The sequence below is a fragment of the Hyphomonas sp. genome (assembly GCF_016125515.1).
Lineage (GTDB): Bacteria > Pseudomonadota > Alphaproteobacteria > Caulobacterales > Hyphomonadaceae > Hyphomonas.
This window is the reverse complement of sequence record NZ_WGLO01000002.1, coordinates 1-110308: the sequence shown is the minus strand read 5'-3', so window position 1 is coordinate 110308 and position 110308 is coordinate 1. Positions and strand designations below refer to the sequence as shown.

Sequence of the window (110308 nt, the reverse complement as noted above, 5' to 3'; positions counted from 1 at the left end):
GAACGAGCGCAAGATGGGTTGGAAGAGCCAGCCGACGGCGCAGGTGATCCTCGACGAGGTGCGCGTGCCCGCCGCCAACCGGATCGGCGAGGAAGGCCACGGCTTCAAGTTCGCCATGGCGGGCCTTGATGGCGGCCGTCTCAACATCGCGGCCTGCGCCCTCGGCGGCGCCCAGCTCGCACTCGACAAGGCCGTCGCCTATGCGCAGGACCGCAAGCAGTTCGGCAAGGCCATCGCCGATTTCCAGTCCGTCCAGTTCAAGCTGGCCGACATGGAAACCGAGCTTCAGGCCGCCCGTGTGATGCTGTATGAAGCCGCGGGCCGGCTCGACGGTAAGACACCGGACGCTACCCGCTGGTGCGCCATGGCGAAGCGTTTCGTCACAGACACGGCCTTCAAGGTCGCCAACGATGCGCTCCAGATCCACGGCGGCTACGGCTACCTGGCCGATTACCACGTCGAACGTATCGTCCGTGACCTGAGGGTCCACCAGATCCTCGAAGGCACGAACGAGATCATGCGCGTCATCATCAGCCGGGACATGCTGAAGGGCTGAAACGGCGTTCCACGCCTCTCCCTTCAGGAGAGGCGTAGCCTTTAGCCGGACGCGTCTAATGCCGCGGCGTGCGGTCCCGGATCCGATCGAAGCCGGCCTTGATCATCGCAAAGCGGGCGTCAATGAACGGCTCGAACTGCAGGTCGGTGAAAATGTGCGGCCAGTCGCCTTCGATGGCTTCGCGCACCAGCTCGCCCACATAAAGCGGATCGATGCCATGCGCGATCGCCTCGGCCGCGCCGGCCAGAAGTTCGCTCGACACCGTGTCCGGAACCTCCGTGTTGATCTTGCCTGCAAACCGGTCTGGAATGTTGCGGGTCGACTCCATGATCTTGGTACGGATGAATCCGGGGCACAGGACCGAGACGCCGATCCCCTTCGGAGCCAGCTTCGGGCGCAGCCCTTCCGACAGCGCCACCACGCCGAACTTCGTGACGTCATAGGAGGGGTTCGTCGCTGCAATCATGCCGGCGATGGAGGCGGTCGATACGATCTGCCCGCCTTCGCCATGTCTCTCGATCAGCGGCCCGAAAATCTCGATGCCCCAGATCACCGACCAGAGGTTCACACCCATCACCCAGTTCCAGCCGGCGTCATTCCACGTGCCGTAATCGCCGCCGCCGCCCACGCCGGCATTATTGACCAGGATGTGCACCTTGCCGAAGCGTGCGATGGTTTCGTCGGCCGCGCGCTGCAGGTTGTCCTTCAACGACACGTCCGCCACCACGCCGTCCACATCGGCATTGGTGTCGCGCAGGCTCGCCACGGCCTTGTCCAGCGCGGCCTTCTCGATGTCACACATCATCACCTTTACGCCGGCCTGCGCTAGTGCAGTGGCGATGCCGAGGCCGATGCCGGATGCGGCGCCGGTCACGAATGCGGTTTTTCCTTCAAGCGATTTCATCGTGTTTCTCCCTCGGATTTTTCTGCATCCTGCGCCGCCGCGTGCGGCCTTGCAATCGCGCCTTTGTCCTGCCGCAGGGGCAGCTTTGACCGCGCCAGCCGCCTCTGCCACAACATTCAGGATGCTGCAGACGGAGATCATCCTCGATACGCTGGAGCGTGCCGGCGAGGCCTGTGCCGATCCCGCGCCGCTGATCTATGCCCGCTTGTTTCAGCTGCGCCCCGAGTTCGAGAAGCTGTTTGTCATGGACACAGATGGCGGCGTGCGCGGCTCGATGCTGGAAACCTGTTTCACCGCGATCCTCGGCCTGCTCGAAAACAGCCCTACCCAGCGGGTGATCATCTCCTCCTCGCGTTTCGCCCATGGCGGCTATGGTGTGTCCGAGGCGGATTTCGAACTCATGTTCATTGCCATTCGCGATACGTTCCGCGAACTGATCGGCGACGCATGGACGCCCGCCATGGAAGCCGCCTGGGCCGGTCTTCTCGCTGAAATCACCGCCGTTCAATAAGCTCTGGCGCGCAGGCTGACGCTCCGTTACCCTCCGGCAATCCGCTCGGGCTGCACAGGGATATGCTTCGATGACCGACTCTAACACAGCTACCTATGGCGGCATCTCCCGCCTCAATCACTGGATCGTCGCGCTCTGTGTGCTCGGCATGTTGGCAGTTGGCTTCTATCTCGAGTTCGGCGGCCTGACGCGCGAAGCCAAGGGCCCGATCATGGCACTGCACAAGGCCACCGGCACCGTGCTGCTTCTGGTCATTCTATGGCGCGTCGTCTGGCGCATCCGGCAGGGCTTCCCGGCGCCGGCACCCGGCGTGGCTGGCTGGCAGGTACTGGCGTCCAAGGTCACCCATTGGGGCCTTCTGGTCATGATGCTGGTGATGCCGCTGTCGGGTGTTTCCATGTCCTTGCTGGGCGGACGCCCGATCAGCATCTATGGGCTCTTCACCATCCCTCCGGTCGCCAAGATCGAAGCGGTGGGCGAGATCACCCATGAAGTGCATGAATATGGCGCCTGGATCCTCGCCATTCTTGTTGCACTGCACATCGCTGCGGCCATCAAGCATCTGGTCATCGACAAGGACGGCGTTCTGGCGCGCATGACGACCGGCAAGGCCATCGACGCCGCCTGATTGCCAGCGGCCCGGTCGCCGGATTATGCTGACTTATTGAAACCTGCCATCAAGTGCGGGCCGGGAGGAAAACCATGCAGCTTACCCCGCTTCCGGGTGCGGGCGCCGAGATCAACGGCATCGATATCCGCCAGATGTCCCACGCCGAATTCGCGGCCGTCCAGGCCGCCTATGCACACTATGGCGTCGTGTTCTTCCGCGACCAGTCGCTCAGTGAAGACGATCACATCGCCTTTGCCCGCCGCTTCGGTCCGATCAACATCAACCGCTTCTTCCTCGCGCATGAGCGCTATCCGGAAATCGCGCTGGTGCTGAAGGAGAAGGAACAGAAAACCAATATCGGCGGCGGCTGGCACACGGACCACTCCTACGACGTCGAGCCCGCCATGGGCTCCGTTCTGGTCGCGCGGCAATTGCCCGATACCGGCGGCGACACCTGGTTTGCCTCCATGTACACCGCCTACGACACGCTCGACGAACCGACAAAGAGAGAGATCGCCCGCCTGCGCGCGGTCCATTCCGCCAAGCACATCTTCGGCTCGGGCTCGGACAATTATTACAAGGCCAATGACGATACCGGCCCGCGCATCGGCAACGCCGCCGCGGCCGACGTGCTCGAAGATGTCAGCCATCCCGTGGTCATCACCCACCCGCTCAGCGGCCGCAAGGCGCTCTACGTCAATCCCGCCTTCACCACACGGATTGTGGGGTACACGGACGAGCAGTCCAACGCGCTGCTCATGCGCCTCTACGCGCAAGCCATGAAGCCGGACCACGCGCACAGGTTCAAATGGCGCGACGGTTCCGTCGCCTTCTGGGACAACCGGTCAACCTGGCACTGGGCGATGAATGATTATCACGGCGAACGCCGCCTGATGCACCGGATCACGATCGAGGGCTGCGCCCTCAACTGATCCGCCGCCCGCCGGCTCAGCCGAGCAGGAACTCGACGCCGATCTCGAGGCCGCATTCCCAACGCTTCACGCACTGGCGCGGATGCTTGAACTGCGGCAGGCGCAATTCGAACTCGTCCGGCAGCAGCACGCCCTCTGGCAGCGCCAACCGCGCGCCGCCCGGCGACACGTCGCGGATCTCGACATCCTGTTTCTTGAACCAGCCAATCTTGACGATTCCGCGGGCATCGACCCGCACGCGCTGGCCACGGCGGTTGATCCGGGCCACATCAAGGCGGGAATTCTGCGGTGCTAGACTGGACATGTTCGTTCCGGGTTCTGTGGAAGACAGGGCAGGAAAGGGCAGCGGTTGAGCCTTACCTTCGCATAAACACGTAAACGCTTGCCGAAACGCCTTGTTTGAAAACACAAAGCGGGCATTTACGCTTGGGTTACGATTCCACGGAGGGCGCCAGGCCATGAGCGAAGACGTATTCATCCGCCAGGAGGGCAGTGCCGGACGTATCACGCTGACGCGCCCCTCGGCCCTGCATGCCCTCAACACGCCCATGTGTGCTGCCATCCTGTCTGCCGTCCGCGCCTGGGCGGAGGACCCCGCCATCCACTATCTCTGGATCGACCATCAGGAGGGCACGCGCGGCTTCTGCGCAGGCGGCGACATCCGTATGCTCGCCGAAAGTGGGGCCGGCGACGCCGCCGAAGCGCGCGATTTCTTCCGCACCGAATACCGGATGAACGCCGCCCTCGAAGACTTTCCCAAGCCCATCCTCTCCATCATCGATGGCGTCACGATGGGCGGCGGCGTCGGCCTCTCGGTCCATGGCTCCCACCGCATCGCAACCGAGCGCACCGTGTTTGCCATGCCCGAAACCGGCATCGGCCTCTTTCCGGATGTCGGCGGCGGCTGGTTCCTGCCGCGCCTTGCCGGCGAACTCGGCACCTGGCTCGCGCTCACCGGTGCCCGCCTCAAGGGCGCTGACGTGGCCGCGGCCCGCGTCGCGACCCATTTCCTGCCGTCCGAACTTGTGCCCGCGCTGGCACGCCAGCTCCGGGACGCTGACTTCGCCGACGGCGCCGCCGAACTGCTCAATGAGATCCTCCGCCGGCTGACCCATACTGTCCCCGCCGGCAGTTTCGAAGCCCACCGCCAGACGATCGACCGCTGTTTCAGCTTTGATACGGCCGAAGCGATCCTCGCCGCGCTGGACGCCGATGGCAGCGACTGGGCCCGCACCGAAGCGGCCACCCTGCGCGCCAAGAGCCCGGAAACCGTCAAGGTCGCCCTTCGCCAACTCCGCCTCGGGAGCGAAGCGGCGACCTTCGAGGACAACATGCGCATGGAGTTCCGCATCGGCTGGCGCAAGGTGCAGAGCCGCGACTTCCTGGAAGGCGTGCGCGCCGTCATCATCGACAAGGACAACGTCCCCGTCTGGTCGCCCGCGCGTCTCGAAGACGTCACCGAAGCCGACATCGCGAAATACTTCGCTCCCCTAGGCGACGATGAGCTCAGCTTCGCGCCTTGAGGCCTGCAGCTGGACAGGCGCGCCCGCAGGCGCCGATAATGCGCCGCGAGTAATCCGGGAGAGGCGGCGATGCGCGGCGAAGTCCTGAAACCTGACGACCCCTACGGCGCCGGAGTGATCCTGGGCGAGGATGGCCGGCGCTATTATTTCACTGCGGCCCGCGTCCACAAAGGCGAAGCCCTGAAGGCCGGCAGCCGAGTAGACTTCATTGGGCTCGGCGAAGACGCCCGCGACATCTATCCGCTCGGCCCGCCGGGCGCATCCGTCTCGTCCCCGGCGCCAGCCTCCGTGCTGTCCGCGCCCATCAACTTTGCGCCCGTCGGCCCCGCCAAGGGCGATGGCATGTTCAAATACTATTTCCGGGCGGTGACGCGGAACTACTTCAAGTTTACTGGTCGCGCCCGCCGTGCGGAGTATTTCTCTTTCCTCTTCATTACGCTCGTATTGCTGGTTGTCTTGACGATTGCGGATGTGATGCTCTCTGAAGCATTCGTCGGTGCAGACAATTACAATAGTGAAGAATATATCCCCATCACTTCGGGTCTTCTCTATATATACAGTCTGATCCCAAGTATGTCGGTCACAGTCCGTCGCCTGCACGACCAGGGTATGTCGGGCTGGATGTTGTTGATGAACTTCGTGCCTTATCTTGGCGGGGTCATCCTGTTCATTCTGATGTTCTTCGATTCACACCGAAACCCAAACAAACACGGGCCTAGTCCCAAGTATGGCGGCGATGAGACCGCCGACGTCTTCGCCTGATCCTGCAGCCCGTTTCGGCGCAGTAACGGTTAATGTCGGCGCGGTTTTATTAACGCTCTACTTGTTCAGCCTCAACGTACTTATCAAAATATTAGTCCTCGTGATGTAACTCTACTCAAACTACAACAAAAGTTGAGTGGTGGTGAAAATGATGATGATCGATATGCAGGACACTGCATCCAATACTATCGGCGAGTCTTTCCTGAAGTCTCTGTCTTTGCTTGAGCAGGCCCATCGCCGTCTGCACGATGTCGTCAAGGACGACCTCGAGCGCGGTGGTGAGCGGTCGCTGACCGGCGTCCAGGCCCTTCTCCTGTACGAGATCGGCGACGGTGAAGCTCCAGCGTCCGTCCTCCGCGCCCGCGGCGCCTTTGCCGGCACCAGCCTCTCGTACAACGTCAAGAAACTGCAGGAAGGCGGTTACCTGATCCAGACCCGTTCGGAAGACGACAAGCGCACCGTTACGCTTCGCCTCACCGATCGCGGCAAGAAGGTCCGGGCCCGCGTCGAGAAACTGTTCGAGAAGCAGGCGACTGCCCTCGAGCCGACCGCCAGCGTCCGCGCTGACGATCTCTCGCAGCTCAACAAGACGATCTCGCGTCTCGAGCGCTTCTGGTCTGACCAGATCCGTTACCGCCTCTGATTTCCGGCGCCCTGTTACCAGCGCCTCTGGCCGTCAAGCCTGAGGCGCTGCGCAGCCGGTGAAGTTTGGCTTGCGCTTGCGCCGGGGCCGCGTCACATGTGGGACGGGCAGGGAGGCAATGTCATGAAACTCTTCGCCGTTTTCGTCGGCGGCAATCACGCCCGCGCGAACATCGAACTGCACGACCTGCGCTTCCTTGCGGCCGAAAGCATCGAGGCCAGCATCCCGCAGCTGCGCGCCGCCTGGTGGGGCACGCCGTCCTCGCTGCACATCGATGGCTATGCCGAACTCACCCATGTCGACGGTCATCGGATCGACATCGCGCTGGGCCCTGCGCCCACCGCGCCGGACTTGTCGCTCTGGTTCGTCAATGTCGGCGGCTATGCGTCCGATCTTTTCGGCGAACAGCACACCTATCATTTCATGGTCGGCGCCACGAAATCCGAAATCTGGACACGCGCCCGCCAGCTGACGCCGGACTGGACGAGCCGCCACAAGGACAATCTCAGCGCAGTCGATGATGTCCTCGAAGTGAATACAATTCTGGGCACGGACGGACTCCACATCCGCATCGGCGACCCTATCCCCGGCGCCCCCGGCCCGCGCATCCTCTCCCACTACATGCCGCTCTGACGCGCCCAGCGCCAAATCCCCAGCCTCTCCTCTGCCGCTCATCCCGGCGCAAGCCGGTATCCAGCCCTTGCGCAACAAAATCCGGAGGCCCGAAAGAGGAAATGCGTAGCACCGCCAAGCGCTTGTAAAATAGTTCAGCGCCGCGAACGCACCCCCTCCGCAGACGGAGGAATAATTGGTGCATGATCCCGCTGCGCGCCCTTCGAGCCAACCCGCACTATGCCGACCTGTTCGACTATGTGCCGGGGCTACTGTGGCCGACCCTCTGGTAGCAGCTGAATGCCATGATCTTCTGGATGCGGGATTAGACCATCACCGATGTCTGTTTCCAGACCAACTGGTGGGGCTTCATCACTATCCGCTTTGCCACGCAGGCTGATAACCCCAGCCTCGACAAACCCATCCCCCGCATCTTTCGTGACCTGTCCGGACTATGAGGCCTTCGACCGCGATGCCTACCGGCTCACCCTGCGCCGCAAGCTGCTCGAGCGCGGCCACTGGACGTTCGGTGCCGAAGCCGGCCCGGTCTATTGCAACACGTCGACCGGCTTCACCGCCTGCGAGGGATTCGGATTTGAAACCCGCGGGGGCCTTGGCTATTCCGGCATGCAAAAGGGCCGGCCCTGCGACGTCTTCACCGGCGCAGCCGATATCCATCAGGACGACGGCTGCGCGCGCACCCGCGTGGAGATCGGCTACGGATCGGACCTCACGCGCCGCATCTTCCAGACCCACCAAGTCTGGATCGAGGGCGCCCATGCGTCAGCCGACTCGGTCAAGCTTAAAACCAGATCGGCATTCAATTCGACAACGTCGATGTGTCGCTCGGCTACCGGGAAGAGCTCGGCGGCCAGTTCGACGTACAAGCCGTGCTCGTCGCCCTCGTCGCGCGGTGCAAGCGGGTTACTCCGCCGCCGGATTCTCTGCTGTTGTCTCCGGGGCGACATAGCCCGTCTTGGCCATCAGGTAGGCGATGACGGCGTTCCGGTCTTCGGGCTTGCGCACGCCCGAGAAGCTCATCCGGTTGCCCGGGACGAAGGTGCGGGGATTGGCCAGCCAGTGGTCAAGCTGCTCCGGTGTCCAGATGAAGGTCTCGGCTTTCAGCGCGGGCGAATAGTCGAAGCCCTCTGCAGTGGCGACCTGCCGGCCGAACAGGCCGTAGAGGTTGGGGCCGACCAGGTTGCCGGCGCCCTCGGCCGTGAGGTGACAGGACTGGCAGAGCTTGAAGGTGCGGTTGCCGGCGGCGTAGCTCGCCGTGTTGTAGGGGGCCGGCAGGCCGGCGAACTCAACGCTCGGTTCCGCCGGCGCCGCAGCGGGCGAGGGCGTTGCGGCAGCAGCCGCCGGAGCAGCGGCCTTCTGTGCCTCGGCCGGTGCTTCGGCCGGCCCTCCACAGGCGGCAAGGGTCAGGAATGCGAGGGTCGACAGGCAGGAGCTGGTGAGAGTGCGCATGACGATGAAGTCTCCTTGAACTGAAGCGCGCACTGTCGCCCCTCCGGCTATCAAACTCAACCGCTGGCGGGTGCGGCATGACGATGCCCCGGCCCGGTGTGACCCAAGTGTTTGTCCCCGCGGGAACTGGCTGTTATCAACAGCCAAAGCTTCATTTCTCCAAGGACCCCTGATCATGACTGACACCACCGCCGCTGGCCCTTCGCCAGCCGAACTCGCGAGCAAGGCAGAGGCCGGCGATACGGAGGCCGCCCTATTCCTGGCGCGGGTATTGCTGAGCCAGGGAAAGATGGAGGAAAGTTTCAACTGGATCCTGAAGGCCGCCAAAGATGGCCACCCCGTGGCTGCGACCGAGCTCGGCCTGCGTCTGATCGTCGGAAATGGCGCGCCGACCGACCCGATTGTCGGCATCAAGTGGATTGATGCAGCAGTGAAGGCGGGCTTCCCCGAAGCCGTCCGCTGGCGCGCCCTATTCCTGGCTGCCGGGATTGGCAGCCCGTTCAACTTCGCGGCCGCGCTCAACATGCTCGAGGCGGCCGCCCAGAGCGGCGAGCCGCTGGCTCAGGCTCAGTTGCAATGTATCCAGGCGAGCGGCATCGTGGACGATTCCTCGCTCAATGCGTTCCTCAACCCGCCCGCGCCGCTCCTATTCTCGGAGTCGCCCTGGGTTACAGCCGCCGAACACATCCTGCCGGAGCCGATGTGCAATTGGTGGATCGCAGCCGCTTCGACCCGCCTTCAGAAGGCGCGCATCCATGACGCCGACGCGGGCGGGCGCCGAGAAGATTCGATGCGGACCAATTCCGGGGCCGGGTTCGGTATCCTGCAGACCGATGTCGTGATGCAGCTCTGCCTCGCCCGCATCGCTGTAGCGACCGGGCGTCCGCGCAGCTGGCAGGAAGCGCCTAACGTGCTCCACTATGCGGTCGGGCAAGAGTATGCGCTGCATTATGACTTTCTCGATCCCGAGAACCCGCACTTCGCAGAAGGCCTGGCAAAATATGGCCAGCGCCGCACCACTGCGCTTATCTATCTCAACGAGAACTTCATGGAGGGGCAGACATGGTTCGACGCGATCCAGAAACATGCACGCACCCCGACGGGCGGCATGCTGGCCTTCGATAACGTGCTGAATGACGGCTCGCCCGACAAGCGGACCTTGCATGCGGGACTGCCCGTGACCGAGGGCGAGAAATGGCTGCTGTCGATCTGGATCCGCGACCGCGATCAACCCGTCATCTAACTCGCGTGCGGGCAGGGCGGGACATCCGGTCCGGCAGGGGTTAGACTGAACAGCTGATGGCTGATTCTGTGCGCCCCCGACCTGTGATCCTCCGGCTGCCGCCGGATGTCGTGAACCGCATCGCCGCCGGTGAAGTGGTGGAGCGGCCCGCAGCGGCGGTGAAGGAGCTTGTGGAAAACGCGCTCGATGCCGGCGCACGCAGCATTGCAGTGGCGATCGAAGGGGGCGGACTCAAGCGCATCACGGTCGAGGATGACGGCTGCGGCCTGTCGGCGGATGACTTGGCCGTCGCGCTGGAGCGTCACGCCACGTCCAAGCTGGTGCCGGATGCGGACGGGCGGGTGGACCTGCTGAACATCCACACGATGGGCTTTCGCGGCGAGGCGCTGCCCTCGATCGCCTCGGTCAGCCGGATGCGTATCGTCAGCCGCGCCGCAGGCGAGACGGCGGCCGAAATATATTCCGAGGCCGGACGGGTTGACGGGCCGAAGCCGGCCGCGTTCACCGGGCGCGGCGAGACCGGCACGCGCATCGACGTGGAAGACCTGTTCCATGCCACACCGGCCCGCCTCAAGTTCATGCGCGGCGAACGCGCCGAGGCGCTGGCGGTTACCGATGTTGTCAAGCGTCTGGGGATGGCGAATGCGGGCGTCGCCTTCACGCTGGAGAACAATGGCCGCAATGTCCTGCGCTATCCGGCTGAGCGCGACGATGAAGCCGGCCGACTGGGCCGGCTCGGCGCAATCATGGGCCGCGAGTTCAGCGACAATGCGATCGCCATCGATGCCGAGCGCGACGGTGCGCGGCTGCTTGGCTTTGCCGGACTGCCGACGCTGAACCGGGGTAATGCCCAAATGCAGTTTCTGTTTGTGAACGGACGGCCGGTGAAAGACCGAATGCTGACCGGCGTAGTGCGCGCGGCCTATCAAGACTTCCTGGCGCGGGACCGCCATCCCTTGTTGGCCCTGTTCGTCGAGATCGATGCAGAGGAGGTGGACGTGAACGTCCACCCGGCGAAGACCGAAGTGCGTTTCCGCGATGCGGCCGGCATCCGTGGGCTGATGATCGGCGCGCTGCGCCACAGCCTTGCGGGCGCGGGACACAGGGCCTCGACCACCGTAGCGGGCTTCGCGCTCGGCCGCGCGCAGACGGAGGAGACCCAGACAGCCGGACTGCTCTGGCAGTCGGCGCCGCCGCAGAATTATCGCCCGGTCAGCCTGCCGCGCGCCGTGTCCGAAGGGATGCGCCCGGCGTTTGAACAGGACGGCGCGCCGGCGGCCCGCATCGAGCGGGCGCCGGAACCGCCGCAGGGCGCAAGCTTCCCCCTCGGCGCGGCAAGGGCGCAGCTGCACGAGACGTACATCATCGCTCAGACGGCCGATGGTATCGTCATCGTCGATCAGCATGCCGCCCATGAGCGTCTCGTCTACGAGGCAATGAAGCGCCAGATGGCAGCCGGCGGTGTGCGCCGTCAGGCTTTGCTGATCCCTGACATCGTTGAGATGAGCGAAGACGACGCCGCGCGCGTGCTGGAACGCAGCGAGGAGCTGAGCGCGATGGGGCTCGAGATCGAAGCCTTCGGGCCGGGCGCCTTGTGCGTGCGTGCGACGCCGGCGCTGTTCGGCGAGATCGATGCCGCGGGCCTCCTGCGCGACCTCGCTGATGACTTTGCCGAGTATGGCGCAGGCCTTGCGCTCAAGGAGCGCTTCGAAGACGTAATGGGCAACATGGCGTGCCGCTCGTCGGTGCGCGCCGGACGCCGGTTGAATGCTGAAGAGATGAACGCCCTGTTGCGCGAAATGGAGGCGACGCCGCATTCCGGACAATGCAATCACGGCCGGCCGACCTATGTTGAGCTTAAGCTGTCGGATATCGAAAAGCTGTTCGGACGGCGCTGAACAGAATGCAGTTCGGAGCGCTGATCTTTGATTGCGACGGCGTGCTGGTCGATTCCGAGGCGATTGCGATCCGGCGCGAGCGCGAATTGCTTGCGGAGTGGGGGCTCGAATACGACTTCGAGACGTTTGTGTCGCGCTTTGTGGGGCTTCACAATCGGGACTTTTATCTGGCGCTGGAGGCCGACGCGGCAGAGGCTGGGCTCCGTCTGCCAGACCGGTTCGGCGCCTTGCTGCAGGCCAATAACTGGAAATATTACGAGGCGGAACTTGAACCGATTGCGGGCGTTCTGGATACGATCGCGGCTTTCTCAGGACCGCAGGCTGTTGCCTCATCCTCCGAGGCGGACAAGCTTGTCCGCAAGCTGACGATGACGGGCCTAGCCGACATGTTCACGCCGCATATCTATTCATCGGACCTCGTGAAGCATGGCAAACCTGCGCCGGACCTGTTCCTGTTGACCGCTGAGGCTTTGAAAGTTGCGCCTACTGGCTGTGTCGTCGTTGAAGACAGCGTCAACGGGGTCCTTGCGGCGCGGGCGGCCGGCATGACGGCCTGGGGCTTCACGGGCGGCGGACATGCAGATGCCGGTTTGGCTGGCCGGCTCGCGCAGGCAGGCGCGCACGCGGTCTTTTCTTCCCATCACGAAATAGCGCAGGCGCTCACTCGGCTCCGACGGTCGGTGCGTCTACGGAGGATTCGATCCGCGCGCCGGGCATGTAGCTGTAGGGCGTGCACGTGCCTTCGACGATGAAGCGCTTAACCATTCTGTATTGTTGGCCTGCTTCGGGCGGCTCTGCGAACCGCTGGAGCTCGACTTCGAACACGATCGAGGTGCCATCTTCCTGCATCAGGGCCGCGTCGTCGAATACCTGGACCACAGTGGCGGTCACTTCCTTGGAGTCGTAGCGGCACGGGCCGCCGACCATGGGGCTCATGGCGTCGGCAGGGCTCCCTGTCTGGCAGGCTGCGAGCAGCCCGGTGAGGGCAGCAGAGAACAAGGCGCGTTTCATGGAAGCTCCCGTGGGATGAACACCGGCCACACTAGCACTCGCGCGGGCACCGGCAAGATCGGGGCTCAGCGCTTTGCGGGTTTGGCCTTGCGCGGCTTGTCGGCGGCCTTGTGGGCTTCGCGCGACTTGCGCATCCGGTCCATGCCGCCGCCGGCGACCCACCAGAAGATGCGCCAGCCTTCAGCGAAGGTCATCTCGGGCGCGGGCGCCAGCGTGCCCTTCTTCTCGGGCGGGGCGACCTTGGGTGCCTTGCGGCGCTTCGACTTGCCATGCAGGGGTGCGGGCAGTTCCGGCGGCGTGTCGCTGGCCGCGTCCTCGCCGCCGGTTGTTTCGATCTGGGCTGGGGCGCCGGCCGTCTCGAAGGTGGGGTCGAGATTGTTCAGGAGGTGGGCATCGGAGAAATCGACTGCCAGCTCGACCCAAAGCGGCAGGTGATCCGATATCTGCCAGCTCAGCCAGCGCTTGGAATAGTATTCCTTGTCCTTGCCCTTGTCGCGCGGCGTACCGTCGTCGCCGAGATCGCGGTGGCGGGCTGGCAAGGCCGGCGCGTAGTGTTCGTAATGCTCGGGCCGGAAGATCGATTGCGACCAGTCGAACGCACCCGAGGACAGGAAGGTCAATTCGTCTGGCCGGGTGCGGAAGGCGATCTGGTCGTAATAGTTCGTACCGAGAAGGTTTGACGGGTACTGTTCCGGCGGCAGTTGGAACCCGGCCTTGGTCAGCGCCTGCATCGTCTCGTCGATGGGGTTCTTGATGTTGAAATCCCCGAGCAGGATATAGTTCTCGTTCTCGCGGTCGGCGCGGCCCGCCATTTCCTTGGCGAGGTATTCAATCTCCTGCACGCGGCGCTGGTAGCCATCTGAGCCTTTGCCTTCCTCGCCGAAATAGATGTGCACGGTGCAGAGTGAGAACTTGAACCAGCCCGCCTGGAAGCTGACGAGGAAGGGCGTGCGGGCGAATTGCTGCTCGCCGGGCAGGAGGGCGTGTTTGGGCAGGACGATCTCGCCAGCGATATTCCGGAAGCGGACTTTCCGGCTGTCGAAGACGAAGGCCATGCGCTCGCGGTTGCCGGAATTGCCGACCGTGACGTCGGTCGCGATGAAGTCCCAGCCGGGGCCCATCAGGCGGATCACATCCTTCAGCGGCGTGAGGTCTTCGTTGATCTCCTGGACCGCGCAGACGTCGAATGCGGAGAGGATCTCGGCGATGTAATGCAGGCTCTCGCGGCGGCGGGGGCCGTGGCGGAACTTGTTGTTGTCGAAGTCGCGGATGTTCCAGGTGCCGATGATCAGGCTGGATTTCTTGGTGCGGCGCGGCACGCCCTTGGGCGGCGCGGAGGCAAGCTGGGCGCGCAGATCCAGCAGGCGGCGCGACGTCCAGTCCCGCTCGGCGGGCGTGAACAGGCGCGGATTGCGCAGATCGGTGTACCAGACCATGCCTTTGTCCCCTCGCATTCTGCGATGGCGCGACGTTGATCAGGTTTGGTTAGCTTCGCGTTAACGCTTTGGAATATTCCATAAAAACAAGGCGGTCAAACGCTAACGACGCGGCCGGGGTTCATGATACCGAGCGGGTCGAGGGCCCGCTTGATGGCGCGCATGGTCTCGGTGGCGGCGGGCGGGCGCAGGCGCGCGAGTTCGTCGCGCTTCAGCCGGCCGACACCGTGCTCGGCCGAGATGGAGCCGCCGAAAGCCATCACCGTGTCGAACACGGTGCGGGTGACGGCGCCTTCCTGCGCCTTCAGGAAAGGTGCGCTGCCGGCCGGTTCGACCACCGAATAGTGCAGGTTGCCATCACCGACGTGGCCGAAGATCACGAAGTCCGCAGGCGGAACAACCTGGCGCACGGCGGCGTTGCAGGCCTCGATGAAATCCGGGATGCGGCTGACCGGGACGGAGATGTCCTGGTTGAGGGCGGTGCCGTAGGCGCGCTTGGACAGCGGGATCGACTCGCGGATCAGCCAGAAGGCTTTCGCCTGCGTTTCGCTGGCGGCGATGGCGGCGTCCTGCACCAGGCCGGCTTCGGCGCCAGCTTCGAGGGCGGCGGTGAGCAGGGCATCGGCCTGTTCGGCCTTTGGCTGGGAAATCTCGATCAGTACGCGCCAATCGGCATTGGCGGGCAGCGGATCGCGCGTACCCGGAATGTCGGCGGTGACCATCGATACAGCATTGGCGGGGATGATCTCGAAGCTGGTCACCGAGTCGCCGGCATGGTCGCGCACGAGCGCGAGCAGTTTCACGACATCGGCGGCGCTGGCCGCGATCACCCAGGCCGTGGCGCGCTGGACTTTCGGGAACAATTTGAAGGTCGCCGCCGTGATCAGGCCCAGCGTGCCTTCGGCGCCGGCGAAAAGGTGTTTGAGGTCATAGCCGGTATTGTTCTTGCGCAGGCCCGACAGGCCGCCCAGCACTTCGCCGGAGGGCAGCACGACTTCGAGGCCGAGGATCAGGTCGCGCATCATGCCATAGCGCAGCACCGCGACGCCGCCGGCATTGGTGGAGATCAGGCCGCCGAGCGTCGCCGTGCCTTGCGAGCCGAGCGAGAGCGGGAAGAGGCGGTTCGCCTTGTCGGCGGTCTCCTGCGCGGTGACAAGCGTGGCGCCCGCTTCGATGACCATGGAATTGTTGAACGGGTCGACCTCGCGCACGGCGTTCATGCGGGTCATCGACACGCAGATCTCGCCATGCGGCGTGCCGCCATCGACGAGGCCGGTATTGCCGCCCTGCGGGGTGATCGCGACGTGGTGGGCGGCGCACAGCTTGACCAGCGCGGCGGTCTCGACGGTGGAGGCCGGGCGGGCGAGGAAGGGCGTGTCGCCCTGGAACGTGCCGCGCCAGGGCGTGGAGGCGGCGAGCAGTTTCTCAGGATCGTCGCTCCAGCCCTTGGGGCCGAGCAGATCCTTGGCGGCGGCGAGGAAGGCGGCGGGAAGCTGGGTCATGGCCGGAGTTTACGGCGGTGCGGGGTCAAAGACGATAGGCCAAGTTGTCCGTCCTGCCGGCGTGTCAGGTATTGTGCCTGCGCATGGCGGCGGCGACCGGATGATCGCCGAGGGCTGCGATCACGCCTTCGCGCGCCTCGCTTGTCTTGTTCTGGCTGAGCTTGTTGATGCCTTCGAAGCGGATGGGCGTCAGTTCGAAGGCACGGATGCCGCACAGCATCATCTCGAAGGAGCCCGGGTCCATCTTGGCACGGGTCCAGGGCGGCTTGGGCAGCAGGCCGGCTTCGAAATGGGCGGAGACGTCATCCAGGAAGGCAGCGGCGTCGGCCGGGCCCGGCGTGCCCTCGGCTTCGACGGAGAGATAATTCCAGGTGGGCACCTGGTTGGGCACGGGGCCATACCAGTCGGGCGAGATGTAAGCGTCCGGGCCGGTGAAAACGATCAGCGCGGCAGCGCCGGCTTCGAGGCGGCGGGTGAGCGGATTGTGCGCAGACAGATGAAAGCGCAGGCGCACCGCGCCGCCGTCCAGCGTCGTGAGCACGGGCGAATGCGCGGCGAGCGGGGCGACCTCTCCGTTGGCGCAGATGAGGCCCAGCGGATAGGCGCGGATGCGCGCAACAAGGATTGCCGGATCGGATTCGCGAAAGAGCGGTGCGGGGTGCATGGCGTCAGAACAAGCTGCCCTGGCTGCCGGGTTTCTTCGGCGGGGCCTTTGGTTTCGGAGGCGGCGCGGCGCTACCGGCCGGTGCGGCCGTGACATCGCCGTCGGCAAAGGTGACCTTGAACTGATCCGCGCCCGCCGCAATCGCGGCCGAGCGGATGAGGCGGCCTTCGTTGTCGCGCACGAGGGCATAGCCGCGCTTCAGTGTGGCCTGGTAGGACAGCGTCTCCAGCATCTTGGCTTCGGCGGCGAGCGCGGTGCGGCGCTTGTCGATCAGTCGCCAAAGGGCCGGGCGCGCGCGCACCGCGACGTCGCGCAGGCGCTGGCGGCCCTGGCGGATCTCGGCGTTCAGCATGGCGGGCGACAGCTGCAGGCGGGAGAGTTTGAGGCGCGCCTTCTGGGTGAGCGCGAGCGCGGCCTTTGGAAGGTTTGCGCTCGCAAAGTCCAGCCGCTGACGCGCCGGCTGCAGCAGTATTTCGGCGCGCGGCAGGCGGGCGGCGGTGAGCTTGTCGCGGGCACGCGTGAGGCCGCGCGCGAGGGCTCGCTTCAGGCGCTGGCCGCTCTCGTCTACGTTCAGCAACAAGTCTGTGCGGACTGGCACCGCAATCTCGGCGGCGCCCGTGGGCGTGGGCGCGCGCTGGTCCGAGACATAGTCGATCAGCGTTGTGTCGGTCTCGTGGCCCACGGCAGAGATCAGCGGGATCTCGCTCTCGAAGGCGGCGCGCACGACGATCTCCTCATTGAACGGCCATAGGTCCTCGATCGAGCCGCCGCCGCGCGCCACGATCAGTACGTCCGGCCGGTCGGCGCCGGTCATGGCGTTGAAGCCGCGGATGCCGGCGGTGACCTGCTCGGCTGCGCGCTCGCCCTGCACGAGGGCTGGCCACACGATCACGCGTACCGGGAAGCGGTCGCGGATCCTGTGGAGGATGTCGCGGATCACCGCGCCGGTGGGCGAGGTGATCACGCCGATGGTGCGGGGAAGGTAGGGCAATTTTTTCTTGTGCTTCGGATCGAAGAGACCTTCGGCGGCGAGCTTCTTCTTGCGTTCCTCCAGCAGCTGCATCAGCGCGCCCGCGCCGGCGGGGCGCATCGAGCTTGCGATCAGCTGGTAGGCGGAGCGGCCCTCATAGGTCGACAAGCGCCCGGTCGCGATGACTTCGAGACCTTCCTCGGGACGGAAAGTCAGACGCTCGGCCTGTCCGCGCCACATGATCGTGTTGAGAACGGCCTTGTCGTCTTTCAGGTCGGCATACATGTGGCCGGACTTGGCGATGATCACACGGCCGAGCTCGCCGCGCACGACGACATGGTCATAGTTGGTCTCGATCGTCCGCTTCAGGCTGGCGGCGAGTTCGGAGACGGACTGGGCGTGGTCGTTGGAGACGGGCGTATCGGGCATGGAAGGGTTTTGGACAGGGTTGGCCCCGGCTGCAAGGGGCTCGATCCGCTGCGGTCGGGCTTTAGGAATGGCCCCTGTGTTCATTGGAAAAAACGCCAAGGTTCAGAATCTGTAGTGATTTGGTTCATTCGCTGAACTATCCGGCGAATGCCGCCCCAAGTATCGACCCCTCATCGCACGAGGGCCACACGCCCGGTGCCCAACAAAAAGGGACGACCATGTCACAAAATGCAAACACCGCTGAACTCAGCCCGAACCAGATGCTCTGGGAGAAGGGCGACTTCACCCGCATCGCAGCCTCCATGCGCGACAGCGGCGAGAAACTTGTCAAAGCGATCGGCGTCGGGCCGGGCCAGAAGGTGCTCGACCTCGGTTGCGGCGATGGCACGACGGCGCTGCCGTCAGCCCGGCTGGGCGCCGAGGTTCTGGGTGTCGACATCGCCCGTAATCTCGTCGAGGCCGGCAACCGCCGCGCGGCCGATGCGGGCCTCTTCAACTTGCGTTTCCAGCACGGTGACGCGTCAAACCTGACCGGCGTTGCCTCCAGCCAGTTCGACAAGGTGATCAGCATCTTTGGCGCCATGTTTGCGCCGAATCCGGAGAATGTTGCCCGGGAAATGGTCCGCGTGACCAAGCCGGGCCGGCAGGTCGTGATGGGCAACTGGATCCCCGGTGATCCCACACTGGTCGCGCAGATCCTGAAGACCAGCGCCGCCTATTCGCCGCCGCCGCCCGAAGGGTTCGTCAGCCCGGTGCGCTGGGGTGTCGAGGCCGATGTGCGCGCCCGGTTCACGGGCGCCGGCGTGCCGGACGCCGCCATCCGCTGCGAGCCGGAAACCTACGTGTTCGACCATGCTGGCACGCCCGCGGATTTCGTGGCCGAGTTCCGGGATCATTACGGGCCGACGATGAACGCCTTCGCTGCCGCCAACGCAAATGGCAAGGCCGCAGACCTGGAACGGGAACTGATCGACCTGTTCGAAAGCCAGAACACCAGCCGCGCCGCAGGACGCACCGTCATCCCGGCAACGTTCCTGCGTGTGACGGTTCAGGTCGGCTGACGAAATGCCGGCGGCGTGTTGCGACCGCGCAGCGCGCCGCATTCGGAGGCGGGCAAGGCCTTCATCCCGTTCGAACGGTTTGGCGACGGCGCCTATGTCGGCTCGTTCGACGTGCCCGAGGCCACGATCGCGTTCTACGAGTCGATCATCCTGGGCTGGATTGCAGCGGCGGAGCTCACCGTGGCGGGCCCGATGCAGGAGGGGGGCTGGAGCAATGGCGACCCCTCCCGCGAACTCCAGGACGTGCTGCTGCTGCGCCGAACCGGCGCCTGAAGCGCATTTCGGGCTTGAACTTGCGCGCCGCTCGCGCCTAGGAGCGGCGCCATGAACATTCTCCTCATCGGATCGGGCGGCCGTGAACACGCCCTGGCCTGGAAGTTGGCGGCGTCGCCGCTGGTCGATATCGTGCATTCCACGCCCGGCAATCCCGGCATGGACGAAGTGGGCCCATGTTTTGACGTGTCGGCCGACGATGTGGACGGGCTGGTCAAGCTCGCCTTGCAGGTGGAGCCGGACTTGATCGTGATCGGCCCCGAGGCGCCGCTGGCGCTCGGCCTATCGGACATCCTGCGCGCGCGCGGGTTCGATGTGTTCGGCCCTTCGAAAGCGGCCGCGCAACTGGAAGCCTCGAAAGCCTTCTCCAAGGGGCGGATGACCAAGTATGGCGTGCCGACCGCGGCCTATGGCGAGTTCACCGAAGCAGCGCCTGCCAAGGCCTTCCTTGCGACGATGACGGCGCCCTATGTGCTGAAGGCCGATGGCCTCGCGGCGGGCAAGGGCGTGGTGATCGCCGAAACGCGTGAGCAGGCCGAGGCCGAGATCGACGAGATGTTGTCCGGCAAATTCGGCGCCGCGTCCGCGACGCTGGTGATCGAGGAGTTCATGCACGGCGAAGAGGCGAGCGTGTTCGTCATCACCGACGGCAAGGGCGCGGTCTACCTGCCGGCCGCGCAGGACCACAAGCGCGTCGGCGACGGCGATACCGGCCCCAATACCGGTGGCATGGGCGCCTATGCGCCGGCGCCGGTCGTGACCCACGAGATCATGAACCGCGTGCAGCGCGAGATTGCCGAGCCGATGCTGAAGGGCATGGCGAAGGACGGCATGCCGTACCAGGGCGTGCTCTATATCGGCATCATGGTCACAGCGGACGGTCCAAAAGTGGTGGAGTTCAACGCCCGCTTCGGCGACCCGGAATGCCAGGTGCTGATGAAGGGCCTGAAAGGCGACATCGTTCCGCTGATCCTGATCGCCGCCACCGGCGGGCTCAAGGGCAATGAGGCGCAGTTCGAAAGCCTGCTGGAGCTCGACGCGTTCCAGCCGACAGCGACAGTTGTGCTCGCCAATCAGGGCTATCCGGGCAGCTATTCCAAGGGCTCGCTGATCAAGGGCGTGGCCGAAGCGAACGGTTTGCCGGGCGTGACGGTGTTCCATGCGGGCACGGACGTGGACTCCGATGGCGCGCTGATCGCGGTGGGCGGCCGGGTGCTGAACGTCACCGCCAGCGGCGACACGCTGCGCGAGGCAGTCGACCGCGCCTATGCGGGCGTTGATGCGATCAACTGGCCGCAGGGCTTCTGTCGGCGCGACATCGGCTGGCGGGCGCTGTAGCGTCAGGCGTTCGGGTCGATCAGGATCTTGATTTCACTCGGGTTCTTCGCGAGGCTGTCGAAGGCGGCTTCAGTGTTGGCGAGGGGTTGGCGGCTGGTGATCAGGCGGGCGGCTTTGCCGGGATGGGCTTCGATCAGTTTCAGCGCAGCGGCGAATTCCTCGGGCCGGTAGGCGAAGCTGAATTCGAGCGTCAGTTCACGGATGATACCCTCCAGCGGCGTCAGCTTTTCCTCGTGCGGGCAGACACCGGCGACCACGATATGGCTGTGCGGCGGGGCGCCCTTGATGACCTGGTCGATCAGGCCGGGGGCGCCGGTGCATTCGAAGAGGTTGGCGCCAGATGGCAGGCCGCGGAACTCCCGCTCCAACAGCGGTGACATGGCGTGCGGGGTGAAGGCGAGGTCATTCCAATGCGTAAATGGGGAGTCCGTGGCCGGATCGATCACGATGTCGGCGCCGAGGGCCGCTGCGGCCGCGCGACGCTCAGCCGAGAAGTCCGCTGCGAGGATCGGTCCGCGCCCCTGCAGGCTGAGCGACAGGATGACCGCGAGGCCGACCGGTCCGCAGCCGATGACGAGATTGGGCGCCTTGTGCCGATTGGCCAGGCCGGCCGCATGCAGGCCCACCGAGAGCGGTTCGGTCAGGGCCGCAAGATCTGCCGGCACGCTGTCCGGAATGCGGAAACTGCGTACGGCATCGATACAGCTCAGCGTGGCGAGGCCGCCGCCATGGCCGGGCGAGATGCCGATGGTCTGTGGGCCGTCATGCGTATGCGTGAAGGGCAGGCCGGTGATCAGGTCGCCAACTTTCAGCGCCGTCTGCGTGCCCGGCGCGATGCCGACAATCTCGGCCGAGAATTCATGGCCGGGAATGATCACTGGAAGCTGGTCGGCGGGCAACGTGTCGGCAAGGGCGGCGAGCTGTTTGCGCAAGGACAGGTCGCTGCCGCAGATGCCGGTGAAGAGCGGGCGGACAAGCAGCTGACCCGCAGCGGGTGAAGGGTCCGGCAATTCGCGCACTGCGAAGGTGCGCCCGTGGAGTGTGGCAGCGCGCATGAGCGTCTCCTGAGGTTCGTGTGCGGCTCAGCCGGTGGGCAGATCGGCAAATCTTGCGATGTCGGGCTGCCCCGTGTGAGCGGTGGCGCCGCCATCTGCGACGATGATGGAGCCGGTCACATAGGAGGCTGCGTCTGACGCGAGGAAGGCGACGACCTCGGCCATCTCCTCGGGCTGCGCGGCGCGCTGCAGAGGAATGCGGCTGGTCCACTCTTCCTTGAGGCCGGGGATCTGGTGCACGCCGGCCGTGATCGGCGTGTCCACGAGGCCGGGACAGAGTGCGTTGACGCGGATGCCGTCGCGCGCATGATCGACGGCCATCGAGCGGGTATAGTTCACCACCGCGCCCTTGGCGGCATTGTAGGCGGCGAAGCGATGGTCCCCGCCGAGGCCGGAGATCGAGGCGGTGTTCACGATGGCACTCCCGCGCGGCATGTGCGGGATCGCCGCGTGGCAGGCATAGAATACGCTGTGCAGGTCGACTGCGATGACGTTGAGCCATTGTTCGGCGGTCGTCTCGACGGTGTTGCCGTAGGAGCCGATGCCGGCATTGTTGAACAGGATGTCGATCCGCCCATGCGTGTCGACGGCGGTCTGGATCAGCGCCTCGACGTCTTTCTGCTTTGACACGTCGCAGCGCATGGCGAGCGCGGTCGGGCCGAGATCCTGGGCGAGGGTTCGTCCGCCCTCGTCGCCGATATCGGCCAGAACGACATGGGCGCCTTCGCGCGCAAAGACGCGGGCCGTGGCCGCGCCGATGCCGGAGGCGGCGCCGGTGATCACGGCGACCTTGTTCTCAAATCGCTTGAGGTTCATCGGAAATCCGCCGCGCTCAGGCGAGGACTGCGCTGGGTGGGACTTCGCCGGCCCAATCCTCACGCCGCGTGGAAACCGCACTTGCGATCTTCTCCCAGGCGGGTAGCGACTTGGCGAGGAAGTCGATGTTGAAATTCTCCTGGCCCCGGAATTCCAGCACTTCCACACCCTTCGGGCCGGGTGTGTAGCGGTAGGCCTTGTTGGCCGGCAGGAAGAAGCCGTCGCCGGGGCCGAGCGTATCGGTGCCCAGCTGCAGGCTGCCCGCGACGATGTAGTAGAGGCAGTCGGCATCGTGCGTATGCAGAGGAAGCGGGAAGCCGCTCTTGAACCAGGCATAGGTCAGGCTGAAACCGGGGCGCGAGAACAGCGTCTTGACGATGTTGCCCTCGGCAAAACCCGCTTCCAGCGCCTTGGCGATACCCGCCTCGAACTCGGGATTCATGCCGACAACTTCCATATGCGCCGTCTCGTCCAGCGAGGGCGAAGTGGCCGTCCGGAAGATCTGGTATCCGGTGCTGGCCGGGGCGGGTTCCTTGACGTTGGCGTCGCTCATGGTGTTTCCTCCAGATGCCGGTTTGAATTGTGTGCGGGCCTTGCGGCCCTCTTTGCCACCTTCCGGCGAAGCGTGACGATCTTGCTGGCAGGCTACGCCGATCCAAATTTTAGTCAATATTGACTAAAATAATTCCGGATACGGTTGACGCCGCGTCGCCGAGTCGCCTTAGTCCCGTCATGTCACAGGATCTGAAGCCTTCCACGGCTCCCGTAGAAGCCGCGCGCCGCCGAACCCGTCGCGGCGAAGAGACCCGTCGCGCGCTGATCGACGGGACCATCCGCTGCCTGAACTCGCTGGGCTATGCCGGCACGTCGATCGAGGCCGTCATGGAGGAAACGGGCATAAGCCGGGGGTCCGTGCTCAACCAGTTTCCCACCCGTGTGGCGCTGATGTCGGCCGCCATCGAAGCAGCGATGATGGCCATGGTGTCCGATACACGCCGGCGCGGGGCGGAGATTGAGGATCCCGTCCAACGCGTGCGCGAGATATGTGATGTATTCTGGGAAACCCAGAACATTCCCGAGGCGGTGGTGGTGACCGAAGTGCTCCTGGCCGCGCGCTGGGACGGCGCCCTGGCACAGGCGCTCGGGCCGATTGCCAGCCGGATCGAGACCGAGATTGATCAATACACCCTGGAGCTGATCCAGGAGGCCGGCGTGGACGCGGCCTTCCACGAGGATTGCCTGCTGCACGCCCGGATCCTGGTCCTCTCGCTGCGCGGCATCACGCTGGAACTGATGTACGACAAGGACCGCCGGATCATGCACCGGGCGCTCGCGCGGATCCGCGAGATGCACCTGTCGCAGTGCGATATCATCCTGCCGGCCGGGCGCTGAGCGCGGGGCGGGAAATCAGACGGCCGGTTCGTCCTTGAACCAGACCTCGACCGGACCCTTCAGGGTGAGCTGCAGCGGGCGGCCCTTGCGGTCCAGCGCCTTGCCGGCCGCGATCTTGATCCAGCCTTCGGAGACGCAATACTCCTCGACGGTGGTCTTCTCCTCGCCGCGGAAACGCACGCCAATGCCGCGCGCGAGCACGTCATAGTTGTAGTGCGGGCTGTCAGGATAGATGGAGAGGCGGTCGGGCGGTGTATCGGTCATGCGCGGGGGTTTAGCCTTGCCGGGCCCCGGCGATCAAGGGCCTTGCGGCCACCGAACGCCGAGGTCGCACTCCTAGCCGCCGCGGTGCAGGCTGCTGACCAGAGCGGCGCGGCATGCAGCGGGGGCTGCCCCTTCGGCCAATGCGAGACGCGCCGGCCCCTCGCCGGTCATGTTCACGGTCAGGCATCCGGGCAAGGCCAGGTCGGCCGGCTCGATCAAGTTGCCGTGTTCGATGCGGTCGGACAGGTCCTGTGCAAACACGGGCCCGACCGCCTTTTTCAGCGCCTCACGGATCGCAGCGTCGGTCAGTTCGGCGGCGGCTCCGCTCGCCCGCTGCGAATCACCGCGGTCGATCAGGTCGGCAAGGGCATCGGCGAGTGACGTGCCGCGTCCGGCGGCCACCGTTTCTCAGCTGAGAGCCATCAGGGCACCTCGCTGGTAGGGAAGGCGCTCGGTCTCCCGGCTGTCCCAAATGTGCGCGAGCAGTTCGCCGGACGGCATCGTCTGCACCGGGGACGTTTGATACGCGGCCCAGAGGTCATTGAAGTTCGCCAGGAAGCCCTCCAGCGACACGCGGCCGGAATCGAGGAGGACCAGCTGGGTGTAGTATTCGGTGAAGCCCTCCGTGAACCACATCCGCGCCGGGTCTGTGGCCTCGTCGGTCGTGCCCATCGGTCCAGGGATCCATTCGTGCAGGATCTCGTGAATGAGTGTGTGCTCGAGGTTTTCGGCGGCAGCATTCCGGGTGGCGAGGATGACGAAGGATTCGGTAAACGAGGTGCCGATAACCGACGAACCGTTCGGCACGTCCGGCAGCGGCGTGAAGGCGACGAAGTACCGGGACGGCAGCTGGTCATCGAAGGCTGAGCTGGCCGTCGCCAATACTGCAGACGTCGCCGTGACGATGTCGTCATTCGACAGGGCCCATTCGCCGAGCACAGCGGCGCGGACAATTGAGTCCGCCGGTTCACTGAAGGCGTAATCACCGAAAGCATAGATGCTGTCGGTGGCGGTCGACAAGGTAACGGGGCGTGAGCGACCATCCGTGGACGGTTGGCTGAAGGCTGCGCCGGACGAAAATCCGTCGAAGCGGATAACGAACGCCGGATCGCGGCCTTCAATGACCGGCAGGACGGTGTGCCCGATGATCGACGCATACCCTGCCCGCAGCACCGGGCGCATCCCTGGGACGCGCTGGACGCCCCACTCGGGCAGACCGTCATAGTCCTGCTTCACCGTCCAGCTGAGGCGGATAGGCTGTCCGGACGCTTGTACGACCGTGACGGACCCGTTCGATTCATCGCTGGCGAGTGGATCGCCGCTTTCCGCATCAACCACGGTGAGCGCACCACGCAAGGCGCCGAGATCCTCCTCAGGCCCCCAGGCCTGCGGAAAGCGGAATACAGTTTCGCCGTCGGCATCTCCCGCGACCAGGACCTGGATCTCAAGTTCCGAAAGGTCGCCCTCGCGCGCGGCCGCGAAAACCAATTCGTTCTGGAACGATGTCTCAGGCGCGACGCCGTTTTGCATGCTGCATGCGCTGACACTGGCCACGATCAGGAACAGGAACCAACGCATCGACATCGGCAACTCGGCTATTCGGCCAATTGGAGCTGCCCTTTTTAGGGATCGAGGTCATTGATTCAAATATTGAATAGGTCTCCCCGCGCTCACTTGCCAACGTAGATCAGCGACCCCTTCGGCACCTCATCAAGGAAGGCAGCAAGGTCTTCGGACGAAAAGACGATGCAGCCGTTTGAGCGGCCGAGCTTGCCGTACTTCTTCAGGTGATCCGGTTCGGCATAGACGGCGGAGTGGATAACAATGGCGCGCGAGCGGGCATTGGCGTTGGTCGTGTCGAGACCGTCGAGACGCAGGGACCGGCCATGGCCGCCGGAATACTCTTCGGCGGTCCGGTAAAGGCCCTTCGGGCTCGCAGACGAGCCGGGCACGTCCGAGAAGCTGTCGAGATAGCCGTCATGGTCATGGTCCGATCCCTTGCCGTGCGCTGTGCGGAACGCATCGACAACGCCGGAGTCCAGGTCGATCACGAAAAGGCGCGGTTTGCTGGAATGCAGGCTGTAATCGACCACGACCAGCTTGCCCGTCTGCTCGCCATTCTCGCCATGGGCGTTCAGCGCGGCCACCGCCTGGTCCAGCAATTCGGGCCGGATCTTGCCGCTGGGGTCCAGGGATTTGGCGAAAGCAGGTGCCGCGAGGGTAGAAAAACCGAGCAGGAACAAGGCAACGAGACGCATCATGCTACGGATATCCCTCCTGGGGTACGGATTTGGCGACGCAAGGGCAGGCCTTGGCGCGCCGGGCTGTATCAGTATGGTAGTGTACAAAATCTGGCAGAATTTAGGGAGACCGAAATGGCAGAGGCCGCCAACGCACAGGACCTGTATTCCGGGACCAAACCGGTCGTCGACAGCCACAAGTTCAACGAGGCGAATCTCGCCGAGTGGATGCAGGCCAATGTGGAGGGCTATGAAGGTCCGCTCGAGGTGCGCCAGTTCAAGGGCGGCCAGTCGAACCCGACCTATCAGCTCGTCACCCCGAAGAAGAAATACGTGATGCGCCGCAAGCCGCCGGGCAACCTGTTGCCGAGCGCCCACGCGGTGGACCGAGAATACACCGTCATCAACGCGCTCTATCCGCTCGGCTACCCGGTCGCGCGTCCCTATGGGCTGTGCACGGATGAAAGCGTTGTCGGCACGATGTTCTACGTGATGGACATGGTCGAAGGGCGCATCCTCTGGGACGGCACGCTGCCGGAATATGAGCCGGCCATGCGCCGCAAGATCTATGAGGCCAAGGTCAAGACCTTCGCCGATCTGCACAATGTCGACTGGAAGAAGGCCGGCCTTGAAGGCTTCGGCAAGGAAGGTGACTATGTCGCCCGTCAGATCCACCGCTGGACGAAGCAGTACAAAGCCTCCGAGACGATGCACATTCCGGAAATGGAAAAGCTAATCGAGTGGCTGCCCAAGAACATCCCGCCCGGCGACACGACGACCATCGTGCATGGTGACTACCGTCTCGACAACATGGTGCTGCACCCGACCGAGCCGAAGGTCATCGCGGTGCTTGACTGGGAGCTGTCCACGCTGGGTGATCCGATTGCGGACTTTTCCTACCACCTGATGAACTGGGTCATGCCGCCCGGTGACTCGACGCGCGGCTCGATCATGGCCATCCCCGACCTCAAGGCCTGGGGCATTCCCACAATGGACGAATACGTCGCGCTCTACTGCCAGCACACGGGCCGCAAGGGCCTGCCGGAACTCGACTATTACTTCGCCTACAATGCCTTCCGCCTGGCCGGCATCCTGCAGGGCATCATCGGGCGGGTGCGTGATGGCACCGCCAACAGCGCCAATGCGGAATCGAATGCGGCGCGGGTCGTGCCGCTGGCGAAGTTCGCGGCGGACTATGCCCGCCGCGCCGGCATGGAGGGGTGACGCCGCCTTCATCCGTGACGCCGGCCCCGGAGACGGACCGGCGTTACCTGACGGGGCGCCAGCTCTTCCTGCTCGCTGTTGCGGCCGCGGTGGTCACGGCGAATGCTTATTATATCCACCCGATCATCGCGCTGGTCGCGAAAGATTTTGGCGTGTCGCCCTCTGAGATCGGTCTCGTGCCTGCGCTCAACCAGATCGCGCTGGCGGCGGGCATCTTCCTTCTTTTGCCGCTCGGCGACCGGTTCAGCAATCGCCAGCTCGCGATCCTCTTCGCGGCAGGCCAGCTGACCGGTCTCCTCGTCATGGCCTTCGCCACCAACTTCTGGGTGTTCGTGGCCGGCTCCACCTTCCTCGGCTTCTCGACCATCACGCCTTACCTGTTGCCGGCTTACGCCTCGAAACGCGTGGAGTCCGCCCGGCTCGGCGCTGCCACGGCCACCCTGACCACCGGCGTGATCGCCGGCATTCTTGTTGCCCGGGTTGGGGCCGGCTGGATCGGCGAACATCTCGGCTGGCGCACGGTGTATTACTTCGCCGCCGGGCTGATGTTGGTCATCACACTGCTGCTGCCGCGCATCATGGAAGGGCGCGACAAGTCTGCGCCCGAGCCTCCGCCGCAAAACTATGTGGCGCTCGTTTTTTCCATCGTTCCGATCGTGCGGGCGCATCCTGAAGTGCTTCTTTCCGGCACCATCCAGGGGCTCGGTTTCGGCATCTTCCTGTCGGTCTGGCTTGCGCTCGGTCTGCACCTCACCTCGCCGGAAATGGGCTATGGCGCAGATACGGTGGGCTACCTCGCAGCTATCTCGCTCCTGAACCTATTCACCACGCCGCGCCTCGGAGCCTGGGCCGACCGCACGGGCGCGCGCCGCGCGCGCTTCCTCATCTCGCTCGTCCAGATCGTGGCGGTCGGCTTGCTCGGCCTGTTCGGGCACAGCCTGTGGCTGCTGCTGATCCCTCTGGTGATCATGAACCTTGTTGGCCCGATGATCGACATCACCGGCCGCATGACCTTCCTGCGCCAGCGGGCCGGTGTGCGCACACGGCTGATGACCGCCTATATCGTGCTGATGTTCATCGGAGGCGGCATGGCCAGCTGGGGCGCCACCTGGGTTTACGAACACGGCGGCTGGCACGGCACGGCCATGCTCACGCTGGGCCTGTCGGGCATGCTGGTCCTCCTCTCATTCTTCGGGATGCGGCTGGACAAACGCGCCGCCCAGGCCTGAGATAGTATCCAACCAGAAGCCGCCGGGAGACTTTGAGATGAGCGATGTATTGCAGGGCGCTCTGCGCAGCCCGGTGAACCTGTTGACCGAGCAGAAATATGCCGGCCACAAGTCGCTGCACGATGATGCTGAAGCCGCGCGCCTCGGCATCAAGGCCGGGCCCATCGAAGGGCCGACGCATTTCTCGCAATTCGTGCCGCTGCTGGCCGAGGTCTGGGGTCAGGCCTGGCACGAGCGCGGCTGCTTCTCCGCCCACTTCCTGAACATGGTGTTCGAAGGTGAGAAGGTGCGCGCCGAAGTCGACCGGCCGGCCCTCGGCGCCACGCGCACGCTCTGCCGCGCCTTCAAGGAAGACGGGACGCCCGTCCTTGAAGCAAGCGCCAGCCTTGGCCCGGAACATGGCGAGACGCTATTGGAAGAGCGCATGAAGAAGCTGCGCCCCGCCAGCGATCTTGTGATCCTCGCGGACCTGAAGGTCGGCATGACCGGCCGCGAGAACGAGATCGTCTCGATGGGGCCGGACCAGCACATGGGCGATCTCTATCCCTTTTCGCTGGCCGAAAAGCTGAAGGTCATCACCGAAACTCATCCGATGTATTCCGATGCGAAGGCCTCGCCCTGGGGCAAGCCTGCTATCCCGCTCGAAATGATCAGTGTGCTGGGCAATTATTCCAGCCACGGCGCACGCTTCCCGGTGAAGAATCCCAGCATCGGCCTGTTCGCCGATCTCGAGATCCGCATGATCGACGGCCCGCTTTTCGTGGGTGAGGAATATCTCCTGCGCCGCGAGATCGTCGCCCTGTCGGAATCGCGACGGGTGGAGAATTACTGGGTCCGTACCCGGTTCTTTGACAAGTCGGGCAAGACCCAGCTTGCCGAGATGCTGCTCAATCACGGCGTCATGAAAGCCAGCTATCCGCACTATCCCCAGGACCGCCTTGCATGACACCGGCGGCCTTCCGCAAGCATTGCCTCTCGCTGCCGGGCGCAGAATGCGTGCAGCAATGGGGCGATGACCAGGTCTACAAGATTGCCGGAAAGATGTTCGCCGCTACCGATGCGGCCTGCACGAAGATCTCGTTCAAATGCAGCGATGAGGCCTTCCATGTGCTGACCGAATCCGGCGCGGCCCGGCCGGCCGCCTATCTGGCGCGGGCCAAATGGGTGACGCTGACGCCGAAGGCCCTGCCGCCCGGCGAACTCAAGGCCCGCATCACGCAGGCCTATGCCATCGTTCACGCCGGGCTCACCCGCAAAGTACAAGCCAGCTTGCCGCCCTTCGCGGGTTGAGTCCGACTCCGTAGTTTTCCGGACTGACCTTTGCGCGTAGTATTGCATGCTGAGAGACGAGGCAGCGGCAGACTGCCCGAATGGGAGTGTGCAATGAAACTCAAGACGGGAACGTGGATACTGGTCGCCGACGGCGCTCATGCGCTGGTGCTGGAGAATGAGGGCACGGCCGTAGCGCCGAAACTCAAAACCCTCCGGGTCTACGATCAGGACAATCCGCCCACGCACCAACAGGGCCGCGACCAGCCACCCCGGACAATCCAGTCCGCAGATGGCCGCCGCTCAGCCCAGGAAGCGCCCGACCTGCACCAGATCGCGGAGGACCGGTTCATCGCCGGGATCGTCGCCGATCTTGAAGCCGATTGTGCCCGCGGCGATATCATCGCCCTCGTCATTGCCGCGCCGCCGGTAGCCCTCGGGCGGATGCGCCCAGGCATCAAGGGTAAGCTGCTTCAACGTGTCGTGGCTTGGATCGACAAGGACTTCACCGGCCACCCGGTTCCGGCCATCACCGAGGCCATCGTGCGCGCCCTGGAAGACTGACGCCCGGCCGAACGCCGCGTCATGCCTTGGCAATCCGGCCAAGGCCGGAGATAGTCGCCGCTCCTGCGAGGAGCGACTGTCATGGCCGGATTCGAAACCATCCTCTATGAAACCCGCGCGGGTCACGCGCGTATCACGCTGAACCGTCCGGCGAAGCTCAATGCGCTGTCCTATGTGATGCAGAACGAGCTCTGCGCGGCGCTTTGGGAGGCGGACAACGATACCTCCGTGCACAGCGTGATCCTTGAAGGCGCCGGCCGGGCGTTCTGCGCGGGCTATGACCTGTCCGGCGCGGATGGCGACGTGCCGGTCTCGGCGGTTGAGGACAAGACGTCAAAATCCTATCGAGGCCATCGCTCCATCGATGATGACGCCTGGCAGCTGGAACGCCAGCAACGCTGGCGCATGGCCATCTTCGACATGCACAAGCCGGTCATCTCGAAGGTCCACGGTTATTGTCTTGCGGGCGGATGCGATCTCGCCCTGATGAGCGACATGGTGATCGCAGCCGACACGGCCACCTTCGGTTTCCCGCCGGCGCGCGATCTCGGGGCGCTGCCGAACCAGTTCTGGGTCTATCATTGCGGCCCGCAATGGGCGAAACGTCTGATGCTGACCGGCGACACGATCACCGGCCGCGAAGCGCAGCAGATCGGTCTTGTGATGAAGGCTGTGCCGGAAGACGATCTCGAAGCCGAGGTCACGGGCCTCGCCGCGCGCCTTGCCTTGATCGATCCCGATCTCCTCTCCGCCAACAAGCGGATCGTGAACCTCGCGATGGAACTCATGGGCGCGCGCACGCTGCAACGCCTCGCCGTCGAAAACGACGTCCGCGGCCACAACACGCGCGCGGCCGGAGGCTTCCGAAAATCCGTTCAGGAAAAAGGCCTGAAGGCCACACTCCGCGCGCGCGACGCCGCGTTCGGCGATGGGCGGGCAAGGGTGGATGGACCGGAAAAGCGCGACGCCGAAGGCCGGCTGATCGAAGACTGAGGCGGGGTTCACGCTGCCCGGCTATTATCCTCCGGCCGGATGATCTTTTTCGGCGACGCCACGGCGCCACAGGTCACAGAGAGACTGAAATTCGAGAGCGTCGGCTATCTGAGAAAGGTTGTGCGACGCACCAGCCATCTGTCCGGATTGAATTCAACCAAGTTGTTCCCAAGAATTTCCGGAAGGTCAGTTTGTATATTTCAAGGCATAGGACGCCCTGTTGGGTGTAAATCCCCGCCAATACTTGAATACAACGCTTGCGGCGGGGTTTTGACCTTCGCGCGCACCCGGCTTAAGGCTTGCATGGGCTGTCGGTTAATAACCGGGCCAACGGCCCGATTGCTGCGAGACGAGACATGATGGCCTACCATTCTGGAACAGTTTGCGCGTCTATCCTAGCCCTGGTGATGCTGGGGGCATGCGATGCGCCGCCGCCGGGCGTCGCCCCGAAGGAGGCTGCCGCGAACGAGGATTGCGTCACGCTGGCCGAGGGTCTGTACGAGTTCCGGGGCGGTAAGCTGCTCGCGGTTTCAGCCGCGCAGGCCGGCCTGTCCGTCGGGTCGGGCCCCGAACGCGACATCCAGTCCGGCTTTGCCGATGCAGGCTTTCCGTGGATGGGCCTGAAGCTCCGGGGCCGGGTTGCCGTGATCAACGGCGCTGCGCCCAGCGCTGAAGCCAAGGCCGCCGGTCTCACTGCCGGTCAGGCTGCCCTTGCCGCCAACCCGCAGACAGCCGCAGCCAATCTGCTGGTTGTGGACGGGATTTCGGTCGAAGAGGGCGAGCGCGGCGTGGGCGAAAGCCTGGCTGTCCTGGCAGACTCCGGCGCCAGCCTGCAGGCTTGTCAGCGCGCCTTCGATGACACGATGGCCAGCCATTCCATTCTGTTCGAGTCCGGCAATGCCCGTATCTCGCCGGTCAGCACCGGCCTTCTTGATGCGCTCACCGGTATCGCCACCCTCTGTCAGGGCTTTGTCATGGAGATCGGTGAACACACCAGCGCGCGCGGCGCCGACGATTACAATCTGAAGCTCTCGCAGGACCGTGCCGATGCCGTGAAGGCTTACCTCGTCAACAAGGGTGTGTCTGATGAGAGCCTGACCTCCATCGGCTTCGGCGAGACGCGCCTTCTGGACCCGGCCCCGACGCCGGAAGCCAACGAGCGCAACCGTCGCACCGAATTCAAGGTCATCGCCCGCTAGGCGCGCCCGGCCTTCAGAAGCTGAGCACCAGGCCCTTCGAGGGCGCGACCTTGGCGTCCACCGTATCGAGCCAAGCCGCCTGAATCGCGGCTTTGCCCTTGGCCGTCTCCGGCGTGAGGTAGGCGGACGAGGCCTTGTAGAACCCGCTCAGCGCCTTGCCGAGACGCGCGTTAAGCACATCCGGTCCCAGCGCTTTCGCCCGTTCGGCGGCATAGGTTGGCACGAAGAAGAATTCGGGCTGCGGATCGGGCAGGGCGACCGGTGCGCGGTTGCCTTCCCAGTCGGTCACGCCGATCACGAGGCTGCGCACCAACCGGTCGCGCAGCGCATTATGCACGTCGGCGGTCAGCGTGGGCCGGCCCAGAAAGTCGACATAAGCCGTCAGCCCGCGCGCATGCAGCCGGTCGGCCTCGTCATAGGTCCGTACACGCGCATAAAGCCTGAGGCTTTCGACATAGGCCTTGTTGCCCGGTGAGGTGAGCGCCACCGCTTCCACCTGTCCGCGCTGTTTCAGGCAATGCGCCAGTGCGAGCGCCGTCTTGGACGATGCGCTGGAAATCACCACCGTCTCAGGCACCGGATCGCCGGCTTCCATCAGGCAATCGTCGATCATGAAGCCGGTGGTGAACAGCGGGCGGAACAACATCTGCTCGGCCTCGCGCGCCGCGTCATAGCTCGGATCGGCAGCGGTGAAGATGTAGGTATTGTAGATTGGCGCCAGGCCTTTGCGGCAGTCTGCCCCGTCGAGGAAGCTTTCCTTGCCCCCGCGCTGGGGCACCACGTCGAATGTCTCCGAAATCGGTAGGTAGCCATACACACGCGCGCCCACCGGCACACCCTCGGCCTTGGACTCAGCGACGGTGGCAAAGCCCCAGACCGGCACCCGTCCGTAGGAGGCATCCGCCGCCGGGAAGAAATTCCAGTACCCCATCGCCTCGCCGAAGCTCGCATAGGTCACGTTGTTGGCGGTCAGCGCGAAGGCTTCGACCTTCAGGCGCGCCGCGCCCTCGGCCAGCGGCGCTGGCGCCGTATCGGTCCAAACGACATCGCGCAGGTCTGCGCGTTTGATCAGGAAGTCTGCCATGTAAGCCTGTCCCCTTGGCTCTTAAGTTTTCGATTTGCTCATGAACGCGCCGATGCGCGCCTGCATGTCCGGGCCTACACCTTCGTTGTTAAGGATTTCCCACTGAAGCCCACTATCCATGTCGCGGGCATCGGTGGCCTCCAGCAGGCGCTTGTTCGCGGCATGGCTGAAGGGGGAATTGGCGAGGATCTGGCGCGCCATCTCGTCGATTGCCGTCTCGAACGCGTCGTCCGGCACGACCTTTTCGGCGAGCCCTATGCGGAATGCCTCGTCGGCGCGGATCATCTCGGCAGTGAACATCAACCGTTTGGCGGTGGCGATGCCGACCCGCCGGGGCAGGCGCTGGCTCATGCCCCAGATCGGGGTCAGCGCCCATTTCGCATGCGTGTCACCGAAGCGGGCGCTCTCGGCCGCCAGGATGAAATCCGCCGCCAGCGCCACTTCCAGCGCGCCAGTATAACAATGTCCGTGCACCGCCGCGATCACCGGCTTGGGCAGTTTCTCCATCAGGCGCAGCGTTTCCGAATGCCACCCGCGCGACGGCACTTTCTCGCCCTCGGCGATGTCAGCTAGGTCATGTCCGGCGGAAAAGCACTTGCCCGCTCCGCGCAGCACAACGCAGCCGATGGACTCATCCTTATACAGATCGCTCACATGTTCGCGTAATTCGCGGAACATGCCCACCGTCAGCGAGTTCAGCTTGTCCGGACGGTTCAGCGTCAGGATGGCAAGGCCTTCCTTGTCGGTCCGGGTGACGAGATCACCGCTCATTTGCCGAGATCCACCATCAGGGATGAAATCGCGTGCACGAAATTGTTCGGTGCCAGCGTCATCTCGCCGGTCCATTTCGCGTCCGGGAACCGGCCCAGGATCTGCCGGAACGCCGCTTCCAGCTGCATGTTCGCCACGCGCTGGCCCAGGCAGACGTGCGGGCCATTGCCGAAGGAGAGGTGCTCCTTGGCATTTTCGCGCGTCACATCGAACCGGTTCGGATCGGCAAATTTCGCCGGGTCGCGGTTCGCGGCGGGATAATACATAACCACCTTGTCGCCCTCGGCCAGTTTCTGCCCGCCGAGTTCGGTGTCTTTGGTCGCCGTGCGACGCATATAGGTCACCGGCGTCACCATGCGGATCGCCTCGTGGACGAAATTCGGGAACAGGTCCGGCTGAGCCTTCAGCTGCTGGCGCACGTCCGGGAATTCGGTGATCAGCTTCATCGTGCCCGACAGCGAATTGCGCGTCGTGTCATTGCCCGCGAACACGATCAGCAGCCATGACCCGTCCAGGAATTCCGGGCTCAGCGGCTTGCCGTCGATCTTCACGTTCGCGATCGCGGAGAGCAGGTCTTCCTTCGGCTCGCGCCGGCGTTCCTCAAGAAGGTGGCGGCCGAATTCGAACATCGCCTGGATCTCGCTCATGAATGTCATGATCTGCTCGGGCGTCACATTGCCGAGGCCTTCCTGCTGCGCCTGGTATTGCGAGGTTTCGAGGAAGTGCATCCAGTGCACCAGCTTCGGCCGGTCGGCAGCCGGCACGCCCAGGATTTCGCACAGCGTGAACAGCGGCAATTCGGCGGAGAACATCTCCACCATGTCCACCACCGGTCCCTGCTTCTCCATCGCGTCCAGCAGCTCGCCGATATACACATCGACCCGCTTGCGCAGTTCCGCCACGAAGCCCTGCCGGAAGAACTGCATGTGCTCCATGCGCAGCGGCGTGTGATACGGCCGGTCAAGGTTGATGAGGCTGTTGAGGCTCGAGGCGTGCAGCAGCGGATGGCGCGGCTGATCCGGCAGGCCATAGGTCATCAGGATGCCGCCGCGCTGGCTCGAATAGGTCTCCGGGTCCAGCTCGACCTTCTTGACCAGTTCATAGGGCGTTACGGCCCAGAAGCCCGCGCCGGCGTGTTCAGGATGCCACATCACCGGCGCCTTCTCGCGCATCAGCGCAAAGGCCTCATGCGTGTAGCCGCCGTGGCGCGAGAACACTTCCGGGTCCGTCAGGTCCACCGGTGGCTTCAGGTCGTAGACAGGCTTGGCCTTCGGCGGGGCCGGCGGCACTTCCTGCTGGTAGGTGTCGGTCACGTTCTGGAGGGTCATGGGTCTGGCCTTACATTTCCTGTTCGATAGGACGGATCACGATATCATTCAGTACCATGTTCCGCGGGCTCGCGATGGCGAACAGAGCCGCATTGGCGATGTCTTCGCCTTCGAGGCCCGTATAGTTGAAGCGCGCACCAATTCCGGCCAGCACGGCAGGATCCTTGATCGAAAAGCCAAGTTCCGTGTTCACCTTGCCGGGATAGATCGTCGTTACACGGATCACGCCTGCGGTCTCCTTGCGCAAGCCTTCGGAGATCGCCTTCACGGCATGCTTGGTGCCGCTATAGACGGCCGATGTCGGATTCGTCATCAACCCAGCCACTGAGGATATGTTGATGACGTGTCCTTCCTTGCGCTCCAGCATATGGGTTAGCACCGCATCAATACCGTAGAGCACGCCTTTGATGTTCACGTCGATCATTTGGTCCCACTCTGCCACGCGGCGGTTGGCCAGAGGCGAGAGTGGCATGATACCGGCATTGTTGACGATCACGTCCACCTTGCCGAAGGCCTTGATCGTGTCCTCGCCCAACTTGAGCATGTCGGCATGGTTGGTCACGTCGGTGACGCGCCATTTGACGTTGCCGCCGATGTCTTTCGCCAGGTCCTTCAGCCGGTCTTCCCGGCGTGCGGCCAGCATGACTTGCGCGCCCGACGCCGCCAGCACCTTGGCCGTCGCGGCGCCGATGCCGCTTGAGGCCCCTGTTACGATGACAGTCTTGCCTTCAGCGGACATGTGCTTCTCCTGAGTCAGAATTTATACCGTACCGGGATGGATTTTGGCCCACCCACAAAGTTGGCCTTGATGAAGCTCGGCTCACCGGCGAGTTCGATCGACTTCACGCGGCTGAATAATTCTTCGTAGATCGCCTGCATCTCCAGCCTAGCCAGGTGCATCCCCAGGCACATGTGCCCGCCATGGCCGAACGAGATGATCTTGTTCGGATTGCGATCGACCTTGAACTTGAACGGCTCGTCGAACACCTCTTCATCGCGGTTGCCGGACGGATAGCAGAGCAGAACGCTTTCGCCCTTCAGGATCTTCTTGCCGCGCATCTCGTAATCGTCCTGCGCCGTGCGCATGAAATGCTTCACCGGCGTCGTCCAGCGGATCGCCTCGTCCACCGCGGTGCGCGACATGCCTTTCGGGTCCGCCATCATCTTCTTCAGCTGCTCGCGGTCTTGCAGCATGGCCAGCACGCCGCCGCCGGTCGAGGCGCTCGTCGTGTCATGGCCGGCGGCCGCCGTGATGATGTAATAGCTCATCGCTTCCAGCTGCCCGATCGGCTCGCCGTCCACCATGCCATTGGCGATCACTGTGGACACGTCGTCCTTCGGGTTCGCCCGGCGGTCGGCGGTAATCGCGGTGAAGTACATGAAGAATTCGGCCAGCGTCTGCTGGATCGAGGCAAGACCTGCTTCCACATCGCGCTTCTCGGCGAGCGACTTGTCGCGCATCAGGTCTTCGTCCTGCGCGCCGAAAATCTCCTGCGTCAGTTTCAGCATCATCGGTTCGTCCGATTCCGGAACGCCGAGGATCTGCATGATCACCCGCAGCGGGTAGTAGAGCGCCACGTCGCGCTGGAAATCGCATTCGCCGCCCAGGTCTTCCATCCGGTCGACATATTGCCTGGCAATCTGCTTGATCGCGTCCTCGCGCTTCTTCACGTTCTGCGGCATGAACCATTCCTGGGTCAGATGGCGCAGCTTGTAGTGCAGCGGATCGTCCAGCTGTACGAGCGTCTTCAGAAGGTGCGGCTGACCGAACTTCGCGTACACGCCTTTTTCGGCTTCGGCGTAAGACAGCATCTCGCGTTCGCCGTTTGTAAACAGCTGGTTCTGGCGCGAGATTTCCATGATATCGGCATGCTTTGTTGCCGCCCAGAAGGGGCGGAAGTCGGCCGGTTCGCACCAGGCCAGCGGATCTTCCGCGCGCAGCCGCGAGAACGCCGCGTCGAGCATCTTCTGGTCCGCATAGACCGCAGGCGACACGATCTGGTCGCAGGTCGCCCCAGCGGCCGCGCTCATGGTCCGGGATGGGTCGAACTTGGTTTGTGGTGGTACAGCTAGCGCAGCGGCATCAGACAAAACAAATTCCTCCGGAGTTCATTTGCGCCGCGGCGTTTTCCCGCGTGGCTTCAATGTATCCGTGCGCGGTCCCCTGCCAAGGCGTGACTTAGGGGCAGGCGCCTTGGCGGCGGGCGCTGCGTCCATCGGCGCGCCGAGGCTCGCAAGTGCTTCGGCGAGCACATTCGCCGGAACCTCTTCCACCTGTCCCGGCTTCAGGTCTGCCAGCAGGAACGGGCCGTAATTGATGCGGATCAGCCGGTTCACGATCAGGCCGACGGATTCCAGCGCGCGGCGCACTTCGCGCTTCTTGCCTTCCGACAGCGTCACCGTCAGCCAGGAGTTCGCGCCCATCTCGCGGTCGAACACCGCGATGATCGGCTGGTACTTCACGCCGTCCACGGTCAGGCCGCTCGCCAGCTCTTCGATCTTCTGCGGCGTCACCGTGCCCTTGGCCCGGGCGCGGTAGGTGCGCTGCAGGCCGGAGCGGGGGAGTTCCAGGAACCGCGCAAGCTCGCCATCATTGGTCAGCAGCAGCAGCCCTTCGGTCGTCAGGTCGAGGCGGCCGACCGTCACCACGCGGGGCAGGGATTTCGGCAGCTCATCGAAGATCGTGCGCCGCCCGGCCGGGTCATCGGTGGTCGTGATGAGGCCCGAGGGCTTGTGATAGCGCCACAGGCGCGTGCCGTCCGGGGCCTCGATTGTCTTGCGGCCCACCTTGATGGTCTCGCGCCCGGTCACCTTGAACGCGGCAGAGGTCAGCACCTTGCCGTTCACGCTCACATCGCCGGCCTCGATCAGCCGCTCGACTTCGCGGCGCGAGGCCACGCCGGCCCGGGCGAGGTATTTGGCGATCCGCTCGCCGCCTTCGCTCCATTCGGCGTCGGTCTTCGGCGGCAGGGGGGCTTTGTTCTGGGGGGCAGGCTTGCGCGCACCGGATGGTTTCCGGTTGGGGCGGCCCGTCTCACGACGCTCCGGCATGGGTTCGGCTTTCTGTCTGGCTTCAGGCTGTGAACTGCAGGAAGGGCGCTGCAATGGCAAGCCCGAGGGCGATTTCGATCGCCATCCAGACCGGCAGGATTTTCGCTTCGCCGCCCTTGCCGCGGTCGAGGCTCATCGCGAACACCCGGCCAATCGCAGCTCCGAACCAGCCGGCCGAGACCGGCAGCACGGCGGCCAGCGCCATGGCCGGCGGCGCCTGCAACACCATCAGCAGGGCCGTCAGGTGCAGCATCAGGAACAAGCCGCCATAGGTGGCACGGAACTCCGAATAGCCGCCCGGCCGCTCCGGATCGGCCTTCAGGCGCACGATCCGCGCCGCCCAGTCGGGCGCGAACAGGCCGCCCATCCCCAGTGCCGCGCCGAAGCCGAGCGCGATAAGCGCGATGATCTCGCCAAAATGCATGGCTGTGTCCTTCTGTATCCGGCGGGAAATCTAGGCCGAAAGGGGTTGGGGGGAAGTTAAGCGGCCGGTGCAGGCTGCAGGCGCCCGCGCGGCGGCAGCACGGGCAGGGACTTCGCCTGCCTCACCGCCGGCACGAGCGCCGCCGTCGCGTAGAAGGTAAACAGGGTGCAGCTGAACGCGTTGGGGTGCCAGAAGATCAGGCTTTCGGACATTGAGAACATCGACAGCTGTAGCAGGCCCAGGCACGCCCATGGCGTCGCCCCGCCGGGCAGCGGTAGGCCGATGCGCACTAAGGTCGACATGGCGATTCGCCCCAGCAGCCCCGATCCGGGCAGGCCCAGCGGCAGCCCATCTCGATCCAGCTGTTGTGCGCGCTGGGCACGATCCATTCGACCTGGGTGCGCACATCGTAGGACGGACCGTAAGGCTCCACCCAGATGGCGCCGATCCCGTAGCCCGTCCAGGGCGCCTCCTTGATCTTCGTCTGGCAGGCGTCCCAGAAGCCGATCCGCGCCCCAAGCGCCACGATGAGCCCGAAATAGAAGGGATACCACAGCCCCCGGGCGACCGGATTGTCCGCGCCAGTCATGTCATCGGGTTCGGCATTGCGCACGATCAGGGGTTTCACGACCTCCAGCAGCATCAGAAAGCCGACAAAGATCAGCGCCCGGTCCGCCGCCCGCAGCGCGCCGTGGATGGACGCCGCCAGCGGTCTTTCCGCAAGGGAATGTAGAGGGCTGGCGGTCATCGGGTCCCGTGTCTCAAGGCGCCTGCACGTCTTGCGACAGGGGGATGGATTGAGGGTAAATACTAACTTCGCTTGGCAAAATATTAACCATTTCCCCGCTTTTCTGGACCCTGAGTTTCGCGGTTTCAGGCAGAATCACTGTCGGGGCCGCCCAGCGTCGCGAGGAAGCCGCCCCATGCGCATGAAGATGTTCGCAGCAGAGTCTATTGAAGCTGCCAGGGCGAAGATCTTTGCGGAGATGGGCTCTGATGCCGTGATTCTTTCCGAACGCGAAGTCGATGGAGGCGTGGAAGTCCGCGCCGCAATCGACCGTATGGGCGCGGCCGCTGTCGGCAACGAGCCCGTCTTCCTCCGCGATGCCCGCGCCGGCGGCCATGGCCGGGGCATCGACAACCCGATGTATGCCCGCGTCCGCGACGCGCTGCTCTGGCACGGCGCGCCGCAGCGCTTCGCCGACCGGGTCGCCAATGAAGGCGCCGGCCGCCTGCCGGGCCAGTTCTCCGCCCCCGAAGACGCGATGGCCGAAGGCCTCGGTCGCCTGATCACCTGCGATCCGATCCCGGCCCGCCTCGACCGCGATATCCTCCTCGTCGGCCCGCCCGGCCATGGCCGCACGGCCACCGCCGCCAAGCTGACCCGCCGCGCCGCCGTGGCACGCGCCGAAATCGTGCCGCTCGCCGCCGATCTCGACGGCTCCGGCGCCGGAGCGCAGCTGGCCGCCTATCTCGAACTCGAGCGCGAACAGATCCGCGTTGCCGAAACGCCGGACGACCTGTTCGCCACGCTGCGCACCCTGCGCGCCGAAAACCGCCGCTGCGTCATCGACCTGCCGGCGATCAACCCGTTCGAAGGTGACGACCTCGCCAGCCTCGCAGACCTCGTCGCGGCCATCCGCGCCGAACCGGTTCTCGTGCTGTCTGCGGAGGGCCACCCTGACGACCTTGCCGAAGCGGCGCGCGCCTTCCAGCGCGCCGGTGTCCGGCGTGCCATCCTGACCAAGCTCGATGTCGTCCGCCGCCGCGGCGGCGCCATCGCGGCCCTGACATCGGCGGGCATCGCATTCTCGCACCTGGCCATCACGCCGTTCATCGGCGGCGGTCTGGTGCCGGCGGCGCCGTCGCGTCTCTCCGCGCTCCTCATCGAGGACTCGCGCGGCGATGTCATCGCCCTGAGAGGAGCAGCCTGATCCCATGAGCTTCACCATGCGCCGATCCCAGGACCGACCCGCCGTCAGGCCCACCCCGCGTGTCACGCCCGCCTCCATCATTGCGGTGGCGAGTGGCAAGGGTGGTGTCGGAAAGACCTTCATCTCCATCACGCTGGCTTCCGCGCTGGCGAAAGCCGGCCGCCGCGTGCTGCTGGTGGACGGTGACCTTGGCCTCGCCAACGTCGACGTCCAGCTCGGCATCGCCCCGGAAACCGATCTCGCCGCCGTCGTGGCCGGCTGGGTCGAACTCGACGATGCCGTGACCCCGGTCGATGGCGGCGCCGGCAGCGGCGGTTTCGATGTGTTGCCCGGCCGCTCCGGCTCCGGCGCGCTCGCCGAGCTGCCACCCGAAGAAGTGGCCCGCCTCGCGGCCGGCCTGTCCGCCCTCGCGCTCCAGTATGACCATCTCGTGCTCGACCTCGGCGCTGGCATCGAGGCCAACTGCATGCGCCTCGCGCGCGCCGGCGATAAATCGCTGGTCGTGATCACCGACGATCCGGCCTCGATGACCGACGCCTACGCCTTCATCAAGGTGTTGCGCGGTTATGCGCCGAATGTTGAACCCATCATCTGCATTAACCAGGCCGACACCCGCGCTGCGGGTCAGCGCACCTATGAAGCGATTGCGCGCGCCTGTTCCACCTTCCTCGGTTTCCGGCCAAGACACGCGGGAACCGTCATGCGCGACCCGAAAGTTCGCGATGCGATCCGGTGCCAGCGAACGCTGATCTCCACCGATCCACAGGCCCAGCCGGTACAGGACGTGATGGCTGTCGCTCAGACCCTGCTCGGCGAAGGGCAGTCCGCCGCGGTGGGAAACTGATCCGTGTTGAGAATAGTGAATAAATCGTCAGTATCCGTACACCGCATTAACTTGTTAACAACATTGCGGCGTTAGGATTCACAAGTGTTAACAATCGGGCTAAACCAGCCTTAAGTGATTCGGGAGACGAGCGATGCGCGTCCTATTGATTGAAGATGATCGGGCTCTGGCACGCTCCATTGAGCTGATGCTGAAAGCCGCAGGCTTCAACGTCTATATGACGGACCTCGGCGAGGATGGAGTCGATCTCGGCAAGGTCTATGAGTACGACATGATCCTTCTGGACCTGTCGCTGCCGGACATCTCGGGCTTCGAGGTCCTCAAACAGCTCCGCATGAGCCGCGTCAACACGCCGGTCATGATCCTGTCGGGCAACCCGGATATCGAAGCGAAGGTGAAAACCCTCGGCTACGGCGCCGACGATTACCTCACCAAGCCGTTCAACAAGGACGAGCTGATCGCCCGTATCACCGCCATCGTGCGCCGCTCCAAGGGCCATGCCGAGAGCGTCATCCGCACCGGCGAGATCCTGGTCAACCTGGATGCCAAGACCGTCGAAGTCGAAGGCGAGCGCGTCCACCTGACCGGCAAGGAATACGCGATGTTCGAGCTGCTCTCGCTGCGCAAGGGAACCACGCTGACCAAGGAAATGTTCCTGAACCACCTCTATGGCGGCATGGACGAACCGGAACTCAAGATCATCGACGTGTTCATCTGCAAACTGCGCAAGAAGCTGCAGCAGGCGACCAACGGCAATCACTATATCGAAACCGTCTGGGGCCGCGGCTACGTGCTACGCGACCCGCGTCCGAACGCCAAGACGGGCGAAATCGAAGAAGCCGCCTGAGGCCTTCCGAACCCCACACACCGACACGCCCCGGCCCCCGCGCCGGGGCGTTTTCGTTCAGGGTGACAAGCGGGCGGAGCAGGGCCTTGCGCAACAAAATCCGGGGGCCTGAAAAAGAAAATGCGTAGCACCGCCAAGCGCTTGTAAAATAGTTCAGCGCCGCGAACGCACCCCCTCCGCAGACGGAGGTATAGTGCGGGCATGATCCCGCTGCGCGCCCTTCGAGCCCAGCCCCACTATGCCGACCTGTTCGACTATGTGCCGAAGCTGCTGTGGCCGATCCTCTGGTGGCAACGCAATGCCATAATCTTCTGGATGCGCGATCAGAACATCACCGATGTCTGCTTCCAGACCAACTGGTGGGGCTTCATCACTATCCGCTTTGCCACGCAGGCTGATAACCCCAGCCTGTACAAATCCATCCCCCGCATCCTCCGCAAACTGAGCGATCCAAGCTGGGAGGTGGCAGCCTGCACCGCAGGCTGACGGAGGGGAGCCTCACGCCCATCCCCAGCAGTTGCTAGTCCTGCCGCTCATCCCGGCGTTCGCGGGGAAGTGCGGCAGTCGAAAAGTCCAGAAATTCATCAACCGGTCAGCCCAAAGCTGCGTCCGGCCGCACGTGCTACTTCTTCGCCCGGGCTTCTTCCGTACCCTGACGGGCGAGGGCATCGGCGCGTTCGTTGCCGGGGTCGCCGTCATGGCCCTTCACCCATTTCCAGGTGATGTCATGGCGCGCACAAGCCTCTTCCATCGCCATCCAGAGGTCCTGGTTTTTCACAGGTTTCTTGTCGGCGGTTTTCCAGCCATTGCGTTTCCAGCCCTTGATCCACTTGGTCAGGCCGTCTTTCACGTACATTGAATCGACGTGCAGCAGCACTTTCGACGGCCGCTTCAGCGCATTCAGCGCTTCCACCACGGCCATCATTTCCATGCGGTTGTTGGTCGTCGCCGGATCGCCGCCGAACAGCTCCTTCTCATGGCCGTTCCAGCGGATCAGCGCGCCCCAGCCGCCAGGGCCGGGATTGCCGCTGCAGGCGCCGTCGGTCCAGATTTCAATTGTGTCGGTCATCCGCCGCGAGGTGGCCCGCTTCGCCGGAAGCGTCAAGCCGGTCCGAAGACGTTCACGTCCACATCGGTCAGCTGGCGCGCCGGCGCGACGATGGCGTGCAGCAGGAATCCGCAGAAAACGCCCGCCGCAGCGCCGATCAGGCAGCCGGTGAGCAGCGCGCCGAAGGCGGAGGCCGGGCCGCCGAACCAGCCGAACACGAAGGTCGTGCCGCCGACCAGACTGGCGCCCCACACTGCGCCCCAGCGCAGGTAGGGTTTGCGGTGGGTGATACCCTTGTGCGGGAAGCGTCCGATCGACAGGCCGAGCGCCAACGCGGCGGCCGGAACGGTGATGAAGAAGAGAATGAAGTTGTACGAGGCCAGCGTCAGCGCCAGCATCACACCGCCAACGAAGCCCGATTGGCCGAGCCCTAGTCCGCCGGCGCCCAGCACGCCGAAGGTCAGCGTCATCAGACCGCCGAACACGATGCCGATCAGCGTCACACTGAAACAGGCGGCAAAGGACGAGACCAGCAGCGCCAGCCGGATCCGCTTCACCCGTTTCGGGCGCGGCGTCGTCGCATAGGTGGGAAGCGCCGCGTCAGGAGGAACGGGATCAACGGCCACGGCCAGCTACCTTGCAGCGTCTGCAGCGGCGACGGCGTTCAACAGTGGGACAAGGGGCGAGACGTCCCGATTGTCCATCCCCTGAAAGATGCCTACCAATATCGCACCACGGGTGCCGTCATGGCAGGCGATGAGTTCAAGTTCGGACTCGACCATCACGCCGGGGCTTGCCTGCCAGCCGGCCGGAAGGCCGGACGGGCGAGCTTCGGTCATCGACGGGTCATCGAACGAGGCGATAACATTGCTGCAGGGATAGCCGTCCACCGCCATGATCTCGACCGTAACTTCCGGCAAAGTTGGCAACAGGCGGTTCAGCATATCTGTGGGCGCGCTGTCGTCCCGGGTCAGCAGCCAGAGATACCCATCATCCGGCAGCGTCAGGTCGAGGCCCGACATCGGCAAGAAGAGGGCTCGCACCGCGCTGCCTTCGCCGCGCGACCGCACTTCGGCGCGGCGCAACGGCTGGATGTCGCCGTGGCGATTGGCCGAATAGCTGCGCGAGGCGCTCGCGAGCACATCGGAAGCACGTACGTCGGCCATCAATGCCGAATAGGGCAGGTTCTCGGGTTGGTTGACGAGGAAGCGCTCGAGAAGCAAGGCTTGGCCCTCGCCGTTCATGCGGCAGAGCGCCGCCGCCGGCCGACGGCCAAGTTCGGAGTCGAAATCGAACACGCCGGTCAGTACTTGCCAGTCCTGGCCCCACAGGGCTTCCGTGGTGGAGACCGGCGAGGCAAAATTCATCTCTGCAAGCACGCCCGCGCAATCGCCCGCATTGAAATAGCCGAGCATGATCCAGTTGCCGGCGACGATGGAGCCGGTCGCGGAATCGAATTCATCGACCACGTCGCGCGTGTCGAAAATCTCGCCCGCCGCGTCGAGCGCCCAGCTGCCGCTCAACTTGTAGGTACGATCCTTGGCTGCCGGCAGATCAATGATCAGGCCGGAGGTCGGCAACTGTGTCGGCCCGGGCGCTGCCGCAACCGGCTCGGCCAGCGCGATCGGTATCTGGGCCAGTACAAGTGTTGCAGCGGCCACAATCAAGCTGCGCCGCATGCCGGTCCGTTTGTTCATGTGAGTCCCCTAGAGTCCGTATTCGGCTGCGCTCGTCGTGCGCAGATGGAAGGCCAGACGCGCGGCATATTCAAGGGGGTTCTTTGGCCGAACCAAGGCGCCTGCCGGAGTGGCGGACCAGTCGGCCAGCCGGGTCAGGAAGAAGCGCATGGCCGAGCCGAGACAGAGCGTGGGCAGGGCGGCGCGTTCGCCGTCTGTCAACGGACGAACGGACTGGTAGCCCGCAATCAGCGCGGCGCCCTTGGAATAATTGTATTCGAGCCGCGAAGCATCGCTCGCATTGCCTTCATCGAACGCCCAGGAGTTGAGGCAGACGGCAAGGTCGTAGGCGAGCGCGTCCGTGCAGGCGAAGTAGAAGTCGATGGCGCCCGAGAATCTATCGCCGAGGAAGAACGCATTGTCGGGGAAGAGGTCCGCGTGGATCGTGCCGCGCGGCAGGTTGCCGTCGAAGGCGGGCGAGGCCTCGAGCGCGGCGAAGCAATCCTCCACCAGAGAGGGTAGGCCCGGCAGCAGCGCTTCGGCGGCCTCGGTGCGGCCCGTCCACAGCGGGGGCCACGCCTTCGGGCCAAGTGCGTTCTCGCGCGACATCGCAAAGTCGGCGAGCGCCACGTGCATCCGCGCGAGGCCTTCGCCGAGGCCTCGGCACTGGCGCACGTTCGGCCGCTTGGGCGACAGGCCTTCGAGGAAGGTGACGATCACCGCCGGCCGGCCTTCCAGCGTGCGAAGCGCCGACCCGTCGCGGCCCATCACCGGCTGAGGACAGGGATAGCCCTTGCCGGCCAGATGCTGTTTCAGCCCGATGAAGTAAGGCAGCTCGGCGGCGTTCACGCGCTTCTCGAACAAAGTGAGGATGAACCGGCCTGTCTCGGTCTCGAGATAGTAGTTCGAATTCTCCACGCCTTCGGCAATGCCCTTGAAGGACAAGGCCGCACCGAGATCGTATTCGGCCAGGAAGGCCGACAGCGCCTCGTCAGAAACTTGCGTATAAACCGCCATCGGCGGCGGGCTTACGCAGTTTTGGACAGCATGTCACGCGACAGCGTCTTGCCGGCGAGCAGGTAGTGCAGTGCCGCCCAGCCATAGAGCGTGGCGAAGATCACGATGGTCCATTGCAGCGCGCGCGCATTGGCCGAGGTGCAGGCCGCCGCCTGATCGGCGGCGAGACCGGCCGTTACCTTGCAGGCTTCGATCGACAGGCCGAGATCCGCGCCCGAAAGCATCATGGATTTCAGGACGCTCGACAGCGCGCCGGCCAGCGTCGGGCCGAGGCCGATGCCGATCAGGTTCACGGCGAACAGCGTGATGGCCACAGCGGTCGCCCGCGTCCGGCTGTCCACGACGCCTGCCGAGACGGCATACATCGGGCCGAGGTAGAAATAGTGCAGCGTCGCCGCCAGCATCAGCGGCGGGATCATCAGCGGCACCGTCGGCGCCATGTAGCCCATCCAGTAAAGCGGCACCGACAGGCCCATGCCGAGCGCCGGCATCCAGGACAGCGCGGTCGGGTAACGCTTCGACAGCTTGTCGGCGAGGAAACCCGACAGGAACACGCCGAGCGCCGCCATCAGGCCGAGCACCAGCGAGAAGATCAGCGCCGCTTCGGTCAGCGTCAGGTGGTGGGTGCGCAACAGGAAGGAGGTGGAGAAGGCCGCAATGCCATAGCCCGCGAAGGAGGCGATGGCGGCGCCGGTGACCACGTGCACATAGGTCGGCTTGCGCAGCAGGCCGCCGAGGGCGGAGAGGAAGGCTTCGGGCGGGCCCTTGCGGTCTGCGCCAGGCGGATCGCTGTAACCACGGGGTGGTTCCTTCACGGTCGCGGCCAGGATGAACGCGAAGAGTACGCCGGGCAGGCCGACCGCGACAAAGGCGATGCGCCAGCCTTCGACATTCTCCCAGGCGATCAGGTTCTGTGCCCAGGTCCAGCCCCAGGAGCCGAACAGCGCGTGGACATTGTGGCCGGTGACGTAGTCGTTGATCGGGCCAGCCGAGAGGCCTGCCATCATGCCGCCGAGCGGGACGCCGAGGGCGTAGATCGAGGCGGCGGTCGCGCGGCTGGTGGGCTTGAAATAGTCCGCGATCACCGATTGGGCCGGCGGCGTGCAACCGGCTTCACCCACCCCGACGAGCAGGCGGAAGATGAACATGGTGATAAAGCTGGTGGCGAAGCCGCAGAGGACCGTCATCAGGCTCCACAGCGATAGCGAGATGACGATGATCATCATCCGGCTGCGCCGTTCGGCGACCCGGGCAATCGGAATGCCGAGCGTGGTATAGAAGATCGCGAAGGCGAGCCCGCCGAGCAGGCCCATGTGCCAGTCTTCGAGCTTGAGCGACACTTTCATCGGCTCGGTCAGGATCGCGAAGATCGACCGGTCAATGAAGTTGAAGATGTAAACAACGAGCAGCGAAGAGAGCACATAGCCGCGGTAAAGCGGTGTGCCGAACCCGGTCTTGTAGCCCGGTTCGGCTTCGGTGGTTGTCTGGCTAGGGGTGGCGGCGTCGGTCATTCGGGTCTCCACGACAGTCAGGCAAGGAAAAAGGATCTCAGGTAGCGGGGCTCCAGCGGTCTTTCTGGTAGGTCCGGGCGGCGAGGAAGTAGAAGGCGGCGGCGATCACGAAGAACAGGACGGTCGCGATCATCGACTGGCGCAGACCCTCGGCATAGGCCGAGCAGAGCGCCGGACCGTTCACGCCCAGCTCTTCAACCTTGTTGGCGCAGAGGGCCGGGTTGAACGAAGCGAAGGCTTCCTGCAGGCCGGCCTTCTTCACGATGCCGCCCATGAAGGCGCTGCTCATCGCGCCGGTGAACATCGGGCCGATGCCGTTGCCGATGAGGCTGATGATCAGCAGCATCACCGACACGGTGGTGGCGCGCGAGCCGGGGCTGACGATGGAGGTGGACACCGTGTACTGCGCGCCGAGGTAGGCGTAGTGCATGATGGCCGCGATGATCCAGAGGCCGAAGGCCATCGGCAAAGTGGGCGCGAGGAAGGCGAACACGTAGGCCGGCACCGCGATCAGAAGGCCGACGCCCGGCAGCCAGGCGGCGACCGACGGAAAGCGCGGCGCAAGTTTCTCGGACAGGAAGCCGCCGGCAAAGGTACCAAAGGCGGCGACGGCGGCCAGCGGCGCGCCATAGAGCATGGCGGCGTCGCGCACGTTCACGCCGTGGACGCGCTGCAGGAAGGGTGCCTGGAAGCTGATGAGGCCGTAGCCGACAAAGGCCACGAACGCGGCGCCCAATGAGAGGGTCCAGAAGGTCGGCTTCTTGCCGAACTCCTTGAAGGCTTCAAAGAAGCCGGCCTTGGCGACGACGGTCGATTTCGGATCCGAAAAGCCGCGTGGCGGCTCCTTGATTGTGAGCCAGAGGATCAGCGCGATCAGCAGGCCGGGCGCGCCGACGATGACGAAGACAAGGCGCCAGCCTTCGACTTCCGACCAGTTGATGCCCGACATCAGGCCGCCGAGTCCGATGGCGTTCATCCAGCCGCCGAAGGTTTCGCCCTTGAGGCTGGCGAGCTGGCCGCCGAAGAGCTGGGCGAGGACGCCGCCGAGCGTGACGCCCATGGAATAGATGCCGATGGCGTTGGCGCGGCTCTTGGGCGGGTAATAGTCGGTGATGATGGAATTGGCGGGCGGCGTGCAGCCGGCCTCGCCGATGGCGACGCCGACGCGGAACAGGAGCAGCCACATGAAGCTGGCCGCGAGGCCGCAGAAGACCGTCATCAGCGACCAGATGACGACGCAGAGCGAGATGATCATCACGCGGTTGCCGCGGTCGGCCCACATCGCGATCGGGATGCCCATCAGGGCATAGAAGAGCGCGAAGGGCGGCCCGGTCAGCAGGCCCCATTGGGTGTCGGTGAGCGAGAAGGTGTTGATGATCGGCTGGGCGACGACCGTGATCACGGTGCGGTCGATGAAGTTCAGCGTGTAGATCAGCGTCAGGGCGAGGAGAACATAAGTGCGGTATGGCTTGGTGCCGAAACCGGTGATGTGTCCGTTCTCGCTGCCGGCCGTGGCCGCAGTGGCTGTCATTATCTTTCGCCTCCCAGGAAAAGCGCCCTTCTGTCGGAGCGCTTCGGTGTTGTGGCGACGGTAACCTGCCCGGCGCGCCCTGCAAGCCTTATCGTCAGGTCAGGGCGCCCGGATTGCCAATTCCCGCGAGGCGCGCATTGAATCCGGCCCGCATCACGCTTAATTCGGCAATACGAACCGATCAGGGGAGGTGCATCGCCATGAACCAGGCCAGCCAAATGACCGCACAAGGATCAATTTGCTCGACGAGTTCTGACCATGCCTGCTTCAATCACCCTATCTGCGCTGGGCTATGCGCTTCCCGATAGCCAGGTTCTTTTTTCTGACCTTACTTTTAGTTTCAATTTGGAACGCACCGGCCTTGTAGGCCGGAACGGCGTTGGCAAGTCGACCCTGCTGAAACTGATCGCGGGCGAATGCGTCCCCCACAGTGGAATGGTCTCCGTCACCGGCACGCTCGGCGTGCTGCGCCAGGGCTTTGCGCCGGCGCCGGGCGAGACCGTGGCCGACCTGTTCGGGATCCGCGGCGCGCTCGACCTGTTGCAGGCGGCTGAGGCGGGCTCCGCCGATCCGGCGCGTTGGGACGAGGTCGACTGGACCCTGCCGGCGCGGTTCGCTGCGGCGCTCGGCCGGGCGGGGCTGGACGCGGAGGCGGAGATCGAGCTGGCGGCGCTGTCCGGCGGGCAGCGCACGCGGGCGGGGATTGCCGCGCTGGTGTTCGCGGCGCCGGACTTCCTGCTGCTGGACGAGCCGACCAACAATCTCGACCGGGACGGGCGCGCGGCGATCGCCGGCCTGCTGGCGGGCTGGCACGGCGGGGCGATTGTCGTCAGCCATGATCGCGAACTGCTGGAGCAGATGGATGCCATCGTCGAACTGACGACGCTTGGCGCGGCGCGCTATGGCGGCGGTTGGAGCGCGTTTGAGGCGCGCAAGGCGCTGGAGCTGGACGCGGCGCACCGCGATCTCTCGGAGGCCGAGCGGCAGCTGGAGGACACGCACGCGAAAACCCAGCGCGCGGCCGAGCGCAAGGCGCGCAAGGACGGCACCGGCAAACGCAAGGCCGCCAAGGGCGGCGCGCCGCGGATCCTGATCGGCGCGATGAAGCGCCGCGCGGAAGCCTCCAGCGGCGCGCTGCAAAACCTCGCCGCGCGCCAGACGGCCGAAGCCGAAGATGCGGCGCAGGCGGCACGCGAGCGGATCGAGGTGCTGGAAAAGCTGAAGGTCTCAGTGCCGCCGAGCGGGCTGGCGGCAGGCCGGGTCGTGCTGAGACTGAAGGGGGTGACGGCAGGCTATGATGCGGCGCGGTCCGTGTTGCGCGATGTGTCCTTCGAGCTGCGCGGGCCGGAGCGGGTGGCGGTGGCGGGAGGCAACGGGGCCGGCAAGTCGACGCTGCTGAAGGTCGTGACCGGGGCGCTCGCGCCTTGGGCGGGCGAGGCACGCGTGGCTGTGCCTTTCGTGATGCTGGACCAGGATGTGAGCCTGCTCGATCCGGCCGGGACGGTGCTGGACAATTTCCGCCGGCTCAATCCGCAGACGGATGAAAATGCATGCCGGGCTGCGCTCGCGCGGTTTCGCTTCTGGGCGGGGGCGGCTTTGCAGCAGGTCGCGACGCTGAGCGGCGGCGAGCGTCTGCGGGCGGGACTGGCGGCGGCGCTCGGCGGCGCCGTGCCGCCTCAGCTGCTGATCCTGGACGAGCCGACGAACCATCTCGACATCGCATCACTGGAAGCGGTGGAGGCGGGTCTTTGTGCGTATGACGGCGCGCTGCTGGTGGTGAGCCATGATGCGGCCTTCCTGCAGTGCGTCGGCATCACCCGCACGCTGACGCTCAGTTCAGGCCGGATGAGCGGAAGCTGACGACGCCGGCGGCGCCGACGATCAGGTGGTCGTGCACCGTGATGTCGAACGGCTGCAGCACGTCGATGATCTCGCGCGTGGTGTCGATATCGGCGCGCGAGGGCTTGGGGTCACCCGACGGGTGATTGTGCACGAGGAAGAGGCTGGCGCATTGGATCTCCAATGCGCGCCGGGCGATCTCGCGCGGATAGAGCGGCGCATGATCGATCGTGCCGCGGCCCATGATTTCATCTGTGATCAGCTGGTTCTTCCGGCCGAGAAACAACACGCGGAACTGTTCGCGCGTCTCGTGCTGGATCTCGCGGCGCACATATTCGACGAGAGCGGTCCAGGAGGGAATTGCCTCGCGGGACTTGATCTCCTCGCAGGCGGCTCGAGAGTTGAGTTCGGCGATGGCCTTGAGATAGGCGGCAACCGTTTGCCAGACCCCGTCGAACTTCACGAGGTCTTCGGCAGGGGCACCGAGGATCGCGGAGAGGGCCCTGAGCCGGGCCTTGAGCCGGGCCTGTAGGGCCTAGGCGATAGGCTTCACGTCGCGGCGCGGAATGAACGCCATTAGCAGAACTTCGAGGATTTCATAATCGTCAAGCGCGGTGGCGCCGCGTGCCAGCCGTTTGGTGCGGTTCGTTGGTCATGTGCGAAGCGCTGCCGCGCGCAGGCGCTTGAGTTCCTTGATGACGAGGGCGCGGTCGTAGCCGGCATAGGCGCCGAGACCGTTGATCTGGATCTTCACCAGCTTGTGGTCGAGCTTGGCCGCGAATTTCCCGTCAGGACCCACCGCGAAAATGGTGGGGTAGTACTCCTGGAAATAGGCTTCGGCGCCGGCCGAGCGGATCACGTCGTCGGCGCCGGGCGCAAAGTCGTCCTCGATGTGCACGACAACAAAATTGTCCGCAACATAGCGCACGAGGGCGAGCGCGCCGGCGCTGACTTCGCCGCGCTTGCGGGCAGTGATGTGATCGAAACGGCCGGTCGCGCCTTTCAGGTGGGCGTCGAACGTGTGGCACCAGCCGCACCATTCGGCGCCGATGATGACCAGCAGGGTCTTGTTCTCGGCCCGGGCCTTGTCCAGCGCGGCGGAATAGATTTCGAACTGGTCCGAACACTGATCATAGCTGCGCGCGCGTCCATCGCGGCAGGCCGGGTCGAGGCTGAGCGGATAGGTCACCACGCCGTCCGCGGCTTCGGCGATCAACGCGTCGGCGACCGCCGGGCTGCCCGTTTCGCGGGAACAGGCGGTGATGAGAAGCAGGACGGCGGCCGCAATGACCGGAAGGCGCATCAGGGGCGAACCTTGTACGGCTCGTGCCACCCCTTCGGCGAGGCCGAGAAGATCTCGACGCCGGTTTCGGTGACGCCCACCGAGTGTTCGAACTGGGCGGACAGCTGACGGTCGCGGGTCACCGCGGTCCAGCCATCCGGCAGGATGGCGGCGTCCTTGCGGCCGAGGTTCAGCATCGGCTCGATGGTGAAGAACATGCCGGGCATCAGCTCGGGGCCGGTGCCATAGGCCGAGGAGTGTACAACGTTCGGTTCGTCATGGAACAGGCGGCCCAGACCATGGCCGCAGAAATCGTCCACGACCGACACCCGGTTCAGGCGGGCCACTTCGCTGATCGCACCGCCGATGTCGCCGAAGCGGTTGCCGGGCTTCACCTGTGCGATGCCGGCCATCATGGCCTCATAGGTCACTTCCATCAGGCGTTCGGCTTTGCGTTTCACTTCGCCGACGCCGTACATCCGGCTGTGGTCGCCGTGCCAGCCGTCGATGATCAGCGTGACGTCTATGTTTGCGATATCGCCATCCTTCAGGGCCTTAGGGCCCGGGATGCCGTGGCAGATGACGTGGTTCACCGAAATGCACGAGGCATGGCGATAGCCGCGATAGCCGATGGTGGCGGAGGTGGCGCCATGGTCGCGCACGAACTCGAACACGCGCTTGTCGAGATGTTCCGTCGTCACACCGGGCTTCACTTCGGGCACGAGCATGTCGAGGCATTCCGCCACGAGGCGGCCGGCGCGGCGCATGCCTTCGAAGCCTTCGGCGTCGTGGATGCGGATTTCGCCCGTGCGCATGGGCAGAAGGAGGTTTGTATCTGTCATGGCCGCAATATGGCAGGCCGGGCCCTTGTTTTCCACTCCCTTATTGCGGGATGCCTTGCCCAAATCGCCGGTCGCTGCCAGTTAACGGCGCAGACAATCTTGAGGGGTAGGCGCGCCAATGCGGACAATCTCGACACTTTTGGCGGCCGGGGCGGCTCTGGTGCTGGCGGCGTGCGCCAGTGCGCCGGTGGAGGCGCCTGCCGTCGCCCTGGCGGCCGAGGCGCCGGTCGAGACAATCCCTCCTGCGCCCCGCATCGACGAAGCCGGTATCGCGGCGCTTGAGGCCCGGATGGCGCGATACGTGACGGACGGCGACGTGCGCGGCATTGCCACGCGCCTCATCGTGGACGGCGAAGTGGTCAGCGATTTGACCGCCGGCATCCGCCGCGCGTCGGACGAGGCGCCCATCGAAGAGGACACGATCTACCGGATCTATTCGATGTCGAAGCCGATCACCGGTGTTGCGATGATGATGCTTTACGAGGAGGGCGCGTTCACGCTGGACGACCCGATCACGAAGTTCGTGCCGGAATTCGCCGGTCTGCGGGTGATGACCGGCGTGGACGACGCAGGCCAGCCTATCCTGACTGACGCCGACCATATTCCGACGATGCGGGAAGTGATGAGTCACACGGCAGGCTTCGCCTATGGCCTGTCCGGCACCGATCCGGCCAACACGGCGTTCCGCGACCAGAAGATTCTCGAATCTCCGGACCTGGAGACCTTTATCGAAAAGGTGGCGGACGTGCCGCTGCTGTTCCAACCAGGAACCGCTTGGGCGTACAGCGCAGCGGTCGATGTGCAGGGTTATGTTGTGCAGAAGATTTCCGGCCAGTCGTTCGGAAGTTTCCTCAAGACGCGCCTGTTCGATCCGCTCGGCATGAAGGATACGGGCTTCTATGTTCCCGAGGCGGACCTCGACCGGTTCAGCGATGTATTCGGCTATTCCGACAAGGTGGCCGGCCTCGTGCCATTCGATGTGCCGCAGCTCGCCTTCCGGAAGGAAACGGTTGGCATGGAGTCCGGCGGCGGCGGTCTGGTTTCGACGATGGATGATTATACCCGCTTCACCTGGATGCTGCTCAACGACGGCGAGCTGGACGGTGTGCGCATTCTGAAGCCGGAAACTGTGGCGCTGATGCGGACCAACATGCTGCCGCCTGGCGCCGAGTTGTTCTCCGACGGCACAGGCGCCAATGCCGAGACGGCGGGCCTGGCGTTTGGACTGGACCTCGGGCTGATCGAGGACCCGGCTGCGGCAAACCGGCCGCAGGCAGCGGGTTCCTATTTCTGGGGCGGCGCCGCGGGCACATGGTTCTGGGTCGATCCCACGAATGACCTGATCTTCATCGGCATGATCCAACGCTTCAGCCGGGGCGGCCCGGTGGTCGATTTCCGGGGCGAGTCTACCGAGCTGGCCTATGGGGCGCTCGCGAAATGACGACCCAGCCCACCGCTGCCGTGCTGCTGATCGGGGACGAGTTGCTGTCCGGACGAACGCGCGACATCAATCTCCAGCAGATCGCGCAGTTCCTGGAGCCGCTCGGCATTCCGGTTTGTGAGGCACGCACCGTGCCAGACATCCAGGACGAGATCGTTGCGGCGGTGAATGTGCTGAGGGCGAAGTACACCTACGTGTTCACCACCGGCGGCATCGGCCCGACGCACGACGACATCACGGCAGATGCAATCGCGGCGGCGTTTGGGGTCGGCATTTCGGAACATCCCGATGCCCTGCGCGACATGGCGGCGCGCTATGCGGCGATGAACACCGAGTTCACACCAGCGCGGCGGCGCATGGCGCGCGTGCCGCATGGGGCGCGCCTCGTGGTCAATCCCGTGTCCGGCGCGCCGGGTTTCCAGACCGGCAACGTCTTCACGCTGGCCGGCGTGCCGCAGATCGCCCGCGCGATGCTGGAGGATATCGGCCCGCGCCTGCAATCGGGCGCGGTAGTGCACAAGGTGACCGTGCGCGGCAAGGGCCTGCGCGAAGGCGATCTGGCTGAGGCGCTGGGGCAGATTGCGAAGGCTTCGCCGGGTGTGGGGATCGGGTCTTATCCCTGGTATGGCAGTTACGAGGATCATGGCGTGGCGCTGGTGGCGCGTTCCACGAATGCAGAGGCGTTGGCCGGGGTACAGGCGCAGCTGGAAGCGTTGGCGCGCAGTCTGGGCGTCGAACCGGAAATACAATCATGAGCTTTATCACCCGCACGCCCGTTCTCTGGACGCTCTTTGGGCTGACGATCGGTTTGACGCTCGCATTCGGCGCCTTCGCGCCGATGGTGGGTGGCCAGTATCTCGACATGGTGTCTGCGCCGGCGGACTCGCGGGCGCTGTATGAGGCAATGACGCCGGCCCAGCGCAGCGCGCACTTCTGGCTCACGCTGGTGCTCGATACGGCCTATCCGATGTCGTTCGGCCTCCTCTTCGCCGGCATGGGTCTGCGTTTCTTCGGCAAATGGGGCAAACTGGCGGCGATCCCCGGCTTGGCTGTGCTGATCGTCGACCTCACCGAGAACACGCTTCAATGGCTGACGCTGTCTGGCGCGGCCTATCTGCTGGAGCCGAAAGCCTGGATCACGCCGCTCAAGATGGACCTGTTCTATCTTGGCGCCATCCTGGCGCTGGCGGGGGCCGGAATCGGCGTCTACCGCATGGTGACCAAGGCCAAGTCGAAGGCCTGACACGCCCCGACGTCAGCCTTTGCGTATGGCGAGGGCTGGCGGTATCACCGAAATCTTACCCGAGCCGCAAGGAAACTGCCGTCATGTCTGAACACATTGTCCTCACAGAGCGCCACGGCGCTGTCGCCCTTGTCACGCTGAACCGGCCGGACGCGCTGAACGCGCTGAACCGGGCGCTGCGGGCTGAGATCGTGCGCGTGTTCAACGAACTCAGGCAGGACGAGTCGATCCGCGCGGTGGTGCTGACCGGAGCCGGGCGCGCCTTCACGGCGGGCATCGACCTCAAGGAAGCCGGGCAAACCGGCTTTGCCCTCGGCGCGGACGAGGACTCCAAGTCGATCAACATGGCGGCCGCGCTGGAGGCCTATCCCTGGCCGATCATCGGCGCGATCAACGGCTTCGCCATCACCGGCGGTTTCGAACTGGCGCTGATGTGCGACGTGCTGTTCGCGTCGGAGCACGCGAAGTTCGCCGACACGCACGCCCGCGTCGGCATCGTGCCGGGCTGGGGCCTGTCGCAGAAACTTTCGCGCCTGATCGGTATCAGCCGGGCGAAGGAACTCTCCTTCACCGGTAACTTCCTAGATGCCCACACGGCCGAGCGTTGGGGTCTCGTGAACCGCGTCTATCCGGCCGCTGAACTGGTGCCCGCCGCGCTGCAGCTCGCGACCGAGATGACAGGCACGCAGCCCGTCCTGCTGAAGAAGTACAAGGCATTGATCGATGACGGCTTCGGCATGACCTTCGCCGCCGCGATGAAGGAAGAAGTGAAGCGCTCGATCGAGCACGCGGAGTCGGTGTCTGCCGAAGCGGTCGAGGAAGCGCGCAAGCAGGTCACCGCGCGCGGGCGGGACCAGCAAGGCTAGTCCGCAAAGGCGTAGGCATCCATTCTCAGTACGCTGAAGGTCAGCGACTGGTGCAGGTGTGCGGCCGGGGCACTTGCGCCGGCGCCGAGCGCGACGAACAAGGGCAGGAGATGCTCCTCGGTCGGGTGGTTGCGCGCCGCGTGGGGGGCGAGGCGGCGGTAGTTGACCAGATCGTCCGTGCGGCCCTCCGCCAGCGCCTTGACCATCCAGTCCGCAAATCCGCGCACCCAGGCCGGCTCCTCGTTCGGGCCGCGCCAGGCGACCGAGCGCAGGTCGTGGGTGAAACTGCCGCTCGAAAGGATCAGGACGCCATCGTCTGCCAGGGGGCGCAGCGCCTTGCCCAGCTTCAGGTGATGCGCCGGGCCAAGCGCCGTCTGCACCGACAGCTGGAGTACTGGAATGTCATTGGCGGGATACATCAGCTTCAGCGGCACCCAGGCGCCGTGGTCCAGCCCACGTGCGGTGTCGATGCCGGCAGGAAGACCGGCGGCGCGGATCAGGCCGGCGATCCGTTCGGCGAGGGCCGGGGCGCCAGGCGCAGGATAGCGCTGGTCGAACAGGATCTGCGGGAAGCCGCCGAAATCGTGGATCGTCTCGTTCACCTCGACGGCGTTTACGGCCGGGATGTTGGTTTCCCAGTGCGCGGACACCACGAGGATCGCCTTCGGCCGGGCCAGAGTGCGGCCAAGTTCGCGCAGGAAATCGCGTGCGGGCACGTCGTCGAACAGCAAGGTGGGCGAGCCGTGGGACACAAAAATCGGGGCCATCATCGGCAGGTCTCCGGGTATCTTCTACCCTGCAGATAGGGCCTCAACGCCCGGGCTGTCAGCCTTCGCCCTCTGGCTAACACCTATGCCGTTACGGCATGGCCGGATCGGAGTTGCGCCGAGTGGTCGCGTCGGCCTATCACCTTGGCCAAACATCATTGAGGGAGACCGCCATGCGCGACGTAGTGATCTGTGAACCCGTGCGGACGGCTGTGGGCGGCTTTGGCGGCTCCTACCGCGACGTGCATGCGCATGTGCTCGGCGCCACCGTCGTTGCCGGTCTGATGGAGCGCACAAAGCTGCCGAAGGACAAGGTCGAGGATGTGATCTTCGCGCAGTGCTATTCCTCCATGGATGCGCCGGCACTGGGCCGGGTGGTAGCACTGGACGCGGGGCTTCCGGTCGAAGTAACCGGCATGCAGATCGACCGGCGCTGCGGCTCCGGCCTGCAGGCGATCATCAACGCGACAATGCAGGTGGCCACCGGCGCGATGGATTGCGTGATCGCCGGCGGCGCGGAATCGATGAGCAATGCGCCATTCTATTCCACCAAATGGCGCTGGGGCCTCGGCCAGGGCAACATGACCGTCAATGATGGCCTGGTCACCGGGCGCGTGACGGCAGGCGGCAAGAATTTCCCGGTGCCCGGCGGCATGCTGGAGACGGCGGAAAACCTGCGCCGCGATTACCAGATCTCCCGCGCCGCACAGGACGAGTTCGCCGCAGCCAGCCACGCCAAGGCGGTGGCCGCCCAAAGGAGCGGTGTGTTCGATGAAGAGATCATTCCGGTCACGGTACCCGGCCGCAAGGGCGATACGGTGGTGACGAAGGATGAACATCCGCGTGCGGATTCAACCGTGGAAGTGCTGGGCAAACTGCGTGCGATCCGCCTGAAGCAGGACCCGGATGCAACGGTGACTGCGGGCAATGCCAGCGGCCAGAATGACGGCGCCTCGGCCTGCCTGGTGATGACGCGCGAGATGGCGGAGCAGTACGGCCTCAAGCCGATGGCACGGCTCGTGTCCTGGGCGGCCGGCGGCGTCGGCCCGGCGGTGATGGGGATCGGGCCTGTTCCGTCTTCGGAGAAAGCACTGAAGAAGGCCGGTCTGACGCTGAAGGACGTCGACCTGATCGAGCTGAACGAGGCTTTTGCGGCGCAGGTGCTCGCCTGCACGAAGGCCATGGGCTTTGCCAAGGAAGACTTCGAACGCCTCAACGTGCATGGCTCGGGCATCTCGCTGGGACACCCCGTGGGCGCCACTGGCGGGCGTATCCTAGCCACGCTGCTGCGCGAAATGGACCGCCGCGAGGCCCGCTACGGCCTTGAAACCATGTGCATCGGTGGCGGGCAGGGGCTGGCTGCGGTCTTCGAACGCGTTAACTGAAAAAATCAGAATTCGGACGGTTTCCGAACCTGACAGATAAATAACTTGCTATTTGGCGGCGCGGGGCGCATATGCCCCAAATCGACATTGGCCGGACAATCAGGCGCAGCTCCCCCAAAAGGGTGCAGTTTCAGACAACCCCTCCAAATCTTCGATATGCAAGGGCTGGCGCATTGTCAGCCCACGAACTGGTATGAGAACTACTTTTATGACGAACGGTACTGTGAAATTCTTCAACAGCCAAAAAGGCTTCGGCTTCATCGCGCCTGCAAACGGTGGCAACGACGTGTTCGTTCACGTCACCGCCCTTGAGCGCTCGGGCATCGCGACCCTGAACGAAGGCCAGAAGGTCAACTTCGACACGGCCAAAGATCAGCGCTCCGGCAAAATCGCCGTGAGCACGATCGAACTGGCGTAAGTCCAGACGAGCTGACGGCGCCGTGCCTTGCGCACGGCCGTAACGGCAGTGAACTGAATGGGCGCGCTCCGGAAACGGGGCGCGCTTTTTTATTGGGCTGGGTTCAGAAGCCAGCGGACAAGCCGATCACGATGTGATGGTTCGTTTCGTCGTCTCGTCCATTGATGCCGTTCTTGTATTGATTGAGATAGCCCGCTTCCCAACCTACCCGGCCTACTTTTCCTTTGACGACTGCCTTCGCGCGATTTTCCTGCAGCCCTTCAAAATTGCCCCAAGCGGTGTCATTCAGGCCGAAGATGGCTTCGTCGCTCAAACCGATCTTGAGTTTGGTGCCTTCAATCGGATGTTCGAGCGAGATCTGCTGGCGAATGCGCCAGCCGAGATCGTTGTTCGTTTCGCGCCAGCGCTGCTCCAGACGTGTGCGGCCTGCCACTTCAAATCCGCCGGCTTCAAACAGATCGTAGCCGGCTTGTTGCCAGATGCGGTGCTCAATCGTGTCGTCGCCGGATCGCCGCGTGCTCGAAAAGCGATAGCCGCCGCTGAGTTTGAGCGTGTCATTTACCTTGTAGCCAACGCCGGGCCGCAGGACGATGGTTTCGGTGTCGCCATCCGGGTCAAATCGAACTTCAGAGTTCAGCGTATATTCGAACTTGGAGTTGATTTCGGACTTCTTTTTCAGCTCAAGGCTGGTCCACACTTGGTTTTCAGCGATGGCGAATGGCGCAATTGCGGCGGCCGCGACGGTAGCGATCAGGAGTTTACGAAACATCACGGGTTCCTCTTGCATCCCGGCCGTCGCTTCTGCGAGGCCGCTGTTTGATGCGCACGCCCTAGTCCGCGTTGATGGAGCTTTTATGACAATAGCCGAAAACTTTGTTCCGGATTTATGTCATGCCCCGAAAAACAGGGTCACGATCACGATGCAGGCGATGTTCAGCCACAGTCCGGCCTTGGCCATGCGCGCGATGGACAGCTGCCGCGTGCCGAACACAACGGCGTTGGGTCCGGTCGCAATCGGCAGCATGAAGGCGCAGGACGCTGCCATGGCGCAGGGAATCACCAGGGTGGTGACATCGATTCCCGTGGCGGTGGCGAGCGCGCCAAGCACGGGCAGGAAAGTTGTCATAGCGGCCACGTTGGACATCACCTCCGTGAGGAAGATGAGCAGCGCGACGATCACGAGGATCAGCAGTACCGGTGGCAAGGCGCCAAGGCCGGCCAGCGAGGTGCCCAGCCAGGCGGCGAGGCCGGATGCCTGGACAGCGGCTGCAATCGACAGGCCGCCCCCGAAAAGCAACACAACGTCCCAAGGGATGGACTTGCCGTCGTCCCAATCGAGCAGCGCGAAGCCCCGGCCTGCCTCGGATGTTTTCGAATCCCCATGTGGCACCAGGAACATCACGACCGCGCCGATGATGGCGATACCCATGTCGGTAAGACCGGCGAGGCCCGGCAGTTTCACCAGCTGCTCCCGGAAGATCCAGGCTGATGCGATGACGGCAAACACTATCGCGACGCGCGCCTCGGGCGTCGAGATTTGGCCGAGGCCGGCATGCTGGGACTTGATCTCTGCATGCGCCGCCCGGGCGCCGGCGGGGTTCGATTTCAGCCCCCAGGTCACGACGATCCAGGCCGCCGGCAGCATCAGCCCGACGATGGGCAAGCCGAACGACATCCATTCCCGGAAGGAGATCTCGATATCGGCATTCTCGGCCAGCCAACCCATGGCGATCAGGTTGGTGGGTGTGCCGACCGGGGTGGCGAGGCCGCCGATGGAGGCAGAATAGGCCACGCCGAGCAGGAGCGCACCGGCGAGCCGTGCGCCGCCCCCTGCCGCCAGCGCGACCGACATGGCGATGGGCGCCATCATCAGGCTGGTGGCCGTGTTGGAGATCCACATCGACAGGAGCGCTGTGGTCAGCATGAAACCCGCCGCGAGCAGCTTTAGACGGGCGCCGGACACCATCAGCACATTGAGCGCGATCCGCCGGTGCAGGTTCCATTTCTCGATCGCCAGTGCGACGATGAAACCGCCGAACAGGAGCAGCACGGTCGGGTCGGCATAGGGCGCGGCGACGGCCTTCAGAGGCATCACCTCGAACAGGGGCAGGATGGCAAGTGGCAGCAACGATGTGATGGCAATCGGCACCGCTTCGCTGGCCCACCAGACGGCCATCAGGACGAGCAGCCCGGCCACACGCAGACCGATAGGGTCCAGTCCCTCCGGCGCCGGCAGGAGCGCGATCAAGAGGCCGAGGGCGGGGCCGAGGAACAGGCCGATGCGTCCACCCAGCCCTGAGGCCGGCGCGGCGCCTGCGGCATCTGACGGCAAAGGCTGGCGCGGCGGGGTTGTCTCACCCGTCTCGGTCATGGATTTGTCCTCGAACCCCAAATTTCTTTGGCTGAGCCTTAGCGCGCTTTGCGAGGCTGGGGAACCGGCAGACCGGCTTGCCTTCGGCGCGCCTGCGCCCTAACCCTCGGGCCTTAACCAGTGCTGCGGGCGTGGCGAAACTGGTAGACGCAAGGGACTTAAAATCCCTCGGCCGAAAGGTCATGCCGGTTCAAGCCCGGCCGCCCGCACCATCCAAACCGGTCCGCGAAGCGGATCAATCGGTCCGCCCGGCGATTCAAGCAGTCACCTGGGTCCGGATCTTCACTTCGCCTGAGAGCGTACGGTGGACTGGGCATTTCCCGGAAATCTCGATCATCCGCGCGCGCTGGGCCTCGTCGAGATTGCCTTCGAGGGTGATGGAGACAGTGAACATGTCAATCTTGCCTTCGCGCGTTTCGCAATCGGCGCAGTCGGCTGCGTGGATCTTGTCATGCTTCACCGCGACCGCAATGCGCGTGACGTCCCATTTCTTCTGGTTCGCATACATCCGCATTGTCATCGACTTGCAGGCGGCAAGGCTGGCGGCAAGCAAGTCGTAAGGCGAGGGGCCCAGATCCTGACCGCCGACATCCCTGGGCTCATCCGCCAGGATCATATGCCGGCCGGAATGGACAAGGTTTGCATACAAACCATCGCCCGTCTCCTCGGCGACCACATGACCTTCGGGGTGCACGGGCATCGGCGGCATGGGTACATAGCGCGCCGACCAGCCGGCAATCACATCGGCGGCATAGGCCGCATCTTCTGGGCGGGTCAGGAAATGGTCGGCCTTGTCCAGCGAGACGAAGCTCTTGGGGTGTTTCGCTGCCCGGAACACGACGGTTGCATTCTCGATGCCGACGACACTGTCGCCCGGCGCGTGGAGGATCAGCAGCGCCTTGCGTAGCGCCGCGATGCGGTCCAGCTGCGGCTGGTTGCGGATGTCCTGCAGGAAGTCGCGGCTGATGGTGAAGGGCTTGCCGCCCAGCTTCACGTCCGCCGCACCGTGCGCTTCAATCATGTCGACGGCTTCGGCGAAGTTCTGTTCCACATGCGCGACATCCGCGGGCGCGCCGATGGTCACTACGGCTGCGGCGTCTGCGATCCGTCCGGCGGCCGCGAGCACGGCCGCCCCGCCGAGACTGTGCCCGATGAGGAGGGAGGGAGGTCCGTAGGCGGAGCGGATGAAGTCTGCCGCGGCAACCAGATCGTCCACGTTGGATGAGAAGGTGGTTTGAGCGAAGGCCCCGTCCGAGTGGCCGATGCCGGCAAAGTCGAAACGCAGCACCGCAAAGCCGTGCTTGGCGAGCGCGCGGGAGACCCGCGTGGCCGCCGCTGATTCCTTGCCGCAGGTGAAGCAGTGCGCAAAAACGGCCCAGGCGCGGGGTACGCCCACGGGCCGCTCAAGCCGGCCGGACAAGGTCTGCCCTGCGGCGCCCGCAAACGTGACGGTTTCGGTCTTCATATCGGTTGTCCTGTTGGGCCTCAGCCTTCCGGCAGCGGCGTGAATACTTCGGTATCGCCATCGGGCAGTTTCATGCGGCCCTGTTTCCAGTCGGACTTGGCCTGCTCGAGCCGATCCTTCGAAGAGGACACGAAGTTCCAGAAGATGAAGCGTTCGCCGATCGGCTCGCCGCCGAGCACCATCACAGTGGAGGGCTCGCGGGCCGTAACGCGCGCATCGCCTTTGCCTAGCACGGCCATCTGGCCCGCGTTAAGCACCTGTCCATCGATATCGGCAGAGCCGGTCGTCACATAGACTGCCCGTTCGGGATATTCGGAGGGCACGCCGCGCGAAGCGCCGGCGTCCATCTCCCAGTGCATGTAGAACAGTGGAGAGTTCACCCTGACGCCGGCATCAAGTCCCTCGGCGGCGCCTGCAATGATCCGTCCACGGATTCCGGGTTCGGTCCAGGTCGGCAGGCTCTCGGCGGGATGGTGCCAGAAGCCGGGATCGATCTCCTCGACCTCGTTCGGCAGCGCCACCCAGGCCTGGATGCCGTGCATGTGGGCGCCGTTCATGCGGGCGTATTCTAGCCGTTCGGAATGCGTGATGCCCTTGCCGGCGGTCATCCAGTTCACGGCGCCCGGTTTGATTTCCTGCTTGAAGCCCAGGCTGTCGCGGTGGGTCATCGCGCCGGAATAGAGGTAGGTTACGGTGGAAAGGCCGATATGTGGATGCGGCCGCACATCCAGCTCGCGCGGGATGCCGGGGGCGAAATCCACCGGCCCCATCTGGTCAAAGAAGATGAAGGGGCCGACCATCCGCCGCTTGGCGAAAGGCAGCACGCGGCCAACTTCGAACCCGCCGCCAAGGTCACGGGTGCGCTTGTCGATGATGAGCTCGATCATGGTCTTCCTCCAATCCTCTGAAATCCTAGCGCGATGTAGGGCTGCGGGCGAAGCGTTTTCAGGCCGCGCGCGCCGATAACATTTATGCACAAGTCCGCCGTTCGACCCGCGGGCCTGTTCAGGCAGTCCATCGCTTGCTAACGCTTGTCGCCAGTAATGGGAGAAACGGGATGATCGACACGACGCGCAAGACGATGGCCGCTGCGACGGCAGCCCTCTTGATGGCGCTTCCGGCGCTTGCCGAGACAACGTACATCCAGGCCGGCAAGGTCATGGCAGTCCCGGGAGAGACGGTGCTCGGCGAGACCACGATCATCGTGACCGATGGCCGGATCGTTTCTCTCGAAGCCGGCTACAAGGCGCCGAAGGACAAGAAGGCGAAGGTCATCGACCTCAAGGACAGCTATGTCCTGCCGGGCTTCATCGACAGCCATGTTCACCTTACGTCGGACACCGGCGGCATCGCTTCGCAGCTTGAGGACGTCACGCTTTCGTCCGCCGCGCAGGCATTCAATGCCTGGGACAATAGCATGAAGACCCTGCGCGCGGGCTTCACCACAGTGCGCAATCTCGGTGATGGCGACGGCGCGGTGCTGGCGCTGCGCGACGCCGTGAACGATGGCCAGGTGACCGGGCCGCGCATCCTTGATGCCGGCAATTCCATTTCGACCACGTCGGGCCACATGGATGGCTCACTCGGCTACCGCGATGAACTGCGGGAATATTTTAACGGCGCCGGCAACACGTGCAACGGCGCAGAAGATTGCCGCCGCGCGGTGCGTCTGCAGGTTGCGCGCGGCGCGGACGTGATCAAGTTCGCCACTACGGGCGGCGTCAACAGTCGTATCGGCGCCGGCCTTGGCCGCCAGATGTTTGAAGACGAGGCGCGCGCCATCGTTGAGACGGCGCGTCTGTTCGGCAAGAAGGTTGCGGTGCACGCGCATGGCGCAGATGGCATCCGTCTGGCGCTGCAGGTCGGCGTCGACTCGATCGAACATGGCACCATCCTCGATCCCGAAACAATCGAAGCCTTTGCGGCCTCCGACACGTATTATGTGCCGACGCTCTCGGTCGTGAACGGATATATCGAGCGGCTCAAGAACAATCCGGACTCCTATGAGCCGGACGTCCGTGCCAAGATCGAATGGCGCATCGACATCACTGGCAAGAGCCTCGAGATCCTGTACGCCCGCGGCGTAAAGATCGCGTTCGGAACTGATGCCGGTGTCTCGAAGCACGGCCGCAATGCCGACGAATTCGAGCTGATGGTGAAGTTCGGCATGCCGTCGGTCGAAGCCATCAAGGCGGCCACGATCAATGCGGCGGACCTGCTGGGTCTCACTGAGGAGATTGGTACGCTCGAGCCGGGCAAGAGCGCAGACCTCGTTGCGGTGAAAGGCGATCCGCTGAAGGATATCAGGATCCTGAAATCGGTCAGCTTCGTGATGGCGCGCGGGAAAGTCGTGCCACTCCAGTAGTCAATCACCGCGTTTCAGAAATTTCACGTGCAACGCTGGGAAGGGATGTCCACAAGGGATTGATCAGGGCCGGGAAGAAATATGAGACGCGCGCTTGGGTTCGTAAAGCCCGCTTCGCCCATGAAAGGACCCGCCCGATGCTTCTTCGCGCCCTCATGGCTTCTGCTGCTCTGTCGCTCACTGCCTTCGCCGCCCATGCCGGGGAGGAGGCCGAGAGCGTGATCGCGGCGGCCGCGTCGCAGATTTCCAATCCCGTGACCGGGAAGGATGCCTTCCGCAAATCCATCGACGTGCCGACGGTGGCCCACTTCACGCTCGGCAAGTATGCGAACCGCATCAGCGATGCCGACCGGGACCGGTTTACGCAGGCGTTCGACGCCTTCCTCGCGAGCACTTATGAGGAACACCAGAAGGACTTCGCAGACGCCAAGGTGCAGGTGATCGGTTCGGTCGACCGCACGCCGACCGATTCCATCGTCGAGACGCGGGTCTCGCCCAAGGAGGGGGATACCATGACCGTTCGCTGGCGCGTGGTCGAGCGTGAGGGTGAGTGGCGTGTGGTTGATGTCGAAGTGCTGGGCCTCTGGCTTGCCATCGAGCAGCGTGCGCAGATCGTTGCCCTGCTCGACAAGCCGCGCACCACGATTGACGATGTGATTGCCGCCTTGGCAAGCTGACCTGCCGTCGAAAGGAAAAATCCGCCCGGGTGTGGGGTAGCTTTCTTGTTGATTGGAGAGGGGCTCAGCCGGCTAGCCAGGACGGTCGGACGTATTCTTCGCCGAGGTCCTTCGCCACGGCTTCGTGTGCGATCTTTCCGGCATCGACGGTGAGACCATTAGCGAGGTGCGGATCGGCGTTGATCGCAGCGCGTGCGCCCTTGTTCGCGATCTGCATCACGAAGGGCAGGGTCGCGTTGTTCAGCGCATAGGTCGAGGTACGCGGCACGGCGCCCGGCATGTTGGCCACGCAATAGTGCAGTATTCCGTCCACGTCGTAGATCGGGTCTTCGTGTGTGGTGGCATGGCTTGTCTCGAAACAGCCGCCCTGGTCGATGGCGATGTCGACCAGCACGGCGCCGGGCTTCATCGTTTTCAGCTGCGCACGGCTGATCAGTTTTGGCGCGGCCGCGCCCGGGATCAGCACGGCGCCGATCACCAGATCGGCGTCTTTGATGGCCTCGGCCAGCGCGTGCGCCGTCGAGTACATCGTCTTGAGGCTTCCGCGGAACTGCTCGTCGAGCTGGGCAAGGCGGACATTGTTGCGGTCGAACACGGTCACGTCGGCGCGCATGCCCACGGCGATCTCGGCCGCATGGGTGCCCGAGACGCCGCCGCCGATGATCACGACCTTGGACGGGGCCACGCCAGGCACGCCGCCCAGCAAAATGCCGCGGCCGCGCTTGGTGCGCATGAGCGCCCAGGCTGCCACCTGCATCGACATGCGCCCGGCCACCTGGCTCATGGGGCGCAGCAGCGGCAGGCCGCCTTCGTCGTCGGTCACCGTCTCATAGGCGATGGCCAGGCAGCCCGATTTCATCAGGCCCTTCGCCTGGACCGGATCGGGCGCGAGATGGAGATAGGTAAAGAGGGTGTGGTCCTTGGTGAGCCGCGCGGTTTCCTCCGGCTGCGGTTCCTTGACCTTCACGATCAGTTCGCTGCCCGCAAACACGGCGTCGGCATCCGGCGCAATCTGCGCGCCAACCGAGGTGTAGGCCTCGTTGCCGAAGCCGGAATTGACGCCGGCATTCGATTGGACCAGCACGCTGTGCCCGGCGCGAACCAGCTCGCCGACGCTTTCCGGTGTCAGTCCGACACGGGATTCCTGCTTTTTGATTTCGGTTGGAACGCCAATGCGCATAGAGCCTCTCCTCGGGGAAGGTCCATGCCTATAAACCTGTCAGCACGCAAATTCCAGCCAGACTGGGTTAACAAAAGCAAAGAGCCGCATGCGGGCAAAGGAATATTCCCACATGCGGCTCCAGAGCCGGAGAAGGCTAAACCCGAAGGCTTACATGCTGCGCGAGACGGTCAGCACGACGCGGTCGTCGGCAACGTTCACGCCGTCGATGTCGGTGCCCCAGTAGCGCAGGTCGAAGCCGAAACCGGCAGCCGAGGTCGAAGCGCCGAGCGACCAGTTGGTGTAGTCGCCACCGGCGTCAAACTGGTAGTTGCCGACGCTGGCATCGACGCCGAAATTCTCGGTCAGGGCGAAGCCGGCGGTTGCGTTGACGTACATGTTTTCGTTGTCCGGGTCGTAATAGACTTCACCGCCGACCGCGAGACCGCCTTCGAATTCATAGCCGAGGGCACCCTTGATTTCGACAAAGTCGAAGTCCGAATCTTCGGAGTCCGGGTAAACGTAGTAGATCAGGCCGACATCCCAGGTGATGCCGTTGGCGAACTCGCTGGCGAGGCCGCCGTAGAAGTCCACTTCCATGTTGGCGTCCGAGCCATCGTCAAAGTCGATGTTCGAGGCCCAGGTGCCGGCATAGAACATGCCGTTTGTGTAGTCGAAGCCGCCTTGCAGGGCGAAGTCTTCGTTGGACTGGGAAATGCCGCGCCACACATAGTCGGTGGTCATCGCGACGTTGCCGGAGAATTCGCCTTCTGCAGCGGCCGTACCGGCTGCTGCGGTTGCCAGTGCGATCGCGAGCAGGCTGGCACGTGAAAGTGTATTTTTCATTTGGAGGAAACCTCGCTTCTGTCATCACGCTCCTGATCGAGCGCCACGCCAGACGCTGCCGGGCAGTGACCGAAATTTCGATGGCAAACGTAACGTAAATGCGCGCACTCCGCGCCGTCCGCCGGGCTTTTGGGCAGGCGAGATGCCTAATGCCTGTGCATTGGGCGATGCAGCGAATCCACACTTGTGTGGCAGATTCGCAACAGGAAGCGGCTCAGCGAGCAACCATCGGCGCGTAGCCGAGGTGCATGCCGGCATCCACCAGAAGCGTCTCGCCGGTCACGTGGCGCGAGGCGTCCGTGAGGAAGAAGACCGCCGAGTCGGCGATGTCATCCGGGCCGCTGGCGACGTGCAGCGGCACCGAGGCGGCCACCCCGGCCTCCATCTTGGCATATTGCTCGGCGCTCATCTCGTCCTTGAACCAGCGCGTGCCGATGAATCCGGGGCAGACCGCGTTGACGCGGATCGCCGGCGCCAACGCGCGCGCAAGGCTGATCGTCATCGTGTTGAGCGCGCCCTTGGTGGCGGCATAGGCCACGGACGAGCCGATGCCCGTCACCCCGGCGATGGACGACACATTCAGCACGGCCGAGGCCCGGCCGGTCTGACGGTGGGCTTCGACCAGCAACGCCTTCGTCTTCTGCAGCATCAGGAACGGCCCGGCGACGTTGACGGCATATGTATGGAGGAAATCCTCGCGGGTCAGAGCATCGAGGTCGGCATGGTCGCGGGCGTGTTTGGTGATGCCGGCATTGTTGACGAGGATGTCGAGGCGGCCGCCTTGCGCGGCAGCTTCGGCCAGCTTGGCGCAACCCTCCTCGGTCGACACGTCCGCCTGCACCAATCGGGCTTGGGCGCCCGCCTTCTGGCAGTCCGCCACCGTGGCTTCGCCATCCGCGACCGACTTGGTGCAGTTGATGATCACGCTGGCGCCACGTTCGGCGAGCCGCAAGGCGATGGACCGGCCGAGACCCGTGGCGGAACCGGTGACGAGGGCGCGGCGGCCTTCAAGATCTTTGGGCTGGGTCATGGGGGTCCTCCGCGGGGTTCTGGCCTTTTATGGGTCTGCTTGTGGCGCCAGTTTCTGGGGCCGTCAACGAAACCGCAAGGCCCGTGTGCGACACTGACCAACCGGGGAGGCGTAAAGCCCATGTTGATGTTGTTCCTGAACCTTCTGGTGGCTGCCGTGCTGGTGGCGACGACGTTTGTGGTCCACTTCGCGGGCCTCGTCGGCCTCACGGCCGTGATGCGACGGACCGGCGGCCATCCCAGCCGGCATTCCACCATCATGAAGCAGGGCGCCGCCATCCTCGCCATCCTGTTCGGGCTGTTCGCGCTCCACTCGCTGGAGATCTGGATCTACGCGTTCGCCTATCTGGCGCTCGGCGAGCTCGGCCAACTTGAAACCGCGCTCTATTTCTCGACCGAGACGTTCACCACCGTGGGCTTTGGCGATGTCATCCTGTCCGACCGCTGGCGCATGCTGGGGGCGGCCGAGGCCATGAACGGCTTCCTACTGATCGGCTGGTCGACCGCGTTCCTGATCTCGCTGACGGCGCGTGTGCGTGCCTTCGAGGCCGAGATCGAAAACCTCGACGACTAGGCCGCGCCCTTCCACATCTTCAGAAGGCGCGGCGTCGCGACCGCCAATGCCACCAGTGTCAGCCCCGCGATCAGCAGGGTCATCGGCTCGGCGCCGAACACCTCGAAATACTGCGTGTAGCCATGGATGGCGAGGAAGACGAGCGCGCTGATCGACAGGAATCCGCCGCGCCGCGTCAGCATGGCCAGCGCGACCGCCAGTGCGGCCCAGCCGATGGAAAAGGGCCACTCGGGAACGATCAGGGCGGTCTTGCGCCAGGCTTCATACGACTCGTAATCGGCCCAGCGCGTGCTGCTCCAACCGCTATCGCCGATGATGTCGCCCCAGAGTGAGCCGACCCAGAAAGCGAAGTGGACGAGGAACATCGCGGTGCGCGCCGCAACGGTCACCAGTCCCGACCAGGCCTCGCTCACCCGCGTGCGGGCAGCGTAAAGCCCGGCGGCGAGGGTGCCGAAGACGCCGATCGTTGGGACCGGTTCTTCCACCAAGAGGGCGTACGACGCGTGCCAATAGCCAGACCCCGTGCCGAACACAGCGCCGAGCGCGACCACAGCCAGCGCCGCCATGAAGGCGGAGCGGAACCAGAAGGCGCCCGCCGTCAACACGGCGGTTATCAGCAAGGCGGGCTGGGTGGACGACGGCGCGTCGCCATATTGCCAGGCGACCCAGCCGGCAAGGCCCAGCGTGCCCATCAGGGCGAGACCGGCCGACAGGACCTTGAACTCTTCGCCCGGTGCGAAGCGGCGCAGACCTTCCGCGCCCGCCAGCGCGGCGACGGCAAGCATCAGGCCCGTGCCGGCATTCGGCACGAGGGCAATTGCCGCGGCGGAGACCGCCAGCGCGCCGAAGATCAGGAGGACGTTGACGATCAGACCGGCGCGCCGGTCAGGCAGGGCGAGGCCCGTCAGCCGCGCCGCCTCCTCCGCCGAAAGGCAGCCTGCTCTCACGAGGGCGTCGAGATCCAACCGGATAATGCTCATGGCAATTTTCCTTTTAGTGAGCGTTCACTAACACATTTGGCGCCGCACGGCAAGGCCTCGCCATCCGGCTGCGCGGTGATCAGGGCGTGCCGGCTTCCCGGTCCACGGCCGCCTGCACGGCGCGGTAGAAGCTGGCGCGTTCGGGCCATTCATTGTCGGCCAGGCCGAGCGCGGTTTTCCAGTTGGCATTCGAGGCGATCACAAGCTGGCGGTTCGGATCGATGAAGATGCCCTGGCCGAAGATACCGTCGGCCTGGAAGGAGCCGTCATCCCAGGTCCACCACTGGAAGCCATAGCCTTCGCCGGTTGTTCCGTAGTCTGCCTGTTTGACGGTGGCCTGCGCCAGCCAGTCCGCGGGCAGCACGGGGCCATCCGGTGTCACGCCGCCGTCGAGAATGAACTGGCCAAAGCGCGCGAAGTCCCGTGTGGTGGCCTGGATGCAGCAGCCGCTGATCTCGTGCCCGTCCTGGCCCAGCAACCAGCTGGCCTCCTGCTCCATGCCATAGGGCGTCCAGATCTTTTCGGAGAGATAGTCGGCCACGTTCTTGCCCGTGGCCTCGCTGACCAGAACACCGATCAGGTTCGTCTCGCCGGTCGAATAGTTCCACGTCTCGCCCGGCGGATGCGCGCGGCCCAGCTTGCGCATGTAGCTGACAATCGCGCTCTTGCCGGGTTCGGCCTCCTGCTTGTCGAACTGGGCAACGTCCGACTGCGGATCGTCATAATCCTCGTTCCAGGCGACACCCGAAGTCATCGTCAGCAGTTGCGCGACGGTGACGTCGTCATAAGGAGAGCCGGCAAGGTCCGGAATATAGTCGGTCACCTTGTCGTCCAGGTTCTTGATGTACCCGTCCGCCATGGCGGCGCCCACGAGTGTGGACGTCAGAGACTTCGCTACCGAGAAACTCGTCCAGCGGCCGTCTTTCGAGAAGCCATTGCCATAACGTTCAAGACGGATCTTGCCGTCCTGCACGATCACCAGCGAGGCGGCATTCTGGGTTTTGAAATAGGCGTCGAGGTCGATGTCTTCGCCCAGTGCCAGAGGTGTGCCGTCGGGGAGGGGGTGCACGTCGCCGCCCGCCTTGATGGGGTGCGATTCGATGATCATAGGCAGCTGGTCGATCATCCGGAAGGCCGCATCCCGCTGCGGCACGGACCAGAACAGCACGTCGCGCCCCGACGGCGGATTCGTCAGCAGCGCGCGCCAGTCCGGCCCGATCAGCCACCACCCGATGCCGAGGAAAACGACCAGCGCCGAAAGGCCGATCCCGATGCGCCGAAGCCATGAAGTCGAATTGGACATGAAGCGTTCCTTATGCGGATAAAGTCAGCGAAGTGTGTTGCGGATATCCCGCGGCGACTGCCCCGTCCATCTCTTGTATGCGCGGGAAAAGGCGGGCGGATCGGAAAAACCGACCAGGTAGGCGGTTTCGTTGACGGAGGCCTTTCGGCCGCGCAGGTAGTCGGTTGCCATCCGGCATCGCAGAGCATCCAGCACGGCCTTGAAACTTGTGCCTTCTGACTTCAATCGCCGGAACAATGTCTGGCGGCTGACCCCCAGCATCGCGGCGATGCGGTGGGCGCTGACCTCGCCGGTGTGCAGGACCGGGAGGATCGCGGCCTCGACTTCGCCTCGGGTTGTCCGCGCCGTTTCCATCTCGTGCAGTAATGTATCGGCCCGGTCTGTCAGAACGCCGAAAACATAGTGCGGCTGAAGCGCCACGGGCCAGTCTGCCATTCCCGGCGCGAGCCGCATCGCATTCCAGTCGCAGCTGAACTTTACGAGGCAACCGAAGATACGGTCATACTCGCGCCGGTCTGCGGGAGCGGCGCGCCTGAAATGCACTTCCAGGATGTGGGGCCGGTTGAGGAACCGGCGCGGCCCGCACACGAGGCGCGCAAATGCCGATTCGCACAGCTCTGGAAATTCGTCTGCCTCGGGATGAGTGTCCACCATCCAGAGCGCTCCGGACTTGTGCACAAGCTGGTGGCGCGGCGTCCCGCCTGTCTCCTCCAGTTCGATCGCCAAGCGGCCGTAACGCTGCATCTGGCGGAAGGCTTCCCCCATCGTCGCGGAGGCATTCATGATCAATCCGACAATCGACACTTCGGACATATCGACGGCTTCGGCGAAATGGAGAGCGAAGTCGGGGTCGGCGCAGGCGGCCGCCGCGGATCGCATCAACTGCTTGTAAGCCGTGAACGCCACCCGGTTGTCAGCGTCCTCCAGCAGGTCCGGATCGATGCCGGCGGCTTCATACAGTTTCGCCGGTTGCGCCCCGCGCGAGGCCGCATAGGCAGCAAGACCGCTGACAATTCCTGCCGAGACGGTGGGTTCCCGCATCCTGATGTGGCGTCCTGTTACAAATGATCATGTGATCGGTACGCCCCATCATGGCGTTCTTGCAGGCGGGCGGCAACAAGGCAGGGATCGCCTGAAGTTGGAATGCAAACATGCCCTCTGAAACACCCGTCCTCCGAACCCTTCTCGCCGCTGGTTTCTTCGCGGCGGCCTGGTGCCTGTTCACGGGCGCCGCCTTTGCTGCAAACCTGCAGGTGCCAGCCGGCGCTCCGGCCTGGCAGCATGTGGGCGCGGCGGCCTTGCTGGTGGCCCATATCGGGGGCGGTACCGTCGGCATGCTGTCCGGCGCTGCTGCGCTGATCCTGCGCAAGGGCAGCCGCGCCCACCGCGCGGCCGGCACGGTCTTTTTCGGCGCGATGTTCATCACCTACGCCATCGGCGCCGGCGTTGCGCCATTCCTGACCGAAGGCCAGCGGCCGAACTTCGTGGCCGGTATCCTGGCGCTGTATCTTCTGGTTACCGGATGGACCGCCGCCCGGCACAGCGCGCCGCGCGCCGGCTGGCCGGAAAGTGTCGGTTTGGTCGCGGCGTTGGCGATTGCCATTACCGGAGCGGTCTTCATGCAGATGGGCGCCAGCAGCCCCACAGGCACGATCGACGGCTCGCCGCCCCAGTCTTTTGTCCTTTTTGCCGTGGCCGGTACGCTGGCAGCCTGCGGCGAAGCCAATGCGCTGCTGCGCCGGGGCCTGACCGGCGTGGCGCGGATCGCGCGCCATCTCTGGCGGATGTGCTTTTCGCTCTTTCTCGCGTCGGGTTCGTTTTTCCTGGGCCAGATGCAATTCCAGCCGGTCTGGTTCCGGGAATCGGCGGCGCCATATCTATTCGCCTTCTTGCCCTTGCTGGTGATGATGTTCTGGCTGGTCCGGGTTCGAATCGGCCAGGGTGGGCTCGTCCGGACAGCCCCGGCATGACGCGACGGAAAGCGTTTGCCGCCCCGGCATGCGTAGACAAGCCCGCAGCGGCGCCGTAACAGCGGAGTGCCAAATTTCTGAGGGGTCTTTTGCGCCGATGTTCAAGAAAATTTTGATCGCCAACCGCGGTGAAATCGCCGTCCGAGTTATCAAGACGTGCCGCCGGATGGGCATCAAGACGGTCGTTGTCTATTCCGACGCGGATGCCGGCTCGATGGCGGTCGAAATGGCCGATGAAACTGTCCATATCGGCCCCTCGCCCGCCGCCCAGAGCTACCTGGTTGCCGACAAGATCATCGCGGCTGTGCGCCAGACCGGCGCCGAGGCCATCCACCCCGGTTTCGGCTTCCTCTCCGAGAACGCAGGCTTCGCGAAACGCCTCGAGCAGGAAGGCATCGGCTGGATCGGCCCGAACGCCCACGCCATCGACGCGATGGGTGACAAGATCTCCTCGAAGAAGCTCGCCGCAGAAGCCGGTGTCTCCACCGTTCCGGGTCATATGGGCCTGATCGAGGACACGAAAGAAGCCGTGAAGATCTCGAAGGAGATCGGATATCCGGTGATGATCAAGGCCTCGGCCGGCGGCGGCGGCAAGGGCATCCGCGTTGCCTATAACGACAAGGAAGTCGAGGAAGGCTTTCCGGCGGTAAAGTCGGAAGCCAAGTCCTCCTTCGGCGACGACCGCGTCTTCATCGAGAAGTTCATCCTCGAGCCGCGCCATATCGAGATCCAGGTGCTGGGCGACAAGCATGGCAACTGCCTTTGGCTCAACGAGCGCGAGTGCTCGATCCAGCGCCGCAACCAGAAGGTCATCGAAGAGGCGCCCTCGCCGCTGCTTGATCCTGAAACCCGCAAGAAGATGGGCGAGCAGGCCGTCGCCCTCGCCAAGGCGGTTAACTATGACAGCGCTGGCACGGTGGAGTTCGTCGCGTCCGGCAAGGACAAAGGTTTCTACTTCCTCGAAATGAACACCCGCCTGCAGGTGGAGCACCCGGTCACCGAAATGATCACGGGCGTCGACCTCGTCGAACAGATGCTGCGCGTCGCCTATGGCGAGAAGCTGAAGCTCAAACAGTCCGACATCAAGATCAACGGCTGGGCCGTCGAAAGCCGCGTGTACGCCGAGGACCCGTACCGCAACTTCCTGCCGTCCATCGGCCGCCTGAAGCGTTTCCATCCGCCTGCGGAAGGAAAGCTCGGCAAGGGCGAAGTGCGCATGGACTCGGGCGTGCGCGAAGGCGACGAGATTTCGATGTTCTACGACCCCATGATCGCCAAGCTGGTCACCTGGGGCAAGGACCGCGACACCGCGCTCGACGTGCACGGCGAGGCGCTGGACCGGTTCCAGATCGAAGGCATCCAGGACAACATTCCCTTCATTGCCGCCGTGATGGACGAGAAGCGCTTTCGCTCCGGCAACATCACCACCGCCTATATCAAGGACGAGTTCCCCAATGGCTTCGAGGGCGTTGCGCCGACAAAGACGCAGGAATTGCAGCTGATCTGTTCGGCGGCCTACGTGCACGCTTTCTTCGATCGCCGTGCCAGCCAGATTTCCGGCCGCTTGGGGACGACGGCTGCCCGCAAGGACTGGGTCGTCATCCTCGGTGACAAACATCACCCGGTCACCATCGACATCGGCACCGAAGGTGAAGCCCAGATCACCGTGAACGGAGGAAAGGCCCATAGCCTCGTCACCTCCTGGCATCCGGGCCAGCACCTCGTCGAAGGCGTATTGGATGGCAAACCCTTTGCCGTAAAATTCGCGGACCGCACGGAAGGCTACATGTTCCGGCACCGCGGCGTGGCTCTGCGCGCGCTGGTTTGCACGCCGTTCGTCGCGGACCTGCACAGCCGCCTGCCGGAGAAGCCCAAGGCTGACACGTCGAAGCTGATCATTTCGCCGATGCCGGGCCTCGTCGTATCGATGGAGGTCGCGCTTGGCCAGGAGGTGCAGGAAGGCGAAGCCGTCTGTATCGTCGAGGCGATGAAGATGCAGAACATCATCCGCGCGGGCGCCAACGGCAAGGTAAAGGCAATCAACGTCAAGGCCGGCGACAGCGTCGCTGCCGACGAGATCATGGTCGAGTTCGCATAATCTCTCGCACAGGCGAGGACTTAACGTTCCTGAAACGGGTTCGCCTTGCTATAGTCCGCACACAGCGGCGGGGCAGGCGGGCGCCTGCGCGCCCGGAACTCGTGACCAGGAGCTACTAGAACATGGAACTCTTTCTCACCCCCAACGGGCGTATCGACCAGCCGACCTATTGGCGGGCTGTGCTGATCCTCGCCTGCGTTTCGGCCGTCATCTCCGTACTGGCAACCTATGTATCGATGGCGCTCGGGCTCCTTGGCCTTGGCACTATCTGGAGCTGGATCGCGATCCACGCGAAGCGGTTCCACGACAACAACAAAAGCGGCTGGTTCATGCTGCTTCTGATCATCGTCGCGGCCATTTCAAACAACGTGTTCAGCGGTCTGCTGGAGGGCATGTCGGGCTTTGACATGGCTGAATACGAGCGCGAAGTCGGCGCCGCTTCAAGCCGTGGCGATTTTGGACGGCTGATGACCCTCATGTCCGAAGCGCAGAAAGCAACGATTTTGCCGACGATCATCACAACCTTCATCACCACCGGAATTCTCGGCGGGATCATGAGCCTGCTCAAGACCGACCCGAACGACAACAAATACGGCCCCGGCCCAGCCGGCGCGTCGACCGCGTTCATTTGATCGCCCCAGAAGCCAATACCTGATAAAAGAGCCGGGTCGCTTGCCTGGCTCTTTTTTCTTGCGCCGCTTTATCGTTTATTGATAAGGGGCCCCTATGACGAACGGTCTCAACCTTCAAGGAACCTCGCTCCGTCCCATGGACTTCCGCTTCCTGTTCCTCCAGCCGCAAGGCCGCCTCGCGCCGGTGCCCTTCGCGCGCGGCCTGATCCTGCTGACCGGCGCGCTGATGGTCATTACCATCCTGGCCGCCGTCGTCCTGCCGAATTTCGGCGTGCTGCAATACGCGCTGATCTTCCCGTATGTCTGCCTGTTCGCCAAACGCCTGCACGATGCCGGTCTCAGCGGCTGGCTCTGGCTCGCCTTCCTCGCCGGGTTCGGTTTTGCCAACTTGTTGCTGTCGGCGGTCCTCCTGCCTGTGCTGTCGCCGGACGCCTTCGCGATCCAGGCCGAGGTGCAGAAGCTGATGGAATCCGGCGGCTTCAATGCGGCGTTCCAGGCGCTCGAAGCGCGCGCGCAGGAATATGCCCGTCTCTCGGTGGTCACCACCGTGACCGCCTTCCTGATCGCCAGCGCGTTGACCGGATTTGCTGCGTTCCGCATGCGCTCGGACCCCAAGCCCAACCATCATGGTCCGCCGGCGTCCGGCGAGGCAGACACGTTTTCCTGACCCATCCCGCAGAAGGCGACTGACCCATGGAAACTACCTCTGGCGAGATCGACAGCCACCGTCCCTGGATCCGGGACGCGCGGGATGATCCGGGCGCGATGAACTGGCTGGCGACGCTGTTCAATCCTTTCGGCGAATCCTCCAAACTGCATTTCAGCCGCGCCTGGACCTTCATGTTCATGGGCCGCGTGTTGCTTTACATCATCCCGTCCTTCACGGCCGCCATCCTCGGCATCGCCGGCGTCAAGACCGGCTTCCTGAACACGCCCGTGGACATCGCGATGTTCACCGTGCCGGCTTTGTTGGTGCCGTTCGCGGTGTTCACCTTCGTCACCGATTTCACCTCCTTTTCAGCGCACATGCGACGCCTCGCCGAAGCGGGCCGGCCCACCTGGCTTGCCGTGATCGTCCTTGTACCGACGATCCTCGGCATGGCCGCCTATTTCGCCGGCACGGGCATCGGCGCCGCCCAGCATGCCGAGATGATGAAACCGCCCGCCGCCAAGACCGAAACCGTGGCCATGGACGGCGAGGGCGCGGCCAAGCCAGCCGACGCGGAAGCCAAACCAAAAGCGCAGCAGCGCCGCGGGCCGCCGGGCCGCAAGGGGCCGCCGCCCAGCGAACGCCAGATGGCCGTCTCCACCGGCATGAGCATGGGCCTGCCGGTCTGGGCGCTGGCCTCGTTCGGCGCCATGCTGTGGACGTTGCTCTACGCCGCCCGCCTGCCCAACGGGGGACAGGGCCGTCTGCGCACCGGCAGTCATCTGACGCCGGATGAAATTGAAAGCGGCGCCTAAAGCCCGGCGATTTCCGCCGCCTGGAGCTCCGGCGCGTCCACGCGCACCAGCCGGCTGCCGAACACGACCTCGAACGCATCGCGCAGCGCCATGTCGGCCTCGTGCATCGACACGATCCGACCCAGTCCCGCCAGGCTGGTGACGCCATAGCGCGCGTCGGCGATGCCGCACGGCGTGATACCGGTGAAATGTTCCAGCTCCGGCTCCACGTTGAGCGAGATGCCATGCAGGCTCACCCAGCGCTTCAGGCGCACGCCGATGGCGGCGATCTTGTCCTCGCGCAGCGGTCCGTCCGCTTCGGTCCGGTCGACCCACACGCCGACCCGGCTCTCGCGAACCCCGGCTTCGACATTGAACGCCGCCAGCGCCTGGATGATCCAGGCCTCGAGGTTGGCCACAAAGGCCCGCACATCGCGCCCCCGGGCGCCCACGTCCAGCATGACATAGGCCACCCGCTGGCCTGGCCCGTGATAGGTGTACTGGCCGCCCCGGCCGGCATCGAACACGGGGAATCGGCCCGGGTCCTTCAGGTCCGCCGGTTTGGCTGAGGTGCCGGCCGTATAGAGCGGAGGATGTTCCAGAAACCACACCAGTTCCCGGGCGCCGTCCTCGCGAATCGCCCGCGCCCGGGCCTCCATCACGCCCAGCGCGGTTTCGTAGGAAACAGGGGTCTCGGAGACCGCCCAGTCGACTGCAGGAAGATTTGTCATGGCCTCCACGATATAGGCGTTTTTCGGGGCTTCACAAAGCCGGAGCGCCGCCTTATACGGCCCGTCTGCCTCTAAGAGACCAGTCGTGCGGTCATGGCGGAATTGGTAGACGCGCAGCGTTGAGGTCGCTGTGGGGCAACCCGTGGAGGTTCGAGTCCTCTTGACCGCACCAGATCAATCCCCGATGGCCGCAGCGTCGGCAAAGGATCGCTCGCATGAGCCGGCGCCAGACCGATCCTCGCCGGCGCCGATGTAGACCGCCTCAAACGTCGTTCCAATCCTTAGCGAATAAAGGTATTCGACCAACCAGCTGTTCTGCTGTTGCGGTTTGTTCCTGTGCAAAGACATTTTTGCGAGTCGGATCTCGCGCTGGTTGAAGATCGGGGAGGGCGCCGTCACGCCCAGCGCCGCAGGCCGCCTGATTGTCAGCCCGCCCGGGCCCGCCTAGGCTGGTCGTGTGCTGGCCCGTCAGAGGCCCCTGGAGAACAACATGATCATTCGCCCCGTCCTGGCCGCTGCGGTCGCTCTTGCCCTTCTGGCGGCCTGCCAGACACCTGAGGCCGAGGCACCCGCCAGCCCCGCCGAAGCCGCACCCGCCGCCAGCGAGGCCGCTGCGCCAGCGGCAAGCGCCTGGACCACCATTGCGCCGGGCGGCGACACGCTCTGCGCCACCGGCACGCCCTTCACCTTCCATGTGCGCGAGGGCGATGCGTCCCGCGTGATGATCTTCCTCAATGGCGGCGGCGCCTGCTGGAGCGGCGACCTTTGCGATCTGAATACCGAGCCGGCGCCCTATACGCCCTTCGCCGAGATGGACTCCAACGACCCGGCCACAAAGGGCGGCGTGTTCGATGCGGCCAATCCGGAAAATCCCTTCGCCGGCTGGACGCAGGTCTTTGTGTCCTACTGCACGGGCGATGCCCATCTCGGCGCCCGCGATGTCGACTATCCGACCTCCGCCGGCGGGACGGCCACCATCCACCACCGCGGCAAAGCCAATGTCCAGTCGGCGCTGGATTGGGTCTACGCCCACGCCCCCGCGCCGCAGCGCGTCTTCGTCGGGGGCGGCAGCGCCGGGGCGATCGCCTCGCCTTACTATGCCGGCATCGTGGCGGACCATTATCCGCAGGCGGAGGTTGTCCAGTATGGGGGCGGGGCAGGCGGCTACCGCACGCCGGCTGTCTCCGGCCTCCTCGAAACCTGGGGCACCTTCGACAGCCTGCCGGACTGGCCGGCATTTGCCGCGCTCGATACGTCAAAGGCCACGATCGAGGATTTCTTCCGCGTCACCGCCGCCCGGCATCCGGAGATGCGGATGGCCCAGTTCAACAATGTCGATGACGGCGTCCAGCAACAGTTCCTGATGCTGCTCGGCACCATGGCGCCCATGCGCGGCCTGCTGCACGACAACCTGGCCGAGCTGTCAGCGGACCTACCGCATTTCCGTTCCTACTCGGCGCCCGGCACCGATCACACGCTGGTGCGCTTTGATCGTCTGTACACGACCGAAGTCGGCGGCGTCCGCGCGGTCGATTGGATCCGCGACCTCGCCGAAGGCCGGGACGTGGCAACGGTGTCGTGCGAGACAGATTCCAGCTGCGACTGAGGGTGGGGCCCTACCAGCCAAAAAAACTCAGCCGCCCAGTCGTTTCAGCACCCGCTCGCGTCCGATCAGGGGCAGGACGGCGCTCATCTCGGGGCCGTGCTCGGCGCCGGTGATGGCCTTGCGCAGCGGCATGAACAGGGCGCGGCCCTTGCGGCCGGTGGCGGCCTTGAGGGCATTGGTCCACTCGCCCCAGCTCGCGGCGGTGAGTTCGCGGGCTGGCAGGTGGGCGCCGGCGCTGGTGATGAAGTCCCGGTCCTCGTCGGCGATCTCCGGCGTGATGTCGCCGAAAATCATCTCGACCCAGGGCTTGGCCGAGGTCACGCGCGCGCAGTTTTCCCGCACCGCCAGCCAGAAGGCCTCGTTGGCGGCGCGCGGATCGAGCTCGGCGAGCCGGTCCTTCACCGCCGTGTAGGGCATGGCGTGCACCAGCGCGGCGTTGAGGTTCTCGAGGTCCGCCTCGTCGAACCGGGCAGGCGCCCGGCCGATCTTGGAGAAGGCGAATTCCGCCGCGAGATCAGCGAGGCTCGTGCGCGGCTCGATATTGTCAGACGTGCCGAGCTTCGCGAGGTGGCTGGCGATGGCCATCGGCTCGATGCCCTGGTCGCGCAGCTGGCCGATCGACAGCGAGCCGATCCGTTTCGACAGCGCCGACCCGTCCGCGCCTACCAGCAGCGGCATGTGGGCCATTTCGGGCGACTTGCCGCCAAGCGCCAGGAAGATCTCGATCTGCGCGCCGGAATTGGTCACATGGTCCTCGCCGCGCACCACATGCGTGATGCCGGCCTCGATATCGTCGACCACCGAGGGCAGGGTGTAGAGATAGCTGCCATCCTCGCGGATCAGCACGGGGTCTGAGACCGACGAGGTGTCGATGCTCTGCGGGCCGCGAACCAGATCGTTCCACTCGACGCGCCCCCCCGACAGCTTGAAGCGCCAGTGAGGCTTGACGCCCGAGGCTTCGAGCTTCGCGCGGTCGGCATCAGTCAGGCTCAGCGCCGCCCGGTCATAGACCGGCGGGCGGCCCCGCGACTGGGCAATCTTGCGCTTCACGTCCAGCTCTTCGGCCGTCTCGTAGGCCGGGTAGAGCAGGCCCAGCGCGCGCAGCTTGTCGGCGGCCTGGTCGTAGATGGCGAATCGGTCGGACTGGTTGAACGTATCGGCCCAGGTCAGGCCCAGCCAGGTGAGGTCTTCCTTCAGAAGGGCCTCATTTTCCTTGGTCGAGCGCTCAAGGTCCGTATCGTCGATCCGCAGGATGAATTTGCCACCCTGGCCCGAGGCAAAAAGCCAGTTCACAAGCGCCGTGCGGACGTTTCCGACATGGATACGGCCGGTGGGCGAGGGGGCGAATCGGACGACAGGGGCGGTCATGGCGGACGGGCCTTCCGGAGTTGGGAAAGGCGCTTTCGACATCAAATCGGACGAAAAGCCAAGCGCTTCGGCCACATTCTTGCTATTGTTTTGTTTAACGACCATCTACGATGAAGCAATTCCGGGAGTGGGTCATGAGATTCGGCTGGGTGCTCGCTGGGGCGCTGTTACTCGCCGCCTGCGGGCAAAAGGACGAAACGTCACCGGGAACGGTTGCCGAAGGCGCCGGCCCCACCGGGCCTGCAGGCCAGGTGGCCGAGGTTCCGGTCGTGCCGAGCCTCGATTATGCTGGCCTGTCTGGCTACGACATCAATACCTGGTTCCTGAGACCCGGCTGGCCGGGCGAATACCCCCCGGGCTTCGCAGTGCTGGACGCCGATGTGAAGGTGCCCGCCCGGGCGCGGCCGAACCCGACCGACCCGCAGGACATCACCTGCCTCCTGCCGCAATACGCCAATTACCAGCTCTGGAACGACGTCCGGACCGAGGACGACAAGCTCGAATATTTCGTGGCGACCAAGAAAGTGCCGGTCACGGTGCTGGAAGATGCCGAGATCGAGTTTGTCGGCGAGGCCGGCATCGAGAAACTGGCCCTCACCAAGGGCGATGTGCTGACCTATCTCGGATATCTGGGCGAAGGGGTCACCGTGCTATCGTTCAATGGTAACGAATTCGACATCAATGAGGGCGAGTTGTCCAACGTCACCGATATCGGCGCCTCGCCGCTGGAGGAAGACCTCTGGGTGCGCGTCTCGTGCCTCGGCGGCAAACAGGCCTGGCTGCTGTTTGATGAAGTGATCGAGGAGAAGGGCGTCTACCCCTCGCCGATTACCGGCTTCGGCGATGCCGCCGACATCGAGCCCGGCGAAGCGGACGCGGTGCGCGAAGCGATTGCCACGGACGCCTATGGCGTCAGCGCGACAGACCAGGAAATCATTCCGCCCGCTGAGGAATAGGGCGGGGTCTCCCAACTCACCAACTCAATCGTCGCGGAAACGGTTCGTGATCGGATAGCGCCGGTCGCGGCCGAAATTCTTGCCGCCGACTTTGACGCCCGGCGGAGCCTGACGGCGCTTGTATTCGGCAATGTAGACAAGGTGTTCAATACGTCGCACCGTCGCTGCGTCATGGCCGCGTGCGAGGATGTCGTCGACGTCTTCTTCAAGGTCCACGAGGCCGCGCAGGATATCGTCCAGCACCGGATAGGGTGGCAGGGAATCCTCGTCTTTCTGGTCCTCGCGCAGCTCGGCCGAGGGCGGCTTGGTGATGATCCGCTCCGGGATCACATGTTTCGAGTCCACCAGAGCTCCCGGCGGCACGTTTTCATTGCGCCATTTGGCCAACTCGAACACTTCGGTCTTGTAGAAATCCTTCAGCGCATTGTAGCCGCCGCACATGTCGCCATAGAGCGTTGCGTAGCCGACGGCCATCTCGCTCTTGTTGCCTGTGGTGACGACCATGTGGCCGAACTTGTTGGATAGTGCCATCAGCGTCACCGCGCGTAGTCGGGACTGGATGTTCTCTTCCGTCGTGTCGGCCGCCTTGCCCGCGAAGGACGGGGCCAGCATCTGGTCCAGCGCGCCGACGCCCGGGGCGATGTTGATCGTGTCATAGGTGCTGCCCAGCGCCTCGGCGCAGGCTTTCGCGTCTTCCAGACTGTCCGAGGACGTATATTTCGACGGCATCATCACGCACCAGACCTTGTCCGGCCCGAGCGCGTCGGCGGCGATGGCGGCGGTGATGGCCGAGTCGATGCCGCCCGACATGCCGAGTACCACGCCGGGGAACCGGTTCTTGCGGACATAATCGCCGAGGCCCTGCATCGCGGCGCGGTATTCGGCGGCCCAGCCTTCAAGGTCTGCTGCGCAGCCGTTTCCGAGCCCGACGAATTGCTTCGTGGACGGATCAAACGTCACGTTGGCATAGCCGGTCGCGAACTGGCCGACGAGGCCGCAGCGTTCGCCATGCGTGGAGTTCGTCGCGTATGATGCGCCGTCGAAAACCAGCTCGTCCTGGCCGCCCATCTGGTTGACGAACAGGTAGGGCAGGCCGAGGTCGGACCAGCGGTCGAAGGCGGCGGCGCGCTCGGCCTGGATGGCGCGGCGCCAGGGCGAGGCGTTGGGCACGAGCAGCAGCTCGGCGCCGGCCGCCTTCGCCGCGCGCGGCACGCGGTCGAACCAGATGTCCTCACAGATGGCGAGGCCGATGCGCGCGCCGAGGAAATCGACCACCACCGAGGGGCCGCAGCCGGCGGTGTAGTGGCGCTTCTCGTCGAACACGCCGTAATTGGGAAGCTCGCGCTTGTCATGGCGCGCGCGGATGCGCCCGGCTTCCAGCCAGAGGGCGGAGTTGTACAGCGCCCCGTCCTCGCGCCAGGGCGCGCCGATCAGGATGGCCGGGCCATCCGCCGAGTCGCGCGCCAGCCGCTGGATGGCGGCCATCGACAACTCCACGGCGGCGGGCTTCAGCACCAGATCCTCGGCCGGATAGCCCAGCATGAAGTGTTCCGACAGCGCCACAAGGTCGGCGCCGCGCGCCTTCGCTTCGGCATGGGCTTCCCGCGCCAGCGCCAGATTCCCCTGAATGTCTCCCACAACCGGATTGAGCTGCGCGACAAGGATCTCGAGATTTTTGCTCATGAAGAGCATTTAGGCAGAGTTGGAAGGCTTGTCATGGGGTGACGTGGCGCCGCCTGACATCACTTCCTGAGAGGCGCGGCATCACGACTCCTTTCAAATCGTGACTTGCGCCTTGGGGCCTCAGGGGTAAGCCTGTGGGGGTCGGGAGGATGGCGTTGGATGAATGAGGCAATGGCCGGGGCGATCTGGTTGGGGCTGGGCGTGTATCTCGGCGCCGGGCTGCTGGCCGGGCTCGGCGTGATCCTGTTCGGGCTGAAGCGGCTGGCGCCGGAGGCCGGGCGGATTCCGTGGCGCGTGCGGCTGGTGATCCTGCCGGGGCTGGCGGCGCTGTGGCCGGTGGTGCTGGCTCGGCTGGCGGGCGTGCGGCCGGCGGAGGACCGGCCATGACGCGGCGCCAGCGGACTGTGCAGGCGCTGGTTTGGCCGGTGCTGGCGCTGGTGCTGGCCGGCGTGATCTACGGCGCGCTGGCCGAGCGGGCGCGGGTGGCTCGGGCGGTCGCCGCGGCGGAGCTGGAGGCGGGCTGATGGCGGCAGGCTACAGCATCGTGGGCTGGAACGGATTCAAGCGCGTCTATGACGGCATGCTGGCCCTCGGTCTGAGCCTGTTCGTGCTGGCGCATTTCGGCGCGGGGCTTCTTTCGGCGCCGGCGGGGCAGCATCCGAGCGAGATCCAGCTGCTCATCCGCGCGACCGGAGCGGCGGCCTTCAGCCTGCTGACGATCATCCTCTGTATCGGGCCGCTGGCGCGGCTGAGCCCGCGCGTCTTGCCGGTGCTCTACAACCGGCGGCATCTGGGCGTTGCGTGCTTCTTCACGGCGCTGGTGCATGCGGGGCTTGTGGTGCTCTGGTATCACGGGTTTTCCGAAATGAATGCCATCATATCGCTACTGACATCGAACCCGCGCTATGCGTCGTTCGGCGGATTTCCGTTCGAGAGCCTGGGTGTGCTGGCGCTGCTGATCCTGTTCGTGATGGCGGCGACGAGCCATGATTTCTGGAACCATGTGCTGGGCCCGCGCCTGTGGAAGTGGATCCATATGTCGGTTTATGCCGCCTACGGATTGCTAGTGGCGCATGTGATGCTGGGCGCGGTGCAGGGCGAGACGGGCCTGGCGCAGGCGGCGCTGGCGGGCGGATCGGCGCTGCTGGTGACGGGGCTGCATGTCGTGGCGGGGCGGCTCGAATGGGCGCGCGACCGGACAACGGATCTGCCGCCGGAGGGCGAGGACTGGCTCGACGCCGGCCCGGCCGAGGCGATTCCGAACGGGCGCGCGGTGATCCTGGTGCCGCCGGCTGGTGAGCGGATCGCGGTGTTCCGCGAGGGCGCGAAAATCTATGCGGTGGCCAATGCCTGCCGCCATCAGGGCGGGCCGCTGGGCGAGGGGCGCATCCTGGACGGGTGCATCGTGTGCCCCTGGCACGGCTTCCAGTATCGCCCGGAAGACGGCTGCTCGCCGCCGCCCTTCACGGAAAAGATCCCGACCTACCGCACACGGGTCACCGGGGGCCGCGTGTTCGTGGAGCCGGTGCCGCAGCCGCCCGGCACGCCGATGGCGCCCTCGATGGCCGGGGAGGCGGGCTGATGGCGGAGGAGCCGTTCTTTGTGGGCTGGAGCCCCGAACTGGCGAAGCCTACGCGGCGCTTCCTGCTGACGGCGGGCGCGGGGCTCGCCGTGGGCGTGGGGGCGGTGGGGCTTGGCCTCGGGGCGGCGGCGCCGCATCCCGGACCCGGCCTCTGGGACCAGGGCAAGAAGGTGGCCGTGACCGGCACGATCTATCCCGGGCCTTACCCTCATCTGCTCACGGAAGACCTCGGCGACGGGCTGCGTACGGTGCTGCTGGTCGGCGCGGGCAAAGACCGCGTGACGGTGCGCCCGGCGCTGACCTTTACCGGCGCGGCGGTGACCGGCACGCTGATCGAACGGGGCGAGCATGCAATGATGGCGGTCGACGGGGTTTATCCCGATCCGGCGCCGGGGCGCGTCCTGCCGGGGCCGGAGAAGGACCTTGGCGACGCGGTGATGACCGGCGAGATCCTTGATGCGAAATGCTGGTTCGGTGCGATGCGGCCCGGCCATGGCAAGACGCACAAGGCCTGCGCGGCGCTGTGCGCGACGGGCGGCCTGCCGCTGGCCTTCTGTGAGACCGGCCGCTGCAGCGACGGCAAGGCGGCGCTGTTGCTGCTGAATGAACGCGGGCAGGCTTTCGGTCGGGAAATCCTGCCGTTGGTGGCCGATCCCGTGATGGTGCGTGGACGGATTTTCGAGGTCGCCGGCCTCCGGCAGGTGCGCATGAAGCTGTCGGATATTGTGAGACTATAGGGAGCTGAGTGCTCGTAGGGCCCTACTCTAATGCTGCCCGCAAGCGGTGAGGGGACGGGTCAGTTTTTGCCGAGCCCTTGCGGTTCAAGGCGGGAGGGGAAAGGTTGTGTTGGGGGTCAGGTGGGCTTGGGTTTGCGGATGGCTTTGCGCATAAGGCCCTCCTGCGCGACGGAGGCGATGAGGCGGCCCTGCTGGTCGAAGACCTTGCCGCGGTTGAAGCTGCGTCCGCCGCCGGCATAGGGCGCGTCCATCGAGTACAGGTGCCAGTCGTCGAACTTCATCGGCGCGTGGAACCACATGGCGTGGTCGAGGCTCGCCGACATCAGCTCACCGGTCATCCAGGAGACGCCGTGCGGGCGGTTGCCAGTGCCGAGGAGGGCCATGTCGGACGCATAGGCGAGCAGGCAATGGTGCAGCCAGGGCGCCTCGTCGATAGGGCGGGCAACACGGAACCAGAGGTGATGCACGTCGCTGGCCTTGGTGGGTTTCAGAGGATCGAGCGGCTCGATCTCGCGCATCTCAATCGGCCGGGGACGGAGGAAATGGCCGCGATGGCGCTCGGGCAGTTTCTCGGCGAACTTGCGGCGCCATTCGACCCGGTCGTCCAGCGTATCCGGGCCGGGCACATCGGGCATGTCGTGCTGGTGGTGCCAGCCGTCTTCGGCGATATGGAAGCTGGCCGCGAGGTTGAAGATCTGCTTGCCGTGCTGGATCGCGACGACACGGCGTGTGGTGAAGCTGCCGCCATCGCGGGAATGGTCGACCTGGTAGATGATCGGCACTTTCGGGTCGCCGGGGCGGATGAAATAGGCGTGCAGCGAGTGGCAGGTGCGGTCATCGGGAACCGTGCGGTAGGCTGCGACGAGCGCCTGGGCGATGACCTGACCGCCGAAGACGCGCTGGCTTTCCTCTTCATCCGGGCTCTGGCCGCGGAACAGGTCAAGCTCCAGACGCTCGATATCGAGCAGGGTGAGCAGGTCGCTGACGGGATCGGTCGCCATGGGGCGGTTCCTTCTTGTTCTTGTGCGGCGCAGCAATATGCCGACCTGCGGCGTATGGCAACGGCCGATGACGCCGGTTTTCTTTGACATGATGCACGAAACATTCTTGATTCGAAGCATTCCAGAGTCAGCTATTTTGACGACGCTCTTCAGATCAGGGACGCCGATATGAATCCTTTCGCCATACTTGCGCGCGAGTTCCGCTACTTTCAGGATATCCAGCTTCTAGGGAAGTGGACCGGCGACATTTCGCCGGACTCGGATTTCCTGGTGGCGGACGATTTCGAGCGGGCGGTGGATGCGTTCCCGGACAATATCGCATTCCGTTTCGAAGGCCGGTCGATGACCTATGCGCAGTTCGACGCGCTGGCGAGCCGGTTTGCGAACTGGGCGATCGCGCAGGGCCTGAAGGCGGGAGACTGTATCTCGCTGTTCATGGAAAACCGGCCGGAATATGTGGCGGCCTGGGCGGGCTTCTCGAAGGCCGGACTCGTCACGGCACTGATCAATCACAACCTGGAAGGCGACGCGCTGGCGCACTGCGTGAATATTGCGCAGACAAGGCTGATCGTCACCGGCGCGGAGCAGGACGAGACGATCCGCGCGGCGATGGACCTGTTGCAGGGCACGCCGCCGGTCTGGTCGCTGGGCGGACATTTCGGCGGGGATCTCGGCGGCGCGCTGGAGGCATTTTCGGACAAGCGGCCGGACCGCAAGCACCGCGCCGGCCTGCTGGGCAAGGACCTGTGCCTCTATGTGTACACATCCGGCACGACCGGCCTGCCGAAGGCCGCGCGGCTGACGCAGGCGCGCACGCAGGGCATGATGCGCAGCTTCATTGCGCCGTGCCGCATCACGCCGAAAGACAAGGTGTACGTCACGCTGCCGCTCTACCATGGCACGGGCGGGCTGTGCGGGATCGGGCAGGCGCTGATGACCGGGGCGACGGCGGTCATCCGTCGGAAGTTTTCCGCGAGCGCGTTCTGGGACGATGCGGTGGATGAGGGCGTGACCTCGATCGTGTATATCGGCGAGCTCTGCCGCTATCTTCTGAATTCGCCGCCGCACCCCAAGGAGCGGGCGCATCATATCCGTACGGGATTCGGAAATGGCCTGCGCCCGGAAGTGTGGCAGGCCTTCCTTGACCGATTCAACATTCCGCACCTCTGCGAATTCTACGGCTCGACTGAAGGCAATGTCAGCTTCCTGAATTTCGACGGAAAGGTGGGCGCCGTCGGGCGCATTCCCGGCTGGCTGAAATCGCAGTTCAAGAACATTGCGTTCGTCAAGTTCGACATCGAGACGGAGCAGCCCGTGCGCGGGCCGGACGGGTTGTGCATCCGTGCGGAGGTGGACGAGCCAGGCGAGGCGCTTGGCCTGATCGGTGACGATGTGCGCCAGCGGTTCGAAGGCTATAACGACCAGAAAGCGACCGAGAAGAAGCTGCTGCGCGACGTGTTCGGGAAGGGCGACCTGTGGTTCCGCACGGGCGACCTCTTACGCATGGACAAGGACGGCTACATCTATTTCGTCGACCGGATCGGCGACACGTTCCGCTGGAAGGGCGAGAATGTCTCGACCAATGAAGTGGGCGAAGCGCTGTCCCAGATCGAGGGCATCAAGACGGCCAACGTCTATGGCGTTCCCATTCCGGGTACGGACGGAAAAGCGGGGATGGCGGCGATCACGGTCGAGGGCGATGTGGACTTTGCCGGTCTGTACAAGGCGTTGGATGCGAAGCTGCCGAGCTATGCTGTGCCGATTTTCATCCGTGTGCAGCCGGAAGCCGAGACGACCGGGACGTTCAAGTATCGCAAGGTGGAGCTGGTAGCCGACGGGTTCGATCCGGCGAAGGTGAGCGAGCCGCTCTGGATGCTCGACCCCGACGAGGAACGCTATGTGTTGATGTCGCCGGCGCGCTATGACAAGCTGCTGGCGGGCGGGTACAAGTATTGAGGCGTCCTTCGACACCGCCCGGCTCCAATTACGTGAGGGGGGAGTGGCGACCCCGGCAGGATTTGAACCTGCGACCACTCGCTTAGAAGGCGAGCGCTCTATCCAGCTGAGCTACGGAGTCGTGGGTCCGGACTAGCGCGCGCAGCCTCAGTGTGTCCACGGCTGTTTGCGCGAGGCGGAGAAATTCTCTGAATAGGACTTCACGAGGCGCTTTCTTTCGCGGGTCTCTTCGACCGTGAATTTGAGGCCTTCGCGCTCGGCATAGGCGATGGCCTGCTCGCGCGTGTCGAAATGGAGGCGGACCTGGCCGGACATGTCATCGATGCCGGTCCAGCCCATCAGGGGGTCCAGGCGGCGTTTGGCGTCCGGATTCACGAACTCGAGGACCCAGTCCTTGGTATTGCCACGGCCTGACTGCATCGCGCTTTTGGCGGGTTTGAAGATGCGGGCTTCCATGTCGGTAAAGTCTCTCCGGATCGTCCTGAAACTGTTGGTCGGAGCGAGAGGATTCGAACCTCCGACCCTCTGGTCCCAAACCAGATGCGCTACCAGACTGCGCTACGCTCCGGAGTCCCGGTGTAATGAGTGCGAACGTTGGCGCAAGCTCTTTTCACTGCGGCAGAAAAAGTAAGCGGCGCTGCCCCACCCGACAGCGCCGCTTGGCACTCTTGCAGTCCAGTTTCCGAACTCAGACGCCTGCAGGACAGGCGCCGTCCCCTCATTGCGGGAAAGGTCGACGTTGTTGGCGAGGATCTTCCCGGAGTTCAGGACGAACTGGTTGCCGCGTGCGTCCCGTGATTGCAGTTAAACTTTGTGCAAGTTATACGTCTTGACATATCTGGCCACCGAAACAGTCAAATTGGGCCAAAATTGGCAAAATTGTGGTAGTGGCGCCTTAATTACATCGGGATTGTAAGAAAATCCCGGCGTAATCAAGTATCCGGGGGGATATAAGCCGCCGTGCCGACGGTTTCGACTGCATATCTTGCCAACTTGATTAACGGTTGCGTGGCGCTCGGCGCGCCGCCGGACAATCTGCATGCTTTGGTGCCCGGCGGACAGGATGCGCTGTTCCAGCCCGATCGGCGGATCCCGGCCGAAGTGACGGCACAGGTGTTGAATGCCGCAGCAGAGCTGACCGGGATCGACTCGATCGGCCTGCGGGTCGGCATGCAGTTCCGGCCGGCAACGTTCCTCGACATCGGCTACGCGCTGGCGGCGGCTTCCACCATCCGTGAGGCGCTGGAAATCAACATGCGCTACCAGCCGCTGACGCAGGAGGCCGCGCGGACCCGGCTGGAGGTCGACCGCAAGGAGGCGCGGATCCTGCTCGATCCGGCCTTTGCCGACGCCGAGGATTTCCGGCGGGTCACCGAGGCGATCCTGGCGGGCTATGCCTCGATCGGCCGCTGGCTGCTCTGGGACCAGGTGCGGCCGGTGGCGGCGGTGCAGTTCCGGCATTCAAGGCCAAGCGAAGAGACCTGCCGGTTCTACGCATCGATCTTTGGCGACACGGTCAGTTTTGACGGGCCCGTCGACATGATGGTCATCGATGCGACGCTGGTCTCCCGTCCGCTGCCGAATTCCAATCCGGCGCTGGTGCAGCTGCTGACCGGGCGGCTAAATGCCAGGCTGGCGGCCTACCAGGCCGGCAGTTCGCTGCGGATGCTGGTGATTTCCGGCCTGCACCGGCAGATCCGGCAAGGCAAACCGAACCTCGACGAAACCGCACGCCTGCTGGGCATGAGCGGGCGCACGCTGCGCCGGCGGCTGCAGGCGGAGGAGCTCTCCTATTCGGAGCTGCTGGTGGCGACCCGCAAGGAGGCCGCGGAGGTCTACATGCACGAGGATAAAATGACGCTGGCGGAGATCGCGGGCCTCCTCGGCTATGGCGACCAGACCGCGTTCATGCGGGCCTTCCGGGGCTGGTTCGGGATGTCGCCCGGGGCGTACCGGGACAAGCTGAAGCGGGCTGGGGGCTAACGCGGTCAGCCCGAATGGTTCATCCTGCGTTCGAGGCGGGTGGAGAACCAGGAGATGATGCGGCGCCAGATTTCGTCCTTGAGGATCTGGCCTTCGACATCGTGGTCGATTGACGGGTTGTCATTGATCTCGATGATGATGACGCCCTGTTCGGTTTCCTTCAGGTCGACGCCGTAGAGGCCATCACCGATCAGCTGGGCGGCGCGGACGGCGACGTTGACCACTTCGGGCGGGGCATCTTCGACCGGCATCGTTGTAAAACCGCCCTCGGTGGACTTGCCGCCTTCGCCGTATTTCACCGTCTGCCAGTGGCCGCGCGCCATGCGGTACTGGCAGGCATAGAGCGGTTCGCCGTTGAGCACGCCGATGCGCCAGTCGAACTTGGTGGGGCGGAATTCCTGCGCGATGATCAGGGCGGTGTCCTCGAACATCTTCTTCGCGCCGATGCGCAGCTCGTCCAGCGTGGTTGCCTTGACCATGTTGATGCCGAAGCTGCCATCCGGGGTCTTGAGGATGACGGGTGAGCCGAGGCGCTCGAACAGGGCGGCGAGGTCGGCCTTCTCGTCGACAATTTCCGTACGCGGAATGGGCAGGCCGGCCTTCTCGAGGATTTCCTTGAGATAGACCTTGTTGGTGCACCGGATCATCGACTGCGTGTCGTCGATGACCGGCATGCCTTCCTGCTCGGCGCGGCGGGCGAAGCGGTAGGTGAAATTGTCGATCGAGGTGGTGGCGCGGATGAACAGCGCGTCGAATTCTGCGAGGCTCGGCAGGTCGGACGGGTCAATCAGTTCGACCTCGACGCCCATCTTGTCGGCGACATCGGCAAAGCGCTTGAGCGAGGCGGGCTTGGAGGGGGCAGTCTTCTCGTGCGGGTCGACGAGGACGGCGAGCGCCCATTTGGCCGGCGTGCGGGTCTTTTCGTTGCGGACGCGGCCCTTGGTGTAGGCTTCCAGGGCATCGAGGAAGAACTGGCGGCGTACGTCCTTGAGTTTGTGGGGCGGCATCGCGCGGATGCGGGCTATGCCGTGGGGGGCTTCCTCGTCGAACTCAATTTCGAGGGCTGGGGTGCGGAACCAGTCCATGGCCTCGCGGGCGAGGCGCTCATAGGCCGGGATGTCACAGCGGGAAAAGGCGACGAACAGGGTCTCGACCTTCGGCGCGCCCTTGGCGAGAGCGTCCTGGAGGGTCTCGCCGAGATCCGGCAGGGCGTGGTTGTAGAGGCTCTTTTTCGAGAGCTCGACCATCGTCTGGACGGATGGGCTGACCCGGTGGCCGCGCGCCTCAGCCAGCAGCGAGGCGTAATAGCCTTCCGACTGGTACGCGTAGGAGCGGGCCAGGTTCAGGATATAGGGGCGCCGTCCGGCGAACAGGGCGGGTTTCGAGATATAGTCCGAGATGCGCAGCACTTTGTGCGGTGTCTCGGCCTGGGAAATGTCGCTCGCTGATTCCACGAGCACGACCCAATCGGTCATGGGGCTCCATCTGAGGGCGCGATGAGAAACTTCTCCATCCTGAGCGCCGCTTCTCCGTCCGGATAGTAGGACTCAAGGCGGGCAATTACGCGATAACCGGCGGCGTCGTAAAGCCGGAGGGCTGAACTATTTGTTGAGCGAACCTCAAGGCGCAGGCGCGCGGCGCCCTGCAAATGTGCCTGTTCTTCACAGGCGGAGAGGAGGCGGGCGCCCAATCCGCGGCCCCGCGCTACAGGGGCGACCGAGATGGAATATAGGCGCGCGATATCCGAACCCTGCCGGAAAAGCAGTACGGCAGAGGCATTGATCATGCCTTCCGATTCGTGAACGAGCGTGACCGTGCGCCCGGCCAGAAGGCGGCGCCAGGTGCGCCGGTCGAACCGGTCGACTTCCGGGAAACCGGCTTCCAGGGCGACAAGGGCGGCGAGATCGCCGGGGCCTGCCTTGCGGATCAAAGGCGCACCATGTCGTCGCGGTGGATGATGGCGGGACGGCCGCGATAGCCGAGGAGGGCTTCGGCGTCCTCAGTGCGCCGGCCGGCAATGCGCTGGATGTCGGCGGAGGAATAGGCGGTAACACCCTTGGCGATCATCCGGCCTGCGGGGTCGCGGATGGCAACGGCGGCGCCGCGCTCAAACGGGCCGGTGACGCCTTTGATGCCGACGGCGAGCAGGCTCGCCCCGCCGGCCAGCGCCTTAGCGGCGCCCTCATCGACCTGTATCTCGCCTTCGGGCGTCAGGTGGCCTTCAAGCCAGGCGGCACGGGCCTTGGCGGGGGTGATCTTGGCGGCGATCAAGGTGGCGCGTTCGCCGGCCTCGATAGCGCCGAGGGGGTGGGGGCGGTTGCCGAGCGTGATCAGCGTGGAACAGCCCGCCGCATGAGCGATGCGGGCCGCGGCGAGCTTGGTGACCATGCCGCCCGAGCCTACACCGGCAGCGGCGTTGGAGCCGCTGGCCATGGCGTCATGTTCCGGGGTGAGCGCTTCAAGGAAGGGGATGTGGCGGGCATCGGGGTTGCCGCGCGGGTCTGCGGTGTAGAGGCCGTCAATGTCCGACAGGAGGATCAGCACGTCCGCGCCCATCATCTGGGCTACGCGGGCGGCGAGGCGGTCATTGTCGCCGTAGCGGATCTCCTCGGTGGCGACGGTGTCGTTTTCGTTGATGATAGGGACAATGCCGGCTTCGAGCAGGGTTTCGAGCGTCGCGCGGGCATTGAGCCAGCGGCGGCGGCTTTCCGTGTCGCCCGGGGTGAGCAGGGCCTGACCGCAGGCGAGACCGTGCGGGGCGAGGGCGCCGGCGAGGGCGGCCATCAGGCGCGGCTGGCCGATGGCGGCGGCGGCCTGTTTCTGTTCGAGCCGGCCCTGATAGGGCGCGCCGAGGGCCGAGCGCCCGAGGGCGACAGCGCCGGAGGACACAAGGATAATGTCCTTGCCGCGCTCGCGCAGGGCGGCGATGTCGGCGGCAAGGGCGGCCAGCCAGTCCACGCGCGGCGCGCCCGCCTCGGCGATCAGGGCCGAGCCGGTTTTCACGACAATGCGCCTGGCGCGGGCGAGGGTGTCAGCGGTCATGGCGCCGGGAGATACACGCACCCGGCTCCGATGGCGAGAGGCGCGTCAGTTCATCGACAGGCCGGCGATGACGGCAAATCCGATGACGACGATGGCCAAAGAGACGGCGAGAACTTTCCAGAGGCCCACGCGGCGGGCGCCGGAGACGCGTTCCGTTTCAAGTGTTTCTGCGGTTTCCTTAGGTATCATGATGTGCTCCCTTCGTAGAGGTGATCCACGGGCGCCGCCAAAGGGCAGGCGCGTGTGGCGGGCGGCTGCAGCGTGCAGCGGCTGAGCGAGATACTTATATGGGGCGGAAATGAAACTTTACAACACACCGATGCCGGCGCCGAATCCGAGACGTGTACGGATGTTCCTGGCGGAGAAGGACGTGGAGATCGAACTGGTCGATGTGGCGCTGGTCAAGCGCGAGCACAAATCGGCCGAGCATCTGGCGCGCAATTCGCTGGGCCAGACGCCGGTGCTGGAACTGGATGACGGCACCTGTCTCAGCGAGACGGTGGCGATCTGCCGGTATCTGGAAAGTCTGTACCCGGAGCCCAACCTTTTCGGGCGGACGGGTCTGGAGCAGGCGGTCACGGAAATGTGGGTGCGTCGGGTCGAGTTACAGGTGATGAGCCCGGCGGGGAATTTCTGGCGGCATTCGCACCCTTTCACGGCCAAGGTTGTGGTGCCTCAGTATACGGAGTTCGGGGAAAGCAATCGCGGCGCCTATGAGCGCGCCTTGCACTGGCTGGACAGCGAACTTGCGATGACGCCGTATCTTGCGGGCGAGACCTTCGGCATTGCCGATATCTGCCTGCTCAGCACCGTGGATTTTGCCAGCTGGATCGGTCTGCCGATGCCCGAGGCCGCGGCGCATCTGAAGGGCTGGCACGCACGCGTGAGCGCTCGGCCGAGTGCGGCGGCTTGAAGAAGGGCCCCGCCCCAACTCTCCCCAAGCTTCGCATGAGGGGGGGCAGGCCAGATTTTGGGGCTCGGCGGGTACGGAGCCTAGACCGGGCTCCAGGTATCATCTGCATCCGGATCGTTTGATGCGGCCGGCGTCTCTTCGCGGTCGTGGTCGTAGCCGAGTTTTTCGGCGATGGCGTAGAGCGCGGTCTTGACGCCTTCGCCGGAGACGCCGGAGATCAGCAGCAGCTTGCCTTTGTAGGCTTTCTTGAGCTGCTTCATCTGTTCCTTGACGAGTTCGGGCGTCAGGGCGTCGATCTTGTTGAGGGCGACGATTTCCGGGCGGGCGGCGAGTTCGGGGTCGTAGGCTTTGAGCTCATTGCGGATCGTCCTGTATGCGGCGGCAGGATCGTCCTGCGTGACATCGATCAGGTGGAGCAGAACCTTGCAGCGCTCGACATGGCCGAGGAAACGGTGGCCGAGGCCTGCGCCTTCGGCGGCGCCCTCGATGAGACCTGGAATGTCGGCGAGGACGAAGCGCGTGGAGGTGCCGAGATCGACGACGCCGAGACCAGGGTGAAGCGTCGTGAACGGATAATCCGCGATCTTGGGGTGGGCTGCTGTGGCGGCGGCCAGGAAGGTTGACTTGCCGGCGTTCGGCAGGCCGACGAGGCCAGCGTCCGCGATCAGCTTGAGGCGCAGCCAGATCCAGCGCTCTTCGCCCGGCGCGCCGGGATTGGAGCGGGACGGGGCCTGGTTGGTGGACGTTTTGAAGCGCATGTTGCCCCAGCCGCCATTGCCGCCTTCGGCGAGGAGGACTTTCTGGCCGACCTCGGTGAGGTCGGCGATCATGGTTTCCTGATCTTCCTCGAAGATCTGCGTGCCGACCGGGAGCAGGAGAATGGCATCTTCGCCGCCCGCACCGGTGCGGTTGCGGCCCATGCCATGGCCGCCTTTCTTCGCCTTGAAGTGCTGCTGGTAGCGGAAGTCGATCAGCGTGTTCAGCCCTTCGACCGCAACCGCCCAGACGTCACCGCCGCGCCCGCCATCGCCGCCATCGGGGCCGCCATACTCGATGAATTTCTCGCGCCGGAACGAGACGGCGCCCGCGCCGCCGTCGCCGGACCGGATGTAGACTTTGGCTTGATCAAGGAACTTCATTTTGTGCTCATGGCCCAGAGTCGGGCTTTGGGGAAGGGCGGGTGTGCGGACGGGTCAGGCGATCCGTGCCATCCGGATATGGTCGACCGGCTCGCCGCGGCCGGCGCAGTGCATCTTGTCGCGGCCGCAGGGCAGGAAGCCCAGCTTCGACAGCACGCGGCCCGAGGCGGGATTGTCGGCGAAATGGCCGGCAACGAGGGCGCGGGCATTGCGGGTCGCCTCCAGCCAGCGGATGACCGCCGCGCCGGCTTCGCTGCAAAAGCCCTTGCCCCAGGCGGGCGGGGCCAGCCAGTAGCCGATCTCGAAGGGCAGGTCCGTGGCCGTACGGTTGGCACCGATCACGCCGATCAGCTCGCCGCCTTCGGTGATGGCGAAGACGTGGTCGGTGTCGGTCTCCCGGCCGCGCTCATGGGTCATGATCCAGGCGAGGGTCTGCGCCTTGGTCTGGCCGGGCGGCACTCGGGCGAGCATGCGATGGACGCGCGGATCGCCGACGATCTCGGTGATCAGGCCGCTGTCGTGCGGCGTGACCGGCCGCAGGTGCAGCCTCGGCGTTTCCAGATGAGTTTCACTCATGGCGGCCTCCTTTTTGCGGGGCCATCCGGGAAGAGGCAAATGAAAAGGGGGAGACAGTGGCCTGCCTCCCCCCGGAAACTGGTCGTCCGTTACAGCGACCCGGCCACTCGTCTTGACGAGGCCGGCTGCTGGTAACCGGCCGTTACTCTGCGGCGTCTGCCGCCGGCACAACATTTACGTACACTCGGCCGCCCGACTTGTGCGCAAATTCCACCTTGCCGCCTTTAAGTGCGAAAAGGGTGTGGTCCTTGCCCATGCCAACGCCTTTGCCCGGCCATTTCTGGGTGCCGCGCTGACGCACGATGATCATGCCCGGAACGACTTCTTCGCCGCCGTATTTCTTGACGCCGAGGTATTTCGGGTTCGAGTCGCGACCGTTACGCGAAGAGCCGCCTGATTTCTTGTGAGCCATAGTCTGCTCCTCTTGCCTGTTCGTTCAGTGGGGCCGCAGCCCGGGAAAATTACTCTTCAGTTGCCGCTTCGGCCGCTTCAGCCTTCGGAGCGGCTTTCTTGCGGGTGGCTTTCTTCTTTTCGCCGTCCGCGCTGATCGCGGTGATCTTCACTTCCATCAGGTCCTGACGGTGGCCGATCGTGCGGCGGTAGGTCTGGCGCTGACGCTTCTTGCGGGTGATCAGCTTCGGGCCGCGCACTTCGGCCGCGACTTCGGCGGTGACAACCGCGCCGGCCACAGTCGGGGCGCCCACGGTGACACCGGCGCCTTCGCCGATCATCAGCACCTGGTCGAAGGTGACGGTGTCGCCGGCGGCTGCCGAGAGTTTCTCGATGACAAGCGTGTCGCCTTCGGACACTTTGTACTGCTTGCCGCCAGTTTTGATAACCGCGAACATGGGCGGATCCTTCCGGATTGATCGTCTGAAAACAGGGAGGCCGCCGCGCCCGTGCAGGCGCCGCGACCGAAGCGGGGGGTAAACACCAAAGCCGCGCCAGTGTCAAATCCGATCTTCAGGCCGCCTGATCGCCCGGAATCGCCGGTAGCGCCGGGGTTCCAGCCGATTCCGGCGGCGGCGGATGCGGCCCCCCGGCGCGGAAAAACAGCGGTTATTGACCGATCAGTCCATAATTCGTATTCCCCGGCATGGCCAGACCGAGGGAATTTGACAGGGAAGCGGCGCTGGAGGCCGCCGCGTGCGTGTTCCGGGCGCACGGCCATCAAGGCGCCTCGATGGCCGAACTGACGCGCGCGATGCAGATCGGCAAGCAGAGCCTTTACGACACGTTCGGCGACAAGTGGCGGCTTTACCTGGAAGCGCTGACGCGGGACGTGGCCGCCGACGGCGCGGCGCACCGGGCGGCCCTGAGCACGGGGCCGCGCGCGCTGGACGGGCTGGAGATCTTCCTGGCCCGGGTGCGCGCGACGGCGGCGCAGCCGAACCTCGGCCTTGCCGCAACGCTGGCCTTCGGCCGGGCCCAGCCTGAGGTCGCGGCGATCCTCGGCAGCGCCGAGCGGGCCTTGCAGGCGGCGCTGGCGGCGCGGGTGCGCGAGGCGCAGGCGGAAGGAGACGTGGCGGCCGAACTGGACCCGCGCGAGGCCGCGGCTTTCCTGAGCGCCGGCATCGCCGGAATCCGCGCGGCAGGCCGGGCCGGAGCCAGCGCCGTCCAGCTGCAAGCCCTGGCCGAATTGACGCTTCGGGCGCTGCGCTGACAACGGCCGGCGTAAAAGCCGCAGGCCGCCGGGCGGATTTGCCCACGAACCGCTTGCGCTCCGGGCCAGACCGCGATAGTTCACCGCCCTTCTAAGACCCCGGCGCGGAGAGGTGGCGGAGTGGTCGATCGCGCCGGTCTCGAAAACCGGTATACTCGCAAGGGTATCGAGGGTTCGAATCCCTCCCTCTCCGCCACCCAAACATCAGATCGCCAATGCCAAACCGCTGTTCGCATTGAATTTATTGCGCGGCTTTGCACCGCATTGCACACGCTCGAACTTGATCTGCTGCACAATTGGCTACACATTTCGCTGCACAAAGTCCGCTAAGTATGACGGAGGCGTGTGTGTCGATCGTAAAGCGTGGGAGCACGTACCAACTGCGCCGCCGGGTGCCGCAAAGGTATCGCAGCGTGGAGCCGCGCGCGGTGGTCTGGATCAGCCTCCATACCGATTCCGAGACCGTGGCCCGCAGCAAGGCAGACCGCGCCTGGGGCAATCTGGTCGAGGCCTGGGAGGCTCGGCTCGCGGGCGATACTGAGGACGCCGACGCCCGGCATGCCGCCGCCCATGAACTCGCCCGGATCCGGGGCTTCCGCTACCTTGATGTCGGCCTTGTATCCCGCCTGCCCGTGGATGAGCTTGTGGCGCGGGTGGAGGCCATCGGCGCGCGCCGGGCGGCCCCGGACACCGTGGAGGCCTCTGCCCTGCTCGGCACGGTCCCAGCGCCGTCCCTGACGCTGGAGAAGGCCCTGGAGCTCTATTGGAGCCTTGCCCGGGAGAAGACGCTCGGCAAGAGCGAGGACCAGCTCCGTCGCTGGAAGAACCCCCGCCTCAAGGCCGTCCGCAACTTTGTAGAAATCGTGGGCAACAAACCCATCGAGGCGATCACGCGGGACGACATGCTGGATTTCCGCCAGCACTGGCTGGAGCGGATCGAAGCGGGCGAAGTGACGCCCAATTCGGCCAACAAGGACCTCATCCATCTCGGCGATGTGCTGAAGACCGTGAACACGATGAAGCGGCTCGGCCTTACCCTGCCGCTTGGCGAACTCTCGTTCCGCGAAGGCGAGATGCGCACCCGCCCGCCGTTCAGTCCTGAGTGGATCAGAAGCCGCCTGCTCGCGCCCGGCGCTCTCTCGGGCCTCAACGATGAGGCGCGCGGCCTCCTGCTCGGTATGATCAACACCGGTTACCGCCCGTCCGAAGGCGCAGGCCTCACCGCAAAGACGATCCGGCTCGACGCCGCTGTGCCGCATATCGCCATCGAGCCCGAAGGCCGCCAGCTGAAGAGCGCTTACGCGAAGCGCGTGATCCCGCTGACCGGCGTCTCGCTGGAAGCGTTCCGGGCGTTCCCGGACGGGTTCCCGCGCTACCGGGAGAGCAGCGCGGGGCTGAGCGCGACGGTCAACAAATACCTCAAGTCCAATGGCCTGCTCGAGACACCGGCGCATTCGTTCTATTCGCTGCGTCATGCGTTCGAGGACCGGATGCTGGCGGCGGGGATCGATGACCGGATCCGGCGCGACCTGTTCGGTCACCGGCTCGACCGTGAACGCTATGGCAAGGGCGCCTCGCTCGATCATGTCGCGAGGCTCGTCCGCGAGATTGCGCTCTGAGACAGCTGGGAGTGTCATACGTGCGGCGCACGATCCTCGCGAGGTATTGAGCGCGTCGGCTTAGGCAGCAAACGCCGCGCAGCTTGAGGCCGCTCTCCGGCAAGATAACGGGCGAGACGTTCCTCACGGTCGGCAAGAGCCGCATGCTCCGCTTCGAGCCGTTCGAGGATCGGCCAGTAGACATCGCCCGACAACTCGATCAGCCGGGCGACGATCCGGATGGCGTTCTCGATACGCTGGGCACTGACGGGTTGCATGGGCGCCAGGATCGCGCAAACGGCTGCCCGCTGACTATCGGACCGCAGGCCATTTGCGACAGGCACTTGCAACGCCTTGCAAAGCTGCTGGCGGGTGACGCCTGCACGGGCCCTCGTCAAGGGCGCGCGGGACGCGCGCCGCGAAGCGGCTCTGCCCTTGACGAGAACCCGCGCAGGCATCGAGGCTGGTCATGGCCGAATGGCAGTGCCTGCCATTCGGCCTGGAAGCAAATCTGCAGTTGGATTGCGGTGGGCTCTCGAGCAATTGCCTGAAGGCGGCTTACCGAGGCTTCGCTTCTTCAGGTTCCGACTGTTCCCAGCGCAGCGACTCCGCAACCAGCGACCGGCGCCGGCGCAGCTTCTTTGCAATCTGTTTGATGAAGTGATCAAACCGGCGCTCACCAAGCGCATGCGCGATGTCGCGCTCGCTCTCCGGGATCGGGTCAGTCCGCGTCAGCCAGTAGAGCACAAAATGCCCGGTCGTCTCGACGCCGAGATCAACCGCCCAGAAGAGCTGCCCCAGGCGTTTCTCGAAACTGTCCATGCGCTCCATCAGCCGGTCCTCCAGCGAGCGATTGCGGTCCGGATCAAGATAGCAGCGCAGCGCCTGTTCCAGGATGTCGGTCTTGGTCGTCTTCTGCGCGCGAGCGGCGGCATCGAGCTGGGCAAGCAGCGCGGCATCAAGGCGGAGGTTGACGCGGGGTTTCATCGGCCGGCGCGGGAGGGTGTTGGGAAGACCGTCATCGGATGGTCTTTGGAAGGGGGGGTTCTGGGTGTCATGAGGCGAGCTCCGGCAGTGTCTGCCAGTGTGCCGCCGCGGGCGTGACCTGCCTAGTTGGAGCGTCGGCTATGCGGCGCAACCCTGCGCAATCAGCTGCAGCCCGATACAATTGGTGGTGTACGGACGTTTGCGCAGATGCAACAGGTCCCACAAAATCCGTACACCCCAACGGCGTGCAACGGGCACCGAAAAATCGTTGTGCAGACAGGGCGCTACTCAGAGGGTGGCGCCAACCCTTTTATCTTGCCCTACCGGGTTCGCCAGAATCCGCCCCCTCCGCTGACCAAAAGTATACCAGCGAAACGATCTGGGAATTCTCGCTTTATGCCACTGAGCAGCATGTGTTCTAGCGCTGCGTCTTGCGGTAAATCAAGGCATCTCCGGACCAGCTAGCGAAATGCGCGGGAATGCTCGCAGGGAATCAAAATCATCGCGCTCAATGATCCAGGATACACATGTTTTGTAGGACGAACCCAATCCCATAGGCGATCAACACCGATGGCAATAACGGTCCTGTGTTCGATGCTGCGACCGTCATCCTGCTGGCGGGTTTGGAAAGTCTCGCGCCAAAATCTTGGCGGACCAAAAGCCTGCGCGCCAGCAACTTTCGAGTAACAAAAGTTCACTTGCCGGGCGCAAGGCGTTCAATCAGGGTTCGCCCAACGGGAGGAAATTCGGATGGGCTGGAACACTAAAGATAGTGGCATGGCGCGTGCTGCAATTCTGTTTTGCTACCTCCTTTCACTCGGTGCGGCGGCCGCGCAGCCTTCCCAGACGGCCAAGGATTTTGAGGTCAACTGGAACGTCCGGCAGGCCGCCGACAGCCGGCTCACCATGTTGGGCAACAGTCTGATGGGAGACAGCGTCGATCCGGATACAGGTGCGCTCAACTTCTCCCACACGGACGTATCGATCCCCGGCAATTTCGGGCTTGAGGTCGCGATCCGCCGCAACCTGTCGCAAGGGTGGAAGTACCACAATACAGTCAGCACGGAGTTCGGCGACTGGTGGCTGGAGGTGCCAAAAGTCACCCAATTGGTCCCGGAAGAAGGCGGGCTGCCCTTCTCTTGTTCCAGTCCGCGGGCGCCTCCAACAATATCCGTGACTTTGGATGGCAGCGGGAACGGAGGTGAGCCCCAGGAAATTCAAGTTCCGTACAAGGATTACTCGGACGGCTTGCACCTGCATGTGCCGGGGCAGGGCGCTAAGACCATTTTGCGAGAGCTGACGGGCACGCAATGGGCGGCCGGGACGGCGATGGCCACAACCGACAATTGGATACTGAAATGCCGTTCGCCGTCGGCCAACACGCTCGGTTATGAAGGGCTAACTGCCTACTCGCCCTCCGGCGACGAATACATATTTGACCGGGTCCAATTCGTCAAAGCCACCGATGGAATCGTGCGTGACCAAGGCGCGTTTGGGCGGACCTATTTCATCCTGCTGGCAACGCAGGCAACCGATGTGAATGGCAATACCGTTACCTATAACTATGACACGCAGAACCGGCTGACGAGCATTTCGGCTAGCGATGGTCGTCAGATTACGCTCAGCTATTCCGGATCGTCCAAGCTGATCGCCAGCGTGACCGCAAACGGGCGGACCTGGACCTACACCTATGGGACAACGCCGTTCCCGCGCCTGACCCAGGTGACGCAGCCAGATACCAAGTCCTGGACGTTTGACCTGTGGGCAATGCGCTCGACCGTCGAGCCAGGAACCTGCAGCACCCCGAACCAGACCCTCACGATCACCCATCCTTACGGAATGACGGGGACGTTCACACTAGCCGAGACGAAGCACTGGCGGAAGGTGACGAAGACGCCGCCGGGACCGATCAATCTCGCGGGTACCTGCTATCTCGACAGTCCGGGGATTACATTTAACTGGCCCTATTTCGAGACCATGTCGGTTACCCAGAAAACGCTCAGCGGTACAGGCTATCCATCTGCCAGTTGGACATGGGCCTACGAGGGATGGAGCGGACAAGGCTACGCGACGACCGGCGGCGAACAGAAGTGGACGGAAATGACCGATCCGCTCAGCCGGAAAACACGCTGGTTCCATAACCGTGTGCAAGGACCCAATGAAAACCGGCTTGAGAAAATCGAAGCGCGATCCGGAACTACAGTGCTCAGTACCGTGACGAACAGCTTTGTGAATGAGACGGCCATCGGCAATTCGTACATGTTCGGGCCGACCAGCAATTTAACGTTGGTATTCCCGCGCCGGCAGACCGGATCGGTGACTGTGCAGGATGGCGACACCTACACGACCACCTATGCCTATGACACCAATCAGGCCGGGACCAGCTACAGCTTCGGCTATCCGACGAGCGTCAGCGTGTCGACAAGCACCAGCACGACGGCCCGAACGACGGCGACGACCTACAGGCATCTCAAGACGGTTTGGGTGCTTGGCCTGCCGTTGACAACAACGGTCAACGCTCGGCCGACGGATGAGTATGATTACGACACATTGGGACGCCGCATCTGGGCGGACCAGTACGGGTCGCGCATTGCGGACTATGAGTATCATACTGACCCCTTGTTCAAAGGCGCGCTGAAATCAGTGACGGACGCTTTGGGCCGGAAGGTCGAGGCCCTCAACTGGAAGCGCGGCACGCCGCAGCAGGTGACGCGGGCGGATGGAACGTCCGTCTACCAGACCGTCGACAACAATGGCTGGATACAATCGATCACCGGCGGACGCGGCTTCACGACGACCTACACCCAGGACAATATGGGCCGCCTGACCGGCATCACGCCGTCGCAGACCCAGCAGACCTGGAACCCGGCGACCATCGCCTACACCTGGGGCGCCAACCCTGTTCAGACGATCACCAGCGGCAATGCCGAGACACGTGTGACCTATGATGCGATGCTGCGCCCGATTGAGGTGCGCACGCGCGACACCGGCACGGGCTGGCTGTCGCATCTGAACACCAGCTACAATGCGCTGAACGAGGTGACGTTCCGCTCCTTCCCGAGCGCGACGGCGAACCCGGCAACGGGTGTGAACATCGCCTATGACATGCTGGGGCGGGTGACTTCCGAGACGGAGAATGTCTCGCCGAATGCCTCCACCTCCTATGCGTGGCTGAACCAGCACCGGAAGACTGTGACAGACCCGACCGGCGCGGTCACGACGATGTATTTCACGGGCTATGGCGGGCCGGGAAGTGAGGAGATCAAGAAGATCGTTCAGCCGCAGGGTATCACGACCGAGCTGACGCTGAATATCTGGGGCGAGGTGGAGCAGGCGCGGCAGACCGGCACGGGCACATGGCCGGTCGATCAAAGCCACTATTATTATTACGATACGCGCCGGCGCCTCTGCCGCTCGCGCACACCGGAAGGCGGCGACACGCTCTATGGCTACGATGTGGCGAGCCAGCTGACGACACAGCAGAAGGGAGCGGGCAGCGGCACGAATTGCCCGGCACCGTCGGGCACGGCGCTGGTTACCAACACCTATGACCAGCGCGGCCGGCTCACGCTCCGCAACTTCGCAGACGCGGGTACGCCGGACATTTCCTACACCTATGACAACGACGACAATCCGCTCACGGTCAATCGCGGAGGGGTGAACTGGACCTATGCCTTCAACGAGCTGAGCCTGCCGACGTCATCGACGCTGGTGCTCGATGCGCGCACCTATGCGCAGGCCTACACCTACAGCAATGCAGCGGCACTGACGAACTACACGCTGCCTTCCGGCAAGGCGGTGACGCAGGGCGTGGATGGGCTTGGCCGTGTCACAAGCGTCTCCGTGGACAGCGCCAGCATCGCGAGCGCGATGAGCTATCACCCGAACGGGGCGCTCGCCGGCATGACCTATGGCAACGGGCAGGTGTTCAGCCAGACGCTGACGGCGCGCCAGATGACGGACCGTCTGCGCAGTGTGAAGGGGGCAGAGCTGCCGGTGGACCTGACCTATGGCTACACCTCCCGCGGGCAGATCAGCTCGATCAACGATCAGACCCCGGCGAATATCGACCAGACCTTCACCTATGACGGGATCGGCCGCCTGACGGCGAGCACGGGCCCCTGGGGCGCGACGACGCTGCAGTATGACGGGCTGGGGAACCTGCGCCAGCGGCAGGTGGGCACGCGGACGATTGCGCTGAGCTATGATGCGGCGAACCGGCTGACCTCGCATACGGACAGTGCGGGCAGCCCGCGCAGCCTGACCTATGATGCGCGCGGCAATGTGACGGCGCTGGGCGCGCTGGGGTTCACCTATGACTATTCAGACCAGCCGCGCACGGTGAGCGGCACGGCGACCGGCACCTATGCCTATGACGGGCATATGCGGCGGGTGAAGCAGGTCGTGGGCGGGGTGACGCGCTACTCCGTGTACGATGCGGGCGGCGGGCTCGTCGAGATCGACGAAGTGTCAGGGCCGAAGACGGACTATATCCGCGCCTCGGGGATGACGCTGGCGCGGATCGCGGGCAGCACGGTGACCTGGCTGCATCATGATCATCTCGGCTCCGCCGTCGCGGGCACGAACAGCGAGGGCGCCGTGGTGTGGCGCGAAAGCGAGCAGCCGTTCGGCGAGGACTGGACCAGCGCCGCCGCGAACGACAACCAGGCGGGCTATACCGGCCATGTCGAGGACGCCGCCACCGGCCTCGTCTACATGCAGGCGCGCTACTACGACCCGATCATCGGACGGTTCCTCAGCATCGATCCGGTCGGGTTCACGCCGGGCAAACCGAGCATGTTCAACCGGTATGCCTATTCGGCGAACGATCCGGTGAATATGTTCGACAGTGCTGGAAAGCAACCAGAAATTGCTGTTTCAGGAAACAAGGTACATGTGCATTTCAATTTGGTGGTGAGTACGGAAAAACCTGGAAAAAAATATGAGGAAGGTGCGAAATTCGTTTCAACCCAATCTCTATTCGTAAAAAAGGTTCAAGATTCAATTGCAGTGCTCGATTCCGCTAGAACTGGAGACTATGATGTTACAGTTACTGCCGACATCTACGAAACTGATGGAACACCCCCTTTAGCGAATATGACTAATGTGAAGCGATTGCCAGGAGGGGGAACTGCGCACTACGACCCTGATACAGATACAGTGTATCTCTACGAATTGAACACGCCAAAAACCGGCAGTCATGAACTAGGTCATGATATGGGCCTTGATGAAGCCTACGATTCAGGAACACTGCAGCCAAAGGAAGGTTACGGCGCCGACAATATAATGTCGGCAAGGGAGAATGTGTATCAAGGTGAACTTACAAATGGTCAAATTGAGACCGCCGTTCAAAGCGAACGCAGCACGCTCAAAAGCTGCACGGGGTCTAGACTTTGTCGTTAAGAATCTTGGTCATAGCGCTGTCTTTGGGTGCGTGTGCGCCGAACCATTCAAACGAAGAATGTTCCGCCATACTTTGGGGTTCCCTTTGCGTTGTAAAGGACGTTAACGTCAATATCCGCACTCGAAGCTTTTACGATCAGCGGTCCAAGCAAGAAATTCGCGCCATGGAGGTTCAGCTGTTGTACAGCGAAGAAACCTTGGAGCTTGTGTTAGATCGCCAAGGTCAATCGTCCAAGTGCAAAAAATTGGATGGAGGATATGAAATTACTCGTGACGATGTGACGGTCCGAATAATGCCCCGTGAAGATGACCCCGAGTATCTCAAATACGCATTCGCAGGAGTGACCTTTGTTGATGGGCAACAGCTATTCGATTTCTGCGGATTTTAGCTCGTCGGTTCGGCTTCACTTCAAGCGAGTAAATCTGAATTCAATGAACTATAGTTTAAAATGTGAAAAGCATGCTGCGTTGTGTGCTACATGCAGGAAGCGTTTGCTCAACGGCAGCCAGGCAGAGGCGCTTCGCGCCTCGTAGGGTGGGTTGAGCGAAGCGATACTCAGCGTACGGTCAAATGGCATCCGTCTCTTGGTGGGTATTCAGCCAGACGCTGACGGCGCGCCAGATGACGGACCGTCTGCGCAGTGTGAAGGGTAAGCGTTGCGAGCGCGCCACCGACATAACGGGTTCTCTGTCAGCTTTGTTTGCGCGAGCTTTGCGTTTTGGTTTGGAGCAAAGCTTTGGAACAAACGGTGCAACATTTGTTGGCTTCGGCTGGGAGCCACATCAGCCGGCTTGAGGTCCTGGAAGGCCCGACGGGCCGGCGGACCTGGCCGGATGAGGTCAAGGCGCAGATCGTTGCAGAAAGCTTCGAGCCGGGTGTGAAGGTGAGCGCGGTTGCGCGCCGGCACGGCCTGACGCCGCAGCATCTGACAGAATGGCGCCGTGCGGCGCGTGAGGGGCGTCTGGTTCTGCCATCGGCAGAGGAAGGCCCCTTTGCCCGGCTGGTCGTCGGCGATTCCCGCGCGGCGGCGCAGGATGATCACAGCGGGTGCGGGTCGATCAGCATCGAGATGGATGGGGTCGTCGTTCGGGTGCCGGTGGATATCAGCGCGGCGCGTCTTGGTGAGATCATCCGCGTCCTGCGGCTCACATGATCCTGACCGGACAGGGCCTGCGGGTGGTCGTGGCGGTGAAGCCCGTGGACTTCCGCAAAGGCCATGACGGCCTGGCGGCCGTGGTCCAGTCGGAACTCGGCCTTGATCCTCATTCGGGGATCATCGTGGTGTTCCGTTCGAAGCGCGCGGACCGGATCAAGGTGCTGACCTGGGACGGGGGCGGTCTGGTGCTGGCGTACAAGCGGCTCGAACAGGGCAGCTTTGCCTGGCCGCCGATCCGGGACGGGGTGATGAAGCTCTCGGCTGCTCAGTTCGGCGCGCTGTTCGAGGGGCTCGACTGGCGCAAGGTGCGGGCTGTGAATGTTCGCCGTCCGAACCTTGTCGAATAGGCGACGCGCGGCGAACGAAGCAGTGTATAATATGGCTCATGCCCGAGACGCTCACTGCTGCTGAACTTGCCGAACTTCCGCCGAAGGTGCGGGCGGTTCTGGCGGCGCAGGCGGCGTTGATTGCGGCGCGTGAAGGCGAGATCGCCGCGCACGAACAGAAAGCTGCCGCGGCTGAAGAGAACGCTGCTGCCATCGCCGACGAGATCGGGGAAATCAAAGCCCTGAACGAGCGGCTTGAGTACCTGGTGAAAGAACTGCGCCGTGCGCTCTATGGCAAGAAATCCGAGCGCCTTGATCCGGACCAGCTGGACCTCCTGCTTGAGGATCTCGAGACGGCGGTTGCAAAGGCTGAGGAAGAAAGCGAAGCGCGCAGTCGCGGGCGCGCGGCGGGTGAGTCTTCCCGGCGCAATATCGGCCGCCTGCCAGACCATCTTGAGCGGATCGAGCGGGTGATCGAGCCGGAGAGCCTCCATTGCCCCTGCGGGTGCGGGGAGATGGTGAGGATCGGCGAGGACCGGACGGAGCGGCTCGACTGCGTACCTGCAAAGCTCCGGGTGATCGTCACGGTACGTCCCAAATATGCCTGCCGGACCTGTGCACAGGGTGTGACGCAGGCACCGGCCCCGGTGCACCTGATCGAAGGCGGTCTGCCAACCGAGGCGCTGATCGCGCAGGTGTTGGTGTCCAAATATGGTGACCATCTTCCCCTGTATCGGCAGGCCCAGATCTTTGCCCGCTCCGGTGTTCAGCTTGATCGCTCGACGCTCGCGGGTTGGAGCGGGGTAGCGGGCTATCATCTTGCGCCGCTGACGCGGCGGCTTGCTGAAATCCTCAAGGGCTCAGGCCATCTGTTCATGGATGAAACCCGGTGCCCGGTGCTGGATCCGGGACAAGGCAAGACCAAGAGCGGCTATCTCTGGGCCCTTGCCCGGGACGAGCGCGGCTGGGGCGGGACGGGTCCGCCGGGCGTGGTCTACTTCTACGCTGATGGCCGGGGCGGAAAGCATGCCGAGGCGTTCCTTGATGGGTTCCGTGGCACCCTCCAGGTCGATGCCTATGCCGGTTACAAGCGCCTTGCGCGGAAAGGCTGTCAATCGGCGCGCAAAATTGACCCCCTATCGGCGTGCAAAATTGACCCCACCTGCGCGGTGGTAGCTGGCCCAGGCCGGTGCAACTTTTCAAACGAGTGGAACCGGCCTGGGCCAGCGGGCGGCAAGGCGCTCAGG

At 64.3% G+C, this 110308-nt stretch carries 115 protein-coding genes and 5 tRNA genes (1 of these 120 cut by a window edge); 59 read left to right on the top strand and 61 right to left on the bottom strand.

Annotated features, from left to right (window positions below; translation table 11 throughout):
* Positions 1-556: the final stretch of an acyl-CoA dehydrogenase family protein gene (locus GC148_RS02595; protein ID WP_291068470.1), read on the top strand. It extends 584 nt beyond the left edge of the window; the window shows 556 of its 1140 coding nt (coding positions 585-1140); its start codon lies off the left edge, out of view; it ends in the stop codon at positions 554-556.
* 55 nt (positions 557-611) lie between these two features.
* Here the strand turns inward: GC148_RS02595 and GC148_RS02590 are convergent, their stop codons facing one another.
* Positions 612-1460, bottom strand: a complete 849-nt coding sequence (locus tag GC148_RS02590; RefSeq protein WP_291068469.1) for an SDR family NAD(P)-dependent oxidoreductase — start codon at positions 1458-1460, stop codon at positions 612-614.
* 121 nt (positions 1461-1581) lie between these two features.
* Between GC148_RS02590 and GC148_RS02585 the strand changes: the two genes are divergently transcribed.
* The 3 genes from GC148_RS02585 to GC148_RS02575 all read left to right on the top strand — a co-directional run bounded on the left by GC148_RS02585 (position 1582) and on the right by GC148_RS02575 (position 3513).
* Entirely contained in the window at positions 1582-1971 is a 390-nt protein-coding gene (locus GC148_RS02585) for a globin (protein WP_291068468.1), read from the top strand.
* Between the two features lie 70 nt (positions 1972-2041).
* Entirely contained in the window at positions 2042-2599 is a 558-nt protein-coding gene (locus GC148_RS02580) for a cytochrome b (RefSeq protein WP_291068467.1), read from the top strand.
* Positions 2600-2673: 74 nt separating this feature from the next.
* Positions 2674-3513, top strand: coding sequence for a TauD/TfdA family dioxygenase (locus GC148_RS02575; RefSeq protein ID WP_291068466.1), 840 nt, complete (start codon positions 2674-2676; stop codon positions 3511-3513).
* Positions 3514-3529: 16 nt separating this feature from the next.
* On the opposite strand, the gene GC148_RS02570 is transcribed toward GC148_RS02575, so the two are convergent.
* On the bottom strand, positions 3530-3817 hold the full coding sequence (locus tag GC148_RS02570; RefSeq protein WP_291068465.1) for a PilZ domain-containing protein: 288 nt from the start codon (positions 3815-3817) through the stop codon (positions 3530-3532).
* Between the two features lie 154 nt (positions 3818-3971).
* Here GC148_RS02570 and GC148_RS02565 point away from each other — a divergent pair, with 154 nt between their 5' ends.
* The 4 genes from GC148_RS02565 to GC148_RS02550 all read left to right on the top strand — a co-directional run bounded on the left by GC148_RS02565 (position 3972) and on the right by GC148_RS02550 (position 7074).
* Positions 3972-5036 carry an enoyl-CoA hydratase/isomerase family protein gene (locus GC148_RS02565; RefSeq protein WP_291068464.1) on the top strand — a complete coding sequence of 355 codons (1065 nt, stop codon included), beginning with the start codon at positions 3972-3974 and terminating at the stop codon, positions 5034-5036.
* Positions 5037-5105: 69 nt separating this feature from the next.
* Positions 5106-5798 (top strand): DUF805 domain-containing protein, encoded by a 693-nt coding sequence (locus GC148_RS02560; protein ID WP_291068463.1) that lies wholly within the window; start codon positions 5106-5108, stop codon positions 5796-5798.
* Positions 5799-5946: 148 nt separating this feature from the next.
* Positions 5947-6441, top strand: coding sequence for a MarR family transcriptional regulator (locus GC148_RS02555; protein ID WP_291068462.1), 495 nt, complete (start codon positions 5947-5949; stop codon positions 6439-6441).
* Between the two features lie 123 nt (positions 6442-6564).
* Complete coding sequence (locus GC148_RS02550; RefSeq protein WP_291068461.1) at positions 6565-7074, top strand: DUF1543 domain-containing protein; 510 nt, start codon at positions 6565-6567, stop codon at positions 7072-7074.
* A 903-nt stretch (positions 7075-7977) separates the two neighbouring features.
* Here the strand turns inward: GC148_RS02550 and GC148_RS02545 are convergent.
* The gene (locus GC148_RS02545) at positions 7978-8523 is read right to left on the bottom strand and encodes a cytochrome c family protein (protein ID WP_291068460.1); all 546 of its coding nucleotides are present in this window, start codon (positions 8521-8523) and stop codon (positions 7978-7980) included.
* 175 nt (positions 8524-8698) lie between these two features.
* On the opposite strand from GC148_RS02545, the gene GC148_RS02540 reads away from it, so the two are divergent.
* The 3 genes from GC148_RS02540 to GC148_RS02530 are packed head-to-tail and all read left to right on the top strand — an operon-like array spanning position 8699 to position 12416.
* The gene (locus GC148_RS02540) at positions 8699-9766 is read left to right on the top strand and encodes a 2OG-Fe(II) oxygenase (RefSeq protein ID WP_291068459.1); all 1068 of its coding nucleotides are present in this window, start codon (positions 8699-8701) and stop codon (positions 9764-9766) included.
* A 56-nt stretch (positions 9767-9822) separates the two neighbouring features.
* Positions 9823-11664: a DNA mismatch repair endonuclease MutL gene (gene mutL / locus GC148_RS02535; protein ID WP_291068458.1), complete on the top strand. Its 1842-nt coding sequence runs from the start codon at positions 9823-9825 to the stop codon at positions 11662-11664.
* A 5-nt stretch (positions 11665-11669) separates the two neighbouring features.
* On the top strand, positions 11670-12416 hold the full coding sequence (locus GC148_RS02530) for an HAD-IA family hydrolase (RefSeq protein ID WP_291068457.1): 747 nt from the start codon (positions 11670-11672) through the stop codon (positions 12414-12416).
* On the opposite strand, the gene GC148_RS02525 is transcribed toward GC148_RS02530, so the two are convergent.
* From GC148_RS02525 to xseA, 5 genes are all read right to left on the bottom strand, one after another.
* Positions 12325-12675: a hypothetical protein gene (locus GC148_RS02525; RefSeq protein WP_291068456.1), complete on the bottom strand. Its 351-nt coding sequence runs from the start codon at positions 12673-12675 to the stop codon at positions 12325-12327. The genes GC148_RS02530 and GC148_RS02525 overlap by 92 nt on opposite strands.
* Positions 12676-12740: 65 nt before the next feature.
* Entirely contained in the window at positions 12741-14111 is a 1371-nt protein-coding gene (locus tag GC148_RS02520) for an endonuclease/exonuclease/phosphatase family protein (protein ID WP_291068455.1), read from the bottom strand.
* A 95-nt stretch (positions 14112-14206) separates the two neighbouring features.
* Positions 14207-15613, bottom strand: coding sequence for an FAD-binding oxidoreductase (locus GC148_RS02515; protein WP_291068454.1), 1407 nt, complete (start codon positions 15611-15613; stop codon positions 14207-14209).
* 64 nt (positions 15614-15677) lie between these two features.
* The gene (locus tag GC148_RS02510; protein ID WP_291068453.1) at positions 15678-16277 is read right to left on the bottom strand and encodes an FMN-binding negative transcriptional regulator; all 600 of its coding nucleotides are present in this window, start codon (positions 16275-16277) and stop codon (positions 15678-15680) included.
* A gap of 4 nt (positions 16278-16281) precedes the next feature.
* Entirely contained in the window at positions 16282-17676 is a 1395-nt protein-coding gene (gene xseA, locus GC148_RS02505) for an exodeoxyribonuclease VII large subunit (RefSeq protein ID WP_291068452.1), read from the bottom strand.
* A gap of 218 nt (positions 17677-17894) precedes the next feature.
* On the opposite strand from xseA, the gene GC148_RS02500 reads away from it, so the two are divergent.
* Genes GC148_RS02500 through purD form a run of 3 tightly spaced genes read left to right on the top strand, consistent with a single transcriptional unit; the run spans position 17895 to position 20348 of the window.
* The gene (locus tag GC148_RS02500; RefSeq protein ID WP_291068451.1) at positions 17895-18737 is read left to right on the top strand and encodes a class I SAM-dependent methyltransferase; all 843 of its coding nucleotides are present in this window, start codon (positions 17895-17897) and stop codon (positions 18735-18737) included.
* A gap of 15 nt (positions 18738-18752) precedes the next feature.
* Entirely contained in the window at positions 18753-19010 is a 258-nt protein-coding gene (locus GC148_RS02495; protein ID WP_291068450.1) for a hypothetical protein, read from the top strand.
* Between the two features lie 51 nt (positions 19011-19061).
* The gene (gene purD / locus GC148_RS02490) at positions 19062-20348 is read left to right on the top strand and encodes a phosphoribosylamine--glycine ligase (protein WP_291068449.1); all 1287 of its coding nucleotides are present in this window, start codon (positions 19062-19064) and stop codon (positions 20346-20348) included.
* A 2-nt stretch (positions 20349-20350) separates the two neighbouring features.
* Here the strand turns inward: purD and GC148_RS02485 are convergent, their stop codons facing one another.
* From GC148_RS02485 to GC148_RS02475, 3 genes are read right to left on the bottom strand one after another with little or no spacing between them, the layout of a single operon-like run.
* Complete coding sequence (locus tag GC148_RS02485; protein WP_291068448.1) at positions 20351-21403, bottom strand: zinc-binding dehydrogenase; 1053 nt, start codon at positions 21401-21403, stop codon at positions 20351-20353.
* A 27-nt stretch (positions 21404-21430) separates the two neighbouring features.
* Positions 21431-22219, bottom strand: coding sequence for an SDR family oxidoreductase (locus GC148_RS02480; protein ID WP_291068447.1), 789 nt, complete (start codon positions 22217-22219; stop codon positions 21431-21433).
* Between the two features lie 16 nt (positions 22220-22235).
* Entirely contained in the window at positions 22236-22772 is a 537-nt protein-coding gene (locus GC148_RS02475) for a cupin domain-containing protein (protein ID WP_291068446.1), read from the bottom strand.
* A gap of 179 nt (positions 22773-22951) precedes the next feature.
* Here GC148_RS02475 and GC148_RS02470 point away from each other — a divergent pair, with 179 nt between their 5' ends.
* A complete protein-coding gene (locus GC148_RS02470; RefSeq protein ID WP_291068445.1) occupies positions 22952-23611 on the top strand; it encodes a TetR/AcrR family transcriptional regulator in 660 nt (219 codons plus the stop codon).
* A gap of 15 nt (positions 23612-23626) precedes the next feature.
* Here the strand turns inward: GC148_RS02470 and GC148_RS02465 are convergent, their stop codons facing one another.
* The 4 genes from GC148_RS02465 to GC148_RS02450 all read right to left on the bottom strand — a co-directional run bounded on the left by GC148_RS02465 (position 23627) and on the right by GC148_RS02450 (position 26136).
* Positions 23627-23875 carry a DUF3297 family protein gene (locus GC148_RS02465; protein ID WP_291068444.1) on the bottom strand — a complete coding sequence of 83 codons (249 nt, stop codon included), beginning with the start codon at positions 23873-23875 and terminating at the stop codon, positions 23627-23629.
* 72 nt (positions 23876-23947) lie between these two features.
* A complete protein-coding gene (locus GC148_RS02460; RefSeq protein WP_291068443.1) occupies positions 23948-24277 on the bottom strand; it encodes a hypothetical protein in 330 nt (109 codons plus the stop codon).
* A gap of 6 nt (positions 24278-24283) precedes the next feature.
* A complete protein-coding gene (locus GC148_RS02455; RefSeq protein WP_291068442.1) occupies positions 24284-25459 on the bottom strand; it encodes a hypothetical protein in 1176 nt (391 codons plus the stop codon).
* Positions 25460-25545: 86 nt separating this feature from the next.
* Positions 25546-26136, bottom strand: coding sequence for a murein L,D-transpeptidase catalytic domain family protein (locus tag GC148_RS02450; protein WP_291068441.1), 591 nt, complete (start codon positions 26134-26136; stop codon positions 25546-25548).
* A gap of 114 nt (positions 26137-26250) precedes the next feature.
* Here GC148_RS02450 and GC148_RS02445 point away from each other — a divergent pair, with 114 nt between their 5' ends.
* The 7 genes from GC148_RS02445 (at position 26251) to GC148_RS02415 (ending at position 32593) form a co-directional block, all read left to right on the top strand.
* Entirely contained in the window at positions 26251-27339 is a 1089-nt protein-coding gene (locus tag GC148_RS02445) for a phosphotransferase family protein (RefSeq protein WP_291068440.1), read from the top strand.
* Between the two features lie 14 nt (positions 27340-27353).
* Entirely contained in the window at positions 27354-28568 is a 1215-nt protein-coding gene (locus GC148_RS02440) for an MFS transporter (protein WP_291068439.1), read from the top strand.
* Between the two features lie 37 nt (positions 28569-28605).
* Positions 28606-29514, top strand: a complete 909-nt coding sequence (locus tag GC148_RS02435; RefSeq protein ID WP_291068438.1) for a MaoC family dehydratase — start codon at positions 28606-28608, stop codon at positions 29512-29514.
* Positions 29511-29858, top strand: coding sequence for an MmcQ/YjbR family DNA-binding protein (locus GC148_RS02430; protein WP_291068437.1), 348 nt, complete (start codon positions 29511-29513; stop codon positions 29856-29858). Before GC148_RS02435 ends, GC148_RS02430 begins: the two co-directional genes overlap by 4 nt.
* A gap of 93 nt (positions 29859-29951) precedes the next feature.
* Positions 29952-30401, top strand: a complete 450-nt coding sequence (locus tag GC148_RS02425) for a host attachment family protein (protein WP_291068436.1) — start codon at positions 29952-29954, stop codon at positions 30399-30401.
* 81 nt (positions 30402-30482) lie between these two features.
* On the top strand, positions 30483-31394 hold the full coding sequence (locus tag GC148_RS02420; protein ID WP_291068435.1) for a crotonase/enoyl-CoA hydratase family protein: 912 nt from the start codon (positions 30483-30485) through the stop codon (positions 31392-31394).
* Positions 31395-31801: 407 nt separating this feature from the next.
* Positions 31802-32593, top strand: coding sequence for an OmpA family protein (locus GC148_RS02415; protein WP_291068434.1), 792 nt, complete (start codon positions 31802-31804; stop codon positions 32591-32593).
* A gap of 13 nt (positions 32594-32606) precedes the next feature.
* Here the strand turns inward: GC148_RS02415 and GC148_RS02410 are convergent, their stop codons facing one another.
* From GC148_RS02410 to GC148_RS02370, 9 genes are all read right to left on the bottom strand, one after another.
* Positions 32607-33677, bottom strand: a complete 1071-nt coding sequence (locus GC148_RS02410; RefSeq protein ID WP_291068433.1) for a DUF2855 family protein — start codon at positions 33675-33677, stop codon at positions 32607-32609.
* 21 nt (positions 33678-33698) lie between these two features.
* A complete protein-coding gene (locus GC148_RS02405) occupies positions 33699-34448 on the bottom strand; it encodes an enoyl-CoA hydratase/isomerase family protein (RefSeq protein WP_291068432.1) in 750 nt (249 codons plus the stop codon).
* The gene (locus GC148_RS02400; RefSeq protein ID WP_291068431.1) at positions 34445-35776 is read right to left on the bottom strand and encodes a cytochrome P450; all 1332 of its coding nucleotides are present in this window, start codon (positions 35774-35776) and stop codon (positions 34445-34447) included. The genes GC148_RS02405 and GC148_RS02400 overlap by 4 nt, the downstream gene beginning before the upstream one ends.
* 10 nt (positions 35777-35786) lie before the next feature.
* The gene (locus tag GC148_RS02395; protein WP_291068430.1) at positions 35787-36515 is read right to left on the bottom strand and encodes an SDR family oxidoreductase; all 729 of its coding nucleotides are present in this window, start codon (positions 36513-36515) and stop codon (positions 35787-35789) included.
* 14 nt (positions 36516-36529) lie between these two features.
* A complete protein-coding gene (locus tag GC148_RS02390; protein WP_291068429.1) occupies positions 36530-37807 on the bottom strand; it encodes a cytochrome P450 in 1278 nt (425 codons plus the stop codon).
* A gap of 78 nt (positions 37808-37885) precedes the next feature.
* Positions 37886-38827 (bottom strand): pseudouridine synthase, encoded by a 942-nt coding sequence (locus GC148_RS02385; RefSeq protein WP_291068428.1) that lies wholly within the window; start codon positions 38825-38827, stop codon positions 37886-37888.
* Between the two features lie 22 nt (positions 38828-38849).
* Positions 38850-39251: a hypothetical protein gene (locus GC148_RS02380; RefSeq protein WP_291068427.1), complete on the bottom strand. Its 402-nt coding sequence runs from the start codon at positions 39249-39251 to the stop codon at positions 38850-38852.
* Between the two features lie 56 nt (positions 39252-39307).
* Positions 39308-39553: a hypothetical protein gene (locus tag GC148_RS02375; RefSeq protein ID WP_291068426.1), complete on the bottom strand. Its 246-nt coding sequence runs from the start codon at positions 39551-39553 to the stop codon at positions 39308-39310.
* Positions 39541-39999 (bottom strand): hypothetical protein, encoded by a 459-nt coding sequence (locus tag GC148_RS02370; RefSeq protein ID WP_291068425.1) that lies wholly within the window; start codon positions 39997-39999, stop codon positions 39541-39543. The genes GC148_RS02375 and GC148_RS02370 overlap by 13 nt, the downstream gene beginning before the upstream one ends.
* A 175-nt stretch (positions 40000-40174) precedes the next feature.
* Between GC148_RS02370 and GC148_RS02365 the strand changes: the two genes are divergently transcribed.
* The 4 genes from GC148_RS02365 (at position 40175) to GC148_RS02350 (ending at position 43362) form a co-directional block, all read left to right on the top strand.
* Complete coding sequence (locus GC148_RS02365) at positions 40175-41185, top strand: flagellar biosynthesis protein FlhF-like protein (RefSeq protein WP_291068424.1); 1011 nt, start codon at positions 40175-40177, stop codon at positions 41183-41185.
* A gap of 4 nt (positions 41186-41189) precedes the next feature.
* Positions 41190-42029: an AAA family ATPase gene (locus tag GC148_RS02360; RefSeq protein WP_291068423.1), complete on the top strand. Its 840-nt coding sequence runs from the start codon at positions 41190-41192 to the stop codon at positions 42027-42029.
* A 133-nt stretch (positions 42030-42162) separates the two neighbouring features.
* Complete coding sequence (gene ctrA, locus GC148_RS02355) at positions 42163-42876, top strand: response regulator transcription factor CtrA (protein ID WP_291068422.1); 714 nt, start codon at positions 42163-42165, stop codon at positions 42874-42876.
* A 201-nt stretch (positions 42877-43077) separates the two neighbouring features.
* The gene (locus GC148_RS02350) at positions 43078-43362 is read left to right on the top strand and encodes a hypothetical protein (RefSeq protein ID WP_291068421.1); all 285 of its coding nucleotides are present in this window, start codon (positions 43078-43080) and stop codon (positions 43360-43362) included.
* Positions 43363-43498: 136 nt separating this feature from the next.
* Here the strand turns inward: GC148_RS02350 and rnhA are convergent, their stop codons facing one another.
* The 6 genes from rnhA to GC148_RS02320 are packed head-to-tail and all read right to left on the bottom strand — an operon-like array spanning position 43499 to position 49659.
* On the bottom strand, positions 43499-43945 hold the full coding sequence (gene rnhA, locus GC148_RS02345; RefSeq protein ID WP_291068420.1) for a ribonuclease HI: 447 nt from the start codon (positions 43943-43945) through the stop codon (positions 43499-43501).
* A gap of 32 nt (positions 43946-43977) precedes the next feature.
* Complete coding sequence (locus GC148_RS02340; protein ID WP_291068419.1) at positions 43978-44550, bottom strand: hypothetical protein; 573 nt, start codon at positions 44548-44550, stop codon at positions 43978-43980.
* Positions 44551-44556: 6 nt separating this feature from the next.
* The gene (locus GC148_RS02335) at positions 44557-45621 is read right to left on the bottom strand and encodes a hypothetical protein (protein WP_291068418.1); all 1065 of its coding nucleotides are present in this window, start codon (positions 45619-45621) and stop codon (positions 44557-44559) included.
* A 9-nt stretch (positions 45622-45630) separates the two neighbouring features.
* A complete protein-coding gene (gene thrB / locus GC148_RS02330; protein WP_291068417.1) occupies positions 45631-46617 on the bottom strand; it encodes a homoserine kinase in 987 nt (328 codons plus the stop codon).
* Positions 46618-46628: 11 nt separating this feature from the next.
* Entirely contained in the window at positions 46629-48128 is a 1500-nt protein-coding gene (locus tag GC148_RS02325; protein ID WP_291068416.1) for an MFS transporter, read from the bottom strand.
* A 37-nt stretch (positions 48129-48165) separates the two neighbouring features.
* Complete coding sequence (locus GC148_RS02320; RefSeq protein ID WP_291068415.1) at positions 48166-49659, bottom strand: MFS transporter; 1494 nt, start codon at positions 49657-49659, stop codon at positions 48166-48168.
* A 258-nt stretch (positions 49660-49917) separates the two neighbouring features.
* On the opposite strand from GC148_RS02320, the gene GC148_RS02315 reads away from it, so the two are divergent.
* The gene (locus tag GC148_RS02315; RefSeq protein ID WP_366062928.1) at positions 49918-51519 is read left to right on the top strand and encodes an ABC-F family ATP-binding cassette domain-containing protein; all 1602 of its coding nucleotides are present in this window, start codon (positions 49918-49920) and stop codon (positions 51517-51519) included.
* Here the strand turns inward: GC148_RS02315 and radC are convergent.
* The 3 genes from radC to map form a co-directional block, all read right to left on the bottom strand.
* Entirely contained in the window at positions 51491-51961 is a 471-nt protein-coding gene (radC, locus tag GC148_RS02310; protein ID WP_291068413.1) for a DNA repair protein RadC, read from the bottom strand. The two genes, GC148_RS02315 and radC, sit on opposite strands and share 29 nt — an antisense overlap.
* A gap of 189 nt (positions 51962-52150) precedes the next feature.
* Complete coding sequence (locus GC148_RS02305) at positions 52151-52801, bottom strand: thioredoxin family protein (RefSeq protein WP_291068412.1); 651 nt, start codon at positions 52799-52801, stop codon at positions 52151-52153.
* Complete coding sequence (gene map, locus GC148_RS02300) at positions 52801-53622, bottom strand: type I methionyl aminopeptidase (RefSeq protein ID WP_291068411.1); 822 nt, start codon at positions 53620-53622, stop codon at positions 52801-52803. The genes GC148_RS02305 and map overlap by 1 nt, the downstream gene beginning before the upstream one ends.
* 118 nt (positions 53623-53740) lie before the next feature.
* Here map and GC148_RS02295 point away from each other — a divergent pair, with 118 nt between their 5' ends.
* The 4 genes from GC148_RS02295 to GC148_RS02280 all read left to right on the top strand — a co-directional run bounded on the left by GC148_RS02295 (position 53741) and on the right by GC148_RS02280 (position 57172).
* Entirely contained in the window at positions 53741-55063 is a 1323-nt protein-coding gene (locus tag GC148_RS02295) for a serine hydrolase domain-containing protein (RefSeq protein WP_291068410.1), read from the top strand.
* Positions 55060-55818 (top strand): molybdopterin-binding protein, encoded by a 759-nt coding sequence (locus GC148_RS02290; RefSeq protein WP_291068409.1) that lies wholly within the window; start codon positions 55060-55062, stop codon positions 55816-55818. The genes GC148_RS02295 and GC148_RS02290 overlap by 4 nt, the downstream gene beginning before the upstream one ends.
* On the top strand, positions 55815-56306 hold the full coding sequence (locus GC148_RS02285; RefSeq protein WP_291068408.1) for a hypothetical protein: 492 nt from the start codon (positions 55815-55817) through the stop codon (positions 56304-56306). The genes GC148_RS02290 and GC148_RS02285 overlap by 4 nt, the downstream gene beginning before the upstream one ends.
* An 83-nt stretch (positions 56307-56389) precedes the next feature.
* Positions 56390-57172, top strand: a complete 783-nt coding sequence (locus GC148_RS02280; protein WP_291068407.1) for an enoyl-CoA hydratase — start codon at positions 56390-56392, stop codon at positions 57170-57172.
* Here GC148_RS02280 and GC148_RS02275 read toward each other — a convergent pair.
* Positions 57169-57942, bottom strand: coding sequence for a class III extradiol ring-cleavage dioxygenase (locus GC148_RS02275; RefSeq protein ID WP_291068406.1), 774 nt, complete (start codon positions 57940-57942; stop codon positions 57169-57171). The two genes, GC148_RS02280 and GC148_RS02275, sit on opposite strands and share 4 nt — an antisense overlap.
* Before the next feature lie 170 nt (positions 57943-58112).
* Here GC148_RS02275 and GC148_RS02270 point away from each other — a divergent pair, with 170 nt between their 5' ends.
* Together GC148_RS02270 and GC148_RS02265 are read left to right on the top strand one after the other, a co-directional pair.
* Positions 58113-59324 carry an acetyl-CoA C-acetyltransferase gene (locus tag GC148_RS02270; protein ID WP_291068405.1) on the top strand — a complete coding sequence of 404 codons (1212 nt, stop codon included), beginning with the start codon at positions 58113-58115 and terminating at the stop codon, positions 59322-59324.
* 208 nt (positions 59325-59532) lie between these two features.
* Positions 59533-59742 carry a cold-shock protein gene (locus GC148_RS02265; protein WP_291068404.1) on the top strand — a complete coding sequence of 70 codons (210 nt, stop codon included), beginning with the start codon at positions 59533-59535 and terminating at the stop codon, positions 59740-59742.
* Positions 59743-59845: 103 nt separating this feature from the next.
* Here the strand turns inward: GC148_RS02265 and GC148_RS02260 are convergent, their stop codons facing one another.
* Both GC148_RS02260 and GC148_RS02255 read right to left on the bottom strand, forming a co-directional pair.
* Positions 59846-60511 carry a DUF2490 domain-containing protein gene (locus GC148_RS02260; protein ID WP_291068403.1) on the bottom strand — a complete coding sequence of 222 codons (666 nt, stop codon included), beginning with the start codon at positions 60509-60511 and terminating at the stop codon, positions 59846-59848.
* A gap of 120 nt (positions 60512-60631) precedes the next feature.
* Entirely contained in the window at positions 60632-62113 is a 1482-nt protein-coding gene (locus tag GC148_RS02255; protein ID WP_291068402.1) for an SLC13 family permease, read from the bottom strand.
* Between the two features lie 125 nt (positions 62114-62238).
* On the opposite strand from GC148_RS02255, the gene GC148_RS02250 reads away from it, so the two are divergent.
* Positions 62239-62325, top strand: a tRNA-Leu gene (locus tag GC148_RS02250).
* A gap of 44 nt (positions 62326-62369) precedes the next feature.
* Here GC148_RS02250 and GC148_RS02245 read toward each other — a convergent pair.
* The gene (locus tag GC148_RS02245; RefSeq protein ID WP_291068401.1) at positions 62370-63578 is read right to left on the bottom strand and encodes an alpha/beta fold hydrolase; all 1209 of its coding nucleotides are present in this window, start codon (positions 63576-63578) and stop codon (positions 62370-62372) included.
* Positions 63579-63598: 20 nt separating this feature from the next.
* Complete coding sequence (locus GC148_RS02240) at positions 63599-64465, bottom strand: pirin family protein (protein WP_291068400.1); 867 nt, start codon at positions 64463-64465, stop codon at positions 63599-63601.
* Between the two features lie 170 nt (positions 64466-64635).
* Between GC148_RS02240 and GC148_RS02235 the strand changes: the two genes are divergently transcribed.
* Positions 64636-65943, top strand: a complete 1308-nt coding sequence (locus tag GC148_RS02235) for an amidohydrolase family protein (protein ID WP_291068399.1) — start codon at positions 64636-64638, stop codon at positions 65941-65943.
* A 155-nt stretch (positions 65944-66098) separates the two neighbouring features.
* The gene (locus tag GC148_RS02230) at positions 66099-66620 is read left to right on the top strand and encodes an ABC transporter substrate-binding protein (RefSeq protein WP_291068398.1); all 522 of its coding nucleotides are present in this window, start codon (positions 66099-66101) and stop codon (positions 66618-66620) included.
* Positions 66621-66684: 64 nt separating this feature from the next.
* On the opposite strand, the gene ald is transcribed toward GC148_RS02230, so the two are convergent.
* The 3 genes from ald to GC148_RS02215 all read right to left on the bottom strand — a co-directional run bounded on the left by ald (position 66685) and on the right by GC148_RS02215 (position 69655).
* Positions 66685-67800, bottom strand: a complete 1116-nt coding sequence (gene ald / locus GC148_RS02225) for an alanine dehydrogenase (protein WP_291068397.1) — start codon at positions 67798-67800, stop codon at positions 66685-66687.
* A gap of 150 nt (positions 67801-67950) precedes the next feature.
* Positions 67951-68625 (bottom strand): TorF family putative porin, encoded by a 675-nt coding sequence (locus GC148_RS02220; RefSeq protein WP_291068396.1) that lies wholly within the window; start codon positions 68623-68625, stop codon positions 67951-67953.
* Between the two features lie 214 nt (positions 68626-68839).
* On the bottom strand, positions 68840-69655 hold the full coding sequence (locus GC148_RS02215; protein ID WP_291068395.1) for an SDR family NAD(P)-dependent oxidoreductase: 816 nt from the start codon (positions 69653-69655) through the stop codon (positions 68840-68842).
* A gap of 120 nt (positions 69656-69775) precedes the next feature.
* On the opposite strand from GC148_RS02215, the gene GC148_RS02210 reads away from it, so the two are divergent.
* Positions 69776-70228, top strand: coding sequence for an ion channel (locus GC148_RS02210; RefSeq protein ID WP_291068394.1), 453 nt, complete (start codon positions 69776-69778; stop codon positions 70226-70228).
* Here GC148_RS02210 and GC148_RS02205 read toward each other — a convergent pair.
* The 3 genes from GC148_RS02205 to GC148_RS02195 form a co-directional block, all read right to left on the bottom strand.
* Positions 70225-71208, bottom strand: a complete 984-nt coding sequence (locus GC148_RS02205; RefSeq protein ID WP_291068393.1) for a hypothetical protein — start codon at positions 71206-71208, stop codon at positions 70225-70227. The genes GC148_RS02210 and GC148_RS02205 overlap by 4 nt on opposite strands.
* A gap of 79 nt (positions 71209-71287) precedes the next feature.
* Positions 71288-72511: a serine hydrolase gene (locus tag GC148_RS02200; protein ID WP_291068392.1), complete on the bottom strand. Its 1224-nt coding sequence runs from the start codon at positions 72509-72511 to the stop codon at positions 71288-71290.
* A 24-nt stretch (positions 72512-72535) separates the two neighbouring features.
* Positions 72536-73552: an AraC family transcriptional regulator gene (locus tag GC148_RS02195; protein ID WP_291068391.1), complete on the bottom strand. Its 1017-nt coding sequence runs from the start codon at positions 73550-73552 to the stop codon at positions 72536-72538.
* A 110-nt stretch (positions 73553-73662) separates the two neighbouring features.
* On the opposite strand from GC148_RS02195, the gene GC148_RS02190 reads away from it, so the two are divergent.
* From GC148_RS02190 to GC148_RS02170, 5 genes are all read left to right on the top strand, one after another.
* Complete coding sequence (locus tag GC148_RS02190; RefSeq protein ID WP_291068390.1) at positions 73663-74481, top strand: hypothetical protein; 819 nt, start codon at positions 73663-73665, stop codon at positions 74479-74481.
* 97 nt (positions 74482-74578) lie between these two features.
* The gene (locus tag GC148_RS02185) at positions 74579-76579 is read left to right on the top strand and encodes an acetyl/propionyl/methylcrotonyl-CoA carboxylase subunit alpha (protein WP_291068389.1); all 2001 of its coding nucleotides are present in this window, start codon (positions 74579-74581) and stop codon (positions 76577-76579) included.
* A gap of 122 nt (positions 76580-76701) precedes the next feature.
* Positions 76702-77211, top strand: coding sequence for a DUF805 domain-containing protein (locus GC148_RS02180; RefSeq protein WP_291068388.1), 510 nt, complete (start codon positions 76702-76704; stop codon positions 77209-77211).
* Between the two features lie 136 nt (positions 77212-77347).
* Positions 77348-77878 carry a DUF805 domain-containing protein gene (locus GC148_RS02175; protein ID WP_291068387.1) on the top strand — a complete coding sequence of 177 codons (531 nt, stop codon included), beginning with the start codon at positions 77348-77350 and terminating at the stop codon, positions 77876-77878.
* A 26-nt stretch (positions 77879-77904) separates the two neighbouring features.
* Positions 77905-78675 carry a hypothetical protein gene (locus GC148_RS02170; protein ID WP_291068386.1) on the top strand — a complete coding sequence of 257 codons (771 nt, stop codon included), beginning with the start codon at positions 77905-77907 and terminating at the stop codon, positions 78673-78675.
* Here the strand turns inward: GC148_RS02170 and lipB are convergent.
* Positions 78672-79385 carry a lipoyl(octanoyl) transferase LipB gene (gene lipB, locus GC148_RS02165; protein ID WP_291068385.1) on the bottom strand — a complete coding sequence of 238 codons (714 nt, stop codon included), beginning with the start codon at positions 79383-79385 and terminating at the stop codon, positions 78672-78674. The genes GC148_RS02170 and lipB overlap by 4 nt on opposite strands.
* Before the next feature lie 87 nt (positions 79386-79472).
* On the opposite strand from lipB, the gene GC148_RS02160 reads away from it, so the two are divergent.
* Together GC148_RS02160 and GC148_RS02155 are read left to right on the top strand one after the other, a co-directional pair.
* Positions 79473-79557: transfer RNA gene (locus GC148_RS02160), tRNA-Leu, on the top strand.
* A gap of 318 nt (positions 79558-79875) precedes the next feature.
* Positions 79876-80991: a pectin acetylesterase-family hydrolase gene (locus GC148_RS02155; protein ID WP_291068384.1), complete on the top strand. Its 1116-nt coding sequence runs from the start codon at positions 79876-79878 to the stop codon at positions 80989-80991.
* Positions 80992-81018: 27 nt separating this feature from the next.
* Here GC148_RS02155 and gltX read toward each other — a convergent pair whose 3' ends face one another.
* Positions 81019-82359 (bottom strand): glutamate--tRNA ligase, encoded by a 1341-nt coding sequence (gltX, locus tag GC148_RS02150; RefSeq protein ID WP_291068383.1) that lies wholly within the window; start codon positions 82357-82359, stop codon positions 81019-81021.
* A 134-nt stretch (positions 82360-82493) separates the two neighbouring features.
* Here gltX and GC148_RS02145 point away from each other — a divergent pair, with 134 nt between their 5' ends.
* Complete coding sequence (locus tag GC148_RS02145; protein WP_291068382.1) at positions 82494-83315, top strand: hypothetical protein; 822 nt, start codon at positions 82494-82496, stop codon at positions 83313-83315.
* 24 nt (positions 83316-83339) lie between these two features.
* Here the strand turns inward: GC148_RS02145 and GC148_RS02140 are convergent, their stop codons facing one another.
* On the bottom strand, positions 83340-84998 hold the full coding sequence (locus GC148_RS02140) for an NAD+ synthase (RefSeq protein ID WP_291068381.1): 1659 nt from the start codon (positions 84996-84998) through the stop codon (positions 83340-83342).
* A 159-nt stretch (positions 84999-85157) separates the two neighbouring features.
* On the opposite strand from GC148_RS02140, the gene GC148_RS02135 reads away from it, so the two are divergent.
* Genes GC148_RS02135 through GC148_RS02120 form a run of 4 tightly spaced genes read left to right on the top strand, consistent with a single transcriptional unit; the run spans position 85158 to position 87317 of the window.
* Positions 85158-85385 carry a hypothetical protein gene (locus GC148_RS02135; protein WP_291068380.1) on the top strand — a complete coding sequence of 76 codons (228 nt, stop codon included), beginning with the start codon at positions 85158-85160 and terminating at the stop codon, positions 85383-85385.
* Positions 85382-85522 (top strand): hypothetical protein, encoded by a 141-nt coding sequence (locus tag GC148_RS02130; protein WP_291068379.1) that lies wholly within the window; start codon positions 85382-85384, stop codon positions 85520-85522. The genes GC148_RS02135 and GC148_RS02130 overlap by 4 nt, the downstream gene beginning before the upstream one ends.
* Positions 85522-86580, top strand: a complete 1059-nt coding sequence (locus tag GC148_RS02125; protein ID WP_291068378.1) for a Rieske 2Fe-2S domain-containing protein — start codon at positions 85522-85524, stop codon at positions 86578-86580. Before GC148_RS02130 ends, GC148_RS02125 begins: the two co-directional genes overlap by 1 nt.
* Positions 86580-87317 carry a hypothetical protein gene (locus GC148_RS02120; protein WP_291068377.1) on the top strand — a complete coding sequence of 246 codons (738 nt, stop codon included), beginning with the start codon at positions 86580-86582 and terminating at the stop codon, positions 87315-87317. Before GC148_RS02125 ends, GC148_RS02120 begins: the two co-directional genes overlap by 1 nt.
* Before the next feature lie 116 nt (positions 87318-87433).
* Here GC148_RS02120 and GC148_RS02115 read toward each other — a convergent pair whose 3' ends face one another.
* Entirely contained in the window at positions 87434-88318 is an 885-nt protein-coding gene (locus GC148_RS02115; protein ID WP_291068376.1) for an acyl-CoA thioesterase II, read from the bottom strand.
* 168 nt (positions 88319-88486) lie between these two features.
* On the opposite strand from GC148_RS02115, the gene GC148_RS02110 reads away from it, so the two are divergent.
* Complete coding sequence (locus GC148_RS02110; RefSeq protein ID WP_291068375.1) at positions 88487-90274, top strand: long-chain-acyl-CoA synthetase; 1788 nt, start codon at positions 88487-88489, stop codon at positions 90272-90274.
* 44 nt (positions 90275-90318) lie between these two features.
* Here GC148_RS02110 and GC148_RS02105 read toward each other — a convergent pair.
* From GC148_RS02105 to GC148_RS02095, 3 genes are all read right to left on the bottom strand, one after another.
* A tRNA-Arg gene (locus tag GC148_RS02105) sits at positions 90319-90395 on the bottom strand.
* Positions 90396-90421: 26 nt separating this feature from the next.
* Complete coding sequence (locus tag GC148_RS02100) at positions 90422-90730, bottom strand: ETC complex I subunit (protein ID WP_291068374.1); 309 nt, start codon at positions 90728-90730, stop codon at positions 90422-90424.
* A 35-nt stretch (positions 90731-90765) separates the two neighbouring features.
* A tRNA-Pro gene (locus GC148_RS02095) sits at positions 90766-90842 on the bottom strand.
* 440 nt (positions 90843-91282) lie between these two features.
* Between GC148_RS02095 and GC148_RS02090 the strand changes: the two genes are divergently transcribed.
* Entirely contained in the window at positions 91283-92257 is a 975-nt protein-coding gene (locus GC148_RS02090; RefSeq protein ID WP_291068373.1) for an AraC family transcriptional regulator, read from the top strand.
* A 5-nt stretch (positions 92258-92262) separates the two neighbouring features.
* Here the strand turns inward: GC148_RS02090 and GC148_RS02085 are convergent, their stop codons facing one another.
* The 4 genes from GC148_RS02085 to GC148_RS02070 are packed head-to-tail and all read right to left on the bottom strand — an operon-like array spanning position 92263 to position 95488.
* The gene (locus GC148_RS02085; RefSeq protein ID WP_291068372.1) at positions 92263-93732 is read right to left on the bottom strand and encodes a RimK family protein; all 1470 of its coding nucleotides are present in this window, start codon (positions 93730-93732) and stop codon (positions 92263-92265) included.
* Entirely contained in the window at positions 93729-94187 is a 459-nt protein-coding gene (locus tag GC148_RS02080) for an N-acetyltransferase (protein WP_291068371.1), read from the bottom strand. Before GC148_RS02080 ends, GC148_RS02085 begins: the two co-directional genes overlap by 4 nt.
* Positions 94184-95299: a glutamate 5-kinase gene (gene proB, locus GC148_RS02075; protein WP_291068370.1), complete on the bottom strand. Its 1116-nt coding sequence runs from the start codon at positions 95297-95299 to the stop codon at positions 94184-94186. The genes GC148_RS02080 and proB overlap by 4 nt, the downstream gene beginning before the upstream one ends.
* 45 nt (positions 95300-95344) lie before the next feature.
* Positions 95345-95488: a hypothetical protein gene (locus GC148_RS02070; protein WP_291068369.1), complete on the bottom strand. Its 144-nt coding sequence runs from the start codon at positions 95486-95488 to the stop codon at positions 95345-95347.
* 109 nt (positions 95489-95597) lie between these two features.
* Here GC148_RS02070 and GC148_RS02065 point away from each other — a divergent pair, with 109 nt between their 5' ends.
* Positions 95598-96212 (top strand): glutathione S-transferase family protein, encoded by a 615-nt coding sequence (locus GC148_RS02065; protein ID WP_291068368.1) that lies wholly within the window; start codon positions 95598-95600, stop codon positions 96210-96212.
* Positions 96213-96292: 80 nt separating this feature from the next.
* Here the strand turns inward: GC148_RS02065 and obgE are convergent, their stop codons facing one another.
* The 4 genes from obgE to GC148_RS02045 form a co-directional block, all read right to left on the bottom strand.
* The gene (obgE, locus tag GC148_RS02060) at positions 96293-97351 is read right to left on the bottom strand and encodes a GTPase ObgE (protein WP_291068367.1); all 1059 of its coding nucleotides are present in this window, start codon (positions 97349-97351) and stop codon (positions 96293-96295) included.
* Positions 97352-97405: 54 nt separating this feature from the next.
* Positions 97406-97927, bottom strand: a complete 522-nt coding sequence (locus tag GC148_RS02055) for a GNAT family N-acetyltransferase (protein WP_291068366.1) — start codon at positions 97925-97927, stop codon at positions 97406-97408.
* A 142-nt stretch (positions 97928-98069) separates the two neighbouring features.
* Positions 98070-98339 carry a 50S ribosomal protein L27 gene (gene rpmA, locus GC148_RS02050; protein WP_291068365.1) on the bottom strand — a complete coding sequence of 90 codons (270 nt, stop codon included), beginning with the start codon at positions 98337-98339 and terminating at the stop codon, positions 98070-98072.
* Positions 98340-98388: 49 nt separating this feature from the next.
* Complete coding sequence (locus tag GC148_RS02045) at positions 98389-98775, bottom strand: 50S ribosomal protein L21 (protein ID WP_291068364.1); 387 nt, start codon at positions 98773-98775, stop codon at positions 98389-98391.
* Between the two features lie 248 nt (positions 98776-99023).
* Between GC148_RS02045 and GC148_RS02040 the strand changes: the two genes are divergently transcribed.
* The 3 genes from GC148_RS02040 to GC148_RS02030 all read left to right on the top strand — a co-directional run bounded on the left by GC148_RS02040 (position 99024) and on the right by GC148_RS02030 (position 101209).
* A complete protein-coding gene (locus GC148_RS02040) occupies positions 99024-99590 on the top strand; it encodes a TetR/AcrR family transcriptional regulator (RefSeq protein WP_291068363.1) in 567 nt (188 codons plus the stop codon).
* A 106-nt stretch (positions 99591-99696) separates the two neighbouring features.
* Positions 99697-99786, top strand: a tRNA-Ser gene (locus tag GC148_RS02035).
* 151 nt (positions 99787-99937) lie between these two features.
* On the top strand, positions 99938-101209 hold the full coding sequence (locus GC148_RS02030; protein ID WP_291068362.1) for a DUF6538 domain-containing protein: 1272 nt from the start codon (positions 99938-99940) through the stop codon (positions 101207-101209).
* Positions 101210-101223: 14 nt separating this feature from the next.
* Here the strand turns inward: GC148_RS02030 and GC148_RS02025 are convergent, their stop codons facing one another.
* Together GC148_RS02025 and GC148_RS02020 are read right to left on the bottom strand one after the other, a co-directional pair.
* Positions 101224-101466 (bottom strand): hypothetical protein, encoded by a 243-nt coding sequence (locus GC148_RS02025; RefSeq protein ID WP_291068361.1) that lies wholly within the window; start codon positions 101464-101466, stop codon positions 101224-101226.
* Between the two features lie 280 nt (positions 101467-101746).
* On the bottom strand, positions 101747-102175 hold the full coding sequence (locus tag GC148_RS02020; protein WP_291068360.1) for a ribbon-helix-helix protein, CopG family: 429 nt from the start codon (positions 102173-102175) through the stop codon (positions 101747-101749).
* 777 nt (positions 102176-102952) lie between these two features.
* On the opposite strand from GC148_RS02020, the gene GC148_RS02015 reads away from it, so the two are divergent.
* The 4 genes from GC148_RS02015 to GC148_RS02000 all read left to right on the top strand — a co-directional run.
* The gene (locus GC148_RS02015; RefSeq protein ID WP_291068359.1) at positions 102953-107578 is read left to right on the top strand and encodes an RHS repeat-associated core domain-containing protein; all 4626 of its coding nucleotides are present in this window, start codon (positions 102953-102955) and stop codon (positions 107576-107578) included.
* A 761-nt stretch (positions 107579-108339) separates the two neighbouring features.
* On the top strand, positions 108340-108732 hold the full coding sequence (locus tag GC148_RS02010) for a transposase (protein WP_291068358.1): 393 nt from the start codon (positions 108340-108342) through the stop codon (positions 108730-108732).
* On the top strand, positions 108729-109082 hold the full coding sequence (tnpB, locus tag GC148_RS02005) for an IS66 family insertion sequence element accessory protein TnpB (RefSeq protein WP_035540695.1): 354 nt from the start codon (positions 108729-108731) through the stop codon (positions 109080-109082). Before GC148_RS02010 ends, tnpB begins: the two co-directional genes overlap by 4 nt.
* Positions 109083-109120: 38 nt before the next feature.
* The coding region (locus GC148_RS02000; protein ID WP_291068357.1) for an IS66 family transposase at positions 109121-110308 on the top strand (1188 nt) is incomplete at its 3' end.

Bases quoted from the DNA above. Each gene is read 5' to 3' on its own strand.
- GC148_RS02590 (WP_291068469.1), bottom strand. From the start codon at position 1,460: ATGAAATCGCTTGAAGGAAAAACCGCATTCGTGACCGGCGCCGCATCC.
- GC148_RS02585 (WP_291068468.1), top strand. From the start codon at position 1,582: ATGCTGCAGACGGAGATCATCCTCGATACGCTGGAGCGTGCCGGCGAG.
- GC148_RS02580 (WP_291068467.1), top strand. From the start codon at position 2,042: ATGACCGACTCTAACACAGCTACCTATGGCGGCATCTCCCGCCTCAAT.
- GC148_RS02575 (WP_291068466.1), top strand. From the start codon at position 2,674: ATGCAGCTTACCCCGCTTCCGGGTGCGGGCGCCGAGATCAACGGCATC.
- GC148_RS02570 (WP_291068465.1), bottom strand. From the start codon at position 3,817: ATGTCCAGTCTAGCACCGCAGAATTCCCGCCTTGATGTGGCCCGGATC.
- GC148_RS02565 (WP_291068464.1), top strand. From the start codon at position 3,972: ATGAGCGAAGACGTATTCATCCGCCAGGAGGGCAGTGCCGGACGTATC.
- GC148_RS02560 (WP_291068463.1), top strand. From the start codon at position 5,106: ATGCGCGGCGAAGTCCTGAAACCTGACGACCCCTACGGCGCCGGAGTG.
- GC148_RS02555 (WP_291068462.1), top strand. From the start codon at position 5,947: ATGATGATGATCGATATGCAGGACACTGCATCCAATACTATCGGCGAG.
- GC148_RS02550 (WP_291068461.1), top strand. From the start codon at position 6,565: ATGAAACTCTTCGCCGTTTTCGTCGGCGGCAATCACGCCCGCGCGAAC.
- GC148_RS02545 (WP_291068460.1), bottom strand. From the start codon at position 8,523: ATGCGCACTCTCACCAGCTCCTGCCTGTCGACCCTCGCATTCCTGACC.
- GC148_RS02540 (WP_291068459.1), top strand. From the start codon at position 8,699: ATGACTGACACCACCGCCGCTGGCCCTTCGCCAGCCGAACTCGCGAGC.
- mutL (WP_291068458.1), top strand. From the start codon at position 9,823: ATGGCTGATTCTGTGCGCCCCCGACCTGTGATCCTCCGGCTGCCGCCG.
- GC148_RS02530 (WP_291068457.1), top strand. From the start codon at position 11,670: ATGCAGTTCGGAGCGCTGATCTTTGATTGCGACGGCGTGCTGGTCGAT.
- GC148_RS02525 (WP_291068456.1), bottom strand. From the start codon at position 12,675: ATGAAACGCGCCTTGTTCTCTGCTGCCCTCACCGGGCTGCTCGCAGCC.
- GC148_RS02520 (WP_291068455.1), bottom strand. From the start codon at position 14,111: ATGGTCTGGTACACCGATCTGCGCAATCCGCGCCTGTTCACGCCCGCC.
- GC148_RS02515 (WP_291068454.1), bottom strand. From the start codon at position 15,613: ATGACCCAGCTTCCCGCCGCCTTCCTCGCCGCCGCCAAGGATCTGCTC.
- GC148_RS02510 (WP_291068453.1), bottom strand. From the start codon at position 16,277: ATGCACCCCGCACCGCTCTTTCGCGAATCCGATCCGGCAATCCTTGTT.
- xseA (WP_291068452.1), bottom strand. From the start codon at position 17,676: ATGCCCGATACGCCCGTCTCCAACGACCACGCCCAGTCCGTCTCCGAA.
- GC148_RS02500 (WP_291068451.1), top strand. From the start codon at position 17,895: ATGTCACAAAATGCAAACACCGCTGAACTCAGCCCGAACCAGATGCTC.
- purD (WP_291068449.1), top strand. From the start codon at position 19,062: ATGAACATTCTCCTCATCGGATCGGGCGGCCGTGAACACGCCCTGGCC.
- GC148_RS02485 (WP_291068448.1), bottom strand. From the start codon at position 21,403: ATGCGCGCTGCCACACTCCACGGGCGCACCTTCGCAGTGCGCGAATTG.
- GC148_RS02480 (WP_291068447.1), bottom strand. From the start codon at position 22,219: ATGAACCTCAAGCGATTTGAGAACAAGGTCGCCGTGATCACCGGCGCC.
- GC148_RS02475 (WP_291068446.1), bottom strand. From the start codon at position 22,772: ATGAGCGACGCCAACGTCAAGGAACCCGCCCCGGCCAGCACCGGATAC.
- GC148_RS02470 (WP_291068445.1), top strand. From the start codon at position 22,952: ATGTCACAGGATCTGAAGCCTTCCACGGCTCCCGTAGAAGCCGCGCGC.
- GC148_RS02465 (WP_291068444.1), bottom strand. From the start codon at position 23,875: ATGACCGATACACCGCCCGACCGCCTCTCCATCTATCCTGACAGCCCG.
- GC148_RS02455 (WP_291068442.1), bottom strand. From the start codon at position 25,459: ATGTCGATGCGTTGGTTCCTGTTCCTGATCGTGGCCAGTGTCAGCGCA.
- GC148_RS02450 (WP_291068441.1), bottom strand. From the start codon at position 26,136: ATGATGCGTCTCGTTGCCTTGTTCCTGCTCGGTTTTTCTACCCTCGCG.
- GC148_RS02445 (WP_291068440.1), top strand. From the start codon at position 26,251: ATGGCAGAGGCCGCCAACGCACAGGACCTGTATTCCGGGACCAAACCG.
- GC148_RS02435 (WP_291068438.1), top strand. From the start codon at position 28,606: ATGAGCGATGTATTGCAGGGCGCTCTGCGCAGCCCGGTGAACCTGTTG.
- GC148_RS02430 (WP_291068437.1), top strand. From the start codon at position 29,511: ATGACACCGGCGGCCTTCCGCAAGCATTGCCTCTCGCTGCCGGGCGCA.
- GC148_RS02425 (WP_291068436.1), top strand. From the start codon at position 29,952: ATGAAACTCAAGACGGGAACGTGGATACTGGTCGCCGACGGCGCTCAT.
- GC148_RS02420 (WP_291068435.1), top strand. From the start codon at position 30,483: ATGGCCGGATTCGAAACCATCCTCTATGAAACCCGCGCGGGTCACGCG.
- GC148_RS02415 (WP_291068434.1), top strand. From the start codon at position 31,802: ATGCTGGGGGCATGCGATGCGCCGCCGCCGGGCGTCGCCCCGAAGGAG.
- GC148_RS02410 (WP_291068433.1), bottom strand. From the start codon at position 33,677: ATGGCAGACTTCCTGATCAAACGCGCAGACCTGCGCGATGTCGTTTGG.
- GC148_RS02405 (WP_291068432.1), bottom strand. From the start codon at position 34,448: ATGAGCGGTGATCTCGTCACCCGGACCGACAAGGAAGGCCTTGCCATC.
- GC148_RS02400 (WP_291068431.1), bottom strand. From the start codon at position 35,776: ATGACCCTCCAGAACGTGACCGACACCTACCAGCAGGAAGTGCCGCCG.
- GC148_RS02395 (WP_291068430.1), bottom strand. From the start codon at position 36,515: ATGTCCGCTGAAGGCAAGACTGTCATCGTAACAGGGGCCTCAAGCGGC.
- GC148_RS02390 (WP_291068429.1), bottom strand. From the start codon at position 37,807: ATGAGCGCGGCCGCTGGGGCGACCTGCGACCAGATCGTGTCGCCTGCG.
- GC148_RS02385 (WP_291068428.1), bottom strand. From the start codon at position 38,827: ATGCCGGAGCGTCGTGAGACGGGCCGCCCCAACCGGAAACCATCCGGT.
- GC148_RS02380 (WP_291068427.1), bottom strand. From the start codon at position 39,251: ATGCATTTTGGCGAGATCATCGCGCTTATCGCGCTCGGCTTCGGCGCG.
- GC148_RS02375 (WP_291068426.1), bottom strand. From the start codon at position 39,553: ATGTCGACCTTAGTGCGCATCGGCCTACCGCTGCCCGGCGGGGCGACG.
- GC148_RS02370 (WP_291068425.1), bottom strand. From the start codon at position 39,999: ATGACCGCCAGCCCTCTACATTCCCTTGCGGAAAGACCGCTGGCGGCG.
- GC148_RS02365 (WP_291068424.1), top strand. From the start codon at position 40,175: ATGCGCATGAAGATGTTCGCAGCAGAGTCTATTGAAGCTGCCAGGGCG.
- GC148_RS02360 (WP_291068423.1), top strand. From the start codon at position 41,190: ATGAGCTTCACCATGCGCCGATCCCAGGACCGACCCGCCGTCAGGCCC.
- ctrA (WP_291068422.1), top strand. From the start codon at position 42,163: ATGCGCGTCCTATTGATTGAAGATGATCGGGCTCTGGCACGCTCCATT.
- GC148_RS02350 (WP_291068421.1), top strand. From the start codon at position 43,078: ATGATCCCGCTGCGCGCCCTTCGAGCCCAGCCCCACTATGCCGACCTG.
- rnhA (WP_291068420.1), bottom strand. From the start codon at position 43,945: ATGACCGACACAATTGAAATCTGGACCGACGGCGCCTGCAGCGGCAAT.
- GC148_RS02335 (WP_291068418.1), bottom strand. From the start codon at position 45,621: ATGAACAAACGGACCGGCATGCGGCGCAGCTTGATTGTGGCCGCTGCA.
- thrB (WP_291068417.1), bottom strand. From the start codon at position 46,617: ATGGCGGTTTATACGCAAGTTTCTGACGAGGCGCTGTCGGCCTTCCTG.
- GC148_RS02325 (WP_291068416.1), bottom strand. From the start codon at position 48,128: ATGACCGACGCCGCCACCCCTAGCCAGACAACCACCGAAGCCGAACCG.
- GC148_RS02320 (WP_291068415.1), bottom strand. From the start codon at position 49,659: ATGACAGCCACTGCGGCCACGGCCGGCAGCGAGAACGGACACATCACC.
- GC148_RS02315 (WP_366062928.1), top strand. From the start codon at position 49,918: ATGCCTGCTTCAATCACCCTATCTGCGCTGGGCTATGCGCTTCCCGAT.
- GC148_RS02305 (WP_291068412.1), bottom strand. From the start codon at position 52,801: ATGCGCCTTCCGGTCATTGCGGCCGCCGTCCTGCTTCTCATCACCGCC.
- map (WP_291068411.1), bottom strand. From the start codon at position 53,622: ATGACAGATACAAACCTCCTTCTGCCCATGCGCACGGGCGAAATCCGC.
- GC148_RS02295 (WP_291068410.1), top strand. From the start codon at position 53,741: ATGCGGACAATCTCGACACTTTTGGCGGCCGGGGCGGCTCTGGTGCTG.
- GC148_RS02290 (WP_291068409.1), top strand. From the start codon at position 55,060: ATGACGACCCAGCCCACCGCTGCCGTGCTGCTGATCGGGGACGAGTTG.
- GC148_RS02285 (WP_291068408.1), top strand. From the start codon at position 55,815: ATGAGCTTTATCACCCGCACGCCCGTTCTCTGGACGCTCTTTGGGCTG.
- GC148_RS02280 (WP_291068407.1), top strand. From the start codon at position 56,390: ATGTCTGAACACATTGTCCTCACAGAGCGCCACGGCGCTGTCGCCCTT.
- GC148_RS02275 (WP_291068406.1), bottom strand. From the start codon at position 57,942: ATGATGGCCCCGATTTTTGTGTCCCACGGCTCGCCCACCTTGCTGTTC.
- GC148_RS02270 (WP_291068405.1), top strand. From the start codon at position 58,113: ATGCGCGACGTAGTGATCTGTGAACCCGTGCGGACGGCTGTGGGCGGC.
- GC148_RS02265 (WP_291068404.1), top strand. From the start codon at position 59,533: ATGACGAACGGTACTGTGAAATTCTTCAACAGCCAAAAAGGCTTCGGC.
- GC148_RS02260 (WP_291068403.1), bottom strand. From the start codon at position 60,511: ATGTTTCGTAAACTCCTGATCGCTACCGTCGCGGCCGCCGCAATTGCG.
- GC148_RS02255 (WP_291068402.1), bottom strand. From the start codon at position 62,113: ATGACCGAGACGGGTGAGACAACCCCGCCGCGCCAGCCTTTGCCGTCA.
- GC148_RS02245 (WP_291068401.1), bottom strand. From the start codon at position 63,578: ATGAAGACCGAAACCGTCACGTTTGCGGGCGCCGCAGGGCAGACCTTG.
- GC148_RS02240 (WP_291068400.1), bottom strand. From the start codon at position 64,465: ATGATCGAGCTCATCATCGACAAGCGCACCCGTGACCTTGGCGGCGGG.
- GC148_RS02235 (WP_291068399.1), top strand. From the start codon at position 64,636: ATGATCGACACGACGCGCAAGACGATGGCCGCTGCGACGGCAGCCCTC.
- GC148_RS02230 (WP_291068398.1), top strand. From the start codon at position 66,099: ATGGCTTCTGCTGCTCTGTCGCTCACTGCCTTCGCCGCCCATGCCGGG.
- ald (WP_291068397.1), bottom strand. From the start codon at position 67,800: ATGCGCATTGGCGTTCCAACCGAAATCAAAAAGCAGGAATCCCGTGTC.
- GC148_RS02220 (WP_291068396.1), bottom strand. From the start codon at position 68,625: ATGAAAAATACACTTTCACGTGCCAGCCTGCTCGCGATCGCACTGGCA.
- GC148_RS02215 (WP_291068395.1), bottom strand. From the start codon at position 69,655: ATGACCCAGCCCAAAGATCTTGAAGGCCGCCGCGCCCTCGTCACCGGT.
- GC148_RS02210 (WP_291068394.1), top strand. From the start codon at position 69,776: ATGTTGATGTTGTTCCTGAACCTTCTGGTGGCTGCCGTGCTGGTGGCG.
- GC148_RS02205 (WP_291068393.1), bottom strand. From the start codon at position 71,208: ATGAGCATTATCCGGTTGGATCTCGACGCCCTCGTGAGAGCAGGCTGC.
- GC148_RS02200 (WP_291068392.1), bottom strand. From the start codon at position 72,511: ATGTCCAATTCGACTTCATGGCTTCGGCGCATCGGGATCGGCCTTTCG.
- GC148_RS02195 (WP_291068391.1), bottom strand. From the start codon at position 73,552: ATGCGGGAACCCACCGTCTCGGCAGGAATTGTCAGCGGTCTTGCTGCC.
- GC148_RS02190 (WP_291068390.1), top strand. From the start codon at position 73,663: ATGCCCTCTGAAACACCCGTCCTCCGAACCCTTCTCGCCGCTGGTTTC.
- GC148_RS02185 (WP_291068389.1), top strand. From the start codon at position 74,579: ATGTTCAAGAAAATTTTGATCGCCAACCGCGGTGAAATCGCCGTCCGA.
- GC148_RS02180 (WP_291068388.1), top strand. From the start codon at position 76,702: ATGGAACTCTTTCTCACCCCCAACGGGCGTATCGACCAGCCGACCTAT.
- GC148_RS02175 (WP_291068387.1), top strand. From the start codon at position 77,348: ATGGACTTCCGCTTCCTGTTCCTCCAGCCGCAAGGCCGCCTCGCGCCG.
- GC148_RS02170 (WP_291068386.1), top strand. From the start codon at position 77,905: ATGGAAACTACCTCTGGCGAGATCGACAGCCACCGTCCCTGGATCCGG.
- lipB (WP_291068385.1), bottom strand. From the start codon at position 79,385: ATGACAAATCTTCCTGCAGTCGACTGGGCGGTCTCCGAGACCCCTGTT.
- GC148_RS02155 (WP_291068384.1), top strand. From the start codon at position 79,876: ATGATCATTCGCCCCGTCCTGGCCGCTGCGGTCGCTCTTGCCCTTCTG.
- gltX (WP_291068383.1), bottom strand. From the start codon at position 82,359: ATGACCGCCCCTGTCGTCCGATTCGCCCCCTCGCCCACCGGCCGTATC.
- GC148_RS02145 (WP_291068382.1), top strand. From the start codon at position 82,494: ATGAGATTCGGCTGGGTGCTCGCTGGGGCGCTGTTACTCGCCGCCTGC.
- GC148_RS02140 (WP_291068381.1), bottom strand. From the start codon at position 84,998: ATGAGCAAAAATCTCGAGATCCTTGTCGCGCAGCTCAATCCGGTTGTG.
- GC148_RS02135 (WP_291068380.1), top strand. From the start codon at position 85,158: ATGAATGAGGCAATGGCCGGGGCGATCTGGTTGGGGCTGGGCGTGTAT.
- GC148_RS02130 (WP_291068379.1), top strand. From the start codon at position 85,382: ATGACGCGGCGCCAGCGGACTGTGCAGGCGCTGGTTTGGCCGGTGCTG.
- GC148_RS02125 (WP_291068378.1), top strand. From the start codon at position 85,522: ATGGCGGCAGGCTACAGCATCGTGGGCTGGAACGGATTCAAGCGCGTC.
- GC148_RS02120 (WP_291068377.1), top strand. From the start codon at position 86,580: ATGGCGGAGGAGCCGTTCTTTGTGGGCTGGAGCCCCGAACTGGCGAAG.
- GC148_RS02115 (WP_291068376.1), bottom strand. From the start codon at position 88,318: ATGGCGACCGATCCCGTCAGCGACCTGCTCACCCTGCTCGATATCGAG.
- GC148_RS02110 (WP_291068375.1), top strand. From the start codon at position 88,487: ATGAATCCTTTCGCCATACTTGCGCGCGAGTTCCGCTACTTTCAGGAT.
- GC148_RS02100 (WP_291068374.1), bottom strand. From the start codon at position 90,730: ATGGAAGCCCGCATCTTCAAACCCGCCAAAAGCGCGATGCAGTCAGGC.
- GC148_RS02085 (WP_291068372.1), bottom strand. From the start codon at position 93,732: ATGACCGATTGGGTCGTGCTCGTGGAATCAGCGAGCGACATTTCCCAG.
- proB (WP_291068370.1), bottom strand. From the start codon at position 95,299: ATGACCGCTGACACCCTCGCCCGCGCCAGGCGCATTGTCGTGAAAACC.
- GC148_RS02070 (WP_291068369.1), bottom strand. From the start codon at position 95,488: ATGATACCTAAGGAAACCGCAGAAACACTTGAAACGGAACGCGTCTCC.
- GC148_RS02065 (WP_291068368.1), top strand. From the start codon at position 95,598: ATGAAACTTTACAACACACCGATGCCGGCGCCGAATCCGAGACGTGTA.
- obgE (WP_291068367.1), bottom strand. From the start codon at position 97,351: ATGAAGTTCCTTGATCAAGCCAAAGTCTACATCCGGTCCGGCGACGGC.
- GC148_RS02055 (WP_291068366.1), bottom strand. From the start codon at position 97,927: ATGAGTGAAACTCATCTGGAAACGCCGAGGCTGCACCTGCGGCCGGTC.
- rpmA (WP_291068365.1), bottom strand. From the start codon at position 98,339: ATGGCTCACAAGAAATCAGGCGGCTCTTCGCGTAACGGTCGCGACTCG.
- GC148_RS02045 (WP_291068364.1), bottom strand. From the start codon at position 98,775: ATGTTCGCGGTTATCAAAACTGGCGGCAAGCAGTACAAAGTGTCCGAA.
- GC148_RS02040 (WP_291068363.1), top strand. From the start codon at position 99,024: ATGGCCAGACCGAGGGAATTTGACAGGGAAGCGGCGCTGGAGGCCGCC.
- GC148_RS02025 (WP_291068361.1), bottom strand. From the start codon at position 101,466: ATGCAACCCGTCAGTGCCCAGCGTATCGAGAACGCCATCCGGATCGTC.
- GC148_RS02020 (WP_291068360.1), bottom strand. From the start codon at position 102,175: ATGAAACCCCGCGTCAACCTCCGCCTTGATGCCGCGCTGCTTGCCCAG.
- GC148_RS02015 (WP_291068359.1), top strand. From the start codon at position 102,953: ATGGCGCGTGCTGCAATTCTGTTTTGCTACCTCCTTTCACTCGGTGCG.
- tnpB (WP_035540695.1), top strand. From the start codon at position 108,729: ATGATCCTGACCGGACAGGGCCTGCGGGTGGTCGTGGCGGTGAAGCCC.